At 67.3% G+C, this 111,679-nt stretch carries 110 protein-coding genes and 6 tRNA genes (2 of these 116 cut by a window edge); 57 read left to right on the top strand and 59 right to left on the bottom strand.

The features are described 5' to 3' along the window. From pnp to N440_RS11965, 3 genes are all read left to right on the top strand, one after another. Positions 1-547 carry the end of a polyribonucleotide nucleotidyltransferase gene (gene pnp, locus N440_RS11970; protein WP_006458359.1) on the top strand. 1,562 nt of this gene lie to the left of the window's left edge, so the window shows 547 of its 2,109 coding nt (coding positions 1,563-2,109); its start codon lies off the left edge, out of view; the stop codon is at positions 545-547. Between the two features lie 134 nt (positions 548-681). Then, positions 682-1,044: a winged helix-turn-helix domain-containing protein gene (locus N440_RS20495; protein ID WP_243831347.1), complete on the top strand. Its 363-nt coding sequence runs from the start codon at positions 682-684 to the stop codon at positions 1,042-1,044. Then, on the top strand, positions 1,044-2,243 hold the full coding sequence (locus tag N440_RS11965; RefSeq protein WP_243831346.1) for a transcriptional regulator: 1,200 nt from the start codon (positions 1,044-1,046) through the stop codon (positions 2,241-2,243). The genes N440_RS20495 and N440_RS11965 overlap by 1 nt, the downstream gene beginning before the upstream one ends. Here the strand turns inward: N440_RS11965 and N440_RS11960 are convergent. Beyond that, a complete protein-coding gene (locus N440_RS11960; protein ID WP_243831373.1) occupies positions 2,212-3,267 on the bottom strand; it encodes a serine hydrolase in 1,056 nt (351 codons plus the stop codon). The two genes, N440_RS11965 and N440_RS11960, sit on opposite strands and share 32 nt — an antisense overlap. Further along, a complete protein-coding gene (locus N440_RS11955) occupies positions 3,152-4,441 on the bottom strand; it encodes an outer membrane protein assembly factor BamD (RefSeq protein ID WP_243831345.1) in 1,290 nt (429 codons plus the stop codon). The genes N440_RS11960 and N440_RS11955 overlap by 116 nt, the downstream gene beginning before the upstream one ends. A 222-nt stretch (positions 4,442-4,663) precedes the next feature. On the opposite strand from N440_RS11955, the gene N440_RS11950 reads away from it, so the two are divergent. After that, positions 4,664-5,857, top strand: coding sequence for a glycoside hydrolase family 18 protein (locus N440_RS11950; RefSeq protein ID WP_133935206.1), 1,194 nt, complete (start codon positions 4,664-4,666; stop codon positions 5,855-5,857). 37 nt (positions 5,858-5,894) lie between these two features. Here N440_RS11950 and N440_RS11945 read toward each other — a convergent pair whose 3' ends face one another. Genes N440_RS11945 through N440_RS11930 form a run of 4 tightly spaced genes read right to left on the bottom strand, consistent with a single transcriptional unit; the run spans position 5,895 to position 10,158 of the window. Next, positions 5,895-7,454 carry a PepSY-associated TM helix domain-containing protein gene (locus tag N440_RS11945; protein ID WP_133935205.1) on the bottom strand — a complete coding sequence of 520 codons (1,560 nt, stop codon included), beginning with the start codon at positions 7,452-7,454 and terminating at the stop codon, positions 5,895-5,897. Positions 7,455-7,464: 10 nt separating this feature from the next. Further along, on the bottom strand, positions 7,465-7,728 hold the full coding sequence (locus N440_RS11940; RefSeq protein ID WP_008266569.1) for a hypothetical protein: 264 nt from the start codon (positions 7,726-7,728) through the stop codon (positions 7,465-7,467). Next, positions 7,728-8,024, bottom strand: a complete 297-nt coding sequence (locus tag N440_RS11935) for a hypothetical protein (protein ID WP_040007368.1) — start codon at positions 8,022-8,024, stop codon at positions 7,728-7,730. Before N440_RS11935 ends, N440_RS11940 begins: the two co-directional genes overlap by 1 nt. A 7-nt stretch (positions 8,025-8,031) precedes the next feature. Further along, positions 8,032-10,158 (bottom strand): TonB-dependent siderophore receptor, encoded by a 2,127-nt coding sequence (locus N440_RS11930; RefSeq protein ID WP_133935204.1) that lies wholly within the window; start codon positions 10,156-10,158, stop codon positions 8,032-8,034. 362 nt (positions 10,159-10,520) lie between these two features. On the opposite strand from N440_RS11930, the gene thrS reads away from it, so the two are divergent. The 9 genes from thrS (at position 10,521) to N440_RS11885 (ending at position 18,303) form a co-directional block, all read left to right on the top strand. Next, on the top strand, positions 10,521-12,422 hold the full coding sequence (gene thrS / locus N440_RS11925; protein ID WP_049456625.1) for a threonine--tRNA ligase: 1,902 nt from the start codon (positions 10,521-10,523) through the stop codon (positions 12,420-12,422). A gap of 48 nt (positions 12,423-12,470) precedes the next feature. Further along, positions 12,471-13,013, top strand: a complete 543-nt coding sequence (gene infC, locus N440_RS11920; protein WP_080357233.1) for a translation initiation factor IF-3 — start codon at positions 12,471-12,473, stop codon at positions 13,011-13,013. A gap of 266 nt (positions 13,014-13,279) precedes the next feature. Beyond that, positions 13,280-13,477, top strand: a complete 198-nt coding sequence (gene rpmI / locus N440_RS11915) for a 50S ribosomal protein L35 (RefSeq protein ID WP_005410436.1) — start codon at positions 13,280-13,282, stop codon at positions 13,475-13,477. Between the two features lie 11 nt (positions 13,478-13,488). Then, positions 13,489-13,848 carry a 50S ribosomal protein L20 gene (rplT, locus tag N440_RS11910; RefSeq protein WP_005410435.1) on the top strand — a complete coding sequence of 120 codons (360 nt, stop codon included), beginning with the start codon at positions 13,489-13,491 and terminating at the stop codon, positions 13,846-13,848. A gap of 193 nt (positions 13,849-14,041) precedes the next feature. Then, positions 14,042-15,037, top strand: a complete 996-nt coding sequence (pheS, locus tag N440_RS11905) for a phenylalanine--tRNA ligase subunit alpha (RefSeq protein WP_133935203.1) — start codon at positions 14,042-14,044, stop codon at positions 15,035-15,037. A gap of 60 nt (positions 15,038-15,097) precedes the next feature. Continuing rightward, positions 15,098-17,494 (top strand): phenylalanine--tRNA ligase subunit beta, encoded by a 2,397-nt coding sequence (gene pheT / locus N440_RS11900; RefSeq protein ID WP_133935202.1) that lies wholly within the window; start codon positions 15,098-15,100, stop codon positions 17,492-17,494. Positions 17,495-17,521: 27 nt separating this feature from the next. After that, a complete protein-coding gene (locus N440_RS11895; protein ID WP_005410432.1) occupies positions 17,522-17,821 on the top strand; it encodes an integration host factor subunit alpha in 300 nt (99 codons plus the stop codon). Further along, on the top strand, positions 17,802-18,158 hold the full coding sequence (locus N440_RS11890; RefSeq protein ID WP_005410431.1) for a MerR family transcriptional regulator: 357 nt from the start codon (positions 17,802-17,804) through the stop codon (positions 18,156-18,158). The genes N440_RS11895 and N440_RS11890 overlap by 20 nt, the downstream gene beginning before the upstream one ends. Before the next feature lie 68 nt (positions 18,159-18,226). Then, a tRNA-Pro gene (locus N440_RS11885) sits at positions 18,227-18,303 on the top strand. Positions 18,304-18,368: 65 nt separating this feature from the next. Here N440_RS11885 and N440_RS11880 read toward each other — a convergent pair. Then, complete coding sequence (locus N440_RS11880) at positions 18,369-18,818, bottom strand: GNAT family N-acetyltransferase (RefSeq protein ID WP_133935201.1); 450 nt, start codon at positions 18,816-18,818, stop codon at positions 18,369-18,371. 86 nt (positions 18,819-18,904) lie between these two features. Next, positions 18,905-19,414, bottom strand: coding sequence for a DUF3011 domain-containing protein (locus tag N440_RS11875; protein WP_133935200.1), 510 nt, complete (start codon positions 19,412-19,414; stop codon positions 18,905-18,907). Positions 19,415-19,656: 242 nt separating this feature from the next. On the opposite strand from N440_RS11875, the gene N440_RS11870 reads away from it, so the two are divergent. Further along, positions 19,657-20,049, top strand: a complete 393-nt coding sequence (locus tag N440_RS11870; RefSeq protein WP_040007370.1) for a hypothetical protein — start codon at positions 19,657-19,659, stop codon at positions 20,047-20,049. 24 nt (positions 20,050-20,073) lie between these two features. Here N440_RS11870 and N440_RS11865 read toward each other — a convergent pair whose 3' ends face one another. Next, on the bottom strand, positions 20,074-20,766 hold the full coding sequence (locus N440_RS11865; RefSeq protein WP_133935199.1) for an aspartate/glutamate racemase family protein: 693 nt from the start codon (positions 20,764-20,766) through the stop codon (positions 20,074-20,076). Between the two features lie 155 nt (positions 20,767-20,921). Here N440_RS11865 and N440_RS11860 point away from each other — a divergent pair, with 155 nt between their 5' ends. Continuing rightward, entirely contained in the window at positions 20,922-21,563 is a 642-nt protein-coding gene (locus N440_RS11860; RefSeq protein ID WP_133935198.1) for a LysE family translocator, read from the top strand. Positions 21,564-21,657: 94 nt separating this feature from the next. Further along, positions 21,658-21,831: a DUF1328 domain-containing protein gene (locus tag N440_RS11855; RefSeq protein WP_006380555.1), complete on the top strand. Its 174-nt coding sequence runs from the start codon at positions 21,658-21,660 to the stop codon at positions 21,829-21,831. Between the two features lie 22 nt (positions 21,832-21,853). On the opposite strand, the gene N440_RS11850 is transcribed toward N440_RS11855, so the two are convergent. From N440_RS11850 to N440_RS11835, 4 genes are all read right to left on the bottom strand, one after another. Beyond that, complete coding sequence (locus tag N440_RS11850; RefSeq protein ID WP_006457753.1) at positions 21,854-22,186, bottom strand: SMR family transporter; 333 nt, start codon at positions 22,184-22,186, stop codon at positions 21,854-21,856. Between the two features lie 13 nt (positions 22,187-22,199). Next, positions 22,200-22,769, bottom strand: coding sequence for a TetR/AcrR family transcriptional regulator (locus N440_RS11845; RefSeq protein WP_133935197.1), 570 nt, complete (start codon positions 22,767-22,769; stop codon positions 22,200-22,202). Between the two features lie 86 nt (positions 22,770-22,855). After that, positions 22,856-23,089 carry a DUF1653 domain-containing protein gene (locus N440_RS11840; RefSeq protein ID WP_133935196.1) on the bottom strand — a complete coding sequence of 78 codons (234 nt, stop codon included), beginning with the start codon at positions 23,087-23,089 and terminating at the stop codon, positions 22,856-22,858. Positions 23,090-23,101: 12 nt separating this feature from the next. Then, complete coding sequence (locus N440_RS11835; RefSeq protein WP_133935195.1) at positions 23,102-23,386, bottom strand: hypothetical protein; 285 nt, start codon at positions 23,384-23,386, stop codon at positions 23,102-23,104. Positions 23,387-23,784: 398 nt separating this feature from the next. Between N440_RS11835 and N440_RS11830 the strand changes: the two genes are divergently transcribed. Continuing rightward, positions 23,785-24,042 (top strand): hypothetical protein, encoded by a 258-nt coding sequence (locus N440_RS11830; protein WP_133935194.1) that lies wholly within the window; start codon positions 23,785-23,787, stop codon positions 24,040-24,042. Here N440_RS11830 and N440_RS11825 read toward each other — a convergent pair. The 8 genes from N440_RS11825 to N440_RS11790 form a co-directional block, all read right to left on the bottom strand. Then, positions 24,011-24,550 (bottom strand): response regulator transcription factor, encoded by a 540-nt coding sequence (locus N440_RS11825; RefSeq protein ID WP_133935193.1) that lies wholly within the window; start codon positions 24,548-24,550, stop codon positions 24,011-24,013. The genes N440_RS11830 and N440_RS11825 overlap by 32 nt on opposite strands. Positions 24,551-24,694: 144 nt before the next feature. After that, positions 24,695-25,150, bottom strand: a complete 456-nt coding sequence (locus N440_RS20560; RefSeq protein ID WP_133935192.1) for a pilin — start codon at positions 25,148-25,150, stop codon at positions 24,695-24,697. An 85-nt stretch (positions 25,151-25,235) separates the two neighbouring features. Beyond that, positions 25,236-25,700 (bottom strand): pilin, encoded by a 465-nt coding sequence (locus N440_RS11815; protein ID WP_133935191.1) that lies wholly within the window; start codon positions 25,698-25,700, stop codon positions 25,236-25,238. A gap of 169 nt (positions 25,701-25,869) precedes the next feature. Beyond that, on the bottom strand, positions 25,870-26,298 hold the full coding sequence (locus N440_RS11810) for a pilin (protein WP_243831344.1): 429 nt from the start codon (positions 26,296-26,298) through the stop codon (positions 25,870-25,872). Between the two features lie 127 nt (positions 26,299-26,425). Continuing rightward, positions 26,426-26,752: a hypothetical protein gene (locus tag N440_RS11805; protein ID WP_197563404.1), complete on the bottom strand. Its 327-nt coding sequence runs from the start codon at positions 26,750-26,752 to the stop codon at positions 26,426-26,428. 99 nt (positions 26,753-26,851) lie between these two features. Then, a complete protein-coding gene (locus tag N440_RS11800) occupies positions 26,852-27,223 on the bottom strand; it encodes a roadblock/LC7 domain-containing protein (RefSeq protein WP_133935190.1) in 372 nt (123 codons plus the stop codon). Continuing rightward, positions 27,216-27,761 (bottom strand): GTPase, encoded by a 546-nt coding sequence (locus N440_RS11795; RefSeq protein ID WP_243831343.1) that lies wholly within the window; start codon positions 27,759-27,761, stop codon positions 27,216-27,218. Before N440_RS11795 ends, N440_RS11800 begins: the two co-directional genes overlap by 8 nt. Further along, positions 27,754-28,470: a hypothetical protein gene (locus tag N440_RS11790; RefSeq protein WP_133935189.1), complete on the bottom strand. Its 717-nt coding sequence runs from the start codon at positions 28,468-28,470 to the stop codon at positions 27,754-27,756. Before N440_RS11790 ends, N440_RS11795 begins: the two co-directional genes overlap by 8 nt. Before the next feature lie 250 nt (positions 28,471-28,720). Between N440_RS11790 and N440_RS11785 the strand changes: the two genes are divergently transcribed. The 3 genes from N440_RS11785 to N440_RS11775 all read left to right on the top strand — a co-directional run bounded on the left by N440_RS11785 (position 28,721) and on the right by N440_RS11775 (position 30,453). Further along, entirely contained in the window at positions 28,721-29,392 is a 672-nt protein-coding gene (locus N440_RS11785) for a response regulator transcription factor (RefSeq protein WP_133935188.1), read from the top strand. 128 nt (positions 29,393-29,520) lie between these two features. Beyond that, positions 29,521-30,081: a DUF3011 domain-containing protein gene (locus N440_RS11780; RefSeq protein ID WP_133935187.1), complete on the top strand. Its 561-nt coding sequence runs from the start codon at positions 29,521-29,523 to the stop codon at positions 30,079-30,081. 168 nt (positions 30,082-30,249) lie between these two features. Further along, positions 30,250-30,453, top strand: a complete 204-nt coding sequence (locus tag N440_RS11775) for a hypothetical protein (RefSeq protein WP_005410416.1) — start codon at positions 30,250-30,252, stop codon at positions 30,451-30,453. A gap of 113 nt (positions 30,454-30,566) precedes the next feature. Here N440_RS11775 and dxs read toward each other — a convergent pair whose 3' ends face one another. The 7 genes from dxs to N440_RS11740 form a co-directional block, all read right to left on the bottom strand. Then, the gene (gene dxs / locus N440_RS11770) at positions 30,567-32,474 is read right to left on the bottom strand and encodes a 1-deoxy-D-xylulose-5-phosphate synthase (protein WP_133935186.1); all 1,908 of its coding nucleotides are present in this window, start codon (positions 32,472-32,474) and stop codon (positions 30,567-30,569) included. A 105-nt stretch (positions 32,475-32,579) separates the two neighbouring features. After that, positions 32,580-33,245 (bottom strand): HNH endonuclease, encoded by a 666-nt coding sequence (locus N440_RS11765; RefSeq protein ID WP_006457729.1) that lies wholly within the window; start codon positions 33,243-33,245, stop codon positions 32,580-32,582. A 327-nt stretch (positions 33,246-33,572) separates the two neighbouring features. Next, positions 33,573-35,363, bottom strand: coding sequence for an acyl-CoA dehydrogenase C-terminal domain-containing protein (locus N440_RS11760; protein WP_133935185.1), 1,791 nt, complete (start codon positions 35,361-35,363; stop codon positions 33,573-33,575). Between the two features lie 64 nt (positions 35,364-35,427). Then, positions 35,428-35,904, bottom strand: a complete 477-nt coding sequence (locus N440_RS11755; RefSeq protein ID WP_133935184.1) for an LEA type 2 family protein — start codon at positions 35,902-35,904, stop codon at positions 35,428-35,430. A 164-nt stretch (positions 35,905-36,068) separates the two neighbouring features. Continuing rightward, the gene (locus N440_RS11750) at positions 36,069-36,620 is read right to left on the bottom strand and encodes a lipocalin family protein (RefSeq protein WP_133935183.1); all 552 of its coding nucleotides are present in this window, start codon (positions 36,618-36,620) and stop codon (positions 36,069-36,071) included. A gap of 151 nt (positions 36,621-36,771) precedes the next feature. After that, positions 36,772-36,847 (bottom strand) — tRNA-Phe (locus N440_RS11745). A 72-nt stretch (positions 36,848-36,919) separates the two neighbouring features. Continuing rightward, positions 36,920-36,995: transfer RNA gene (locus tag N440_RS11740), tRNA-Phe, on the bottom strand. A 334-nt stretch (positions 36,996-37,329) separates the two neighbouring features. On the opposite strand from N440_RS11740, the gene N440_RS11735 reads away from it, so the two are divergent. Then, positions 37,330-38,355 carry an NADP-dependent oxidoreductase gene (locus tag N440_RS11735; RefSeq protein WP_133935182.1) on the top strand — a complete coding sequence of 342 codons (1,026 nt, stop codon included), beginning with the start codon at positions 37,330-37,332 and terminating at the stop codon, positions 38,353-38,355. 61 nt (positions 38,356-38,416) lie between these two features. Here N440_RS11735 and N440_RS11730 read toward each other — a convergent pair whose 3' ends face one another. Further along, the gene (locus tag N440_RS11730; RefSeq protein ID WP_133935181.1) at positions 38,417-39,259 is read right to left on the bottom strand and encodes a methylated-DNA--[protein]-cysteine S-methyltransferase; all 843 of its coding nucleotides are present in this window, start codon (positions 39,257-39,259) and stop codon (positions 38,417-38,419) included. A 132-nt stretch (positions 39,260-39,391) separates the two neighbouring features. On the opposite strand from N440_RS11730, the gene N440_RS11725 reads away from it, so the two are divergent. The 3 genes from N440_RS11725 (at position 39,392) to N440_RS11720 (ending at position 41,485) form a co-directional block, all read left to right on the top strand. Continuing rightward, positions 39,392-40,153 (top strand): SDR family oxidoreductase, encoded by a 762-nt coding sequence (locus tag N440_RS11725; protein ID WP_133935180.1) that lies wholly within the window; start codon positions 39,392-39,394, stop codon positions 40,151-40,153. Positions 40,154-40,264: 111 nt separating this feature from the next. Then, on the top strand, positions 40,265-40,438 hold the full coding sequence (locus N440_RS20365; RefSeq protein WP_008268700.1) for a hypothetical protein: 174 nt from the start codon (positions 40,265-40,267) through the stop codon (positions 40,436-40,438). Positions 40,439-40,669: 231 nt separating this feature from the next. Beyond that, positions 40,670-41,485: a DUF4344 domain-containing metallopeptidase gene (locus tag N440_RS11720; RefSeq protein WP_133935179.1), complete on the top strand. Its 816-nt coding sequence runs from the start codon at positions 40,670-40,672 to the stop codon at positions 41,483-41,485. Positions 41,486-41,819: 334 nt separating this feature from the next. On the opposite strand, the gene N440_RS11715 is transcribed toward N440_RS11720, so the two are convergent. After that, positions 41,820-41,895, bottom strand: a tRNA-Ala gene (locus N440_RS11715). Positions 41,896-41,906: 11 nt separating this feature from the next. Next, complete coding sequence (locus N440_RS20480) at positions 41,907-42,302, bottom strand: alpha/beta hydrolase fold domain-containing protein (RefSeq protein ID WP_243831342.1); 396 nt, start codon at positions 42,300-42,302, stop codon at positions 41,907-41,909. On the opposite strand from N440_RS20480, the gene N440_RS11705 reads away from it, so the two are divergent. Together N440_RS11705 and N440_RS11700 are read left to right on the top strand one after the other, a co-directional pair. Beyond that, on the top strand, positions 42,214-42,477 hold the full coding sequence (locus N440_RS11705; RefSeq protein ID WP_243831383.1) for a hypothetical protein: 264 nt from the start codon (positions 42,214-42,216) through the stop codon (positions 42,475-42,477). The genes N440_RS20480 and N440_RS11705 overlap by 89 nt on opposite strands. 180 nt (positions 42,478-42,657) lie before the next feature. After that, positions 42,658-44,988: a TonB-dependent receptor gene (locus N440_RS11700; RefSeq protein ID WP_133935178.1), complete on the top strand. Its 2,331-nt coding sequence runs from the start codon at positions 42,658-42,660 to the stop codon at positions 44,986-44,988. 88 nt (positions 44,989-45,076) lie between these two features. Here the strand turns inward: N440_RS11700 and N440_RS11695 are convergent, their stop codons facing one another. Together N440_RS11695 and rnd are read right to left on the bottom strand one after the other, a co-directional pair. After that, complete coding sequence (locus N440_RS11695) at positions 45,077-47,149, bottom strand: DUF4034 domain-containing protein (protein ID WP_133935177.1); 2,073 nt, start codon at positions 47,147-47,149, stop codon at positions 45,077-45,079. Positions 47,150-47,267: 118 nt separating this feature from the next. Continuing rightward, positions 47,268-48,347: a ribonuclease D gene (rnd, locus tag N440_RS11690; RefSeq protein ID WP_053450340.1), complete on the bottom strand. Its 1,080-nt coding sequence runs from the start codon at positions 48,345-48,347 to the stop codon at positions 47,268-47,270. 84 nt (positions 48,348-48,431) lie between these two features. Here rnd and N440_RS11685 point away from each other — a divergent pair, with 84 nt between their 5' ends. Together N440_RS11685 and N440_RS11680 are read left to right on the top strand one after the other, a co-directional pair. Next, positions 48,432-50,318 (top strand): formylglycine-generating enzyme family protein, encoded by a 1,887-nt coding sequence (locus N440_RS11685; protein ID WP_133935176.1) that lies wholly within the window; start codon positions 48,432-48,434, stop codon positions 50,316-50,318. Between the two features lie 89 nt (positions 50,319-50,407). Beyond that, positions 50,408-51,304 carry a M48 family metallopeptidase gene (locus tag N440_RS11680; RefSeq protein ID WP_008268686.1) on the top strand — a complete coding sequence of 299 codons (897 nt, stop codon included), beginning with the start codon at positions 50,408-50,410 and terminating at the stop codon, positions 51,302-51,304. Between the two features lie 535 nt (positions 51,305-51,839). Here the strand turns inward: N440_RS11680 and xseA are convergent. Beyond that, complete coding sequence (gene xseA, locus N440_RS11675) at positions 51,840-53,171, bottom strand: exodeoxyribonuclease VII large subunit (protein WP_133935175.1); 1,332 nt, start codon at positions 53,169-53,171, stop codon at positions 51,840-51,842. Positions 53,172-53,215: 44 nt separating this feature from the next. Then, on the bottom strand, positions 53,216-54,286 hold the full coding sequence (queG, locus tag N440_RS11670) for a tRNA epoxyqueuosine(34) reductase QueG (protein ID WP_133935174.1): 1,071 nt from the start codon (positions 54,284-54,286) through the stop codon (positions 53,216-53,218). Between the two features lie 23 nt (positions 54,287-54,309). On the opposite strand from queG, the gene N440_RS11665 reads away from it, so the two are divergent. From N440_RS11665 to N440_RS11640, 6 genes are all read left to right on the top strand, one after another. Then, a complete protein-coding gene (locus tag N440_RS11665) occupies positions 54,310-55,794 on the top strand; it encodes an NAD(P)H-hydrate dehydratase (protein WP_133935173.1) in 1,485 nt (494 codons plus the stop codon). After that, positions 55,791-56,273 (top strand): tRNA (adenosine(37)-N6)-threonylcarbamoyltransferase complex ATPase subunit type 1 TsaE, encoded by a 483-nt coding sequence (gene tsaE, locus N440_RS11660; RefSeq protein ID WP_133935172.1) that lies wholly within the window; start codon positions 55,791-55,793, stop codon positions 56,271-56,273. Before N440_RS11665 ends, tsaE begins: the two co-directional genes overlap by 4 nt. An 82-nt stretch (positions 56,274-56,355) precedes the next feature. Then, positions 56,356-57,918 (top strand): N-acetylmuramoyl-L-alanine amidase, encoded by a 1,563-nt coding sequence (locus N440_RS11655; protein WP_133935171.1) that lies wholly within the window; start codon positions 56,356-56,358, stop codon positions 57,916-57,918. Positions 57,919-58,039: 121 nt separating this feature from the next. Next, a complete protein-coding gene (mutL, locus tag N440_RS11650) occupies positions 58,040-59,944 on the top strand; it encodes a DNA mismatch repair endonuclease MutL (protein WP_133935170.1) in 1,905 nt (634 codons plus the stop codon). An 11-nt stretch (positions 59,945-59,955) separates the two neighbouring features. After that, positions 59,956-60,885, top strand: a complete 930-nt coding sequence (locus tag N440_RS11645) for a DUF1684 domain-containing protein (protein ID WP_133935169.1) — start codon at positions 59,956-59,958, stop codon at positions 60,883-60,885. 1 nt (position 60,886) lies between these two features. Then, positions 60,887-61,849, top strand: a complete 963-nt coding sequence (locus tag N440_RS11640; protein WP_133935168.1) for a TraB/GumN family protein — start codon at positions 60,887-60,889, stop codon at positions 61,847-61,849. 73 nt (positions 61,850-61,922) lie between these two features. Here N440_RS11640 and phaR read toward each other — a convergent pair whose 3' ends face one another. From phaR to gluQRS, 3 genes are all read right to left on the bottom strand, one after another. Then, positions 61,923-62,468 (bottom strand): polyhydroxyalkanoate synthesis repressor PhaR, encoded by a 546-nt coding sequence (gene phaR / locus N440_RS11635; RefSeq protein ID WP_040009542.1) that lies wholly within the window; start codon positions 62,466-62,468, stop codon positions 61,923-61,925. Between the two features lie 183 nt (positions 62,469-62,651). Further along, positions 62,652-63,392, bottom strand: coding sequence for an acetoacetyl-CoA reductase (gene phbB / locus N440_RS11630; RefSeq protein ID WP_133935167.1), 741 nt, complete (start codon positions 63,390-63,392; stop codon positions 62,652-62,654). A 17-nt stretch (positions 63,393-63,409) separates the two neighbouring features. After that, entirely contained in the window at positions 63,410-64,330 is a 921-nt protein-coding gene (gene gluQRS / locus N440_RS11625; protein ID WP_133935166.1) for a tRNA glutamyl-Q(34) synthetase GluQRS, read from the bottom strand. 93 nt (positions 64,331-64,423) lie between these two features. On the opposite strand from gluQRS, the gene htpX reads away from it, so the two are divergent. Next, complete coding sequence (htpX, locus tag N440_RS11620; RefSeq protein ID WP_005410387.1) at positions 64,424-65,290, top strand: protease HtpX; 867 nt, start codon at positions 64,424-64,426, stop codon at positions 65,288-65,290. Positions 65,291-65,953: 663 nt separating this feature from the next. Here htpX and N440_RS11615 read toward each other — a convergent pair. Further along, entirely contained in the window at positions 65,954-66,781 is an 828-nt protein-coding gene (locus N440_RS11615) for an inositol monophosphatase family protein (protein WP_133935165.1), read from the bottom strand. Between the two features lie 120 nt (positions 66,782-66,901). Between N440_RS11615 and N440_RS11610 the strand changes: the two genes are divergently transcribed. The 3 genes from N440_RS11610 to N440_RS11600 all read left to right on the top strand — a co-directional run bounded on the left by N440_RS11610 (position 66,902) and on the right by N440_RS11600 (position 70,774). Next, positions 66,902-67,672 (top strand): RNA methyltransferase, encoded by a 771-nt coding sequence (locus tag N440_RS11610; RefSeq protein WP_005414025.1) that lies wholly within the window; start codon positions 66,902-66,904, stop codon positions 67,670-67,672. A gap of 103 nt (positions 67,673-67,775) precedes the next feature. Continuing rightward, positions 67,776-68,651, top strand: coding sequence for a phosphate/phosphite/phosphonate ABC transporter substrate-binding protein (locus tag N440_RS11605; protein WP_243831341.1), 876 nt, complete (start codon positions 67,776-67,778; stop codon positions 68,649-68,651). After that, a complete protein-coding gene (locus tag N440_RS11600; RefSeq protein WP_040007386.1) occupies positions 68,648-70,774 on the top strand; it encodes an EAL domain-containing protein in 2,127 nt (708 codons plus the stop codon). Before N440_RS11605 ends, N440_RS11600 begins: the two co-directional genes overlap by 4 nt. A gap of 71 nt (positions 70,775-70,845) precedes the next feature. On the opposite strand, the gene epmB is transcribed toward N440_RS11600, so the two are convergent. Further along, on the bottom strand, positions 70,846-71,886 hold the full coding sequence (epmB, locus tag N440_RS11595; RefSeq protein ID WP_133935163.1) for an EF-P beta-lysylation protein EpmB: 1,041 nt from the start codon (positions 71,884-71,886) through the stop codon (positions 70,846-70,848). A 96-nt stretch (positions 71,887-71,982) separates the two neighbouring features. Here epmB and efp point away from each other — a divergent pair, with 96 nt between their 5' ends. The 5 genes from efp to N440_RS11570 all read left to right on the top strand — a co-directional run bounded on the left by efp (position 71,983) and on the right by N440_RS11570 (position 76,245). After that, entirely contained in the window at positions 71,983-72,549 is a 567-nt protein-coding gene (efp, locus tag N440_RS11590) for an elongation factor P (protein ID WP_006457340.1), read from the top strand. A gap of 202 nt (positions 72,550-72,751) precedes the next feature. Continuing rightward, the gene (locus N440_RS11585) at positions 72,752-74,095 is read left to right on the top strand and encodes a TRZ/ATZ family hydrolase (RefSeq protein ID WP_133935162.1); all 1,344 of its coding nucleotides are present in this window, start codon (positions 72,752-72,754) and stop codon (positions 74,093-74,095) included. Between the two features lie 25 nt (positions 74,096-74,120). Then, positions 74,121-74,837: a bifunctional 2-polyprenyl-6-hydroxyphenol methylase/3-demethylubiquinol 3-O-methyltransferase UbiG gene (gene ubiG, locus N440_RS11580; protein ID WP_133935161.1), complete on the top strand. Its 717-nt coding sequence runs from the start codon at positions 74,121-74,123 to the stop codon at positions 74,835-74,837. Further along, the gene (locus N440_RS11575) at positions 74,834-75,529 is read left to right on the top strand and encodes a phosphoglycolate phosphatase (RefSeq protein WP_133935160.1); all 696 of its coding nucleotides are present in this window, start codon (positions 74,834-74,836) and stop codon (positions 75,527-75,529) included. Before ubiG ends, N440_RS11575 begins: the two co-directional genes overlap by 4 nt. Positions 75,530-75,540: 11 nt before the next feature. Continuing rightward, positions 75,541-76,245 (top strand): squalene/phytoene synthase family protein, encoded by a 705-nt coding sequence (locus N440_RS11570; RefSeq protein ID WP_133935159.1) that lies wholly within the window; start codon positions 75,541-75,543, stop codon positions 76,243-76,245. A 176-nt stretch (positions 76,246-76,421) separates the two neighbouring features. On the opposite strand, the gene N440_RS11565 is transcribed toward N440_RS11570, so the two are convergent. Genes N440_RS11565 through yidD form a run of 3 tightly spaced genes read right to left on the bottom strand, consistent with a single transcriptional unit; the run spans position 76,422 to position 78,872 of the window. After that, complete coding sequence (locus N440_RS11565) at positions 76,422-77,270, bottom strand: M23 family metallopeptidase (RefSeq protein WP_166671556.1); 849 nt, start codon at positions 77,268-77,270, stop codon at positions 76,422-76,424. Next, a complete protein-coding gene (locus tag N440_RS11560; RefSeq protein ID WP_006457238.1) occupies positions 77,270-78,616 on the bottom strand; it encodes a dihydroorotase in 1,347 nt (448 codons plus the stop codon). The genes N440_RS11565 and N440_RS11560 overlap by 1 nt, the downstream gene beginning before the upstream one ends. 1 nt (position 78,617) lies before the next feature. After that, positions 78,618-78,872, bottom strand: coding sequence for a membrane protein insertion efficiency factor YidD (gene yidD / locus N440_RS11555; RefSeq protein WP_133935157.1), 255 nt, complete (start codon positions 78,870-78,872; stop codon positions 78,618-78,620). A 272-nt stretch (positions 78,873-79,144) separates the two neighbouring features. On the opposite strand from yidD, the gene dksA reads away from it, so the two are divergent. Next, positions 79,145-80,374 (top strand): RNA polymerase-binding protein DksA, encoded by a 1,230-nt coding sequence (gene dksA, locus N440_RS11550; protein WP_133935156.1) that lies wholly within the window; start codon positions 79,145-79,147, stop codon positions 80,372-80,374. Positions 80,375-80,514: 140 nt separating this feature from the next. Here dksA and N440_RS11545 read toward each other — a convergent pair whose 3' ends face one another. The 3 genes from N440_RS11545 to cysS are packed head-to-tail and all read right to left on the bottom strand — an operon-like array spanning position 80,515 to position 83,642. Continuing rightward, entirely contained in the window at positions 80,515-81,762 is a 1,248-nt protein-coding gene (locus tag N440_RS11545) for an MFS transporter (RefSeq protein WP_133935155.1), read from the bottom strand. Further along, positions 81,759-82,211, bottom strand: coding sequence for a SufE family protein (locus N440_RS11540; RefSeq protein WP_049458275.1), 453 nt, complete (start codon positions 82,209-82,211; stop codon positions 81,759-81,761). Before N440_RS11540 ends, N440_RS11545 begins: the two co-directional genes overlap by 4 nt. 54 nt (positions 82,212-82,265) lie before the next feature. Next, entirely contained in the window at positions 82,266-83,642 is a 1,377-nt protein-coding gene (gene cysS / locus N440_RS11535) for a cysteine--tRNA ligase (protein ID WP_133935154.1), read from the bottom strand. Between the two features lie 186 nt (positions 83,643-83,828). Here cysS and N440_RS11530 point away from each other — a divergent pair, with 186 nt between their 5' ends. The 11 genes from N440_RS11530 (at position 83,829) to N440_RS11480 (ending at position 95,147) form a co-directional block, all read left to right on the top strand. Next, complete coding sequence (locus tag N440_RS11530; protein WP_133935153.1) at positions 83,829-84,392, top strand: hypothetical protein; 564 nt, start codon at positions 83,829-83,831, stop codon at positions 84,390-84,392. A gap of 319 nt (positions 84,393-84,711) precedes the next feature. Continuing rightward, positions 84,712-85,722 (top strand): N-acetylornithine carbamoyltransferase, encoded by a 1,011-nt coding sequence (locus N440_RS11525; RefSeq protein ID WP_006457094.1) that lies wholly within the window; start codon positions 84,712-84,714, stop codon positions 85,720-85,722. Positions 85,723-85,806: 84 nt separating this feature from the next. After that, positions 85,807-87,000 carry an argininosuccinate synthase gene (locus tag N440_RS11520; protein WP_133935152.1) on the top strand — a complete coding sequence of 398 codons (1,194 nt, stop codon included), beginning with the start codon at positions 85,807-85,809 and terminating at the stop codon, positions 86,998-87,000. 132 nt (positions 87,001-87,132) lie between these two features. Next, entirely contained in the window at positions 87,133-88,221 is a 1,089-nt protein-coding gene (locus tag N440_RS11515; protein WP_133935151.1) for an acetylornithine deacetylase, read from the top strand. Positions 88,222-88,246: 25 nt separating this feature from the next. Continuing rightward, a complete protein-coding gene (locus N440_RS11510) occupies positions 88,247-89,575 on the top strand; it encodes an acetylglutamate kinase (RefSeq protein WP_006457088.1) in 1,329 nt (442 codons plus the stop codon). A 3-nt stretch (positions 89,576-89,578) separates the two neighbouring features. After that, on the top strand, positions 89,579-90,181 hold the full coding sequence (locus tag N440_RS11505; protein ID WP_049458280.1) for a GNAT family N-acetyltransferase: 603 nt from the start codon (positions 89,579-89,581) through the stop codon (positions 90,179-90,181). Further along, positions 90,178-91,131, top strand: coding sequence for an N-acetyl-gamma-glutamyl-phosphate reductase (argC, locus tag N440_RS11500; protein ID WP_133935150.1), 954 nt, complete (start codon positions 90,178-90,180; stop codon positions 91,129-91,131). The genes N440_RS11505 and argC overlap by 4 nt, the downstream gene beginning before the upstream one ends. A 20-nt stretch (positions 91,132-91,151) precedes the next feature. Further along, complete coding sequence (argH, locus tag N440_RS11495; RefSeq protein WP_049458282.1) at positions 91,152-92,447, top strand: argininosuccinate lyase; 1,296 nt, start codon at positions 91,152-91,154, stop codon at positions 92,445-92,447. Further along, positions 92,447-92,710 carry a YciI family protein gene (locus N440_RS11490; RefSeq protein ID WP_133935149.1) on the top strand — a complete coding sequence of 88 codons (264 nt, stop codon included), beginning with the start codon at positions 92,447-92,449 and terminating at the stop codon, positions 92,708-92,710. Before argH ends, N440_RS11490 begins: the two co-directional genes overlap by 1 nt. Positions 92,711-92,721: 11 nt before the next feature. Further along, complete coding sequence (gene proB, locus N440_RS11485) at positions 92,722-93,879, top strand: glutamate 5-kinase (protein WP_133935148.1); 1,158 nt, start codon at positions 92,722-92,724, stop codon at positions 93,877-93,879. Continuing rightward, entirely contained in the window at positions 93,876-95,147 is a 1,272-nt protein-coding gene (locus tag N440_RS11480; protein WP_133935147.1) for a glutamate-5-semialdehyde dehydrogenase, read from the top strand. Before proB ends, N440_RS11480 begins: the two co-directional genes overlap by 4 nt. A gap of 138 nt (positions 95,148-95,285) precedes the next feature. Here the strand turns inward: N440_RS11480 and pgaD are convergent, their stop codons facing one another. The 10 genes from pgaD to N440_RS11430 form a co-directional block, all read right to left on the bottom strand. Continuing rightward, positions 95,286-95,756 (bottom strand): poly-beta-1,6-N-acetyl-D-glucosamine biosynthesis protein PgaD, encoded by a 471-nt coding sequence (gene pgaD, locus N440_RS11475; protein ID WP_049458286.1) that lies wholly within the window; start codon positions 95,754-95,756, stop codon positions 95,286-95,288. After that, complete coding sequence (gene pgaC, locus N440_RS11470; RefSeq protein WP_133935146.1) at positions 95,753-97,009, bottom strand: poly-beta-1,6-N-acetyl-D-glucosamine synthase; 1,257 nt, start codon at positions 97,007-97,009, stop codon at positions 95,753-95,755. Before pgaC ends, pgaD begins: the two co-directional genes overlap by 4 nt. Before the next feature lies 1 nt (position 97,010). Then, on the bottom strand, positions 97,011-98,897 hold the full coding sequence (pgaB, locus tag N440_RS11465; protein WP_133935145.1) for a poly-beta-1,6-N-acetyl-D-glucosamine N-deacetylase PgaB: 1,887 nt from the start codon (positions 98,895-98,897) through the stop codon (positions 97,011-97,013). A gap of 1 nt (position 98,898) precedes the next feature. Continuing rightward, on the bottom strand, positions 98,899-100,926 hold the full coding sequence (gene pgaA / locus N440_RS11460) for a poly-beta-1,6 N-acetyl-D-glucosamine export porin PgaA (RefSeq protein ID WP_133935144.1): 2,028 nt from the start codon (positions 100,924-100,926) through the stop codon (positions 98,899-98,901). Positions 100,927-101,267: 341 nt separating this feature from the next. Then, positions 101,268-102,473, bottom strand: a complete 1,206-nt coding sequence (locus tag N440_RS11455; RefSeq protein ID WP_049458290.1) for an MFS transporter — start codon at positions 102,471-102,473, stop codon at positions 101,268-101,270. Between the two features lie 221 nt (positions 102,474-102,694). Continuing rightward, positions 102,695-102,771, bottom strand: a tRNA-Pro gene (locus N440_RS11450). A 140-nt stretch (positions 102,772-102,911) separates the two neighbouring features. Next, positions 102,912-102,988 (bottom strand) — tRNA-Pro (locus N440_RS11445). A gap of 55 nt (positions 102,989-103,043) precedes the next feature. Then, positions 103,044-103,160 carry a cytochrome bd-I oxidase subunit CydX gene (gene cydX / locus N440_RS11440; protein WP_006457009.1) on the bottom strand — a complete coding sequence of 39 codons (117 nt, stop codon included), beginning with the start codon at positions 103,158-103,160 and terminating at the stop codon, positions 103,044-103,046. A gap of 58 nt (positions 103,161-103,218) precedes the next feature. Further along, the gene (gene cydB, locus N440_RS11435; protein WP_006457007.1) at positions 103,219-104,370 is read right to left on the bottom strand and encodes a cytochrome d ubiquinol oxidase subunit II; all 1,152 of its coding nucleotides are present in this window, start codon (positions 104,368-104,370) and stop codon (positions 103,219-103,221) included. A 15-nt stretch (positions 104,371-104,385) separates the two neighbouring features. Further along, a complete protein-coding gene (locus N440_RS11430; protein ID WP_049456021.1) occupies positions 104,386-105,975 on the bottom strand; it encodes a cytochrome ubiquinol oxidase subunit I in 1,590 nt (529 codons plus the stop codon). 228 nt (positions 105,976-106,203) lie between these two features. Here N440_RS11430 and cydD point away from each other — a divergent pair, with 228 nt between their 5' ends. Together cydD and cydC are read left to right on the top strand one after the other, a co-directional pair. Then, complete coding sequence (gene cydD / locus N440_RS11425; RefSeq protein WP_133935143.1) at positions 106,204-107,949, top strand: thiol reductant ABC exporter subunit CydD; 1,746 nt, start codon at positions 106,204-106,206, stop codon at positions 107,947-107,949. Further along, positions 107,946-109,619, top strand: coding sequence for a thiol reductant ABC exporter subunit CydC (gene cydC / locus N440_RS11420; protein ID WP_133935142.1), 1,674 nt, complete (start codon positions 107,946-107,948; stop codon positions 109,617-109,619). Before cydD ends, cydC begins: the two co-directional genes overlap by 4 nt. Before the next feature lie 98 nt (positions 109,620-109,717). Here the strand turns inward: cydC and N440_RS11415 are convergent, their stop codons facing one another. From N440_RS11415 to N440_RS11405, 3 genes are all read right to left on the bottom strand, one after another. After that, positions 109,718-110,062 carry a DUF1294 domain-containing protein gene (locus tag N440_RS11415; protein WP_049456024.1) on the bottom strand — a complete coding sequence of 115 codons (345 nt, stop codon included), beginning with the start codon at positions 110,060-110,062 and terminating at the stop codon, positions 109,718-109,720. Beyond that, positions 110,063-111,175: a homoserine O-acetyltransferase gene (locus tag N440_RS11410; RefSeq protein ID WP_133935141.1), complete on the bottom strand. Its 1,113-nt coding sequence runs from the start codon at positions 111,173-111,175 to the stop codon at positions 110,063-110,065. Between the two features lie 153 nt (positions 111,176-111,328). Further along, positions 111,329-111,679, bottom strand: the final stretch of a protein-coding gene (locus N440_RS11405) for a cytochrome C biogenesis protein (protein WP_133935140.1). Its footprint extends 639 nt past the window's final position; 351 of the gene's 990 nt are visible here — the last part of the coding sequence; its start codon lies beyond the right edge, outside the window; the stop codon is at positions 111,329-111,331.

The raw sequence follows: 111,679 nt of genomic DNA, 5'->3' as shown, positions 1-111,679 counted from the left end.
GCAGGCCCTGCAGCAGGCCAAGGCTGGCCGTCTGCACATCCTGGGTGAAATGGCCCACGGCCTGACCGCCCCGCGTTCGGAACTGTCCGACTACGCGCCGCGCCTGCTGACCATCAAGATCCACCCGGACAAGATCCGCGAAGTGATCGGCAAGGGTGGTTCGACCATCCAGGCCATCACCAAGGAAACCGGCACCCAGATCGACATCCAGGATGACGGCACCATCGTCATCGCTTCGGTCAACGCCATCGCTGCCCAGGCCGCCAAGGCCCGCATCGAGCAGATCACCTCGGACGTCGAGCCGGGCCGCATCTACGAAGGCAAGGTCGCCAAGATCATGGACTTCGGTGCGTTCGTCACCATCCTGCCGGGCAAGGACGGTCTGGTCCACGTCTCGCAGATCTCCAGCGACCGCGTCGAGAAGGTCGGCGACGTGCTGAAGGAAGGCGATGTGGTCAAGGTCAAGGTGCTGGAAGTCGACAAGCAGGGCCGTATCCGCCTGTCGATGAAGGCCGTGGAAGAAGGCGACGCCGTCAGCGCCGAATAATCGACCTCCGGTCGATTACGGTGGGTGTCAACCTTGGTTGACACGCTTCTGCAATCGCTGAAATGGAAAAGCGGGCTTCGGCCCGCTTTTTCTTTGCCCGCGATCCGCGGCCGGCGTGCCGCTATGCTTCGCCCATGGACACCCTTCGCCTGCTCGATCTGGACATTGACCGCCCGGCACAGCGGGTCAGCCGCGCCGGCCAGATCCTGCCGGTCAGCGGCCTGAGCTGGACGCTGCTGGACGTGCTGCTGGCGCACGGCGCCGAGGTCGTCGATTTCGACACCCTGGCGGCGCAGGTCTGGGCGCCGGCAGTAGTCGGCGAAGATGCGGTCAGCCAACGGGTCAAGCTGCTGCGCCAGGCACTGGGCGATGACAGCCGCCGGCCGGCTACATCCGTTCGGTACGCGGGCGCGGCTACCAGCTGTGCGCGCAGCCGTTGCCGGGCACCGCACAGCCTGCCCGGTCGCATTGGCGCGGCAGGGCAGGGTGGGGCCTGATGGCGGCCGTGGCGCTGGGCGTCGCCGCAACGCTGGTGGGGTGGCCGCGGCCGACTGCGCCCGGTGCGGCGCAGACGGCGCTGCAGAGGGCCGATTACTACGCCGGCATCGGCCAGGCCAGCAACAACGAGCGGGCGATCAGCCTCTACCGTCAGGCGCTGCAGGTCGATCCGGAGTCCACGCCGGGGCGGCGCGGACTGTCGCGTGCGTTGGCGACGCAGGGCTGCCTGTTCAACGGCTCGCCGGCACAAGTGAAAGAGGCGCTGGCCCTGGCCAGCGAGGAGCGCAGGCGGGCGCCGCGCGATGCCGCCGCCCATGCGCTGTGGGGCTATGCGCAGGACTGCCTCGGCGACATGCCGCAGGCGATGGCCGGTTACGCGCGTGCGCTGGAACTGGATCCCGCCGACGAACGCAGCCGCGCGTCGCTGGCGTATCTGCGGCAGGAGCGCGGCCAGTTGGTGACGGCGCTGCGCGAGAACCTGTCATTGAAGGCGCCCGAGCGCGTGCGTTTCCGTGACGTGCAGGTGGCGCGCGAGCTGGAACTGCTGGGCTTCACCCAGGCTGCAGCGCAACGCCACGCGCGCAACTTCCAGCTCTACCCGGACAACGTCTTTTCCAATATCGCCTGGCCGCGCAGCCTGTATCTGGCCGGCACGCCGCAACAGGCCAGGCAGGCGCTGGACGAGGCGCTGGCGCGCGGCACGCCGCACCCGCAGCTGCTGCGCCTGAAGGGCGAGCTGGCGCTGCTGGCCGATGACCCGGTGACTGCAGCAGCGGCGTTCGAGCACGGCCGCCAGCTGCGGCCCCAGCAATCACTGGGGCAGACGCTGGCGGGCCTGTACGGCGCGCAGCCGGCGCAGGCCGCGTGGATCGGGCAGCGTCTGCAGCAGCTCGACGCCAGCGCCGGCGATGGCTGGTCCGACACTGCGGTGGAGCGGGCACTGCTGCTACAGGCTGCTGGACGTACGGATGCGGCCGTCGCCGCATTGCATCAGGCCGTCGATGACGGCTTCCGTGACGTGGCATGGCTGCGTGCCACGCCGCTGCTGGTGCCCCTGCACGGCGCCCCGGGCTGGCCCGCGTTGCTGCAGCGCATCGATACCGACATCGCCCGACAGCGCGCGCAGGTGTTGGCCGCCGCCTGGCGGCCGGAGGATCTGGCCGCCCTCAGCGCAGCGCCGGCAGCAGGAACTCGGTGAGGATGCGCCGCGACTGTGGATGGGCGAAGGAGCGGTTGAAGGCCTGGCTGGTGACCACGGCCACCACGCGCTGCTCGGGCAGCACGAACACATAGTTGCCGCCATTGCCGGACATCGCCCACACGGTGCGCGACGCACCCTGCACATCGAGCTTCAGGCCCCACCACTGGTAGCCATAATCGCTGCCATCGGGCGTCGTGGCCTGTGCTTGCACCATCGCCGCGATGTAGTCCCTGGGGACCAGCTGGCGACCCTGCCAGCGTCCATCGTCCAGTACCAGCTGGCCGAACCGGGCCAGGTCACGCGTGCGGTAGCGGGTGCCGCCGCCGCCCATGCCGATGCCCTCCGGCGAACGGTTCCACTGGCTGTGGGTGATGCCCAGCGGCTGCTCCAGAACGCGTGCGGCATAGTCGGCCAGCGGTTGGCCGCTGGCCTGTTCAAGCACGGCACCGAGCACGAACGGGTTGGCGGTGCAGTAGGCGAACGCGCGGCCATGCGGGCTGTCCTGCGGCCGCTGCATCCAGGGCGCAAATCCCTTCACCGGGAGCGCCAGCGCGAAGTCCAGCCACCGCTCGGTGACGTACATGCGTTCTTCGTGGCCGGCCGAGAACGGGTTCTCGTCATCGCACTCCCACAGGCTGCTCATGGTCAGCAGGTCCTGCAGGGTAGTGGCGCGCAGGCGTGGGTCGACCGCGTGCTGCGCGGTGAACGCCGGGAAGTAGTCGTACACCCGGGCCTGCACGCCGGGCACGCGTCCCTCGCCGATGGCGGCGCCCACCAGAAGTGCCGTCACGCCCTTGCTGGCCGATCGCACGTCGTGCAGGGTCTGTGCGTCGGCGCCGTTGAAGTAGCCCTCGTAGACCACCTGGCCATCGACCTGCAGCAGCACGCTGCGGATCTGCTTGAGCTCATCGCGGGCGATGGCCTGCTGCAGCGCCAGCAGGCGTGCCGGATCTGGAGGCGTGGCGCGAGCGGTGAAGGTCGCGGCACACGCGGCGCAGAGCAGGGTGAGGACGAGCAGGATCGAACGCATCGGCGGGCTCCATCGAAAGGGAGCCCGATTGAGCCAGCACTGCATCTGAAGTGCTGGAAAGCCGCCTGAAGAATTCTGAAGACCTTGTGCCAGAAGGCGCTTCGATCCGGTAGGTGTCAACCTTGGTTGACACGCCGTTGGAGGCATCGCCGGAGTCGAACACGCTCGGCGTTACCGGGCATCTTTCTTCTTCTTCTTCCCCCAGCCACCAGACCTGGCCCGGCTCGGGGTCACTCAGCGGATGCTCGCGCTGTTCGATGGCCTCCAGCACGCGCCCCGGGGCCGCAGCGGTCCACGTTGCCAGTAGTTTTTCCACCGCGGCACGCCCTTGCGCAGCAATGCCGAGATCGCGCGCGCGTGCCCAGCCATCCGCGCACTCCGCTGCGTCATCGTGCTGGTGCGGCGTACCGTAGCTGCAACGGCGGCACAGCCTGCGCACGGTCGCGGTCCAATCCTCGACCATGCCGATGCCGGGCAGGTGCATGGCTTCCAGGGCAGCGATGTCATCGGCGGAATCGCACTGCACGAACACGGTGAAGGTGGCCATCTCCGATGGCTGCAGGCACTGCATCGCATTGAACACCGGCACACTCTGCTCCCGGTAGGTGCGGTGGCCGGTCGAGGCGCCGTCATGCAGCACGATGTCACCGAAGCGGAAGCCGCTTTCCGGCAGCGGCACATTGTCGATGCGGGCGCGCACCGGATCGATGCGGTGCATGTAGACCACCTCGGCGGCGGACCACGGCGCCAGGCGCAGGCAGGCCACGCCGAAATCGCCGTCGATCGGCCCCGCGTCGCCGGGTACGGTGATGCCGCAGCGGCTCCATTGGCGCCGCGCTTCGGTCCAGTCGCCCACTGCAGTGGCGGCGATACCGGCATTCCATGCGGTGGCTACATCGAACGCGTCGCGCAGCTGTTCCGACTGCAGGTTGTCCCGCAGCGAGGCCGGCCAGTTGCGCAGGTATTTGTGGGCGAGCCCGCGCATGTAATGCAGGTAGGGAACCTCCGGGGCATGCCCGGTCAATTCACCGAACAGGGCCACGGCCCGCGCGAGGTCGCCTTCGTGGAATGCGGCATAGGCACGGGCTTCCAGCGCCTGCAGTTCGTCGAGCGTGGCGTCGTCCGGCCGTGCGCCGTCATCGGTGTGGTCGTGGTCGTTGCTCATGTCCATGCGAGGTTGAAGATCCGCGGCTACCTTAGCCGATGCGGGCGAGGGCGCACGCGGCGTCGGCGGCTGTCCTGCTGCGGCGCACGATGGCAATGGCGTGACTACTGGCGTGTCGTCCTGGGTGGTAGCACGCGTGTCCACTGGACGACATGCCGCGACATCCGTACCGCAGGCACATCGGTTTGCTAACGTGGCTGCGCCTTCGAACCGGGAGATCCCATGTTGCGCCAGACCGTGGCTGTCCTTGCCGTGCTGATTGCCGGCGCCCTGCCCATCGCTGCACACGCCGCTGCGGCACCGCAGGCGCCGATCTTCGGTGCCTACTATCCTGGCGGGTCGGCTGAGCGCTATCCGGTGTCGAGCATTCCGGCCGAACGCCTGACCCACCTGTTCTATGCGTTTTCCACCATTGAAGACGGTCGCTGCACGGTCGGTGCCGAAGCGCCGGCCAACTTCGCTGCGCTGGCCGAACTGAAGAAGGCGCATCCGCACCTGCGCACGTTGATTTCCATCGGCGGCTGGGGCGCGGGCGGTTTCTCCGATGCGGCGCTGAACGAGGCCAGCCGCAAGCGCCTGGTCGATTCCTGCATGGCGCTGTTCTTTGATCGCCACGCCGGCAGCTTCGATGGCGTGGACATCGACTGGGAATTCCCGGTCAGCGGTGGGCCGAAGGAGCTGGCGCATCGCCCGCAGGACCGCGCCAACCTGACCAGGCTCGCGCAGGCGTTCCGCGTCGCACTCGACGCGCGCGGGCGCAAGCAGGGGCAGCCGATGCTGCTGACCGCTGCGCTGGCCGCCGGTCGCCTGCAGACCGATGGCCCCTACGATCCGGCCGCCAGCTACGACCTGCCGGCGCTGGCCAGGGTGTTCGATTTCATCAACCTGATGAGCTACGACATGGGCACCGGTTTCTCGGCGGTGTCGACCTTCAATGCCCCGCTGCATGAAGTGCCGGCCGATCCGCTGGCACCGGAACTGCGCCGCTGGAACAACGTGGCCGGCGCGGTGCAGTACTACCGCGATCACGGCGTGCCGGCCCACAAGCTGGTGCTGGGCGTGCCGTTCTATGGCCGTGGTTTCAAGGTCACCGGCGACGCCGCCGATGGGCTGTACCAGGCCTACAGCGCACCGGCCGACGCGGGCGACTGGCGGGTGATCAAGGCGCGCTATCTCGACCAGCCCGGCTGGACGAAGCACTGGCAGCCGCAGGCGCAGAGCCCGTGGCTGTACAACCCGCAGCAGAAGATCTTCATCAGCTACGAAGACCCGCGCTCGATCGGGCTGCGCGCGCAGTTCGCCCGCGAGCAGGGCCTGGCCGGGGTGTTCATGTGGGAGCTGACCGGCGATGACGAACAGGCCAGCCTGCTCAACGCCATGCTTGGCCCGTGGCAGAAGGCCCGCATCGGCGATTGAGGAGGGGCAGTAGCGCCGGGCCATGCCCGGCGCTACCTCAATTGGCCCAGACGCTGTTGGGATCGCCGTTGCGCGCGCGACGCTGGCTGGCCAGTGCCAGCCGGGCAAAGCCGAACGCCATGGCCAGTGCGATCGCATCGACCCAGAACAGCGGCCAGTGCCCATGCGCGGCCGCGCGCCACAACCAGTCACCGCTGAGGGCGCCATGCAGCACCGGCACCAGCGCGGTGCTGATCGCGGCGGCCCAGAGCAGCTCGCGTGCCGCCTGGGCCGGGCGGCGCAGTGCCGCCCACAGCGCACAGGCGGCCCAGCTGCCGAAACAGGCCCAGCGGATGCCGTGATCAACGGCGGACGGTGCCACCCGTTCCAGCACCAGTGCGCTGGCGAACGCGACCGAGATCGCCACGCACAGGCCGATGCACACGCCCACCGTGGCCCGCGCCATGTTCACCCCGGAGCGCGGCTGCAGTGGCTGCCGGCGCTTGCGCCGCGATTCGATCCACAGCAGGTTGCCCGAATAGAACAGGAAGGCACCGCCCAGGCCCAGCAGGAAGTACAGCCAGACCACCACGCCATTGCCGAACTCACCGAAATGCAGCGCATAGGCGGCGCTGAGCGTGGCGTGGTTGGCATCACGGTGGCCGGGCAGCTGGCTGGCCAGCAGGCGGCCACTGGCGACGTCCAGCGCGACCGAGCCGAGCGGGCCGAGGGTGCCGCTGGATTCACCGGTGATCTCGATGGTGGCATTGGCATCACCACCGTTGGCCAGTTTCAGGTAGGCCGGTTCGAAATCGGTCACGCCCTGCGCGCGCGCCACTTCCAGCGCGCGCGCATGCAGTTCGCGCAGGCTGCCCGGAGCGGCCGGCACGCCGCTGGCGGCGCGCACGGGCGCGGTGTCCATCGCCGTCGGCACCGCCTGCATGGCCTTGCCTTCGAAGATGAGCGGGTTGAGCAGGGCGATCTGGATGAAGACCAGGCAGAGCAGGGCACCGGTCACCGCGAACATCAGGTGGAACGGCAGGCTGAGCACACCGATCACGTTGTGTGCGTCCTGCCACAGCTGCTTGAGATTGCGGCCCGGGCGCAGCGCGAACAGGTCGCCGAGCAGTTTCGGCAGATGGATCACCAGGCCACTGAGCAGGGCCATGCCATACAGCAGGCTGACGATGCCCATCACGTAGATGCCGGCCACCGGCAGGCCCAGGCTGTAGTGCAGCTCGTTGACCAGTTCGGCCAGGCCCGACTGCGGCGGCGTCGGGCTGCCGGCGGTCTGCCCCGGCCAGGCATAGCGCCACCCCCCGTCGTCGGCCTGCCAGTAGGCCAGCGGCTGCGGATGCTCGGCACCGGGGAAGGTCATGCCGACATGCCGGCGTGCTTCCGCATGTGCGGTCAGCACGTCCTCCAGCAGGTACTGCGCGTCATCCAGGCTGGCAGGCAACGCAGTGGCCGCGCCCGGCGTCTGCCACAGCGGCAGGTCGTGGTGGAACAGGGTCAGTGCACCGGCATAGAAGGCCACGAACAGCCCGAAGCCGGCCACCAGGCCGACCCAGGTGTGCAGGGTGGTGAACGTGCGCAGGGTCTGCGAGCTGAACTTCATGCGATTGATCTCATTGCACGGCCCCGGCCATGCGCAGCAGCCCGAGCACAGCGAAGCCGGCCGCCGCGCTGCCGGCCAGGGCCAGCCAGGCATACCCGGCGCGGCGGAAACTGAAGGCCCACAAAGCCGCCAGCATCCACAGCGGCACGAAGGCGATCAGCGCAGGCACCAGGGCGTTCTGCCACGGGCCCGGTGGCAGCCAGGTGACCAGTCCGGTGGCGGCGGCCGCCAGGAAGAAGCCGGCGAAGATGCCGGCAAACGCGCGCGCCCACATCACGGTGTCTCCGCGCCGGGGCGATGCCACGCGGCCAGTGCCGGCAGCAGCATCGCCGACAGCATCCAGGTGCACAGCATCGCGACCAGGCCAGCGGCAAAGCCCAGCTCGGCCATCCACAGCCACAGCGATGCGGCGGCGGCAACCAGGCCGATCTGGTGGCCGAGGCGTCCGGCGCGGCGCAGGCGTGGCCAGCGGCAGTGCGGCGAGGCGGCATAGAAGGCCAGCGCCGAGAACATCGCCGCCAGCATGCCCAGGCTGCAGAATCCCAGCGTCGACAGGCCTACCGTGATCATCGCGGGCTCACCATTGGTAGCGCAGGCTGGCGGTGACGGTACGCGGGTAGCCGTAGTAGCACCAGGTCGCGCTGTTGCAGGCCGACACGTACTTCTTGTCGGCGGCGTTGGCGGCATTGACCTGCAGGCGCCACGGGCCGCGGTCGTAATGCACGCTGGCATCGATGAGGGTGAACGACGGCGTGTACCAGTCGTTGTAGATGTCGCCGTAGATGCCGCCGTTGTAGCGGACGCCGGCACCGAAGCCGAACCCGCTCAGCGCGCCGGCGGTAAAGGTGTAGTCGGCGCCCAGCGACGCGCTTTCCTTCGGCACCAGGGCCACCCGCTTGCCTACCGAAGCGGCATCGGTACTGCGCCGGACCTTGGCGTCGAGGCGGGTGTAGCTGCCGTACACGCTCAGGCCCTGGCCGATGTTCCAGCGCCCTTCCAGCTCGGCACCGCGCACGCGGGTCTGGCCCTGCTGGATCGAGAACAGGGTGTGCTGCGGGTCGACGGTGAGCGTGTTGTCCTGCTCGATCTGGTACGCCGCCGCGGTCAGCAGCAGGCGGCCACCCTCGGGCTGGTACTTCACGCCGGCCTCGAACTGCTCGCCGGTGGTCGGCACGAACGCGCGCCCCGCGTAGTCGGTGCCGATGGTGGTCTGGAACGACTGCGACCAGCTCACGTAGGGGCTCACGCCATTGTCGAACAGGTAGTTCACGCCCACCCGGCCGGAGAACCTGTCATCGCTCTGGTGGGCGCGGCTGGCGGTGCCGATGCGCTGCTCGGTATCGGTACCGACCCAGTCCTGGCGGCCGGCCAGCGTGACCAGCCAGCGGTCGATGCGGATCTGGTCCTGCAGGTACAGGCCCAGCGTGCTCTGCGTCTGCACCTGGCGCGAGGTGTAGTCGGGCACCTGCACCGGCGCGCCATATACCGGGTTGTAGGCATCGATGCCGGGCGCGCCGAACAGGAACGCCGAGGCGTAATCGTTGCGCGCGCGACGGTAGTCCAGCCCCGCCAGCACCGTGTGCTCGGCACGGCCGGTGAGGAAGCGGAAGGTCAGGTTGTTGTCGATGGCCACGCTTTCGGACTTGTCCAGGCGCGGGTAGTAGTAGCGCACCAGCTCGGTGCTGTCCGGCGACACCAGGCCGAACAGGCCCAGGCTGCCGCGGCTGGCGTCCACTTCGGCCCAGCTGTAGCGCGCGTTCTGGTTGAACACGGTGCCATCGCCGAAATCGTGGCGGAACTCATAGCCGAGCGCGGCGCTTTCCTTGGTGTAGTCGTTCACGCCGGGCTCGCCGCTGAAGAAGTGGCGGGAGATGTAGCGGCCATTGGCGCCGGGCACCACCGTGCCCTGGTAAGGCAGGAAGCCGCCGGTTTCGACCGTGTCGTTCTTCTGGTAGCGGGCCAGCACGGTCAGCGCGTTGGCATCGTCCGGCGTCCAGGTCAGCGAGGGGGCCAGGTAGTAGCGATCGTCATGGACGTGGTCGATCACGTTGTCGCTGTTGCGGGCCAGGCCGACCAGCCGGTACAGCACGCTGCCGCTGTCATTGAGCGCACCGCCGATATCGAAGGCGGCCTGCTTCAGGCCGTAGTTGCCGACCTGCAGTTCCACCTCCTGCAGCGGGTTGGCGTGTGGCCGCTTGCTGACGAAGTTGATCAGGCCGCCCGGCGGCATCGCACCGTAGTTGACCGAGGCCGGGCCCTTCAGCACGTCGATGCGCTCCAGGCCATAGGGCTCCAGGCGCGATTCGCCGGTCCAGGTGCCTTCCACCATGGCCAGGCCATCGAGGTAGCGGGCCGGATTGAAGCCGCGGACCAGCAGCCAGTCGCTGCGCGTGTCTTCGCCGAACTGGCCGCCCTGGGCGCCGGCGGTGTACCACACCGCCTCTTCAACGCCATGGATGCCACGGTCGCGCATCTGCCGGTCGGTGATGACCGAGATCGACTGCGGGATCTCGCGCAGCGGGGTATCGGTCTTGGTCGCGCTGCCGCTCTCGGTGGCGATCGGGGCGGTCACCTGCACGGTGTCGAGCGTGCGTGCCTCGTCGGCCGCAGCCAGGCCCGGAAGCATGCCGCAGACGGCAAGGGCGAGGGCGGAGAGTGGGGCACGGAGCAGGCCGGCACGGGCCGGCAGCGACAGCGTATACATGGGTGGGTCCAGGGCCAGAAAGGGGCGCGCCACACGCGAGTGAGAAACGCCTGCGTATGGTAATCATTGATATTTGGCCCCGCCAGCGACGGCCATTCAGCCGCGTTTGCGGGCGGCAGGCCCCGGTCGGCTTGGGCTTTCCTCCCTGCTGGTTTAAGATCGTCGCAGACCCCTGACTGGAACAAGGTGGCCCGCGTCCAGCGCCGGCCGAGCGTGCGACATGAGCACTACCACCGCCCACGGTTGACCTGCCCCCGAAGGCCCTGCGTTCCAGGCGCCCTCGCGGCGCTTTTTTATTGCCCGGGCCATCGCCCGGGAACGCTTTCCAGCCCGCCCGGCGGGCCCCGCACGAAGCCACTGCGATGATCAATATCACTCTTCCCGACGGCAGCCGCCGCGAGTTCGAAAACCCCGTCAGCGTCATGGACGTCGCCCAGTCGATCGGCGCCGGCCTGGCCAAGGCCACCATCGCCGGCTCGGTCGATGGCGTGCTGGTCGATGCCAGCGATGTCATCGACCACGATGCCAGCCTGCGCATCATCACCGCCAAGGACGAGGAGGGCGTGGAGATCATCCGCCACTCCTGCGCCCACCTGGTCGGCCACGCCGTCAAGCAGCTGTACCCTGACGTCAAGATGGTCATCGGCCCGGTGATCGCCGAGGGCTTCTACTACGACATCTACTCCGAGCGCCCGTTCACCCCGGAAGACATGGCGGCGATCGAGAAGCGCATGGGCGAGCTGATCGCCCAGGACTACGACGTCATCAAGAAGATGACGCCGCGCGCCGAAGTGGTCGAGATCTTCAAGGCCCGTGGCGAGGACTACAAGCTGCGCCTGATCGAGGACATGTCCGACGACATCCAGGCGATGGGCATGTACTACCACCAGGAATACGTGGACATGTGCCGTGGCCCGCACGTGCCGAACACCCGCTTCCTGAAGGCCTTCAAGCTGACCCGCATCTCCGGCGCCTACTGGCGCGGTGACGCGCAGAACGAGCAGCTGCAGCGCATCTACGGCACCGCCTGGGCCGACAAGAAGCAGCTCGAGGCGTACATCAAGCGCATCGAAGAAGCCGAAATGCGCGACCACCGCCGCATCGGCAAGCAGCAGGACCTGTTCCACCTGCAGGAAGAGGCCCCGGGCCTGGTGTTCTGGCACCCCAAGGGCTGGGCGCTGTGGCAGGTGGTCGAGCAGTACATGCGCAAGGTGTACCGCAAGACCGGCTACGGCGAAGTGCGCTGCCCGCAGATCCTGGACGTGAGCCTGTGGCAGAAATCCGGCCACTGGGACAACTACCAGGACGCGATGTTCTTCACCGAATCGGAGAAGCGCACCTACGCGCTCAAGCCGATGAACTGCCCGGGCCACGTGCAGGTGTTCAACCAGGGCCTGCACAGCTACCGCGACCTGCCGATCCGCTATGGCGAGTTCGGTGCCTGCCACCGCAACGAGCCGTCCGGCGCCCTGCACGGCATCCTGCGCGTGCGTGGTTTCACCCAGGACGACGGCCACGTGTTCTGCACCGAAAACCAGGTCGAGGCGGAAGTGACCGCGTTCCACCAGCAGGCGCTGGCGGTCTACCAGCACTTCGGCTTCGATGAGATCCAGGTCAAGATCGCGCTGCGTCCGGAATCGCGCCTGGGCGACGACGCCACCTGGGACAAGGCCGAAGGCGCGCTGCGCTCGGCACTGTCCAGCAATGGGGTGGAGTGGCAGGAGCTGCCGGGCGAGGGTGCCTTCTACGGCCCGAAGATCGAGTACCACCTGAAGGACGCCATCGGCCGTACCTGGCAGCTGGGCACCATGCAGGTCGACTTCATGATGCCGGGCCGCCTCGGCGCCGAGTACGTGGACGAGAACAGCCAGAAGAAGCACCCGGTGATGCTGCACCGGGCCATCGTCGGCTCGATGGAGCGCTTCCTGGGCATCCTGATCGAGCACCACGCCGGCCAGTTCCCGGCCTGGCTGGCGCCGACCCAGGTGGTGGTGGCCAACATCACCGACGCCCAGGCTGAATACGTCTCGGGCGTGACCAAAACCCTTGCGGAGCAAGGCTTCCGCGTCAGCTCGGATTTGCGTAACGAGAAGATCGGCTATAAAATCCGCGAGCATACGTTGCAGCGCGTGCCGTACCTGCTGGTCATTGGTGACCGCGAGAAGGAAAACGGCGCTGTAGCGGTGCGTACGCGTTCTGGCGAAGACCTGGGCAGCATGAGCCTGCAGGCCTTCATCGAGCGGCTCCACGCCGAGGGCGCGTAAGCAAAGGTCCGGTCCGGGCGCACAGGCACCCGGACCGGTTCGATACCCTTGGGAGAACGTAATATCAGCACCCCTGACAACAAACAGAACCGCAAGAATCAGGAAATCCGTGTGCCGCGCGTCCGCGTGATCGGCAGTGACGGAGAAATGATCGGCGTGTTGTCGCGCGACGAAGCGCTGTCCATGGCCGAAGATGAAGGCCTGGACCTGGTCGAGATCCAGCCGCAGGCCGATCCGCCGGTCTGCAAGATCATGGACTTCGGCAAGTTCAAGTTCGAAGCGCAGAAGAAGGCCAACGAGGCCAAGAAGAAGAGCAAGCAGGTCGAGATCAAGGAAGTGAAGTTCCGTCCGGTCACGGACGAGGGCGACTACCAGATCAAGCTGCGCAAGATGCGTGAGTTCCTCGAAGATGGTGACAAGATCAAGGTCAACATCCGTTTCCGTGGCCGTGAAATGAGCCACCAGGAACTGGGCCGCGAAATGGCCAACCGGATCGAGGCCGATCTGGGCGAGGACATCGTCATTGAATCCCGTCCGCGCCTGGAAGGGCGTCAGATGGTCATGATGATCGCGCCGAAGAAGAAGACCTGAGGCCTGACCGGCCGCCTTCCGGGGCGCCTGGCTGAATGGTTCAGGGTGAAGGGGCGCCGATGGCGTCCCTTTGCTTTTGCGGCACCCCGGTGAATTGCCGGTGAAAGGGTTGCAGGGGCTGGTGACAGGGCGGTTTTGCCTGTATCATGCCCGGCTCGACCCACCCAGGACGGGTCGTACGCCGATCATGGCAGGACGGAAAGAGCGGCCCAGGCCGCCGCCAGATCAGTCAGAAACCAGGGTCATATCCCATCAAGGACATTGCAATGCCCAAGATCAAGACCAACCGGGCAGCGGCCAAGCGTTTCCGCAAGACCGCCTCGGGCAAGTACAAGTGCGGCCACGCCAACCGTAGCCACATCCTCACGAAGAAAGCGACCAAGCGTAAGCGTAATCTGCGTCAGACGGGCCATGTCCGTGCAGAAGACGCAGGCCGTCTGGACCGCATGCTCCCTTACCTCTGAGGAACTGAAAAATGGCACGAGTTAAGCGTGGCGTACAGGCGCGTCGCCGCCACAAGAAAATCCTGGATCTCGCCAAGGGCTATTACAACGCCCGTCGCAAGGTCTTCCGCGTCGCCAAGCAGGCGGTCATCAAGGCACAGCAGTACGCCTACATCGGCCGTAAGCAGAAGAAGCGCAACTTCCGTTCGCTGTGGATCACCCGTATCAATGCGGCTGCCCGCATCAACGGCCTGAGCTACAGCCGCTTCATGAACGGCCTGCTGAAGGCTGGCATCACCCTGGACCGCAAGGTCCTGGCTGACATCGCCGTGCACGACGCAGCCGGTTTTGCCGCGCTGGCCGAAAAGGCCAAGGGCGCGCTGGCGGCATAAGTCCTTCCCGATGCCGTAACCGTTCACTCGGAACGGTGTCAGGTCAAGGCAATGCATGGGGAAGGGCGCAAGTCCTTCCCCATTCTTTTTTGGGTCCCGGCGCGGCCACAGCGGCAGCGCAGGGACGGCGGTGGCGACAGGGGTCGGCCCTTCGCGCATCGCGATGGCAGATCGACTGGAGTTCCGGCCCCCCATGAGCGACATCCAATCCCTCACCACCCAGGCGCTGGCCGATGTGGCCGCCGCACAGAGCCCCGACGTGCTGGAACAGCTGCGCGTGGCCCTGCTTGGCAAGAGTGGCAGCATCACCTCGCAGCTCAAGCAGCTCGGCACCCTGCCGGCCGACGAGCGCAAGGCTGCCGGTGAAGCCATCAACCAGGCCCGCGATGCGCTGACCCGCGCGCTGGGCGAGCGCAAGGCGCTGCTGGAAGACGCGGCACTGGATGCGCGCCTGGCGGCCGAAGCCATCGACATCACCCTGCCAGGCCGCAACGGCGATCGCGCCGGCCTGCACCCGATCACCCGCACCCTGGAGCGCATCACCGGCATCTTCGGCCGCCTGGGCTACGAGTTGTCGGAAGGGCCGGAAATCGAGGACGACTGGCACAACTTCGAGGCGCTGAACTTCCCGCCGCACCATCCGGCGCGCGCGATGCATGACACCTTCTACTTCGGCGACGGCCGCCTGCTGCGCACGCATACCTCGGGTGTGCAGGTGCGCTACATGGGCGACCACGCGCCGCCGCTGCGCATGATCGCCGCGGGCAAGGTGTACCGCAGCGACAGTGACCAGACCCACTCGCCGATGTTCCACCAGGTGGAAGGCCTGCTGGTGGACGAGCATTCGACCTTCGCCGACCTGAAGGGCACGCTGGCCGAGTTCGTGCGCGCCTTCTTCGAGCGCGATTTCGAAATGCGCTTCCGCCCCAGTTACTTCCCGTTCGTTGAACCGGGTGCGGAAGTGGACATCGCCTGGCAGCAGCCCGATGGCAGCACCCGCTGGCTGGAAGTGCTCGGCTGCGGCATGGTGCATCCGAACGTGCTGCGCAACGTCGGCATCGATCCGGAGCGCTACACCGGCTTCGCCTTCGGCATGGGCGTGGAGCGCTTCGCGATGCTGCGCTACGGGGTCAACGACCTGCGCGCGTTCTTCGAGAACGACGTGCGCTTCCTGAAACAGTTCGCGTAAAACGACAGCTTCCAAATTCGCAGGCCCAGGCGCATGCGCCGGGCCCACCAGGGTGACACCATGAAATTCTCCGAAAACTGGCTGCGCAGCCACGTCCCGACCAGCGCTTCGCGCGATGAACTGAGTGCGGTGCTGACCGCCATCGGCCTGGAAGTGGAAGAGGTGACCGCGCTGGGCGAAGGTCTCGATCACGTGGTCGTGGCGCGCATCGTCGAGGCCGTCCGCCATCCGGAAGCCGACCGCCTGCAGGTGTGCAGGGTAGATGCCGGGCAGGGCGAGCTGCTGCAGATCGTCTGCGGTGCGCCGAACGCGCGCCCGGGCCTGGTCGCGCCGCTGGCGATGGTCGGTGCGCAGATCGGCGAACTGAAGATCAAGCCGGCCAAGCTGCGCGGCGTCGAGTCCAACGGCATGCTGTGCTCGGCCAAGGAACTGGGCCTGGACAACGATGCATCCGGCCTGCTGGAACTGCCCGATGACGCTCCGGTCGGCCAGGCCCTGGTCGAGTACCTGGGCCTGCCCGATGCCAGCATCGAGATCAAGCTGACCCCGAACCGCGCCGACTGCTTCAGCCTGCGCGGCATCGCCTTCGACGTCGCCGCCGCCACCCGCAGCGAAGTGCTGGATTTCGCCGCCGACGCCATTGCGGCCGTCGGCAGCCGTGAACTGTCGATCCAGCTGGATGCCGGTGCCGAAGCGCCGCGTTACCTTGGCCGTGTCATCGAGGGCGTCAACGCTGCGGCGAAGACCCCGCTGTGGATGGCCGAGCGCCTGCGCCGCAGCGGCGTGCGCCCGGTGTCGCTGCTGGTCGACATCACCCAGTACGTGATGCTGGAGCTGGGCCAGCCGATGCATGCCTACGACCTCGGCACCCTGCAGGGCAGCATCGCCGTGCGCCGTTCGCGTACCGGCGAGACGCTGAAGCTGCTGGACGGCCGCGATGCGGCGCTGGACGACAGCTTCCTGGTGGTGACCGACGCTGACCGCGCGGTCGGCCTGGCCGGCCTGATGGGCGGCTTCGACACCCGCGTCACCGACGCCACCACCGCCGTGTTCCTGGAGGCCGCGCACTTCGCGCCGGCCGCGATCATGGGCCGTGGCCGCAAGCTGGGCCTGCACACCGATGCCGGCCACCGCTTCGAGCGCGGCGTCGATCCGGCACTGCCGCGCACCGCCATCGAATACGCCACCCGCCTGGTGCTGGACCTGGCCGGCGGCACCCCGGCACCGGTCACCGAGGCCGTGCGTGAGGCCGATCTGCCGCAGCCGGCAACCATCGTGCTGCGCCGCGCGCGCATCACCCGCGTGCTCGGCATCACCATCGAAGACGCTGAAGTCGAGCGCATCCTGCGCGCGCTGGGGATGGACGTGAGCGCGACGGCCGAGGGCTGGCAGGTCGCCGCGCCGAGCCGCCGCTTCGACATCGCCATCGAGGAAGACCTGATCGAGGAGCTGGCCCGCATCCACGGCTACGAGCAGATCCCGACCACGCTGCCGGGCGGTGCCTCGCGCGTGGCGATGCCGAGCGAGACCCAGCTGGATGCGCTGAGCGTGCGTCGCCAGCTGATCGCCCGTGACCAGCAGGAAACCGTCAATTTCGCCTTCGTCGACGACGCGCTGCTGACCCAGTGGCAGCTGCGCGACGGCCTGGTGCCGCTGGCCAACCCGCTGTCGGCCGAACTGGCGGTGATGCGCCCTTCGCTGCTGCCGGGCCTGGTCGCCACGCTCGGCCGCAATGCCGCCCGTCAGCTGGGTCGGGTGCGCCTGTTCGAGCTGGGGCGGGTGTTCGCCCAGCAGGCCGGCGACGCGTCGCCCGGCGAAAGCCGGCCGGCACCGCTCGAAACCCCGCGCGTGGCCGCGGCGGTCTGTGGCGATGCGCAGGCGGTGCAGTGGGGCCTGCCGAGCCGCAAGGTCGATTTCCATGACCTGAAGGGCGACCTGGAGTCGCTGGCCGCCGCCAGTGGCGCGCAGCTGGAGTTCCGCCCGTCGGCCCGTGCCTACGGCCACCCGGTGCGTTCGGCCGAGGTGCTGCGCGATGGCGTGGCGATCGGCTGGATCGGCCAGATCCACCCGCGCCTGGCCAAGGCGATGGAGATCGAGGCCGATGTCTATGCCTTCGAGCTGGACCTGGAGCCGCTGACCGCCCGCCGCCTGCCGCGTGCCGGCGAGCTGTCGCGCTACCCGGCGGTGCGCCGCGACCTGGCGTTCCTGGTGCCTGAACAGGTGGCCTGGGCCGATCTGGCCGCCACCGTCCGCCAGGCCGCCGGGCCGCTGCTGCGCGACCTGAACCTGTTCGACCGCTATGTCGGCCAGGGCGTCGAGCCGGGATTCAAGAGTCTCGCTATGGGCTTGATTTTGCAGGACAAGTCGCGCACTCTGACGGACCGCGACGTGGATGCGGTGGTGGCCGAGGCGGTCACTGCCATCGAGCGTGAACACCACGCCCGGATCCGCGGCTGAGCGGGCAGCACTCGGGGGTAGCAGGCAATGGCATTGACCAAGGCGGAGATGGCGGAAAAGCTGTTCGACGAAGTCGGTCTGAACAAGCGGGAAGCCAAGGAATTCGTCGACGCGTTTTTCGATGTGCTGCGTGAAGCATTGGAACAGGGACGTCAGGTGAAGCTGTCGGGCTTCGGTAATTTCGATCTGCGGCGCAAGAACCAGCGCCCGGGTCGCAACCCCAAGACCGGCGAGGAAATTCCGATTTCCGCCCGTACGGTGGTCACCTTCCGTCCGGGCCAGAAGCTCAAGGAGAGGGTGGAAGCTTATGCTGGATCCGGGCAGTAACCGCGAACTACCGCCGATCCCGGCCAAGCGCTACTTCACCATCGGTGAAGTCAGCGAGCTGTGCGACGTCAAGCCGCACGTCCTGCGCTACTGGGAAACCGAGTTTCCCAGCCTTGAGCCGGCCAAGCGCCGAGGCAACCGCCGCTACTACCAGCGCCACGACGTGCTGATGGTGCGGCAGATCCGCAGCCTGCTGTACGAACAGGGCTACACCATCGGTGGTGCACGCCTGCGCCTGGACGGCCCTGATGCCCGCGAGGAATCGGCGCTGAGCAACCAGATCATCAAGCAGGTGCGCATGGAGCTGGAAGAAGTGCTGCAGTTGCTGCGCCGCTGATCCCATTTCCTTCGTAATCCGCTATACTTCACGGCCCGCCGCACTGGCGGGAACATCGCAGCATCAGTCGGGGCGTAGCGCAGCCTGGTAGCGCATCTGCCTGGGGGGCAGAGGGTCGTCGGTTCGAATCCGGCCGTCCCGACCACTGTGATGGATCAAGAAGCCCGCGCAGCGATGCGTGGGCTTTTTTGTGCGCGTGGCGAAACGCGATCAATCACCCGCGAAGCGGTAGATCCGTTCCGCATCGCCCTCGTCCAATCCGTGCACGATGCCGCTGTCGACGAAGCCCGACGCAGCAAGCAGGCGCTGCATGCTGCTGTTGGAGCTGTTGGTGGAGGTGAACAGCTTGCCGCCGCCGCGTCGCGCAATGGCGTGGCGAAGCAGGGCGGCACCAATGCCCTGGCCGCGCCGTGCCGGGCCCACCATCAGCATTTCAATGAAGGCTTCGCCGAAGAAGTGGTGATGGATGACCAGGTAGCCGACAGCCACGCGATCCTGCTCGGCCACGTGCACATGGCCCTGCGCCAGCCACCGGTCGATCTGCGTCGCCCGTCGCGGATCATGTGCCGCCACGCTGTCCAGCGCGACCAGCGCGGCGGCATCGGCGGGGCGGGCGTCGCGGATCTGCAGCGTCGTCGTGGCGGGATCCGGCGATGTCATCAATCGTTCCTCGGGCGGTTGCATGCAGTCTATCGGTCACGCCGGTTGCGATCACTGATCCGCCGCAGCCAGCACGTGCTCGGCAGTCAATAGACCCGGAACTCGGCACGGCAGCCGTCGCTGACCCAGATGCCGCGGCGGTCCCAGCCCCAGTTGCGATCCTCGACACAGGCCGTCACCGACTTCTGCTTGACCAGGCGCACTTCGTGGCGCACGCGGATGCGGCATTCCTTGTCCTTCTTCTCGTACGACTCGCAGACCAGGCGTTCGCCCTCGTCGTCGCGATCGCGATCGCGACCGCGCCGGGGCCAGCGACCGTACTCGTCGGCGACGAACTCGGCGCGGCAGCCGTCAGTGACCCAGAGCATGCGGCGGCGCTGGCCCCAGTTCTGGTTCTCCACGCAGCGGGTAACCGACAGCTGCCGGGCCAACCGCATCGGGCCTTCGGTGGCGCACTGCTGGGTCTTGTTGAACTGCGATTCGCAGCGCAGCACTGGAATGTGATCCGTGTCGTAATCCTGGGCGGCCACGGTGGTGGCAGCCAGCAGCAGGACAAGCGCGGCGGCGGTGATCGGCAACAGCAGGCGGTGGGTCATCAGGGGCCTCGGGTGGGGGATCGGGCGGCAAGAATGACCCAGCCCCGGGCCGCCGGAACGCACCGTTCCGGAACGGGCTCAGTGGGGGTTTACTAGTACGCGCGGGCCCATGCAGAGGCTTACATCCCGTATCATCGCTGCACATCCGATCGCATCGGTTTACACCTTCTTACATGTCTTCCACGCCTGTCGGCGCAGCCTGCGGCTGCCGTCACTGGTGTGCGGGCGGCCTGTGGGGGAGGATGCGCGGACCACGACGACCACAGGGGGTTGCGTTGATCAGCAGTACTGTCATTCATCGCTCGGCCGACACCGGCGCCGAGGTGCAGGTCCTGGACACCACGTTCAAGGGCAAGCATGTGTTCATTGCGTGGGGCCTGCGCGGGCCGGAACTGACCCGCAGCGCGGACCCGGCCACGACCGTGGCTGCGCGCAAGGCGTTGCATGCCGTGGCCGGGCACAGCGAAGGGCCGCGCAGCCCGGAAGTGTTCATCGCCAACCAGTCGGCGGTGGCGATCACGGTGTATCGCCTGCTCACCGAAGCGCGCTCCGGCGATGCCATCTTCTTCCTGTGCGATTCGCAGGCGGTGGTCGACTGGTTGATCACCGCGCTGGAAGTGCAGGGCGCGGACTGATTCCGCGCCGCATTGCAGGTGGGGTCAGGCCAGTGCCGCGTCCACCGCGGCCCGCGCATGCAGGGTGGTGGTATCGAACAACGGCACGGCGCTGTCCTCCGGTCGCACCAGCAGCATGATCTCGGTACAGCCGAGGATGATCGCTTCCGCGCCGCGCGCGACCAGGCGCGCGATGACCGCGGCATAGACCTGCCGTGACTGCTCGCTGACCACGCCGGCGATCAGTTCCTGGTAGATGATGTCGTGCACGCTGCGACGATCTTCGGCATCGGGCACCAGCACCTCCAGGCCGAAGTGCTCCTGCAGCCGCCCACGGTAGAAGTCCTGCTCCATGGTGAAGGCGGTGCCGAGCAGGCCCACCCTGCGCGCACCCGCCTGCACGATCGCGTTCGCGGTCGGGTCGGCGATATGCAGCAGCGGCAGAGGACAGGCCGCTTCGATGCGGTCAGTGAGCTTGTGCATGGTGTTGGTGCAGATCAGCAGCAGATCGGCGCCGCCGGCCTGCAGGCGCCGTGCGGCATCGGCCATGTGGTCGCCCAGCGCATCCCAGTCGCCGTCGTGCTGCAGCTGCTTGATGCCGGCGAAATCCACCGACCACAGCAGCAGTTGTGCCGAGTGGGCGCCGCCCAGGCGATCACGGATCTCCTCGTTGATGAGCCGGTAGTACTGCGCCGAGCTCTCCCAGCTCATGCCGCCGATCAGGCCAAGGGTCTTCATGCACCGCTCCATGCCAGGGGCCTCCATTGCAGCACAGAAGGCGCGCGGCTGCCGATCCAGGAAATCTGTAACCACTGCATCCACGGTGCGCTGTATGTTCCGTGCGCTGCGGGCACGCCCTATGCTGGTGCGGTCTTCTGGAGTGGATGTGCGCGATGGCCCTGCATACCTGGTGGTGGTTCCTGGCCACTGTGTTCGTGCTGTGTGGCACCCCGGGGCCGAACATGATGCATATCCTGGGCCGCAGCGTCGGGCTTGGTTTCCGTGGCAGCGTGCCGGCAATGGCGGGCTGCCTGCTGGCGATGCTGCTGGTGCTGGCCGCGTCTGCGGCGGGCCTGAGCGCGCTGCTGCATTCCTCGCCGATGCTGTTCGAAGGGCTGCGTTACCTGGGCGTGGCCTACCTGGCCTGGCTGGGGCTGAAGGCATGGCGTGACAGCGGCCGCCCGGCGCCGCCGGTGACCGTGGATGCAGGGCTGGCGGTCGCGCCGGCACTCGGCGCATGGGCAGTGTTCCGCGGGGGACTTCTGGTCGGCCTGAGCAATCCCAAGCTGCTGCTGTTCGCGACGGCGTTCCTGCCACAGTTCGTCGACCCTTCGCGCGGCCAGGCACTGCAGTACAGCGTGCTGGTGGCTACCTTCGCCGGCTGCGAGCTGTTCTGGTACGTGATGTATGCAGCCGGCGGCCATGGCCTGCGCCGCTGGCTGGCAAAGCCGTTTGCACGGCGCTGGTTCGAGCGGCTGGTGGGCAGCGTGTTCCTGGCGTTCGCGGTGGCCCTGCTGCGTTTCCGCCCGCGCTGATTCACGCCGCGCACGCGGCCTGTTCACGAGTGCCGCATCGGCCACGGCCTAGCCTGATCATCCAGTACGCAGTCCCCGCGGGGAAAGGTTTGACATGATCAAGTGGGCCATCATCTTCGCCATCATCGGCGTCATCGCAGGCGTGCTCGGCTTCGGCGGCATTGCCGGCGCGGCGGTCGGCATCGCCAAGTTCCTGTTCTGGGCCGGCATCATCATTGCCGTGGTGCTGTTCCTGCTGGGCATGACCGTGGCCAAGAAGGTCAGCTAGCGCGTGCCGCGCGGCAGCGTGCTCAGTGTGCGCTGCTGCGCGAGAACAGGTTGATCACCAGCACGCCGGCGCAGATCAGCCCGATGCCGATCAGTGCCGGCGCATCCAAGCGCTGCTTGAACACCACCAGTCCGATCACCGAGATCAGCACGATGCCGATGCCGGACCAGATGGCGTAGGCGATGCCGGTGGGTATCGACTTCATGGTCACTGACAGCAGGTAGAAGCACAGCCCATAGCCGACCAGCGCACCCAGCGTGGGCAGCAGCCGGCTCATGCCGTCGGAGGCCTTGAGCAGCGACGTGGCGATCACTTCCAGCACGATCGCGGCGGCGAGGTAGACGTAGGGATTCATCGCGGGCTCCGGCCTACAGGGGGTCGCACAGCTTCAGGGCCTGCTCGGCCATGGCCAGTGCATTGACGCGTTCTTCCTCGTCCAGCGGCCGGCCGTAGGCGGTGGCCCAGTAGCCGTCGGCAACACAGCGCGCCGCATACAGGCGGGGATTGGCGGCTTCCTCCGGGAACTCGGCCAGCATGCGCCGCAGCCAGGCGCCCCACTGCGCAAGCAGCGCAGGTTCAAGCATGTTGCCCAGGGTCAGCCCGATATCGTTCACCCGTTCCTGCTGCAGCAGGTGGTCGAAGTTGGCGCGCACATAGGCGCGGCTGAAGCAGCCGTACTGCGCACTGCCTGCCATCAGGCCATGTACCTGCGCTTCGAATTCGGCGATGAGCGTGGCGATGGCGGCATCGACCAGCGCCTGCTTGCTGGCGAAGTGATGGAACAGCGCGCCCTTGCTGACGCCAGCTGCCTGTGCGATGTCCTGCACGGTCACTGCGGCCAGTCCCTGCCGTGCGATCACGTCGATGGTGGCCTGCAGCAGCGACTGGCGCACGCTGTCGGGCGCCTTGCGGCGCGAGCGGGAGGAAGATGCGGACATGGCGGGAAGAAACCGACTGGACGGTACGATTGTAACGCAGGCCCGGTGCCGGGCAGCCACTGCCGGCCGTGGCCGGCAATGGGGATTCAATCGCCGATACGCGCGAAGCGCGGCTGCGGGCCGTGTTCGCCGGGAACCTGCTCGACGAACATCGGGTAGGGGCGCACCCACAGCCCACCTTCGCCATAGAGCGCGCGGTACAGCACCAGCGGCTCCAGCGTTTCGCTGCTGCGGACGATGCCGATCACTTGGTACTCGCCGCCCTTGAAATGGCGGTAGCGGCCGGGTGCGAGGGCGGGCAGCGGACTGAGCTCAGCCATGGCGCGCGCGGCTCACTTGCGCGCCGGACTGGCCGGCTTCGCGCAGTAGGCATCGATCGCTTCGGCGCTATTGGCCAACCCCTGGGCCTGCGCCAGTTCCCACGGCCGCTCGCAGCGCTGGCTGTGTTCGCACCACTGGTAGCCGGCCGAGCCGATGCAGCCATGGGCGTCGCGGTCAGCGCCGACCCTTGGCGTGGCCGGCGAGCTGGCTGCGGCATCGGCGCTGGCGGCCGCCTGATGCTGGTTGGCGCACGCGGACAGGACCAGCAGCGCTGGAATCAGAAGAAGCGCTTTCATCGGGCGAACTCCATACCTTGGAGCAACAGTTTCTGCTGGCGCCGTGCTGCCAGCAAGCGCTCAATGCATGGCGGCGCGGATCAGTTCTTCGATCAGTACCAGATAGCTGGCCACGAAATAGAACTTGAGCAGCGTCCCGCGCTGCTGCGAGAAGAAGGTGCGCATGTGGAAGGGGCCCCTGTTAGTGACGATAGTGTGAAGCTGAACCGACTCCGTGACAAGGATCACGGAATGAACAGGCTAAACAGGCTCAGGGATGTGATGAGCGTGGAGTTCTGACACCCGGGCGAGGGTTTTTCGTACTTATCTGATAGGACCGCGCTGATGGGCTGGCTACGGTGACGTCATCAGTAGAGGGTCATGCGCCCCCTGCGCCGTTTCCCCACAAGGAGCCTCCCATGGTCATCACCGTCAAGTGCAGTGCCGCACAGTGGTCCCTGCTCGACCCCGCCGCAGGCGTGGCCGAAGCCTTCAGCAGCGGCGCCGCCGCTTTCGATGCCGCGGTTGGCCGGGCAAGCGCCCACCACCGACGCACCGGCCAGGGCAGCACGGTGCGCGTGGAGGCGCTGGGCAACAGCGTGGAAGCCGTGCGTTTCGAGGCGCTGCCCGCCGCCGCCGCGCCGGTCAGCGGGCTGCATCCTGCGCGAGTGGCGTAACGCCAGTCGATTCATCGCGCAGTGCCTGGCTGATGAAACGGCACAGCCACAATGGGTTGACCGTCTTCGCATAGACGTGCCCGACCTGGGCCGGCAGGGCGCGATCCTGCAGCAGGCGCAGGGGTTGCTGGGCCAGGACCAAGATGAGCAGGTCCCTGCGCAGGCAGCAGATCTGGCGCAGCAGCGGCATGCCATCGGTCTGGCCTACGGTGGGCATGCATGGATCGATGACCAGCACCTTGCAGTGCGGGTTGGCGATCTGCATCAGAACCTCGGCAGGCGAGCGGGCTTCGCTCAGCGCCTTGCCATCCAGATGGGGCTGGACGCTGCGCACCAGTTCACGACGCACCCAGGGGTTGGGATCGGCGATGACGAGGGTGGGGTCTGGCAACGCAAATCCATTACGGATGCCGTTGCCTGAAGCAAGCGGAACTTCATTGACTGTTCGAAGCGCGGGCATCTTGGCGCTTGGAGAGCGCTCTGCGAACCGCTTGTTGAATATATCCATACGGTCGAGGAGGTCCGTGGCTGGATAATCCCAGCCCGGTGGCTGCAAGGATGTGGTGGGCCTGTCTGTGGCGGGTCTTGATCACATGCGTGTCGAATTCCAGCGATTGAAGCCGCGCCAAACCTGGATGGCGCGGCGCCATGATCAGGTTTTGCATTCGTTGGGCAGCAGGCTCTTGTCGGCGACGTTGCTGGTGCAGCTCCACGCGCCATCGCTATCACGATTGAGTGACAGCCTTTCCGAGTCCTGGTCGCCATACATCAGCGCGCAACTGATCTCTGCACGGGAGTAATCGGACGGGTCCAGGTTGATATCTATTCTGGCGCAACGTTTGGTGTAAAGGCGGATGCCAATATCTGAGTAATGGATGCCTGGCGAGACGCCCCCCTCTGTGAGAAGGACTTCGAAGCCTGCCTTGCCCGGTGTAATCTCTGCCAGGGCAGCAGTGAATTTCGCCTTGGTCGCGAACTTCTGGTACTGCGGCAATGCGATCATGGCAAGGATGCCAATGATGGCCACTACAACCATCAGTTCGATGAGTGAAAATCCGCGTTGAGTTGAGCCGGGCGATGTGCTGCGGCATTCGGGGGTGGTCGCCATGATGGATTCCTGTCATTCGCGGGCGTGCGAAGAAGCAGGGGCCGCAATTCGCTTATGCGCTGCCCCTGCTCCTGCGTCAAAAGGTCTAGGCCTTGCAGGCTTCCGGCAAAACCGTCTGCTCATAGATCGAACTTGAGCATGTCCAGCGACCTTCGTGGTCTCGCTCCAGGCTCAACGTCTGGCCCGTGCCGTAATTGGCATCGTCCGTCAGATTGCAGGTGAGATTGCTCTCGCCGGTGTCGTTCACACTGACATCGAAGCTTGAGCACCTCTTGGTGGAGGTTCCTGGCATTCCCAGTGCCGCTGCGTCCACATTCTTCAGATCTGAACCTTCAGCCAGCAGCGCTTCAACGCCAATCTTGCCGCTTGCCAGCTCGGCCAGTGCCGCAGCGACTTTCGACTTGGTCGAGAATTTCTGGTACTGCGGCAGCGCGATCATCGCCAGGATGCCGATGATCGCCACCACCACCATGAGTTCAATAAGGGAGAAACCCTGTTGCCGGGAGGCGCGTGTGCCTGCGCGCGGGCCTGGGCCGAATGCGGTATTCATGATAATCCTCTGTGACGTGGGTGATTCATTGGTCATGGCCGCGAAAAGATGCTTCGTGGCGCAGCCCTAGAAAATCACGCATGCCGCGATGGGGATATTCCACAATTCGTAAAATGGAATGGATCAAGTGCCTGGAACTGCTTTTTACAAATAATCAGACGCCGCGCTTTCATTCCGCAGGGCATTGCAGCGGAAATGGACGCACGCCGGGAATGCGCGCATGGCACCGCCACTGCCCGGAAGCGGTACGCGACCACCTGACGCTGCCGCGCAGGGCGGCCGTTTCGCGCAGCTCGCAGGACAGCACGGCATGTCCTGTATCCGGCAGCGAGGCACGCAGATGGCTGCAGTACGCGGCACTGGCAGGCAAGCCCAGGTGCTGGTCGGTCAAGGTGAGATCGCCCGCGGCGTAACTGGCTTCGACGGTGGTGATGGCACTGCCCAGCGCGTTGGCCGCATCGCGCAGGCGCACGCGGCTGGCACGGCCGTCCACGGCGGGGGCAAGCAACAGAATCGCGTAGACGGCGACCAGCGCGACGGTAATGCCCGTCGCGGCCCAAGGCGGGTAGCGTGATGACACGTCGCGCGCTGGGCGCACTGACGATCCAGCTGGCATGCAGGGATTCCCGATGGTAGGTGGGGTGTGCAGAGCGCACTCGCAGGCCGGGGCCGCTCTCCCCAGAGCAGCCCCGGCGTTTCCATCCCCTGTCTGTCGTTGCTGCGTGCTACAGCGCCAGCGAACTCTCCACGTCCAGCACCATGCGCCGTGCGAGGGCCAGGTTGGCCTTCTGCCGGTCCAGTACCACATAGAAGAACAGTCCCTTCTTGGCCGACACCGGGCGCAGCACGTGGTACGCACGTCCCAGCGTGATCAGCACGTCTTCGATGTTGTCGTTGAGGTTCAGTGCTTCGGCGGTCTTCATTTTGGCGCGCAGCACTTCGGTGTTTCCTGCGGCCGCCAGTTCCATGTCCACGCCCGAGCCGGCTTCACCCAGCAGCATGCCGCTTTCGTAGTCGACCAGGGCAACGGCTTGCGCGCCGTTGATCTGCATGAGCGTGTCCAGGCATTTGTTGATGGCGATATTCATTTCAGTGGTCCGTTGCGGGTGTGAGGGGGTGAACAGCCGTCTGAGCAGTGAGAAAGGCATGCATCAGTTCAGACTGTCGGCCAGGGCGCGCACGCACTGCTTGGCATGCCAGAGCACGTTGCCGATGACACAGCGGTGGTCGCAGGCGGTCATCAGCAGGCGCGGTTGCGTTCCGGGAATGGCGAGCATCAGCACCTTGCCGTCGGCGGCGTCGAGGATCAGCGTGTCGAGCTCACCGAAGTGCAGTTCGCGGCCCAATGCACTGGCCAGGCCGAGCATCGAGCTGGTCATCGCGGCCAGGCGATCGGCGACATGGCCCTGCGGGCCGGCCTGGGCCAGTGCGAAACCATCGGTGCTGGCAACGACGAGGGCCTGGATGCCGGTGACGTCGCGTACCAGCGCGTCCAGTGGTGAAATGCGGCCAGCGTCATGCATGGGTGACCGCCATGGCGTTGCATTCGATCTGGCTCATCAGCAGATCCATCGCGGTGATGGCCTGTGCCATGTCGCGTGGGTCCAGTGGCAGCGCCGGCAGGTGCGGTGCATGGTCCTGCAACCAGTCCTGCCAGTGCGGCTGTACCGGATCATCGGTACTGCCGCATCGGGTGAAGCCGATGACCACCGGCAGGCCCGGTGCGCTGTCTGCGATGGCTCTCAGATGCTGCCCGGCCAGCGTGCTGTCCACGTCGGCGCTGCCATCGATCAGGACGATCGCACCTTCGGCACCGGCCAGCAGGATCGGCCAGATGTATGAAAAGCGCTCCTGGCCGGGCGATCCATACAGGCGCAGGCGGTCTCCGCCGGGCAGGTCGATGTCGCCATAGTCCATGGCCACGGTGGTGTACTGCTTGCCCACGGCGGGGTCGGTATTGCGGGCCTCGGTCACCACGGCCTTGCCCCGGGTCAGGGTCTGCACCAGGGTGGACTTGCCCGCGCCGAGGGGGCCCATCACTACGATCTTGTGCTCACGCACGGTCTGCACTCCAGCGGATGCGAAGTTGTCGCCACAGATTGACGAGGCCGTCGGTGGGCGAGGGGCGCACGGGCGCGTCCTCGCCCACGACGGGAAAGGCGTAGGCGGTGAGGAAGGCCGCGTTGAAGAACGACTGCACGCTTCGGCGCGGCAGGTCGAGGATGGCGCAGCACGCCTGCACGGATGCGCCCTGCTTGATTAGCAGCGCACACAGCCGGAAGTGATCGGGACGATGGGCCAGGATGCGGAAGTCCGGCCAGCGCCGAAGGCGCAGCTTGGTTCCGTCGTGCAGGGGCGACATCGGCGCACCTTGCCCGGCAGTGGCCAGGGCGATGTTCCACAGCGTCAGGCGCAGTGGAATGTTGCTGGACACCGTCGCACGCTGCACGAACACATCCTGCGTCACCGGCACCAGGTTGAGCGCAGGGTCCGCATCGCCCAGCAGCTTCTGCAGCAGCGTCAGCGTGATCGGCGCGGGTGCAGTGGTCATCATCCGGTCGTTCCTGGCATCCAGCCAGCACACGGTGGCGCCGTCATGGATGATCGCGGCATGGGCCGGGCGTCGTTGCAGCGCGCCGTCGCTTGCCAGGTGCAGGCGCAACTGCTGTACGAACGGCAGCGCGGCGGTGGGCAGGGCTGCCGGCGCCAGCGGTTCTGCTGCAAAGGGCTCTTGCAGATCCTCAAAAGGTCGACGACGGAAACGGACCATGGGGTGTCCAGTGCAGCGAGTGATCGGAGGTGACTATGTAAGCGGCGCTCCCGGTTTTCTGGAATGAAACTATTGGGAAAATTGCAGTGCCGTCCGTGTTTATGCAGCTGGCTGCAACTAATGGAATTGGCCGGTTGATGCTGCTGCGATGACATCAATTGCAGTGAGTGATTGTTAAGTTGACGTAGCCTGGAATGATTACTAGCGTCTTCGCTGCGCACTGCGGCGTGACTATTGACGGGTAATCAGCATGCTCACTCGAATTGCCATTGCGGATGATCATCCACTGGTCCTGCTTGGCACGCGCATCGTGATCGAGGCCGGTGGGCGCCACCGCGTGGTGGCCGAAGCGCGATGCGCGGAAAGCCTGCTGGCGGTGTTGGCCGAAGAGCCGGTTGATCTGGTGGTGACTGATTTTTCGATGCCCGATGGCGGCCGCTCGGACGGCCAGGCGATGCTGCAGGCATTGCGTCGCAATTACCCCAAGGTGCCGGTGATCCTGGCCACCATGGTTACCAATGCCACCACCTTGAACATGGCCATGCGCACCGGAGTGCGTGGGCTGGTGTGCAAGGGCAGTGGCGTGGATGGCATCCGCAGGGCGGTCGATACCGTGTTGAGCGGTGGGATCTATCTGGACCCCGAATTGGCGCACTGCCTGCAGGATGCCGGGCGCGAGCGATCGCTGTCGGTGCTGTCACCGAAGGAACTGGAAGTCCTGCGGCTGTATGTGTCAGGGCCTTCGATCACCGAGATCGCCGCGCAGTTGCGGCGCACGGTCAGTACCATCAGCCGGCAACGCATTTCCGCGATGAGGAAACTGGGCATCAGCAATGACGCCGAACTGTTCGCCTATGCGTTCGAGGAACGGCTGGGCAATGCCGGTGGCATGGGCAGCGGGGCCGAGAACGGCGGTCCATGAGGCCACGTCTGTCCAGTCAGGTCCGGTTGGGTTGTTTGAATGGGGGAAAAACTGCCGTTACGTTTCCCACTGTGCGGCGCGCCGCGAATCCCGGATGCTTGCGCCATCGTATTCATCTGGAGATCTCGATGGGCAAGGCACTCAGCTGGCGCACCCTGGCCTGCACCCTGCTGCCAATGCTGGCGGCCGCAGGCGGCGCCCAGGCGCAGAGCTATGGCTACGGCTATGACGATGACCGCTATGGCGGCCGCGAGGGCGGCGGCATCGTGCGCTGCGAATCGATCAAGAACCGCAGCAACGAGTGCCGCCTGGAGGGCCGGGCGCGGATGATCCGCCAGCTGTCCGGATCGCCCTGCGTGGAAGGCGAGACCTGGGGCCAATCGCGCAATGGTGTATGGGTCACCCAGGGCTGCCGTGCGGAGTTTGTCGGCGAGTACCGGCGGGGCGGCTGGGGCGGCGGCCGAGGCAACGGCTGGGGCAACAATGGCAATGGTTGGGGCGGCGGTGAGGTGATCGCCTGCCACTCCAATGGGCATCGCCAGGAATACTGCGATGCGCGTATCCGTCGTGGCGTGCGCCTGGTTCGCCAGGATTCGCGCAGCGCGTGCATTGAAGGCCAGACCTGGGGGTGGGATCGCCGCGGCATCTGGGTGAGCGACGGCTGCCGCGCCCAGTTCCAGGTGAATTGAGCGTTCCTCTCGAAAATCAGAATAATCTGATACAGCTCACATTTTGAACGTCGTATCGTCTGCGATCAGGGGCACCTCCGCGTGCTCCTGATTCGTCGCGACAAGGCTCGCCGCAATCGGCACGCCCGTCCCGCCCCCGTCGATACGCTGTCTCAAGGAGTGAGCCGCATGTTGATCCGCCTGCAATGCGAGCAGCGCCAGTGGCGCGTGCTGCACCCGGATCGGCCGGAGCCGATCGATTTCCGCGACGGTGCCCGCGCCTTCGATTTTGCTGAAACCCTCGCACGCCTGCACTTCGTCGACACCGGGCAGCGGGCTGCCGTGCGCGTGGAGGCCAGTGGCGCTTTCGTGGAAGCGGTCAGCTACGGCTGAGCGCGGGGCGCGCCAGATCATTTTGCCGGTGCGTCATCCACGCAGGGCGTGGATCGGCCTCCATTCCCTTGTAGATCCACGCCATGCGTGGATCCACCGGGCCTGCAGCGGCCTCAGCCTGCCGCGCTGAGCGGCGGGCTGCCCACGGCCAGCTGCGGCCAGCGCTTCAGCACTGCGGCGCGGATGCCCGCCGCGTCGATGCCGGCTTCGGCCAGCAGGTCCTCGCGGCTGGCGTGGTGCTGGTAGCTGTCGGGCAGGCCCAGGTGCAGGATCGGGCGCAGTACGCCTTCGGCATTGAGCAGCTCGCCAACGCCGGAACCGGCGCCGCCGGCCACCACGTTGTCCTCGATCGTGACCAGGCCTTCGTGCCCGGCGGCCATGGCCAGCACCAGTTCCCGGTCCAGCGGCTTGATGAAGCGCATGTTGACCACGCTAAGGCCCAGCTCGCGGCCGACCTGTTCGGCGGCGGACACGGTGCTGCCGAAGGCGAGCAGGGCGATACGGCTGCCCTGCAGGCGCAGCTCGCCCTTGCCGATCGGCAGCGTGGACAGGTCGGTACCGGCGGCAACGCCGGTGCCGGTACCGCGCGGATAGCGCACCGCGGCCGGGCCCGGATGCTGCAGGCCGGTGCTGAGCATCTGCCGGCATTCGGCTTCGTTGGACGGCGCCATCACCACCAGGTTCGGCACGCAGCGCAGGAAGCTCAGGTCGAGGTTGCCGGCATGGGTCGCGCCATCCGGGCCGACCACGCCGGCGCGGTCGATCGCGAACAGCACATCCAGATCCTGGATCGCTACGTCATGCACCAGCTGGTCGTACGCGCGCTGCAGGAAGGTCGAATAGATCGCCACCACCGGCTTGCCGCCCTGGGTGGCCATGCCGGCGGCGAGGGTGACCGCGTGCTGTTCGGCGATGGCCACGTCGAAATAGCGCTGCGGGTATTCCTTGCTGAAGCGCACCAGGCCCGAGCCTTCGCGCATCGCCGGGGTGATGCCGAACAGGCGCGGTTCGGCGGCGGCGGCGTCGCACAGCCAGTCGCTGAACACATCGGTATAGGTTGGCTTCCTGGCGCCGGACTTGGCCACCAGGCCCTTGTCCGGATCGAACGGGCCGACCGCGTGGTAACCGATCTGGTCGCCCTCGGCCGGCTCGTAGCCCTTGCCCTTGGTGGTCATCACGTGCAGCAGCTTCGGGCCCTTGGAGGCGCGCAGCGTCTTCAGCGTGGACAGCAGCGCCGGCATGTCGTGGCCATCGATCGGGCCGGTGTAGTGGAAGCCCATTTCCTCGAACATGGTGGACGGCACGAACATGCCTTTCCAGTGTTCTTCCCAGCGCTTCACGAAGCGGGCCGGGTTGTTCTTCTTGTCGCCGAGGATCTTCTTGCCGCCTTCGCGCAGTGCGTTGAGCGTGCGGCTGCCGGTGGCACGGCCGAGCATCTTGGTCAGGCCGCCGACCGCCTCGGAGATCGACATGTTGTTGTCGTTGAGGATCACCAGCAGGTTCGGCTCCGGTTCCATGCCGCCAGCGTGCATCAGCGCCTCGAAGGCCATGCCGGCGGTCATCGCGCCGTCACCGATCACCGCGACCACCTTGCGGTCGTCGCCTTCGGACTGGCGGGCGATGGCCATGCCGAGCGCGGCCGAGATCGAGGTCGAGGAGTGGCCGACGCCGAAGGTGTCGTACTCGCTCTCTTCGCGCTTCGGGAACGGCGCGACGCCGTCCTTCTGCTTCACGGTGTGGATCTCGTCGCGGCGCCCGGTGAGGATCTTGTGCGGGTAGGTCTGGTGACCGACGTCCCAGACCAGCTGGTCCTGCGGCGTCTGGTACAGGTAGTGCAGGGCCACGGTGAGTTCGATCACGCCCAGGCCGGCAGCGAAATGGCCGCCGCTCTTGCCGACCGATTCGATCAGGTAGGCACGCAGCTCGTCGGCGACCGCCGTCAATTCGGATTCGTCGAACGTGCGCAGGTCATCCGGTGTCTGGATGCGCGCGAGGCGGGGATAGCGGGCAGAGTCGATCATCGTGTTCGCACTTTTTCTGAACGCCCATTTTCGCCCTCAAACGGGGGTGGGGCAAGCAAACGCCGCCGCCCGTGACAGGACGGTGAGGGTTGCATTTTCGGCCGTTCAGGTGCTCAGTTTCGATCGCTTCGGCAATTGCGCCTTCAGGAAGGCCATCTGGTCGGCCAGGATGTTGCGGTTGGACAGGATCAGGTGCTCGATCCAGCTGGGCCGGTAGGGCACGGCCAGCAGCGGCATTCCCGCCTGCTGCGGGGTGCGGTCGCTCTTGCGCGAGTTGCAGTGGAAGCAGGCGGTGACCACGTTTTCCCAGCAGTCCAGGCCGCCCTTGGACAGCGGCATGACGTGGTCGCGGGTGAGGGTGGGGCGGTTGAACTGCTGGCCGCAGTACATGCACAGGTGCGCATCGCGGGCGAACAGGGCCGGGTTGGTCAGGTTCGGCGTGGGGTCGATCGCGCGGGAGCGGGCGTGGCCGCGGGCGGCGATGATCGGGTGCAGGTCCATGCCGCTCTGCAGGCCGCTGAAGCGGTTGGTGCCGCCGTGGATGTGCAGGCAGGGATCACCCAGCGTCCAGGCCACGGCTTCACGGGCGTAGAGGCAGGCCGCATCCTGCCAGGTGATCCAGTCCAGTACGCGTCCGTGGGCATCCAGCGAGAGCAGCCGGACCGAACCGGGGCGATGCAGCGGGGTGACGTTGGGCGATGCCTCGGCGCCCGGAGCAGAAATCGGAGCTCCGGCTTCGATCAGACCCAAGCGTGTAGTGTCTGTCTCCATCGGGAGAACAGCTTATACCTGAATTGTTGCGTTTTGGGTATCGCCACTTGGGCGACACCCAAAACGCAACAATTCAGGTCCGCGCATTCCTCCTAATCCCCGCGCCGTTGGCGCGCCCCCTTTAGCAACCCAGCCCGCCGTTGGCGCGCCGGGTTGCCCGCGCATTCTTCCTAATCCCCGCGCCTGTCGGCGCGCCCCCTTTAACAAAAGGGGGCTTTTCTCCAGAGAGATGATCGAGGGTCGCCAGGTCGCGGTCGGATCCATTTCCGCAGGAAATGTCTCAGACCCCTCATCCACGCATGGCGTGGATCTACTGGTGGGATGGGCTCAGGCGCCGAAGCGCTCGTCATCCATCGCCATCAGCGGGGCGGCGCCGGCCTGGATCGCGGCGGCGTGGCTGAGCGTGCGCGGCAGCACCCGGGCGAAGTAGAACCGAGCGGTCTCGCGCTTGCCCTGGGCGAAGGCGGCGCCGTGCGCGCTGGCATCGGCGGCGGCCACGCTGCGGGCCCACCAGTAGGCCAGCACCACGTAACCCGAATAGAACAGGTAGTCGTAGCTGGCCGCACCCAGTTCGTCCGGGTTGGCGGCCGCGCGCTTCAGCACGTCCATCGTCAGTGCGCCCCACTCGGCGGCCTTGGCGCGCAGCGGGCCGATGAACTCGGCCAGCGCCTCGTTGCCTTCATGTTCCTTGGCGAAGGCTTCGATCTCGGCCAGCATCAGCTTCAGGCCGGCGCCCTGGCTGGACGCGGTCTTGCGCCCGATCAGGTCCAGCGCCTGGATGCCGGTGGTGCCTTCATACAGCGTGGTGATGCGCGCATCGCGGGCCAGCTGTTCCATGCCGTGTTCGCGGATGTAGCCGTGGCCCCCGAAGCACTGCAGGGCGTTGTAGGTGTTCTCGATGCCCCATTCGGTCTGGCAGGCCTTCGAGATGGGCGTGAGGAAGCTGACCAGGGTGTCGGCGCGCTCGCGCTCGGCGGCGTCCTCGGCGTGGTGGGCCACGTCGATCAGGGTGGCCGCGTGCAGGGCCAGCAGGCGGCTGCCTTCGACCAGCGACTTCACCGTCAGCAGCATGCGACGCACATCCGGGTGGACCAGGATCGGGTCGGCCGGCTTGTCCGGGAACTTGGCGCCACTGAGTGCACGCGACTGCAGGCGCTCACGGCTGTACTTCAGCGCGTTCTGGTAGGCGCGCTCGGACAGGCCGATGCCCTGCAGGCCGACGCCCAGGCGTGCGGTGTTCATCATGGTGAACATTGCCTGCAGGCCCTTGTGCGGCTGGCCGACCAGATAGCCCTGCGCGCCATCGAAGTTCATCACGCAGGTGACCGAACCCTTGATGCCCATCTTGTGCTCGATCGAGCCGCAGCGCAGCGCGTTGCGCTCGCCGACGTTGCCGTCGCGGTCGACCTTGAACTTGGGGGTGACGAACAGCGAGATGCCCTTGGCGCCCGCAGGGGCGTCGGGCAGCTTGGCCAGCACCAGGTGCACGATGTTGCCGGTCAGGTCGTGCTCGCCGGCGGTGATGAAGATCTTGGTGCCGGTGATGGCGTAGCTGCCGTCGGCGTTCGGTTCGGCCTTGGTCTTGAGCAGGCCCAGGTCGGTGCCGCAGTGCGGCTCGGTCAGGCACATGGTGCCGGTCCAGCGGCCTTCGATCAGCGGCTTGAGGAAGGCCTCGTGCTGCCAGGCTTCGCCATGCTGCTTCAGCGCTTCGATGGCGCCGTGCGAGAGCAGCGGGAAATTGCCCCATGCCAGGTTGGCGGCGTTGATCATTTCGTTGAGCGGCACGCCCAGGGTGTGCGGCAGGCCCTGGCCACCCAGTTCCGGCGAAGCGGTCAGGCCGGTCCAGCCGCCGTCGACGAACTGGTCGTAGGCCTGCTTGAAGCCGGGCGGGGTGGTCACCTCGCCGGTGGCCTGGTCGAGCACGCAGCCGATCTCGTCACCGACGCTGTTGAGCGGGGCCAGCACGGTGGCGCTGAAGCGCCCGGCTTCTTCCAGCACGGCATCGACCACGTCGGCGGTGGCATCGGTGAAGCCCAGGCGGGCGAACAGGGGTTCGACCTTGAGCACGTCGTGCAGGGCGAAACGGAGGTCGGAAAGCGGGGCGGTGTAGCTGCTCATCGGTACGTCTCGATTTGATCAGGGGCAGGGGAGCGGCGCCGGGCGCCGCGGCGGAAGCGGGGATTCAGCGCAGCACGCCGGGCAGGCCGGGGGCCTGGTTGAGGGTGCTGCGGCTGCTGATGTCGAAGCTGCGCTGCTTCTTTTCCTGCGGCGTGGCGGCCACCGTTCCCTTCAGGCCGTAGGCCAGGGTGCGGTTGCCGGCCAGCGCGTCGGCCACGATCAGTCGCGCGGCCGAGCTGGGCACAAGGTCGACATTGATGACGTCGGCCGAGGTGCCGCCGATGGAAATGCCAGGCCTGGCCTGCAGGGTACCGGCGTCGCTGTCGCCAACGGTCAGCGCCAGCGAAACGTCATCGAAGGTCATTGGCATCGAGCTGAAGTTCTGCAGGCGCAGGGCCACGGTCCAGTTGCCATCGGCGCGCACGGTCAGTTGCTGCAGGCTGGCCGCCGGTTCCGAAACACGCTTGACGATACCGTTGTTGCAGGCAACAAGGGCGAGAGTGCACAGAACGATCAAGGCGATACGGAAACGGTGGAGCATGGGCGCAAGTCCTCTGGAGGGGGTGCGTTGGGATAAGCATACTACGGCGTATGGTTGTTTGGATCGCCGGTGACGACCCGCCGCAGAGGGTAGCGCGTGAAGATGGCGGCCGGGCGTGCGCGGCGCCGGATCGTCCACGTCGGGTGCGCGGCTCGCGCCGCGGTTCACTCGGCGGGCGATTCCCGCAACGGTGCCATCTGGCGCAGCGGGCCGAGGTCGTAGCCCATGGATTCGGCCGTTGCTTTGAGCTGTTCGAACCGTGCGCGCTCCATTTCCGGCACGCGCGAGAGAATCCACAGGTATTTGCGGCCGGGTTCGCCGACCAGGGCCCACTGGTAGTCCGGGTCCAGCGCCAGCACCCAGTAATCGGCCCAGACCAGCGGTACCCAGCTCAGCCAGTCCGGCACGAAGCGCACCTGCAGCTGGCCGGGATGGCCGGGTACCGGGCGCGCCACGCCTTCGGCAACCACGCGCTCGCCTTCGCCGTTGCGGCAGGCATTGGTGACGCTGATCCGGCCGTCGCGGCGCAGTCCATAGTTGGCGGTGATCTCGCCGACGCATTGCTTCTGGAACGAGACCGGCAGGTGCGCGATCTCGTGCCATTGGCCGGCGTAGCGATCGATGTCCAGGGTATCGACCGCGCGCACCGGCTCGACGGCGAGCACCGGGGCGGCAGCCAGCAGCAGGCAGGCGAGCAGGGCGGGGCGCAGGTGCATCGACAGGCTCCAGGCAGGAGTCTGGAGCGTAGGTGCGGCGACGCGTGCCGCGTGTAAATGTTTCGTCAAGCAGGTGCAGTGGAGCCAGGCCACACGCGGATGGCAAGCCTCAGGCAAAAAAAAGACCCGCATTTCTGCAGGTCTTTGAAGGTGGTGGCCGAAGACGGAATCGAACCGCCGACACGGGGATTTTCAATCCCCTGCTCTACCAACTGAGCTACTCGGCCAAATTGTGCGGCAACCGCGATGGATGCGGCTTCCGGAAAAAAAAGACCCGCATTTCTGCAGGCCTTCGAAGGTGGTGGCCGAAGACGGAATCGAACCGCCGACACGGGGATTTTCAATCCCCTGCTCTACCAACTGAGCTACTCGGCCACATGTTTCGTTGCAGCGAGGTCGCTGCCAAGGAGGCGTATATTACGGAGGTCGGTTGTCTTCGGCAAGGGTTTTGCCAAGATTTCTTCACATTGCCGTCTGCGCGCTCGCAAGTGCTTGATCCTCCGTTGTGGGGCGGGGCGGGCCAATCGATCATCGCCTGCGGTGGAATTCAGCAGGTCGCCGCGATCGCCAAAGCTGCAAGGACAAGGGGTGCGCCGGACGCGCGCGGGTCCGGGCAATGGAACGCTGTTTTCGTGGCCGCCATGGGCGGTCGATGCGGCGTAGTGTCGGCAGTCCTTTCCCGATGCTGGCCACAGCAGAGACCGCCGCCATGTCCGATTCCCCGACCACGTCCCGCATCGTGCTGGCCTCGCGTCCGCAGGGCGCACCGAGCGCGGCGAACTTCCGCCTGGAGCAGGCCGCACTGCCGGCATTGGCGGAAGGAGAGGTGCTGCTGCGCAATCGCTACCTGTCGCTGGACCCGTACATGCGGGGACGCATGGACGAGGGTCCTTCGTATGCGGCGCCGGTGGCGGTGGGTGCGGTGATGGAAGGCCAGACTGTGGCGGAGGTGCTGCAGTCGAAGGCCGATGGTGTGTCGGCAGGCGAGCTGGTGCTGGCCCCTGGCGGCTGGCAGACCCACGCGGTGCTGCCGGCCAAGGCACTTGGGCGTCGCCTCGATCCGGCCGGGTTGCCGTTGAGCACGGCGCTGGGCGTGTATGGCATGCCGGGGTTCACTGCGTATTCCAGCCTGCATGAAATCGCCCGGTTGAAACCGGGTGAGACGCTGGTGGTGGCCGCCGCAACCGGGCCGGTGGGCGCAACCGTCGCACAGCTGGCGAAGCTGCAGGGCGCGCGCGTGGTCGCCATTGCCGGTGGCGAAGCCAAGCGCGCCTATCTGCAGACGCTGGGCGTGGATGTGGCACTGGATCATCGCGCTGTTGATTTCGCCGCGCAGCTGCGCGCCGCGGTGCCTGCCGGCATCGATGTGTACTTCGAGAATGTGGGAGGGCACGTGCTGGATGCGGTGCTGCCGCTGCTCAACGACTTCGCGCGCATTCCGGTGTGCGGCACCATCGCCACCTACAACGATCGCGGCGTCGAGCAGCCCGGCCCGGACCGGCTGCCGGCACTGTTCAGCCAGATCCTGCGCCAGCGCCTGACCGTGCGGGGATTCATCGTGCACGACTTCAATCACCTGTGGCCGGACTTCGAACGCGAGATGCCGCAATGGCTGCGCGAGGGCCGTATCCAGTACCGTGAGGATGTGGTGGACGGACTGGAGAATGCGCCGGAAGCGTTCTTAGGACTGCTGAAGGGGCGCAACTTCGGCAAGCTGGTGGTGAAGCTGGACTGAGTGTTCGCCGGGCATGGCCCGGCGCTGCCACAGGGCGTGCCGACCAGGGTCGGCACCCATGTCAGGCAGTCGAGGACTTTTCCCGGCGCAGCAGTTCGCGCTTGCGCGCGACGCCCCAGGCGTAGCCGGACAGGTCGCCATCGCGGCGCACCACGCGGTGGCAGGGCACGGCCACTGCCAGTGGATTGCTTGCACAGGCCCTGGCCACTGCGCGGCTCGAGCGTGGTGCGCCGATGCGCGCGGCAATATCCGCATACGAGGCAGTCTGCCCGCGTGGAATCTGCTGCAGCGCCTGCCAGACCCGCTGCTGGAACGCGGTGCCGCGGATATCCAACGGCAGCGTCGTGCCACGCGTGGGGTCCTCGACCAGGCCCACCACCTGCGCCACCAGTTGTTCATAGCCGCTGTCGGCGCCGACCAGTTCGGCCTGGCGGAAGCGCTGCTGCAGCGACTGCAGCAGTGTCTCCGGATCGTCGCCGAGCAGGATCGCGACCACGCCGGTTGTACTGCTGGCCACCAGCACGCTGCCCAGCGAACTTTCGGCGATGGCGAAGTGGATGATTTCGCCGCGACCACCTGAGCGCCACTGCTTCGGGGTCATGCCCAGCAGGCGCGGGGCGTTCTCGTAGAAGCGCCCGCTGGAACCAAAGCCGGCGTCGTGGAAGGCATCGGTGATGCGCTCCTGGTGTTCCAGCCCGGTGCGCAGGCGGTCGGCGCGCAGCGCGGCGGCGTACTGCTTGGGGGTCAGCCCGGTCGCCTGCTTGAACAGGCGATGCAGGCGCGTCGGGCTGCAGCCGGCGATGTCGGCCAGTTCCTGCAGCGAGGGCTCGTCGAGGCTGACCTGCAGATGGCGGCAGACCCGTTCGACGCGGGCATCGAGGGCGGTGGTGGCGGTACTGTCCATGGCCGGATTCTGGCATGTGCCGGTTCTGCGGAAACTCCGTTTCCTGCACTGATCGGGCAAGCCCGGAAACGGAGTGTTGGCGGGCCGAAGGCGCGGCATCGTGGCGGCCACTTCACAACCGGCACCACGACCATGCGCCTGAACAACAAGATCGCTCTCATCACCGGTGCCAGCGCCGGCATTGGCCGCGCCAGCGCGCTGCGGTTTGCCGCCGAAGGCGCACAACTGGTGCTCAACGCGCGGCGGCTGGAACCGCTGCAGTCACTGGCCGAGCAGATCCGTGCCGCGGGGGGCGAGGTCGTGGTACATGCCGCCGACGTGGCCGACCCTGACACCGCTCAGGCGCTGGTCGATCTGGCCCGGCACTCATTCGGCGGCCTGGATATCGCCCTCAACAATGCCGGCATGCTCGGCCCCGGCGTGCCGGCCGCGGAATTCCCAGTGGATGCTTGGCGCGAGGTGATGGCGACCAACCTGGATGCCGCCTTCCATGCCGCCCGCGCGCAGCTGCCGGCATTGCTGGCACGCCGCGGTGGCTCGCTGGTGTTCGTCGGCACCTTCGTCGGCCATACCGTGGGCTTCCCGGGCATGGCGGCCTATGCGTCGAGCAAGGCCGGGCTGATCGGCCTGAGCCAGGTGATCGCCGCCGAATATGGTGCACGTGGCGTGCGCAGCAACGTGCTGCTGCCCGGTGGCACCGATACCGAAATGGGCCGGCAGGCCGCGCCCAGTGGCGACGCGCGTGATTTCGTGCGCTCGCTGCACGCGCTCAAGCGCCTGGCAGAACCGGAGGAGATCGCCAACGCGGCGCTGTTCCTGGCCAGCGATGAAAGCAGCTTCGTGACCGGTGCCGCGATGCGCGTGGAGGGTGGGGTGTCGATCACCCGCACCTGATCGGAGTCATTTGCGGCTGCACGCGCTGTTGGCGCAGGGCTGACCTGCTGATTACCCGGCGGTCTCTAGGGTAGGGGTAGCGTCGGTGTCCCGCCGGCGAAGGAGCGATGGATGAGCGAGCGCGAGAAAGACCAGGGCGACCCCAAGCAGGGCGTGCAGGAAAGCCGCCAGGACAGGAAGCAGGACGATGTGGCCAGGCAGCGGCCGGGGCAGCGTGACCAGCAGGTGCGCGATGCGCATTCGCGCGACCCGAAGCGCAAGGACGGCGGGCAGGATCCCGCCTGAGCGGGCCGCTGAAAAGAAAAAACCCGTAGATCGCAGGATCTACGGGTTCTTCTGAAGCGTGGCTGCCGAGTTCGATCTGCGCTGGAGATCTTCCATTCATGGGCATCCCAGTAGAGTCTGTCGACTTTCGTGCCTGCCCGTATTTCGTGCCTGCCCGTAGTCCGTGCCGGCGAGCCCATGCCGCCAGGGGCGGCGGCCGCACGGCCCTCCTGCTCCTTGAAGCTCGCTGCCATGCATCCTGCCCTTCGTTGCCTTCTGACCATCGTTCTGGGCACCTGTTCACTCTGGCCTCTGGCCGCGTGCGCGTCCGAATCCAATGAACGTGGTGCAGCGGAAGCAGCCCGGGACGAAGGGCGCTTCATCGCTACCTATGCGAGGGCATCCACCCGGAGCAATGCGGTAGAGGCTCGGCTGTGGAAGGAACGGAAGCTGCTGGAAGACTTCGTTGAAGCGATGAACAGCTACATCCGCATTCCGCGTGACATCAAGGTCATCGCCAAGGAGTGCGGAGAGTCCAATGCCTACTTTGATCCGGAAACGAGCAGCATCGAGCTGTGCTACGAGATGTCTGCCGAGGAGCGCATGCGCTTTGAGGCGGCGGGCGATGCCGCCGAGGACATCGAGAACGCGCTGTACCAGAGTGCGGTAGGTACGCTCTACCACGAGCTGGGCCATGCACTGATCAGCGAATTGGAGCTCAAGATCACCGGCCGCGAGGAGGACGTTGCGGATCAGTTGGCTGCCTACGTACTGACCGCAGATGATGAATCCAGGCAGTTCCTGGTCACGGTTGCAGATACCTATGTGCTTTCTGCGCAGGAGCAGACCCGTATCGAAGATCTGCCCACGGCGGGCACCCATTCGTTGGACTTCCAGCGTGCCGTCAATTTCCTGTGCTACCTGTACGGCTCAGACACCGGCACCTTCGGCTATCTGGTGAAGGATGGAACGCTGCCCGAGGAACGTGCGGAGAACTGCGAGCACGAGTACGGGCAGCTGGCCGATGCCTGGGAGTCGCTGTTGAAGCCGTACCTCAGGCCAGAGTAAAGGTGCCATTCGATGGCCTTGGCCGATGGCAGCGATCGCGGCAACGCATCGCAGGCCGGCCCATTGATCCAGGCATTGGGCAAAGCGCCGGATGTGCGCAGCCGGGCCTCATTCAACGTTCCAGCGAGTAGCTGAACGACCCGACGGATGACCCGGTCCTGCAGAGACGGTGGGATCGGGTATGCCCATCGCCGCGTCATGCGGTCGACCGGCATCCGCCCGTGCGGCCAACCAGCAAACGCGTTGGACCGGCCTGCACCGCGCAACGAAAAAGGCCGGAAGCCCTGTTATTTCAGGAGTTCCGGCCTTCTGAGTGCGATACCGCACTGAATAGTGGTGGAGCCAAGGAGGATCGAACTCCTGACCTCGTCATTGCGAACGACGCGCTCTCCCAGCTGAGCTATGGCCCCACGGCAGGGTTTCAGTGTAACGCTGCCCGCCGGGCTTGCCAAGCGCGGGGCCGGGACGGCCGTAACGTTGCGTCTGCGGCCGTCCACGTCGTCAGGACAGCGCCCGGCGCAGCAGCCCGCCCGCGCTGCACTGCCACCCCGGTGGAGGCAGCCACTCCGCGCAGATGGATGCAGGCATGGATCATTCCGGGCAGCCTTTCCAGCGTGCAGTCGACGCCCGCAGCTTGCAGGTCACGCGCGTACTGCTCGGCCTCGTCACCCAGCGGGTCGTGCTCGCAGCTGAGCACCGAGGCGGGGGCCAGCCCCTGCAGACTTGTGGTGTCTTCGGCCAGCAGCGTGTCGCCCGACGGCGAAAGCGTGCGTGACTGGCTGGCCGGCCATCGTCGCCAACGTATGGCGGCGATCATCGCGCGCCTGCAGCAGGCGCAGGCCGAGGGTGAGCTGGCCGACGACGCGGCGGTGCAGGCGCTGGGCGACCATTTCGCCACGGTGCTGCACGGCATTTCGGTGCAGGCCCGCGATGGCATCAGCCGCGAGCGGCTGCTGGCAATGGTCGATGTGGCGCTGGGCCCGCTTCCCTGAGTCAAGCCCGAAAGGCGTGCCGAATGCCGAGTGACTGTGCCGAAACCGCTTGTTTCACCGGGTTTGGAGCTCGCGCAACGAAATCGTAACAATTTGGGGGATAATGACGGCTTGCGCAGTTTTCCTCCCATTTGCCGCCCGGCTCGCGCAGGCCGCACGGACGCCTCCTCAGAGCATTGCATGCCCTCCCATACCGATTCCCGCCGCCTGTCGGGTCTGTCGTCTTCCCTTGTTTCCTTCCGCCGCCACCCGCTGGCCCTGGCCTGTGCCGGCCTGGCCCTGGTAGGCAGCTTCGGCGCCGCCGCGCAGGACAGTGCGCCGACCCCGACCGGGCTGGACACGATCACCGTGACCGCCGAGCACCGCGAGCAGAACCTGCAGGAAGTGCCGGTCTCGGTCGGCGTGGTGCAGGGCGAGCGCATGCGTGACTTCACCGCCGGCGGTGACGACACCCTGCTGGCGCTGTCCGGCCGCGTGCCGAGCCTGTACGCGGAAACCACCACCGGCCGCATCTTCCCGCGCTTCTACATCCGTGGCCTGGGCAACATCGACTTCTACCTGGGTGCCTCGCAGCCGGTGTCGATCATCCAGGACGACGTGGTGCTGGAACACGTGGTGCTGAAGTCCAACCCGGTCTATGACGTGGACCAGGTGGAAGTGCTGCGCGGCCCGCAGGGTTCGCTGTTCGGTCGCAACACCACCGCCGGCATCGTCAAGTTCGACACCCTCAAGCCGACCCAGGACTACACCGGCCGCGTCAGCGCCAGCTACGCGACCTACAACAGCGTGTCGATCGATGGCGGCTTCGGTGGCCCGATCAACGACATCGCGTCGTTCCGCGTGTCGGCCCTGTACCAGCACCGCGATGACTACGTCGACAACACCTACAAGGGCCCGAGCGCCGACGGCACCGTCAGCCCGAAGAAGAACGCGATGGGCGGCTTCGACGACCGCAACGTGCGCGCGCAGCTGCTGCTGACCCCGAGCGACCAGTTCTCGATCCTGGCCTCGGCCCACGCGCGTGACTACGAGGGCACCTCGACCCTGTTCCTGCGCGGTGCGCTGACCAAGGGCTCGAACAAGACCGACGTGCCGCGCGACAAGGTGGCCTACGACGAAGCCGACAACAACCCGCAGGCCTACAAGACCTACGGTGGGTCGGTGAAGGCACGCTACGACTTCGGTGCGATCGACTTCACCTCGATCACTGCCTACGAGACCACCTCCGGCTACAGCCGTGGCGACACCGACGGCGGCGCTGCGGTGAACTTCCCGGTCAATGGCGTGCCGAACGGCTATGGCCAGTCGATGGGCCGCATCCGCGATCTCGACCAGTGGACCCAGGAGTTCCGCCTGGCCAGCCATGACGACAACGCCCTGCAGTGGCAGGCCGGTGCGTTCTACTTCAACGGCAGCGACACCACCGACTTCTACCAGCGTGCGTGGTTCCTGCAGGGTGCGGCCCGCAACCCGAACAACTGGGTGCGCCTGCGCAACAAGAACACCTCGTGGGCCGGCTTCGGCCAGCTGAGCTACGCCTTCACCGACAAGTTCACCGTTACCGCCGGCCTGCGCCAGACCAAGGACGAGAAGCACACCCGTCTGCTGAAGACCGCGGACACTGCTGCTGGCGTGGTCACCTACAAGGGCCGCACCGACGTCAAGATGTCCGACACCACCCCGAGCTGGGATCTGAGCGCGATGTACCAGATCACGCCGGACGTGAGCGTCTACGCCAAGGTTGCCCGCGGCTTCCGCGGCCCGACCATCCAGGGCCGCTCGGCCGTGTTCAACGCCGACTTCACCACCGCCGATTCCGAGACCATCCTGTCCTGGGAAGCGGGCGTGAAGAGCAGCCTGTGGGACAACCGCCTGCGCCTGAATGCCACCGCGTTCACCTACACGGTCAACGACATCCAGCTCAACGGCAACGATTCGGACGGCAACGGCGTGCTGTTCAACGCCGACAAGGCCAAGGCCTACGGCTTCGAAGCGGACATGGAGCTGCGCCCGATCCCGAACCTGACCCTGAGCGCCGGCCTGAGCCTGCTGCACAGCGAGATCAAGGACAAGCGCGTCTATGCGCAGGTCTGCGGCCTCAACGGCCAGGTGGTCTGCACCGTCGGTGACCCGACCATCAAGGTCGGTGCCAACACCTTCGCGCAGATCGATGGCAACCCGCTGCCGAATGCGCCGAAGTACAACGTCAACCTGGCCGCCCGCTACGACTTCCCGGTCAGCGATGCCGGCACCATGTTCGTGTCCACCGACTGGAACAAGCAGGGTTACACCAGCTTCGTGCTTTACGACACCAAGGAATTCAATTCCAAGGGTGATTTCGAGGGTGGCCTGAAGATCGGCTACTCGGGCAACTACGGTGCCTACGAAGTGGCGCTGTTCGCGCGCAACATCACCAACGAGAAGAACCTCAAGGGTGTGATCGAGAACTACATGGCGGCGGTCTACAACGAACCGCGCACCGTCGGTGTCTCGCTGAACATGAACTGGTAATACGCGATTGCGGTGGCGGTGCATGCCGCCATCGCACTGCATGAATGCAAAGGGCGGCCCGGATTACCGGGCCGCCCTTTTCGTTGCTTCAGACCGCGGTGAGGTCGCTTTCCTGGCTGCGCTGGCCGAAGGTCAGGGCCCAGGTCGCGGTGTCCACCTGCTGCCGGTCCTGCGCCTGCTGCTTGCGCGCACGGCTGGCGCCGAACCAGCGCCCTTCGCCGTTGATCAGCGGCGCCATACGCACCACGTCTACGTACTCGGGATCGATCTCGCTGGCGCGCTGCAGCCAGGCCAGGGCCAGGAACGCGTTGGCCGGCACGCCATTGCCGAAGTGGTAGATGTCGGCCAGGTAGCCGGCCGCCCACAGCTTGTCGTCGTCGTCACCGCGCCACCACAGTGGGATCAGTGCACGTTCGACTGCTTCGCGCTTGTGTGCGTCGTTCTGGCCATCCATCGCTAGGCAGGCCAGGTTGCGGCAGGTGGGGCCCCAGACGCGCTCGCCTGCCTCGGACCCGTCCAGGCAGCGCAGGTACAGTTCACGTGCACGCGCTTCGTTGTGCTCACCGCCGGCCGCCACCAGGCGCACGCCCAGGTTGTAGGTGGCGATCAGGTCGCCGCCTTCCACCGCACGCTCCTGCCAGTAGGCGGCCTTTTCCGCATCGACGAACTGCGGCTGGTCGCGGCCGCCGAGGCGGCCCTTGTACAGGTCGCACAGTGCCGACATCGCGCCGGCGTCGCAGGCTTCGGCCATGCGCTGCAGCAGCGAGAGACCGGCAGACTGCGAGACATCGCAGAACAGGTTGGAGGCGAAGGTGACCGCCGAGGTGTTGTCCTGCGGCGCGAGCTTCAGGGCGCGCTGCAGCAGGGCATCGGCGCGCACGGGGTCGGCGGTCTGGCCGAGCAGTCCATGCTCGACGGCGGTGGCGGCCCAGAGCAGGCCGATCGCGGAGTCGCCCTCGCGAGCGGCGTAGTCCACCACCTGCGCGAACAGCGCCTCTGCACCGTCGACATGAGCGAACCAGGCGCAGGCTTCGAGGTTGCTGAAGCCTTCGTGCAGCACCATGTCGCGGTCCAGCGCCCACGCCTGCTGCAGATCCTCGAACACCGCCCGCATGTGCCCGGCGTCCCACTGCACCTGGTCTTCGCTGCCTTCGATCCGGCCGAGCCGGTAGCGCAGCCCGGCACGCTGGGCCAGAACCTCGGCGCGCAGGTTGCGGTCCAGGTGCCAGTCCAGGATCTGTGCATACGCACGCTCGTGCACGCCTACCGCGTCGGCATCTTCGCGGTCTGGCAGGTCGGTCATCCAATCCTGTTCCTTTCTCCAGCGCAGCGCGTTGCTCTGCGCAAGCTCCAGGCCACGGCACCAGCCTCCTTCGATGAAGTCCTCCATGGCTTCATGGCTGCCGCCCCAGCGCGGGTACAGGTAATAGAGGGTGTCTTCCAGCGTGCTCAGGTCGTCGGCGCGCTGTTCCAGCACCAGGCGCATCCAGTAGGCCAACGGTGCATCGAAATCGTCCTGGCTGCGCTCGCGCAGCACGGGTGGCAGGCTGCCGGGCAGCGTCCGCAGCGGGGCACCGAAGCGTGACAGCAGCTGCAAGGCCTGCGGCCACGCCTGCGGATAGTGTTCGGCCAGCGCGGCTTCGTCGGACTCCGGTACCTGGCCGGCCTGCAACGCCAGCAGCCAGTCCGGCTCGCGCAGGTAGCTGGTGATGCGCTTGATGCCATCCAGCGCGAGTGCCGGTCGTGCCGACAGCGGGATCGCCTGCAGGTAGGCATGCACGGCTTGGTCGCGCGCCTGCTGTGCGGCCAGCCACTGGCTGTCTTCGACCAGCGCGGCGACGTCGGCGCTGCGCAGCTCGCCGGCGGCGGATTCCCAGCAGGCACCGAGGCGCAGGTGTGCGTAGTAGCTGTGCGGCGCGGCAGCGACCCATTGCTGCGTCTGCTGCAGGCGCTCGTCCAGGGTCAATGCCTTGTCATGCAGGTTGCGAAGGCGCCAGCGGATGCCCGGCAGCGGCCTTTCACCGTCCAGCCAGGCCTGCTCGTGCGGTGCCAGCAGTGCGTCCAGTTCGGCGTAGCGCCGCTCCTGCAATGCGGCGCGCGCTGCTGCACGCCAGGCCAGGTCCTCGGCGGAGAGTCCATCCTTCGCAATTCCATTTGTCATCTGTTGCAGTCCAACGATAGCGGGGACGCTATTGGACAGTCCTGCGCCTGCGTCGGCAAGCGTGGCAGATGCTCGATTCACCGTGCAGGCGCCGGGGCAATCCCGACGCCCGGCACCGTCAGCGTGCGGGCAGCAGCGCCTGCAGTCGCGATTCCAGTTCCTGTTGGCGCCAGCCGGCCAATGCAGCGGGCCATTGGCGACGTTCCAGGTAGCTCTCCAGGTGCTTGCGCGACGCCAGAACCCCATCCGGCAGGCCCAGTTCGCGGCTGCGCTCGGCCACTGCATCCTGCAGCTTCTTCAGTGCCTGCTTGTTGCTGTCGTTGGCCGGAAGTGCCAGTGGTGCCTCGGCTTCATCGGCCAGCGGCGTCTGCAGCGCCTGCCACACGGCGCCAGCCAGCTTGCGCGGTGCCTTCGGGAACTGCTCGAACAGCGTGCCCAGCGCGTCGGCGTCGGCCGGTGGCGTGCGCGCCAGGGTGGCGGCCAGCTCGTTGTCCAGGATCCAGCTGCGCGGACGATCGCTGCTGCGTGCCTGCACGTCGCGCCAACGCAGCAGGCGCAGCAGGCGGCGCTGTGCGGCGGCATCAAGGAACTGCGCCGAGCGCATCGCCAGGTGTGGCCAGCGGTCTTCGTCGTTGGCAACGCTGGCCAGCAGGCGCTCGCCATCGTCGTGCAGCCACTGCTGGCGGCCGAGCGCCTGCAGCCTGGCATCGATGGCGTCATGCAGCGCAAACAGATGCTCGACGTCGTCGGCAGCGTACTGCAGCTGCGACTCGGACAGCGGGCGGCGCATCCAGTCCGAGCGGGTTTCGCCCTTGGCCAGGGCCACGCCAGTGATTTCCGCGACCAGCTTCTGGTAACCCATGCCACCACCGATGCCGGCCAGCGAGGCGCCGATCTGGGTGTCGAACAACGGGCGCGGCAGTACGCCGCAGGCCCACTTGAAGGCGACCAGGTCTTCGCTGGCGCTGTGCATCACTTTGGTGATCGATTCATCGGCCAGCCACGGTGCCAGCGCCTCGGTCATGCCCGGAATCAGCGGGTCGATCAGCAGGATGTCCTGCCCGACGGCCATCTGCACCAGGGCCAGCTGCGGCCAGAAGGTGCGTTCACGGATGAATTCGGTGTCCAGGCCGATGCGGCTCGGGCGCTGCTGGAAGTACGCATCCAGCTCGGCGGGGGTGGTGATCCAGGTTGCCACGGGTCAGGGCCTACTACTCGGGTTTGCTCAGGCAGGGGAGAATAGCCTAACGTCGGTCCGCGTCCGTGCAGAAGGAGGTCCTGCTTGCGTTTTCCGTTGTCGCCCGCGCTGTGCACCGCACTGGCCGTTGCCCTGGCCGGCTGCACACCGTCGCCATCGTCGGTGCCGGAGCGCGCCGCTGACGAGCCGGCGCGGCCACAGGAAAGCGCGGCGGTGGACCGGACGCAGGCAGCCGGGCAGGGCAGCGTGACCATTGCCGGTGAGGATGCCGCCGAGGACGTGCAGCACTGGACGCCGCCGCGGGTCGACCGCGAGGGGCGCAGCCTGGCGCAGCTGCGGCGCGCGGCCGAGCAGGCCTTTGCCGAAGGCCGGCTCTACGAGGATGCCGACGCTGCCATTCCCTTGTGGCTGGCGGTACAGGAGGAGAATCCGGATGACCGCCAGGCCCGGCAGGGCCTGCAGCGCGCCCGCCAGCGCCTGCAACAGCAGGCCGATGCGCTGCTGGTACGGCCGCTGAAGCAGCGCGAGGCACTGGCCGAGGCCAGCCGCCAGGCGCTGGTGCTGCTGACACTCGCGCCGAAGGACGAGAAGGTGCGTGCACTGCAGGGGCGGGTCGAGACCGCGCAGCGCGTGGTGGCGTACAACCGCGCCGGCGAAGAGGACCTGCGTTCGGACCGGATCGGTGAGGATGGCGACGGCGCCATCGGCAACTTCCGTGAGGCGCTGGCGCTGGACGAGCACAATGGGCGCGCGCGGCAAGGACTGGCGGCCGCCGAGAGCGGGTTGATCCGCCGCGCCGAGGATGCCGCACGTGCGCGTGACTTCGCCGGCGCGGGTACCTGGTTGGCCGAGGCAAGCAAGGTGCGCGATTCGTCACCGACCATCGCCGATGCGTTCGAGCGCATCGAACAGATCCGTGCCGCCACGCTGCTGCGATTGCGTGACGACGGCCTGCGCGACCTGGCGACACCACAGGGACTGAAGCCGGCGCGCGAGAAGCTGGCCGAGGCCCTGCGCATCGCCCTGCCGGGCGATGCGGTGGTCGGCCAGCTGCGCGAGCGCATCGACCTGGCCACCCACTACGGCAGCTTCCGTCCCGGCCAGGTGTTCAGCGATGCCATGCGCGATGGCGGGCGGGGGCCGCAGATGGTGGTGGTACCGCATGGCGGTTTCCAGATGGGGGCCGGCGATACCGAGCCGGGTGCCAGTGATGCCGAGCGTCCGTCGCACTATGTGCGCTTCGATCGCGGCTTCGCGATGGCGATCACCGAGGTGACGGTCAGCGATTTCGAGCGTTACGTGAAGGCGACCAGCGCGCGCCCGCGCGCAACCCGCCGGGGCCATTCGGTGGTCTATGACGAGCGCAGCGGCAACTTCATCCGCCGCAGTGGCGTGGATTGGCGCTCGGACTATGACGGCGGTCGTGCACTGGGCAACTCACCGGTGATGCACGTGAGCGTGCGTGATGCCGAGAACTACGCGGCGTGGCTGTCCGAGCAGACCGGGCGCAGCTACCGCCTGCCCAGCGAGGCCGAGTTCGAATATGCGCTGCGCGCCGGCAGCAGCGGCCGTTATCCCTGGGGGGATGCCGGTACGCCGCCGCCGGGCAGTGGCAACTTCACCGGCAGCAAGGACGTATCGCCGTCGGGCCGGCACTGGCACAACGCGTTCATCGGCTACGGCGATGGCTGGTGGGGACCGGCGCCGGTCGCCACGTTCCAGGCCAATGCCTTCGGCCTGCACGACATGGGCGGCAATCTGAGCGAATGGGTCGCCGACTGCTGGCACGCCAGCTACCGGCGGGCCCCTTCCGATGGCGTGGCCTGGTTCAACCCGGGTTGCCGGTCCCGGGTCATCCGCGGTGGCAACTGGGCCAACGCGCCGGAGCAGACCCGTGCGGCCTGGCGGCAATCGCAGGATTCGGATACCACCAACGCACGTATCGGTTTCCGGCTGGTACGCGGTATCTGAGCAGGGTCCGGCTTCACCCGCTGCTGGCGTCGGCACACTAAGATTGCGCCGTGCCCGCCGGCCGGCGGGGCCTGCCGGACGACCACCCGATGCGCAACGATCCCTTTTCCCGCTCGCCCCAAGGCCCGCAGCGGCGTGGCCTGTTCGGCAACATCCGCTGGTGGGTGCTGCTGCTGGCCGCTGGCTACGCGGTGTTCTACTGGTTCTCCAACCGCACGGTGGATCCCTATACCGGCGAGAAGGTGATGATCGACAGCAGCCTGGACGCGCGCCAGGAGACCGCGCTGGGGCTGCAGGCCTACCAGCAGATCCTGTCGCAGGAACGGCCGATGGATCCCAACGCACCGATCGCACGCGACGTGCGTGACATCGCCCAGCGGCTGATCGCCAAGGTCGACGTGGTGGAGACCGCGCTTGCACAGGAGCACGGTGTGCAGCCGGCGCATTTTGCGCGCGATTTCCAGTGGGAAGTGAACGTGATTCCCTCCGATCAGGCCAATGCGTTCTGCCTGCCGGGCGGCAAGATGGCGGTCTATACCGGCCTGGTGCCGGTGGCGCGTACGCGCGATGCGATGGCGGTGGTAATGGGCCACGAGATCGCCCATGCGCTGCTGCGGCATGGCGCCCAGCGCATGGCACAGCAGAAACTGACCCAGATCGGCCAGGTGGCCGGTGCCGCCAGCGGCATGGATGCACAGCAGCAACAGATGATGATGTCGGCGATGGGCTACGGTTACCTGTTGCCCTACGCGCGCAGCCACGAAACGCAGGCCGACGAGGTGGGGCTGATGCTGGCCGCAGCGGCATGCTTCGATCCCCGCGAGGCGGTGCCGTTGTGGCAGCGCATGGGCCAGGCCAGTGGCGGCCAGGCACCACCGGAGTTCGCGTCCACCCATCCGAACCCGGGTACGCGCATCCAGAACCTGCAGGCGCTGATGCCGAAGGCGCTCGAATACCGGCAGAAATTCTGCGAGCAGGCGAAGTAGGGGGTATTCGGCAGGGCTGCGCCCTGCACCTGCCGAAGCCAGAGCAACAGCAACAGCAACAGCAACAGCAACAGCAACAGCAACAGCATGCATTCCGGGGGATGGCGGGGTGGGTCCGGTTGCGGGAGACGCCGTAAACCCCCAGGCCGGCCCAGCCGCTGGCGGCTGTGCGTTCGGGCGCTTGCGAAGCAGTGCTTCGCAAGCAAAGCGCCCTCACCCATGGGGGCTTGGCCGCGGCTTGCTCGTGTGCGCTGTCCTGCGCACACAGCAAGACCGGGGTTGGGCGTCCTGCCCAACCCGCCCGAGGTATACCTCGGGCCCATGCCGCGGACACTCCCGCAACCGGACCCACCCCGCCTTCGACAGATTTCCGCGATCTGTTGGATCTGACCCCATTTTGACTTTCAGTATCTGACAGATGTGTCGACCAAGGTCGACACCTACCGCCATCCCACGGAATGCTCGCTCTTGACGTTGACGTTGCCTTGGCTTGAAGCCTCGGCAGGTGCAGGGCGCAGCCCTGCCGAACACCCCTCTACTTGACCTGCACGTCGATCACGCCGTCGCCAACGCGGGCCTGCAACGCGTCACCCGACTGCACCTGGTCGACGTGCCGCACCAGGGCGCCATCATCGCTGCGGGTGAGGATGCTGTAGCCACGGGCCACCGTCGCCAGCGGGCTGACCGCTTCCAGTGAGCGTGCCAGCCCGCGCAGGCGCAGTGCATCGCGTTCCAGCAGGCGCTGCATCGCACTCTGCGGACGCCCGCGCAGGGCGGCCAGGCGGCGCTGCATCGCGTCCAGCTGTCGTTGTGGATGGTGCCCGCGCAGCACCGCCGCGGCATGACGCAGGCGCGCGGCGCGGCGCTCCTGCTGTTGGTTGAATGCCGCATGCAGGCGCCGGCCGAGGTCCAGCTGGCGGCGACGCAGCAGGTCCAGGCGGGCCTGCGGGCTCTGCGCGTTCAGGCGCAGCAGGGCACGGTCGGCGCGCTGCATGGCCTGCTGCATCGCGTGCCGTTGCAGCTGCACCATGCGCGCCGCGGTACGGCGCAGGCGCAGCGCCAGTTCGCGCTGGTCCGGCACCAGCAGTTCGGCGGCCACCGATGGCGTCGGTGCACGCAGGTCGGCGGCGAAGTCGCTGAGGCTGAAGTCGGTTTCGTGGCCTACCGCCGATACCACCGGGGTGCGGCTGGCAGCAATCGCGCGGGCCAGCGCTTCATCGTTGAACGCCCACAGGTCTTCCAGCGAACCGCCACCGCGGGTCAGCAGGATCACGTCGTAGCGGCCGCTGGCATCGGCGGCCTGCAACAGGCGGGTGATCTGCGCCGCGGCACTGCTGCCCTGTACCAGGGTCGGCAGCAGGTCCACTTCCAGCAGCGGGAAGCGGCGGCCCAGCACGCTCAGTACGTCGCGCACGGCGGCGCCGGTGGGCGAGGTGATCACCGCCAGGCGCTGCACATGCGCCGGCATCGGCCGCTTGCGTGACGGGTCGAACAGGCCCTCGGCCTCCAGGCGTGCCTTCAGCTCCTCGAACGCGCGGCGCAGTGCGCCTTCGCCGGCTTCCTCCATGTGGTCCAGCACCATCTGGTACTCGCCACGGGCGTCGTACAGAGTGACCTTGCCGCGCACCAGCACGCGCATGCCTTCGCGCGGCACGAACTTCAGGTACTGCGCTTTCATCCGGAACATGGCGGCACGCAGCTGCGCGCGCGCGTCCTTCAGGGTGAAGTACAGGTGCCCGGAGGCGGGGCGCGCCACGCTGCCCAGTTCGGCTTCCACCCAGATCGCCGGGAAGCTGCCTTCCAGCAGGTCGCGGGCCAGGGTGTTGAGCTGGCTGGGGGTGAAGATGTCGTCGTTGCGTGGCTGCATGGGAACGGCGTGGCGCGGGTGGAACGGGGGCTCAGGATCGCACGTCAGCGCGCCGCGTGCTGCCCCAGCGCCCACTGCACATGCTCACGCACCAGCGGCGAGGGATCGTCGATGCGGGTGTGCAGTGCAGCCAATGCCTCGGCGGACGCAGGCGCATTGCCCAGCGCCACCGCGATGTTGCGCAGCCAACGCTCATGACCGCTGCGGCGGATCGGGCTGCCCTCGGTGCGGCGCAGGAACTCGGCTTCGTCCCAGGCGAACAGCTGGTCCAGGCGCGCGGTATCCAGATGGTTGCGTGCGCGGAAATCGGCTTCGTCGGTGCGCCTGGCGAACTTGTTCCAGGGGCAGACCAGCTGGCAATCGTCGCAGCCATAGATCCGGTTGCCGATCAGCGGCCGCATGTCCTCGGGGATGGCGCCGTCGTGCTCGATGGTGAGGTAGGAAATGCAGCGCCGCGCATCCAGCCGCTGCGGGCCGATGATGGCCTGGGTGGGGCAGACGTCGATGCAGCGCGTGCAGGTGCCACAGTGGGCGGTGGCCGGGGTATCGATCGGCAGCGGGATGTCGATGTAGATCTCACCGATGAAGAACCAGGAGCCGCCGTGACGGTCGATCAGGCAGGTGTGCTTGCCGATCCAGCCGAGCCCGGCGTTGCGCGCCAGTGCGCGTTCCAGCACCGGCGCCGAATCAACGAAGACGCGGTAGCCCAGCGGTGCCACCTCATCGTTGATCTGCGTGGCCAGCTTCTGCAGGCGGTTGCGCATCAGCTTGTGGTAGTCGCGGCCCAGCGCATAGCGCGCCACGTAGGCGCGGCCCGGGTCGGCCAGGGTCGCCCAGGCCTCGGTGTCGTCCTTGTGGCTGTAATCCATGCCTACCGAGATCACCCGCACGGTGCCGGGCAGCAGCTCGGCCGGACGCGCGCGCAGGGTGCCGTGGCGCGCCATCCAGTCCATCGTGCCGTACAGCCCCTGGCCCAGCCAGTCGGCCAGGTGCGCCTCATCCTCGCCCAGTTCGATACCGGCGATGCCGCAGCGCTGGAAGCCATGCGCACGGGCCAGTTCACGGATGCGCTGCACGGCCTGGGCCGGATCGACAGGGGCGGGGACGGGGGACATGTGCACCAGTATAAAATCCCCGCATGGCCAACCTTGCCGATCTGTTCGATTCCGCTGCCGCGCGTGTGCTTGATGCGCAGGCCTCGGCGCTGGCTGGCGATGGCGGCTGGGGCCTGATGGCGCAGGCCGGTCAGGCTGCGTGGCATTGCCTGCTGCAGCACTGGCCGCAGGCGCGGCGGGTGGGGGTGGTGGTGGGGGCCGGCAACAACGGCGGGGATGGCTACGTGCTGGCCCGCCATGCGCTGCAGGCCGGGCGCGAGGTGACGGTGGTCGCCTTGCCGGGCAGGCCAGCGTCGACCGCGCTGGCCCAGCGTGCGGCATCGGAGTTCAGGTCCGCCGGCGGCATCGTCACCGATTTCGCCGACGCGCTGCCGGTGGCTGATGTCTGGGTGGATGCGCTGTTCGGCCTCGGTTTCGATCGTGCACCGGAGGGCGTGGCCAAGGCGCTGATCGACGCGCTCAACGCGCAACCGGCGCCGCGGCTTGCATTGGATGTTGCCAGCGGCGTCGACGCAGATCGTGGCGTCGTGCCGGGCGTGGCCGTGAAGGCCACCCTGACCCTGCAGTTCATCGTGCCGCATCGTGGCCTCTACACCGGTGACGCGCTGGAGCATTGCGGGCAGAAGCCGCTGGCACCGCTGCAGCTGCCAGCGGCGGCGTGGCAAGGCGTATCGGCGGCCGCTGAGCACTGGACACAGCCCCGGCTTCAGGCGCTGCTGCCGCCGCGCCGCGCAAACACCCACAAAGGCGAATCCGGGCACGTGCTGTGCGTTGGCGGCAACCATGGCAGCGGCGGCGCCATCGCGATGGCGGCCGAGGCAGCACTGCGTGCCGGCGCCGGCCTGCTGAGCCTGGGCACCCGCCGCGATCACGTCGGCCCCTTGCTGGCGCGCCTGCCGGAGGCGATGACCCACGCGCTGGAAGACGGCGCTGCGCTGCCGGCGCTGCTGGACAAGGCGACGGTGGTGGCGATCGGGCCCGGCCTGGGCCAGGACGAATGGGCGCGCGCGCTGTTCATGCGCGTGCTGGTCAGTCCCAAACCGCTGGTGGTCGATGCTGATGCCCTGAACCTTCTGGCGCAGGACCCTCGCGCGCTGCCCGGCGCCATCCTCACCCCGCACCCGGGCGAGGCCGCGCGCCTGCTTGGCTGCAGCAGCGCTGACATCCAGGCCAACCGCTATGCCAGCGCGCAGGCGTTGGCCGAGCGCTTCCACGCCGTGGTGGTGCTGAAGGGCGCGGGCAGCATCGTGGCGGCACCCGCGCAGACGCCACGGCTGATCGCTGCGGGCAACCCCGGCATGGCGGTGGGCGGCATGGGCGATCTGCTCACCGGCATCATTGCCAGCCTGCGCGCGCAGGGCCTGGCCGCGTTCGATGCGGCGGCGGCCGGCGCCTTGCTGCACGCACTCGCCGGCGATGCCGCTGCCATCGACGGCGCGCGCGGCCTGCTTCCTACTGACCTGCTGGCGCCGCTGCGGCGACTGGCCAATCCGGACCTCTCTCCATGACCGAATTCTTCCTTGTCGACAGCGATGCCACCGAACTGCTCGGGCAGTGGCTGGCGGCGACGCGGCCGCCGCAGGCGCTGATCGAGCTGCGCGGCGACCTCGGCGCCGGCAAATCCACCACCGCCCGCGCACTGCTGCGCGCACTGGGCGTGCAGGGTGCCATCCGCAGCCCGACCTATACCTTGGTCGAGCGCTACCCGTTGGCCAGTGGCGGCGAGGCATGGCACCTGGACCTGTACCGCATCGGCCAGGCCGGCGAGCTCGATTTTCTCGGCCTGGACGAGGGCAGCGCGGTGCTGTGGCTGGTCGAATGGCCCGAGCGCGGGGCCGGTGCGCTGCCGCCGACCGATCTGGTGGTAGCGCTGGAGATCGAGGGCAAGGGGCGTCGTGTTCGTCTCACTGGGGCCAGCGACGCGGGACGTGAATGGCTGGAACGGCTGCCTCAGGGGGGCGACTTGCAGGCCATTTCTGTCGGCTGACGAGAACAAACACCGGCAGGTTACGGATTATTAAGGAAAAAGGTGTTGCATTCCGTTCAGCGCGGTGATTGAATCCTGAGCCATGCGCCCGGGGAACCGTCTCATCGCCATCTGTGCCGCCGTCGGACTGGGTCTGGCGAGCGTCAGTGCGTGGGCGGGTGAAGTCCGCCAGGTCCTGTTGAACACCGGCGCGACCGGCACCCGTGCCGAGATCTCGCTGGTCGGCAGTGGCGGCTACAAGACCCTGTCGCTGGCGGGCCCGAACCGCCTGGTGGTCGATTTCCCGGACTCCAGCGCCATACGCAACCTGAAAATGCCGGCCGCGCAGGGCGTGGTCACGGCGGTGCGTACCGGACAGCCGGTTCCGGGCACGTTCCGTGTCGTTTTCGACCTCGCTGAATCGGTGGCGCCGTTCCGCCCACAGATGCAGCGCGAGGGCAATGAATCCAAGCTGGTGATCGAATGGCCGGGCGATGGCCCGGCCGTGGCCGCCAGCCGGCCGGCGGTGACCCCGGCGGTGCAGCCACAGGCGCCCGTCAGCACGCCCGCGCCGACCCCGGCCGAGAGCGCGCAGTCGCGCAATGACGCCGCGCGCGCCACCGCACTGCTGACCGCACAGGTGCAGCAGCAGGCCAGCGCCGCTGCAGCGACCCCGGCCACGCCGACGCCGGCACCGTCCACCGCACCGGCGCAGGTCGCCGCGGCAGGTACGGCGGCCAGCAGTACGCCGCCCTCTTCACCGGCCGCGATCCTCGCCGGCCAGCGCACCGCTGCGGTGGTGACCACGCCGCCGGCCACGGTGCCCGCGCCGGCGCCGACGCCGGTGGAGCCGCCGCGCCCGGCCATGCCCAGCGATGCGTCGCGCATCCGCATGCAGGCTGGCATGCGCCACCTGGTAGTGGCCATCGATCCGGGCCACGGCGGCCAGGATCCGGGTGCGATCGGCCCGACCGGCAAGCGCGAGAAGGATGTCACCCTGGCGGTGGCGCGTGAACTGGCGCGCCAGGTGAACGCGACGCCGGGCCTGAAGGCCTACCTGACCCGCGACAGCGACGTGTTCATTCCGCTGCCGATGCGTGCGCAGAAGGCGCGTGCGAACAAGGCCGACATCTTCATTTCGATCCACGCCGATGCGGCCGAAAACCGTTCGGCCACCGGTTCGTCGGTGTATGTGCTGTCGACCAAGGGCGCTTCCTCGCAGCGTGCGCGCTGGCTGGCAGACAAGGAAAACGCGGCCGATCTGGTCGGTGGCGTGCGCCTGCAGCAGACCGAAGGCACGCTTGCCAACGTGCTGCTGGACCTGGCCCAGAGCGGCTACATGAAGGCGTCCGAGGACGCAGCCGGCCACGTGCTGGGCGGCCTGAAGCGGATCGGCAACAACCACAAGCCGAACATCGAGCGCGCCAACTTCGCGGTGCTGCGCACCTCGGACATGCCGGCGATGCTGGTGGAAACTGCGTTCATCTCCAACCCGGATGAAGAGCGCCGCCTGATCGACCCGGCCTACCAGCGCAAGATCGCCGGTGCGGTGCTCGATGGCGTGCACACCTTCTTCAGCCGCCAGCCGCCGCCGGGCACGCTGTACGCGGCCCGCGCCCAGGCCGAGATCGACGCCGCAGGCACCATGGCCGGCGGCAGCAAGTAACCCGCCGCAGGCGGGTTTCTGCTTTCTGTAGCGTCGAGCCGCGCTCGACTGGGCCTTGCCGGTAACCCGCCGGTCGAGCATGGCTCGACTCTACCCTGGGCCGCTCCGTTATCATCCCTGCATGACGTCTGCTGCCCATCCGCGCCCGATCCGGCCATTACCGGACATCCTGATCAACCAGATCGCCGCTGGCGAAGTGGTCGAACGTCCTGCGTCCGTGGTCAAGGAACTGGTCGAGAATGCGATCGATGCCGGTGCCAGCCGCGTCGACATCGATCTTGAAGAAGGCGGTGTGCGCCTGATCCGCATCCGCGACAACGGCAGCGGCATCGCGCCGGAGCAGTTGCCACTGGCGGTCTCGCGCCATGCCACCAGCAAGATCGCCGATCTGGATGATCTTGAGTCGGTGGCCACGCTCGGTTTCCGGGGGGAGGCGCTGCCGTCGATCGCCTCGGTCAGTCGCTTCACCCTGGCCTCGCGCCGTGCACACGACGAGCACGGCTCCGCGCTGCAGATCGAAGGCGGCAAGATCGGCGAAGTCACTCCGCGTGCGCATGCGCCGGGTACCACCGTGGAAGTGCGCGAACTGTTCTACAACGTGCCGGCGCGGCGCAAGTTCCTGCGCGCCGAGCGCACCGAACTGGGCCATATCGAAGAGTGGCTGCGTTCGCTGGCACTGGCGCGGCCGGATGTCGAACTGCGCGTGTCGCACAACGGCAAGGCCTCGCGTCGGTACAAGCCGGGCGATCTGTATTCCGATGCGCGGCTGGCCGAAACGCTGGGCGAGGACTTCGCCAACCAGGCCGTGCGCGTGGACCACAGCGGTGCCGGCCTGCGCCTGCATGGCTGGATCGCGCAGCCGCATTATTCGCGTGCCAGTGCCGACCAGCAGTACCTGTACGTCAACGGCCGTTCGGTGCGCGATCGCAGCGTCGCCCATGCGGTGAAGATGGCCTACGGCGACGTGCTGTACCACGGTCGCCAGCCGGCCTATGTGCTGTTCCTGGAACTGGACCCGACCCGGGTCGACGTGAACGTGCATCCGGCCAAGCACGAGGTGCGCTTCCGTGATTCGCGGCTGGTCCATGATTTCGTCTACCGCACGCTGAAGGACGCGCTGGCCGACACCCGCGCCGGCATGTCGGCGCAGGAGATCGGTGCCGTACCTGCGCATCCGGTGGATGCGACCACGACGCCGATGGTGTCCAGCGCCGGCGCTTCTGGATTCGGGCTGGTGCGCGGTCCTGCGCCGGGTTCCGGTTCAGGCGGCGGGGGGGGATTCTCAGGCTGGCGACCGCAGCAGCCGCTGGGCCTGCAGGTGGCTGACGCCCCGGCCGCCTACGCCGCGTTGTATGCCGCACCGTCCGGTGCCGAACGCGGGGCGACGCTGCCGCCGATGCCGAGCGAGAATGGGCTGCCGGTGACCAGTGCCGATGCGGGCGTGCCGCCGTTGGGTTATGCGATCGCGCAGCTGCACGGCATCTACATCCTGGCCGAAAATGCCGAAGGCCTGATCGTGGTCGACATGCACGCCGCGCACGAGCGCATCGGCTACGAGCGCTTGAAGAATGCGCATGATGGCATCGGCCTGCAGTCGCAACCGCTGCTGGTGCCGATCACCCTTGCCGTGGGCGAGCGCGAGGCCGACACCGCTGAAAGCGAAGCCGAAACGCTGGCCGCACTCGGCTTCGAAGTGACCCGTGCCGGCCCGGGGTCGCTGCATGTGCGCAGCATTCCGGCGCTGCTGGCGCATGCCGAACCGGAAGGGCTGCTGCGCGACGTGCTGACTGACCTGCGCGAACACGGCCAGAGCCGGCGCGTGGCGAGTGCGCGCGACGAACTGCTGTCGACCATGGCCTGCCATGGCGCAGTGCGTGCCAACCGGCGCCTGACCGTTCCGGAGATGAACGCGCTGTTGCGCGACATGGAAATCACCGAGCGGTCCGGCCAGTGCAACCATGGCCGGCCGACCTGGGCCCGTTTTTCGCTGGCGGAGATCGACCGCTGGTTCCTGCGCGGACGTTGAGGGGAGCATCGATGCGTTATCGGGGAATGGGCGGCCTGCTGGCCGCCATGGTGTTGGCTGCCTGCAGCCCGGCGACACCGCCGGCGCCGACGGTCACTGAAGATCCGGCTTTTGCCGCCGCGCAGCAGCAATGGCGCGTGGCGCGCTACCAGGACCTGACCCGTCCCGATGGCTGGACGGCGCTGGTCGGCCTGCACTGGCTGCAGAACAAGTCGCACTTCGTCGGCAGTGGCGCAACCAATGGCATCCGCCTGGCGGTCGGTCCGGGCAAGCTGGGTCTGCTGCGCCGCGAGGGTACCCAGTGGTGGTTCACGCCGGAGGCCGGTGCTGAGGTCAGCCATGAGGGCCAGCCGGTACGCGGTCGTATCCGCGTCGACACCGACAAGGATGCGCGGCCGACCCTGTTGTCTTTCGATGCCGGCAAGGGCCAGCTCAGCATCATCCGCCGCGGGCCGCGCGATGCACTGCGGGTCAAGCACGCCGATGCACCGGCACGCCGTGATTTCGCTGGCCTGGAGTACTGGCCGGGTGGCCCCGACTGGCAGGTGCAGGCACGCTTCATCGCGCACCCGCCAGGCAAGACGCTGCCGATCGTCGATATCACCGGCCTGACCACCGAGATGCCCAATGCGGGCGCGGTCGAGTTCCAGCGCGACGGCCGCAAGTGGCGTCTGGAAGCGATCGGTGCCCCCGGGCAGCCGCTGTTCCTGATCTTCGCCGACCGCACCAGTGGCCGCGGCAGCTATCCGGCCGGCCGCTACCTGGACACCGATGCACCGGCTGCCGACGGCACGGTGCGCATCGATTTCAACCATGCCTACAACCCGCCGTGTGCGTTCACCGCCTACGCGACCTGCCCGCTGGCGCCACCGGAAAACCGGCTGGACCTGCGCGTGGAAGCAGGCGAGAAGGCCTACCACTTGCCTGAAGGAGAAGGCTGAAATGCCGATCAGAGAACTGTTCCGTGCCGCTACCCTGCTGCTGGCCTGCGCGGTCGTACCGCTGGTTGCGGCGCGCAATGCGCCTGCCGTTGACCCGGCCGCTACCGCGACCGCCGCTGCCAAGCCACCGGTGCCGCTGCTGTGGAAAGTGACCGGTCCAGGCGAATCGCGCCTCTATCTGCTCGGCTCGTTCCACCTGCTGAAACCGCAGGACTATCCGCTGTCGCCGGATGTCGAACAGGCCTTCGAGGCCTCGCAGCGCATTGTGTTCGAGCTCTCGCCGGAAGACATGCAGTCGCCGCAGCTGGCCAGCCGCATGGTGCAGGCGGCGGTCCGCACCGATGGCAGCGAACTCAAGCGCGATCTGGATGCGGCCACCTGGCAGAAGCTGCAGGCGTTCGCGGCGCAGAACGCGCTGCCGCTGGCGCAGATGCAGGGCATGAAGCCCTGGTTCGTCGGCCTGAGCATTTCGATCGGGCAGATGCAGAAGCTGGGCCTGGACCCGGCGCTGGGCCTGGATCGCCACTTCATGGAACGCGCGCAGAAGACCGGCCGCAAGACGGCCGGCCTGGAAGACATCGATACGCAGATCGGCATGCTCGACGGCATGACGGTGCAGGAACAGCGGCAGATGTTGTCCGAGGCGCTGGACCAGGCGGGCAAGGGCGATGAGCAGGCGCGCCTGCTGCACGATGCCTGGCGCCGGGGTGACGAGCGCCTGTTGTGGACCAAGATGGCGGCGGAAATGCGCCAGCAGTATCCGCAGCTTTACCAGCGCATCAACACCGGCCGCAATGACGCATGGGTGCCGAAGCTGCTGCCGTACCTGCAGGCCGGGCAGGGCGGGACGCTGGTGGTGGTCGGTACGCTGCACCTGCTCGGCAACGATGGCGTGGTCGAGAAGCTGAAGGCCAAGGGCTACAAGGTCGAGCGCGTGTGCACGGGGTGCAGGGCCAAGCGCTGAGGCATGCGGGCGTCATGCAATGAAAAACGGCGCGCCCAGGGCGCGCCGTTTTCGTATCCACTGCGGTGATGGCTCAGCGCCGGGTCTTGCCGCCGGTGCCGCTTCCCGGTTCGTTGGGCTTGTTGCCGGTACTGGAGCCGGTGCCGGTCCCCGTTCCGGTGCCGCCCGGGCGCGGGCCACCGAAGCCGCTGCCCATGCTGCGCTGGAATTCCTGCCACAGCTCCAGGTTGCGCTCGGTCAGCTGGTTCATCATCGCCCACGGGGTCTGCCCCAGCAGGTTGCCCATCTGCTGGCGGAACTGCTGCTGCTGGTCGAGGAAGACCTGCATGCTGCGCTCCAGGTAATTGCCCATGAAGCCCTGCAGGGAATCGCCGTAGAAGCGGATCAGCTGGCTCAGCAGCTGGGTGGACAGCATCGGCTCGCCGTCCTGTTCCTGGTCGGCGATGATCTGCAGCAGGACCGATCGAGTGAGGTCGTCGCCGCTCTTGGCGTCGCGGACTTCGAAGTCTTCACCGTCCAGGATCAGCTGGCGCACGTCCTCGATGGTGATGTAGCTGGAGATCTCGGTGTCGTAGAGACGGCGGTTCGGATACTTCTTGATGATGCGGGTCGCAGCCATGAAGCGGTACTCGTCACAGTAGACGCGCAGCATGGCGCAGTGCAGCAGCCGTTGCAACCGCCTCAGCCCCCGCCAGGCTTGGCTTTCGGTGGCGATCATGTTGCGCAGCAAGGGTTTGCGTGCTGCGCAGCATGACTCTTGGCAGGGGCCGGCGGCGTTCGCCGCAACGGCCCGCTGCGCGGCTTACCAGCCCATGTGGTGGCCGCCGTTGATGTCCAGGTTGCTGCCGGTAATCCACGCGGCCTCGTCGGCCACCAGGAAGGACACGCCGTAGGCGATTTCCTCCGGCTTGCCGAGACGCCCGGTGGGGATGTCGGCGATGATCTTGGCGCGCACGTCCTCCGGCACCGCCATCACCATGTCGGTTGCCACGTAACCGGGCGAAATGGTGTTGACGGTGATGCCGAAGCCCGCGTTCTCGCGGGCCAACGAGATGGTGAAGCCATGCATGCCGGCCTTGGCGGCGGCGTAGTTGGCCTGGCCGTACTGACCCTTCAGGCCGTTGATCGAACTGATCTGGATGACCCGGCCCCAGCCGCGGCGGCGCATGCCCTCGATGACCGGGCGGGTGACGTTGAACACCGAATTGAGATTGGTGTTGATCACATCGTGCCACTGGTCCACGCGCATGCGATGGAAGGTGGTGTCACGGGTGATGCCGGCGTTGTTGACCAGGATCTCGACCGGGCCCAGCTCGGCCTCGACCGCGCGCACCAGCGCTTCGGCGCTGCCGGGGTCGGAGACATCACCGGGGAAGATCGACACCGTATAGCCGCGTTCCGACATTGCCTGCTGCCACGCGCGCGCCTTGGCTTCGTCGCGGTAATTGGTGGCGACCCGGTGGCCCTGGTCGGCCAGGCGTTGGCAGATGGCGGTACCGATGCCGCCGGTTCCGCCGGTGACCAGTGCGACGCGAGATGTCATGGAATGCTGTCCAGGTATCAGGTGGGGGAGGGGGGATTCTGCAACATCGGCGCGGAAAGTGCGCCGGGCGGCAGCAGGATGTCGGTGCGCGGCAGCCGGGCCGGGTCGAAGCCCCGTTGTGCGGAGGCCAGCAGGGCATCCAGATCGTGTGCCTGCTCCAGCGCCGCAGGGGCCTGGCCGAGCAGCTGCCAGAGCTGGCGCAGCACCGGCAGCGGGCGCGCAGTGTCCACCGGCAGCGCCGCCAGTGACTTGGACAGTTTGTGGCCCGGCGCATCCAGCAGCAGGGGCAGGTGCCAGTAGCGCGGCACGGCGAGCCCCAGTGCCCGTTGCAGCAGGATCTGCCGTGCGGTGGAGTCGAGCAGGTCGGCGCCGCGCACCACTTCGGTCACGCCCTGCGCGGCATCATCGACCACCACCGCCAGCTGATAGGCCCAGCAGCCATCGGCACGGCGCAGCACGAAGTCGCCGACCTCGGCATGCACGTCCTGCCGCTGTGGGCCGCGCAGTCCATCATCGAACTGCACGACGCTGCCGGCCGGCACGCGGAAGCGGACGGCGGGGTCCGGTCGTGTCTGCCGTGCGACGCAGCGATGGTGGATGCCGCCACTGGCGGCCAGTTCGCTGCGGCTGCAGTGGCAGACGAAGGCCAGGTCGCTGGCCAGCAACACGTCCAGGGCCGCCTGGTAGGCCCCGCCGCGCGTGCTCTGCCAGAGGATCGGACCATCGTGGACCAGGCCGAACGCGGCCAGTGCCTGCAGTTGCGAATCCGCTGCACCGGGTACGGTGCGCGGCGGGTCGACGTCTTCGATGCGCAGCCGCCACAGGCCGCCGTGATGGTGGGCGAGCAACCAGCTGCCGAACGCGGCAAGCAGGGAACCGGGGTGGAGCAGGCCGGTCGGCGAGGGCGCGAAGCGGCCACAGGGAATGGGGGAGGTCATGCTGGCTGAATCGTCGGTCAGGTTGGCGCTTGAATTCAAGCTGACCACACCGCAAATTGACCGGTATCGACCCCTTCCGAGCCGGATTTTCCCATGTTTACCCGCATTGCCCTGTTCCTGGCGACCAACTTCGCGGTCCTGATCCTCGCCAGCATCGTGATGTCGCTGCTCGGGGTCAATCCAAGCCAGATGAGTGGCCTGCTGGTGATGGCCGCGATCTTCGGCTTCGGTGGCTCCTTCATCTCGCTGCTGCTGTCCAAGTGGATGGCCAAGCGTTCCACCGGCGCGGTGGTGATCACCGAGCCGCGCAACCAGACCGAACGCTGGCTGCTGGCCACCGTCGAGCGCCAGGCCAAGGCGGCCGGCATCGGCATGCCGGAAGTGGCGGTGTATGAAGGTCCGGAAATCAATGCATTCGCCACCGGTGCCAACCGCAACAACGCGCTGGTGGCGGTGTCCACCGGCCTGCTGCACAACATGAGCGAAGACGAGGCTGAAGCCGTGCTGGGCCACGAGATCGCCCACGTCGCCAACGGTGACATGATCACCATGGCGCTGCTGCAGGGCGTGCTGAACACCTTCGTGATCGTGCTGGCCCGCGTGGTAGGCGGGATCATCGACAGCGCACTGTCGGGCAACCGCGAAGGCGGCGGCCGTGGCTTCGCCTACTACATCATCGTGTTCGTGCTGGAGATGGTGTTCGGCCTGTTCGCGACGATGATCTCGATGTGGTTCTCGCGCCATCGCGAGTTCCGCGCCGACGCCGGCGGTGCCTCGCTGGCCGGTCGTCAGAAGATGATCGCCGCGCTGGAGCGCCTGCAGCTCAACCACGGCCAGAGCACGCTGCCGACGCAGATCGCGGCCTTCGGTATTGCGGGTTCGACGGCGAAGAAGCTGTTCATGAGCCACCCGCCGCTGGAAGAGCGCATCGCCGCGCTGCGGGCGTCGACGGTGGCGTAAGCCTCCGTACTTCCACGGTAGTGCAGGAACGCCTGGCCTCGCGCCGGGCGTTTTTGTTTGTGCGCCGACGTATGGGTGGCGCCGGGCAGGACCCGGCGAGAGTCATTTCCGCGACCGCGGAGGGGTGTCACTTTCTTTGCGCGCAAAGAAAGTAGCCAAAGAAACGCTCCGCCAGCCGCGAGCCGTCGCTACGCGCCGGTACCCTGCGCTTCTCGGCGAATCAGGGGACGGCGCCGAACTCGCTGCGCTCAAACACCGGCGCCTCTTCGCCCCTGATTCCCCTGCGATGCTCGGCTCGCTCAAGGCGGACTGGAAGATCAACGGCAACAGCATCCACGCATGGCGTGGACCTACTGGGTGCAGCTGTGGCATTTGACCTTGGGTCCGCCTTGAGCGAGCCGAGCACCGCAGGTCCGGCGAGGGCGAAGAGGTGCGGGTGTCTGAGCGCAGCGAGTTCCCGCACCGTCCCTCGACGAACCGAGGAGCGCAGGGTACCGATGCGCAGCATCGGCTCGCGCCCCGGCGGCACGTTTCTTTGGTTACTTTCTTTGCACGAGCAAAGAAAGTGACACCCCTCCGCGGTCGCGGAAACGAATCTCCCAGCGCACAAACGAAAACGGCACCTCGCAGGTGCCGTCTCCATGAACCGCGACTATGCGCAGATCAGAACTTCGCGTCGAACTCGGCGGCGTAGCCAGTGTTCACCAGCACCTTCTGCAACGACTCGGCCACCTTCAGGTTGCCGGCCACGATCTGATGGGTCTCCGGGCCGCGGTTGTCCATGCGGCCCAGGGTCGCGCCCTTGAAGTCGCAGACCTTGCCGCCCGCTTCGCGGACCAGCAGCAGGCCGGCGGCGATGTCCCACGCCTTCACGCCGGCTTCGAAGTAGGCGTCGGCGCGGCCACAGGCCACGTAGGCCAGGTCGAGCGCAGCCGAACCGGTGCGGCGGATGTCCTCGCCGTGGACCAGCAGGGCGTCGACCGCCTTCAGCTGGGCACTGGCGCGGGCGCGTTCGCGCGGGGCGAAGCCGGTGTGGATCATGGTGCCTTCCAGGTCCTTGCGGTCGGCCACGCGGATGCGACGGTCGTTCAGCACAGCACCGGCACCGCGGCTGGCAGTGAACAGTTCATTGCGCAGCGGGTCGAAGATGACCGCATCGGTCGGTTCGCCGTTCTCGACCAGCGCGATCGACACACAGTAGTGCGGTACGCCGCGCAGGTAGTTGCTGGTGCCATCGAGCGGGTCGATGACCCACATCTGGCGACGTTCGCCCTGCACGCCGCCTTCTTCGCCGAAGATGCCGTATTCGGGGTAGGCGCGCTTGAGTTCCTTGACGATGACCTTTTCCGCGTCCGCATCCACTTCGCTGGCGTAGTCCATCCGGCCCTTCTGCACGACGTTCAGTGCCTCGAGCTTGTTGATGTTGCGCAACAGGACGTTGCCGGCGAGGCGGGCGGCCTTGACCATGACGGTGACGGCGGGTTTCTGCATGGCGTGGGCTCCCGGAAAGGCAGAAGAGATGGACTGGCGGGGGAAAAGAGCAGGTCCGGCGCAGTGGCCGGCCGCACAGTTTACCATTGGTCATCGTCCAGCTCGACCTTTTCCCTGTTCATGTCCCAGTTTCCTGCCGCCACCCGCCTCCGATTCGTCCTTGTCGGTACCCAGCACCCCGGCAACATGGGCGCTGCCGCCCGCGCCCTGAAGACCATGGGCCTGGCCCGCCTGGTGCTGGTCGCCCCCGAAAAGCCGCTGGATGAGGAGGCCTTCCGCCGCTCGGCCGGTGCCGAAGACGTACTCGGGGATGCCCCGGTGGTGGCCACCCTGGCCGAGGCCGTGGCCGACTGCCGGCTGGTGCTGGGCTGCACCGCCCGGGCCCGCCGCGTCCAGCTGGAGGAGTACCTGCCGGCCGACGCCGCTGCGCGCGCAGTGGCCAAGGCGGGCGAGGGCGCCGAAGTGGCGCTGGTGTTCGGCCGCGAGCGCACCGGGCTGACCAACGAGGAACTGCAGCTCTGCCACGCGGCGGTGCACATCCCGTCCGATCCGGAGTTCAGCTCGCTCAACCTGGCCGCGGCGGTGCAGGTGCTGGCCTATGAAACGCGGATGCAACTGCTGGGCGCGCAGCCGGCTGCCGACGCCGAGCCGGGCTTCCGCGAGCAGGCGGCCAGCCACGAGCAGATGGAGAGCTTCTTCGCCCAGCTCGGCGATACCCTGGACGAGATCGATTTCCACAAGGGCCGCGCCCCGGAATCGGCAATGCGCAAGCTGCGCCGCCTGTTCCTGCGCAGCGAGCCGAGCGAGCAGGAAGTACGCCTGCTGCGCGGCATCCTCGCCGACACCCAGCGCATGGCACGACTGGCGCAGGCAGGCAGCAAGGACAGCTGACGACGTTCTCATTTTTTCGGGTAGTCTGTCCGGATACTCAGGGGGGATGAAGCCTGTGTCGGGTCTGCGAAGGGCAATGCAGGGGGGACTGCTGAGCCTGGCCATGGTCCTGCTGGCGGGGACGGTGCGTGCAGCACCGGACCCGGTGCTGGTGCTGGGCCGGATCAGCGATGATCCCAAGGCCCACTACGAACAGCTTCAGCCCCTGCTGGATTATGTGGTGGCCCGCATGCACGACGTCGGCATCAGGGAGGGGAGGATCCTGATGGCGCGCGATCCGCAGCAGATGGCCAGCTATCTGCGGCGGGGGCGGGTCGACTGGGTCACGGAAACGGCGGGCACGGCGGTGGCGCTCGGCCAGCGCAGCGGCGCAAGGCCCTTGCTGCTGACCGAACGCAATGGTGTGCGCCAGTACCAGACGGTGTTCTTCGTGCGCAACGACAGCCCGATCCAGCGCATGCAGGACCTGCCTGGGCATCGCCTGGCGCTGCAGAACACGGCGTCCACCAGCGCCTACCTGGTACCGGTGATGACGCTGCTGCAGGAAGGGTTGACGCCGCAGATCCTGGCCGGCGACTGGGACATGCCGGGACGGGACAGTGTGGGGTATGTGTTCGCGCGCAGCGAGTTGAACATCGCGACGTTCGTGCACAAGGGGGTGGTCGACGTGGGGGCGGTGAGCAGCGTGGACTGGAACGACGAGCGGCGGGTGCCGGTCGCGTTCCGGCGCGATTTCCGTGAGCTGCTGCGCACCGAACCGTACCCGCGAGCGGTGGAAATGGTCCGCGCCGACCTTGACCCGCGCGTGCGCGATCGCCTGCAGGAGGTCCTGCTGCAGGCGGCCAGCGACCCGCGGGCGCAGGGGGCGTTGCATCGGTTTTTTGGCACTTCCGGTTTCCACCGTGTCGATGCGCATGCGCAGCAGCGGTTGGATGAATTGAAACAAGGATTGACGCGCGTGCGGATGGAAGTGGAATGAAGTGGCTCGGCTCTGGAATGCAGGCCCGGTTCCTGCTGGCGATGGGCGGAGCAATGCTCGTGGTGATCGCGATCCTGGCGGTGCTGCTGGGGCGCCAGACGGCAATGCAGAGCGAGGTGCGCAGCCTCAGCGGCGGCGTCATCCACGAACTGTTCGACCGCAGCGTGCGCAGCCGCGGCGAGGCGATGGCGCGCGAGTTGTCCGACTCGCTGGCCAATCCGTTGTACTACCGCGACCTGGACCAGGTCGGCGCACTGGTGCGCGGTACCGCGCGGCAGCCGGTGGTGCGCTATGTCCTGGTGTTCGACCAACGCGGGCGATTGGTGCATGACGGCTCGATCGAGGTCGCCGGCTTCGGCCAGCAGATGACCGACCCGCTGGCGCCCAAGGCCGCTGCCGCGCAGGCACTGGTGGTGCAGGAATCGCCCAAGGTGCTCGACAACACGATGCCGATCACGATCGGCAACCAGCGCATTGGCGGTGTCCGCGTCGGCATGGCGCTGGACGAGGTGCAGCAGCGCGAGCAGGCCGCCAATGCGACGCTGGGCGAACGCCTGCAGCAGGCCGGCAGCCGCCATCTGGGCTGGCTGCTGCTGATGCTGGGCCTGCTGGTGGTGATCGGTGTTGTGGTGATCCTGTACGTGCAGCGGACCCTGGTCGCGCCGATCCGCGATCTGGCTGCGGCCGCCCGCCGCATCGAGGCCGGCGACTACCAGACGCCGTTGGCGGAGAACACCCGCGATGACGAAGTAGGCGAACTGGTGCGTGGCTTTGCCCGCATGCGTGATGCGATCGCCCGCCATGACCGTGAAGTGCGGCACATGGCCTACACCGACGCGCTGACTGGATTGACCAATCGACTGGCCTTCCGCGAGGCACTTGACCATCGGTTGATGGCCGCGCGCGCATCCAACCACCGGCTGGGCCTGCTGTTCGCCGACATCGATGATTTCAAACGGGTCAACGACACCCTCGGTCATGAAGCCGGCGACGAAGCATTGCTGCAGTTCGCGCAGCGCATCGGCCGTGCGGTGACCGAAGCCGGTGGCGACGAGGCCCTGCTGGCGCGCTTCGGTGGCGACGAATTCGTGATCCTGGTCGGTGACGGTGACGTCGCTGCCAACGCGCGGCTGCTGGCCGAAGTGCTGGTGCGCGAACTGGGCAAGCCGCTGGTGGTGCAGGGCCGGGAACTGTTCCTTGGCACGTCCATCGGCGTGACCCTGTTCCCGGACGATGCGGCCGACGCGACCACGCTGCTGAAGAACGGCGACATCGCCATGTACCAGGCGAAGATGGCCGGCAAGAACTGCTACCGCTACTACAGCCGGGCGATGGACCATGCGGTCGAGCGCCGCGTGCACATGGAGCAGGAGCTGCGCGGGGCCTGGGAGCGCGGCGAACTGCGCCTGGCCTACCAGCCGATCTTCCGCATGCGCGACCGCCGCATGGTCGGCGTTGAAGTACTGCTGCGCTGGCAGCATCCGACCCTGGGCACGATCCCGCCGTCGGTGTTCATCGAAGTGGCCGAGCAGAGCGGGCTGATCGAGATCATCGGCCCGAAGGTGTTGCGCGCGGCCTGCATGGAGGCTGCGCAGTGGCCACGCGGGGTGGCCGGGGACGACCTGTTCGTGTCGGTCAACGTGTCGCCGCGGCAGCTGCGCGGCGGCGAATTGCCGGCGCTGGTCGCACAGTGCCTGCATGAGTCCGGGCTGCCGGCGTCGCGCCTGCACCTGGAACTGACCGAGACCGCGGTGATCGGCGATGAAATGGTCGCCGCGCAACTGCTGGACAAGCTGCACCGGACTGGCGTGAAGGTCTGGCTGGATGATTTCGGCACCGGCTTCTCCGGGCTCAGCCATCTGCGCCAGGTGCCGGTGGACGGGGTGAAGATCGACAAGAGCTTCGTGGCCGACATGCAGCGTGATCCCGACGACCTGGCACTGACCACCGCGATCATCGCGATGGCCCACGCGCTGGGCATCACCGTGGTCGCCGAGGGCATCGAGCAGCAGGCGCAGTTCGAGCTGCTGGCCCAGCGTGGCTGCGACCTCGGCCAGGGCTACTGGCTGAGCCACCCGGTGACCGCCACCGAAGTGGTACGCATGATCGAGTCGGGTCTCTGACAGAAAAAGGGGACGGAGGGAATTAAGTCGCAAATGCATTTGCGACTTAATTCCCTCCGTCCCCTTTTTTGTTACACCGGGCGCTTGCTCGGGTCGCCGGGCAGTTCGCGCACCAGCTTCGGGATCAGGTAGCCGGACAGGCGTGCGGTGAGGCCGGCAATCAGTGCCTTGGCCTGGGTGTCGTCCACTTCGAAGTGGGCTACGCCCTCGACCCGGTCCAACTGGTGCAGGTAATAGGGCAGCACGCCGGCGGCGAAGCTGCGCTCGCTCAGATCCTGCAGGGCCAACACGCTGTCGTTGACCCCGCGCAGCAGCACCGCCTGGTTCAGCAGCTGCGCACCCGTACCGCGCAGGCGTGCCATCGCCGCGTCCACGCTGGCATCGAATTCATTGGCATGGTTGGCGTGCACCACGATCGCCAGCGGCCACGGCAGGCTGCCCAGCCAGGCCAGCAGTTCCTCGTCCACGCGTTCGGGCAGCACGATCGGCAGGCGGCTGTGGATGCGCAGGCGGCGGATGTGCGGGATCGCGCGCAGTGCGTCGGTCAGTTCGACCAGCTTGTGCGTGGCCAGCGACAGCGGGTCGCCGCCGGACAGGATCACCTCGTCGATGTCCGGATCGGCCGCGATGGCAGCGACCGCTTCCTGCCAGCCGCCCTTGGCCGCGTTCTCCGCGCCGTAGTCGAAGTGGCGGCGGAAGCAGTAGCGGCAATTGATCGCGCAGCTGCCGGTGGCGACCAGCAGGGCGCGGCCGCGGTACTTCTGGATGACCCCGGTGGCCTTTTTGGCCGCGCCATCCCCCACCGCATCGAAGCTGAACCCGGGTGCCGGGCGCATTTCCTCGTCGATCGGCAGCACCTGGCGCAGCAGCGGGTCGGCGGCGTCGCCCGTGCGCATGCGGGCGACGAAGCCCTCCGGCACGCGCAGCGCGAACTGGGCGATGGCCGCCTCCGAGACGCCCAGCGCGGCCGGGTCCAGCTGCAGCCGGGCCAGCAGGGCGTGCGGGTCGCGCAGTGCCTGGCGCCAGAGCTGCTGCCAGCGCGCGGGCGCGCCTGGCGACTGGGGCCGGGGGAAGGCGGAAAGCTGCATGGAGAGGGGGCCTGCGGTTATCATGGGGGCAGAAAAACTGTCGCCCACCGGCCTTCGGTGGGCTTTCCATTCTAACGGCTCGCCGCACCCGCGGCGTTTTTGCCACTCAGGAGTTTACGCATGGCCAGCTACGGCATGAACGACGTCAAGAACGGGATGAAGATCCTGGTCAACAACCAACCGGCTGTCATCATCGACACCGAATACGTCAAGCCGGGCAAGGGCCAGGCCTTCACCCGCGTGAAGTACCGCCTGATCAAGGACGGCCGTACCCAGGAAGTGACCATGAAGTCGACCGACTCGCTGGATGCAGCCGACGTCGTCGATACCGACATGAACTTCATGTACAGCGACGGCGAGTACTGGCACTTCATGGACCCGGAATCCTTCGAGCAGGTCCAGGCCACCAAGGCCGGCATGGGTGGCGCCGAGAAGTGGCTGAAGGGCGAAGAGTCCTGCGTGGTGACCCTGTGGAACGGCGAGCCGATCTTCGTGCAGCCGCCGAACTTCGTCGAGCTGAAGATCACCGAAACCGATCCGGGCGTCCGTGGCGACACCTCGGGCGGCGGCGGCAAGCCGGCCACCCTGGAAACCGGCGCCGTGGTCCGCGTGCCGCTGTTCGTCAACCAGGATGAGATCATCAAGGTTGATACCCGTTCGGGCGAGTACTCCGCACGCGTCAAGTAATCCGGCGCAGCCGGATTACGGTCGGGCCGGCCGCTGGCCGGGTACGCGCCATCGCATTCGCGCTGGCGCTCCCATGATCTGCTTCGGCAGATCATGGGCCCCGCTTCACGAGTCTCCAGACCCCGCCGCTTCGCGGCAGCCCCTGACTCAGGGGCGTGTCCCCCAGAAGTATCTCGCCGCCCCCACAGCCCAGTGAGCCCGCATGAGCGATAGCCCGCACCTCCCCGAAGCCTGCGACCTGCTCATCGAAGCCGGTTATGTCGTTCCGATCGAGCCGCATGCGGTGGTGCTGGAAGACCATGCCGTTGCCGTGCGTGGCAGCGAAATCGTGGCCATCCTGCCGCGCGCCGAGGCCCGCGCGCGCTTCCGCGCCGCCCAGGTGGTCAGCCGCCCCGAGGCCGCGCTGATGCCGGGCCTGGTCAACGCGCACACCCACAACCCGATGACCCTGCTGCGCGGCGTCGCCGACGACCTGCCGCTGATGACCTGGCTGCAGCAGCACATCTGGCCGGTGGAAGCGGCGGTGATCGGCCCCGAGTTCGTCGCCGACGGCACCACACTGGCCATCGCCGAGATGCTGCGTGGCGGCACCACCTGCGCCAACGAGAACTACTTCTTCGGTGACGTGCAGGCCGCGGTCTACAAGAAGCACGGTTTCCGCGCGCTGGTCGGCGCGGTGATCATCGATTTCCCCACCGCCTGGGCCAAGACCGACGACGAGTACTTCGCCAAGGCCGGCGAACTGCATGACCAGTGGCGCACCGATCCGCTGATCGGCACCGCGTTCGCGCCGCATGCGCCGTACACCGTCAACGACGCCAATTTCGAGCGGGTGCGGATGCTGTCCGACCAGCTCGACATGCAGGTGCACCTGCATACCCACGAGACCGCGCAGGAGATCACCGATTCAATCAAGCTGCACGGCCAGCGCCCGCTGGCGCGGCTGGATCGGCTTGGCCTGGTCAACGACCGCCTGATCGCGGTGCACATGACCCAGCTGACCGAGGCGGAAATCCACCTGTGTGCCGAGCGTGGCGTCAGCGTGGTGCACTGCCCGGAATCGAACCTGAAGCTGGCCTCCGGCTTCTGCCCGGCCTGCGCCCTGCAGCGCGCCGGCGTGAACCTGGCGATCGGCACCGATGGCTGCGCCAGCAACAACGACCTGGACATGTTCAGCGAGAACCGCACCGCGGCGATCCTGGCCAAGGCCGTGGCCGACGATGCCACCGCGCTGGATGCGGCCACCACGCTGCGTGCGTCCACCCTGGGCGGCGCGCGCGCGCTGGGCTTCGGTGACCGCATCGGCTCGATCGAAGTCGGCAAGCAGGCCGATCTGGTCTGCGTCGACCTGTCCGCACTGGAAACCCAGCCGCTGCACAACGTGCTGTCGCAGCTGGTGTACGCCACCGGCCGCCAGCAGGTCAGCGATGTCTGGATCGCCGGCAAGCCCAAGCTGGTGCAGCGCGAGCTGGTCGGCATGGACCTGCCGGGCATCATCGCCAACGCGCGCCAGTGGCGCGAGCGCATCCGTCATATCCGCGCCTGAACCTTGGCGCCGCAAGGACTCCCCCATGACTGCCCCCCACGCTTCCTCCAATTTCGATCAGGCCGAGCTGGACAAGTTCGCCGCGCTGGCCAACCGCTGGTGGGACGCTGATGGCCCGCAGAAGCCGCTGCATGCGCTGAACCCGGTGCGGCTGAAGTACGTGGCCGACCGCGTGCCGCTGCGCGGTGCGCGCGTGCTCGACATCGGTTGCGGTGGCGGCCTGCTGAGCGAGGCATTGGCGCAGGCCGGTGCCGACGTCACCGCCATCGACCTGGCCCCGGAACTGGTCAAGGTCGCGCGCCTGCATGCGCTGGAAAGCGGCGCCAGGGTCGATTACCGCGTGCAGGCCGCCGAGGACCTGGCCGCCGAGCAGCCGGGCAGCTTCGACGTGGTCACCTGCATGGAAATGCTTGAGCACGTGCCCGATCCGGGCGCGATCATCGAGGCCTGCAAGCGCCTGCTGAAGCCGGGTGGCCATCTGTTCCTGTCCACCATCAACCGCACCGCGGCGGCCTTCGCGGTGGCGATCGTCGGCGCCGAATACGTGGCGCGGCTGCTGCCCAAGGGCACCCACCACTACCAGGAATTCATCAAGCCGGCCGAGCTGGCGCGCTGGCTTCGCGAGGCCGACATGCAGCTGGTGGATGTCAGCGGCATGGCCTACGAGCCGTGGCGCAACCACGCCCGCCTGAGCAGCCGTACCGACATCAACTACCTCGCCTACGCGGTCAAGCCGGCATGACCCTGCAGCGTTTCCCGCGCGCGGTGCTGTTCGACCTGGACGGCACCCTGCTGGACAGTGCACCGGACTTTGTCGCGACCTGCGACGCGATGCTGGCCGAGCGGGGCCGCGCGCCGATCGATCCGGCGATGTTGCGCCCGGTGGTGTCGAAGGGTTCGCGGGCGATGGTGTCGGCGGCCTTCCCGGAACTGGATGCTGCGGCGCGCGACGCGCTGATCCCGGAATTCCTGCAGCGCTACGAAGCGCTGATCGGCCAGCATGCGGTGCTGTTCGATGGCGTGGCCGGCATGCTGGCGGCACTGGATGGGGCCGGTACGGTGTGGGGCATCGTCACCAACAAGCCGGAGTACCTGGCGCGCCTGATCCTGCCGCAGTACGGCTGGCAGCAGCGCTGCGCGGTGCTGGTCGGCGGTGACACGCTGGCCGAACGCAAGCCGCATCCGCTGCCACTGCTGCACGCCGCACAGGCCATCGGCATCGCCGCCGAAGACTGCGTGTACGTGGGCGACGACGAGCGCGACATCCTCGCCGCGCGTGCCGCCGCCATGCCCTCGGTGGCGGCGCTGTGGGGCTACCGCCTGCACAGTGACGACCCGCTGGCCTGGCAGGCCGACGTGCTGGTCGAGAACGCCGGACTTCTGCAACTGGCCAGCCTCTGGCCGACCCGGCCGGCAGCCCCGGCCCAGCCGTAAGGAATGACGTAGTGAGCAGTACCGCGCTGGACAGTTTCCTCGACAAGTGGCGCAGCCGCTGGCCGGAATGGTCGGTGGCCGCCCCGTTCGTGGCCGAATCGCAACGCGAGCTCGCGGTCGCGTGGTTCGCGCTGCTGCAGGAATTCGACGACATGCTCAACACCAGCGGCGATCCGTTGCCGGCCGACGCCAAGCTGGCCTGGTGGGGCGAGGAGCTGCGCAGCTGGGCTGCGCATCGTTCGCGCCACCCGCTGGGTCGCCTGCTGGAGCCGGCGCGTGCACCGTGGGCGCAGCTGGCCGAGGCGCTGCCGGATCTGGTTGAAGCGCGCACGGTCGCGCTGGATGCGGCCGGCGCCGAACGCGCACTGGCCAACTATTCCGACGCGGTGGCGGCGGTGGAAGCGGCATTGTTCAACGACAGGCCGCGTACCGGTGCCGGTCGTGCGGTGCAGTTGCAGACCCTGGCCCAGCGTCTGCAGGATGCCGGCGTGGCCGGTGTACCCCGAAGCCTGCTCGACGAAGATGCCAGCACCGCCGCGCAGCGTTGGGCCCAGTATCTGCTGAAGGGCTGGGGCACCCGCGTGCCGGGCCCGCGCCCGCGCCGCGTGTGGTCGAGCCTGGCACGCGCGCGCGTGGCCGCACAGGCTGCGGGCAAGCCGATCGAGGCCACCCCGGTACGCACGCTGCTGCGTGTGTGGTGGGCCGCGCGCGGTTGATCGATTCTGCCGGGTGCGGACCTAGGTCCGGGTGAGTGCAGACCTCGGTCCGGGTGAGTGCAGACCTGGGTCCGGGTGAGTGCAGACCTGGGTCCGGGTGGGTGCGGACCTTGGTCCGCACTTTCTGCGAGATTGTGCCGACCAGGGTCGGCACCCACCAAGGCGCATTGCGCGCGTTATTTGCGTTCCAGCACCAGCAACGGATCGATGCGGGTATCGAACCAGTTCATGCCCCAGTGCAGGTGTGGGCCGGTGGCACGGCCGGTGGCGCCGACGGCGGCGATCACCTGGCCCTGTTCGACGCGGTCACCGACCTTCACGTCGATGCGCGACAGGTGCAGGAAGTTGGAGCTGACCCCGAAGCCGTGATCGAGCAGCAGCGTGCCACCGGTCAGGTACAGGTCCGGACCGGCGAAGGTGACGATGCCGGCAGCCGGTGCCTTCACCGGGGTGCCGGTCGGCACTGCGATGTCCATGCCGGAATGACCGGCGCCAGGCTGGCCGTTGTACACGCGCGCATTGCCGAAGCGTCCGCTGATGCGACCCTGCACCGGCCAGATGAAGGTCTGGGTGAAGTCGGTGCGGTCGTCATCGCGGGCGCGTGCGGCCGTGACCTGCGCCTGTTCGCGCTTGATCCGCTCGGCAATCGCCGGCGGTGGGTTGACCGTCTTCGGCGGCACGCCGTTGACCCGTTCGGTAGGCCAGTCGCGTGGCGTCACCGCGATGGTCGCGGTTTCGCTGCCGCCATCGGGGCGCTGCACCTGTACCCGCAACGGGCCCTTCTCGTCGCGGCCGATGCCGAACACCACGCTGCCATAGCCGCTTACCCGCAGCTGGCGGCCGGCGTACTGCACGCGGCTGCCGGCGGGCACCTTGCCGATCACCAGCGCGCCCTGCGACGTGCTGGCCGGAAACACCACGCGGCTGTCGATCAGGCTGCCGATGCCATCCTGTGCCTGCGCCGGGGGTGCGGAAAACAGGGGCGCAGCCAGCAGCAGCGCCCCGATCATCAGTGCCGGACGCATCAGCGGTCGTAGGTCATGCGCTGGCCGGCGGGCTCGCCCACCAGCTTGCTGCCGTCCCACACCTGCTGGCCGTTGACCCAGGTGGAGGCGATGCGCGAACGGAAGGTGGTGCCTTCGAACGGCGACCAGCCGCACTTGGACAGTACGTCCTCGCGCTTGACGGTGAACGGCACGTCCTCGACCAGCACCAGGTCGGCGAAGTAGCCCTCACGCAGGAAGCCGCGCTCCTCGACATCGAACAGCTGTGCCGGGGCATGGGCGAACTTCTGCACCACCTGCTCGCGGGTCAGCTTGCCTTCGTGCACGCGCTCCAGCGCGGCCACCAGCGCGTACTGCACCAGCGGCAGGCCCGACGGCGCCTGCGCATAGGGCTTCTGCTTCTCTTCCCAGGTATGCGGGGCGTGGTCGGTGGCCAGCACATCCAGCACGTCATCGGCCAGCGCGGCGGTGATCGCCTCGCGGTCGGACACTTCCTTGATCGCCGGATTGCACTTGATCAGGTTGCCCTTGGTCGCATAGTCCGGGCGCGCAAAGTGCAGGAAGTGCACGCAGGTTTCGGCGGTGATCTGCTTGCGGCTGCCGTCGGCGCGGATCAGCGGGCCCTTCTCGAACAGCGCCAGCTCGTCGGCGGTGGAGATGTGCAGCACGTGCAGGCGGGTGCCGTGCTTGCGTGCCAGCGACATCGCCAGCCGGGTCGACTTGATGCAGGCTTCGCGCGAACGGATATCCGGGTGCATGTCCGGGGTCAGCGCGTCGCCGTACTTTTCCTGGAAGGCCTTCAGGTTGGCATCGATCATCGGCGTGTCTTCGCAGTGCGTGATGATCGGGGTCGGGCATTCGCGGAAGATCGCGTCCAGCGTTTCCGGGTTGTCCACCAGCATGTTGCCGGTCGAAGCGCCCATGAACACCTTCACGCCGGGTGCCTTCTTCGGGTCCAGCGCACGGATCGCTTCCAGGTTGTCATTGCTGGCGCCGTGGTAGAAGCCGTAGTTGGCCCACGCGCGGCCGCGCGCCAGTTCGTACTTGGCTTCGAGGATGGTCGAATCCAGGGTCGGCGGATTGGTGTTGGGCATGTCCATGAAGCTGGTCAGGCCACCGGCCACGGCGGCAGCCGATTCGCTGGCGATGTCGCCCTTGTGGGTCAGGCCCGGTTCGCGGAAGTGCACCTGGTCATCGATCATGCCGGGCAGCAGCCAGCGCCCGGCCGCGTCCACCACCTGCTCGCCGTCGCGCGGCGTCAACCCGCTGCCGATCTGCGCGATGCGGCCGTTCTCGATGCGCAGGTCACCATCGAAGGTGCGGCCTTCGTTGACCATGCGGGCGTTGGTGATGAGGGTGGAGGACATGTCAGTGTTTTCCTGTGCAACGGCAAGAGGGGGCGTTGGTGGACTCGGGTACGGGATCGAAGCCGCCGGGATGGAACGGGTGGCAGCGACCCAGCCGGCGCGCAGCCAGCCAGCTGCCGCGCAGCGGACCATGCAGGGAGATGGCCTCCATCGCGTATTCAGAACAGCTCGGCACGAAACGGCAGCGCGGCCCCAGCAGGGGGCTGATGAAGCGCTTGTAGAAGCGCAGCAGGGCAATGAGCAGGCGCGAGATCACCCAGTCATCTTATGCCAGTTGGCATGAAGGCCGCATTTGTGCAGGATGGGCCGTTGGTCGCATGTCGCCGATGGCCTGCGACCGGTACCAGCACCTTCGGGTGCTGGCCAGGTTCCGTACCGCGCGAGGCGGTCCGTGTTCGTCGGACCGCCCCTTGGCTGGCTTGGCTCCAGGACTGAATGGAGCAGGGCCACTGAGGTTGCTGCTGCGGGTCGGGTAGGCTATAAAGGCCCGCTTTCCCGGGCCCCGGGGAATCCAAGGAAGAGCGTTTCGTGGCTGCTAAAAAAACTGCAAAGAAGGCCGCAACGGCCGCCAAGAAAACCGCCAAGCCTGTTGTGAAGAAGTTGGCGGCAAAGCCCGTTGCCAAGAAACCGGCCAGCAAGCCGGCGACCAAGGCAGCGTCCTCGCAACCGGCGGCCAGGAAGGCCACCGCAAAGAAAACGCCGGTCAAGGCAACCAAGCCGGTGGCGAAGAAGGCCGCCGCGCCCGCCAAGGCCAAGCCTGCCGCTGCCAGCAAGAAGGCGCCGGTGGTGAAGAAGGCTGCCAGCAAGGCCGCGCCGGTCAAGAAGGCCGCCGCCAAGCCGGTAGCGAAGAAGGCAGCAGCCAAGCCGGCGCCGAAGGCGGTGGTGAAGAAGGCTGCGGCCAAGCCGGTCGCCAAGCCTGCAGCGAAGAAGGTGGCTGCAGCTAAACCGGCGGCCACGCCTGCCGCTGTAAAGAAGGTCACCAAGAATGTTGCTGCGCCGGCCGTCAAGCCGAGCCCGGCCCCAGTAGTGAAGTCCGCACCGAAGCCGGCTGCCAAGCCGGCCCCGGCCAAGCCTGTCCCGGCCAAGACCGCGGCAGTGGCAGCAGCCCAACCGGCCCCCAAGCCGGCCCCGGCCGCCGCACCTGCTGCATCGAAGGCCCCGCAATCCAAGAATCCCGTGCCCGTTTCGAAATCGCCTGCCAAAACCGCCGTGAAATCCGATTCCGCCCCGAAGACCGTGTCGCGCCCTGTCGGCAAGGTTGCCGTGGCCGTCGCCGCCCGCTCGGCTGCACCGGCCCCGCGCAGCAAGTACAAGGTGGTCGAGTACAAGACCGACGAGGCCACTGGCCGCCCGATCCTGCCGGCTGGCTACAAGCCGTCCTCGGAAGAGGAATACATGAGCCCGCTGCAGCAGGAATATTTCCGCCAGCGCCTGCAGAACTGGCGTGCGGACCTGGTGGAAGAGTCCAAGCAGACCATCGAGAACCTGCGCGAGGAAGTGCGTGACATCGGCGATGAAGCCGAGCGCGCGACCCGCGAGACCGAGAACTCGCTGGAACTGCGTACCCGCGACCGCTACCGCAAGCTGATCGGCAAGATCGACAGCACCCTCAAGCGCCTGGAAGCCGGCGACTATGGCTACTGCGTGGATACCGGTGAAGAGATCGGCCTGGAGCGCCTGGAAGCGCGTCTGACCGCCGAGCGCACCATCGATGCCCAGGAGCGTTGGGAGCACCTGCAGAAGCAGCAGGGCGACTGATTCCCGGTCGTTGTCTGGTCATGCAGAAAACCCGGCCTCGGCCGGGTTTTTTGTTGGGCTTCCTGGCTTTTGTAGAGTCGAGCCATGCTCGACTGGCGCCTCTGAAAAGCAGTCGAGCATGGCTCGACTCTACAGAACAGCTACTGCAGGTCGCGAAGATTCAACGTCCGCAGCGTCGGGTTCTTCCACGCCGTGATCCCGGCCACGCTCAGCACCGCGAACCCACCCAGCACCACTGCCGGCACCAGGCCCAGCAGCCGGGCCATCGTGCCGGCGTAGAACGCGCCCAGTTCGTTGGACGAACTGATGAAGATGCCGTTGATCGACGACACCCGTCCGCGCATTTCTTCCGGCGTGGCCAGCTGCAGGATGGTCGAGCGGATCACCACCGACACGCCGTCGAACGCCCCGTAGAACAGCAGGATCAGCGCCGACAGCCAGAAGTGCTGCGACAGCCCGAAGCCGATCACGCACAGGCCGAAGCCGGCCACCGCGAACAGCAGCACGCGGCCGGCATTGCGGTGCAGTGGGTGCCGGGCCAGCCACAGCCCCACGCATACCGAACCCAGCGCCGGCATCGCGCGCAGGATGCCCAGCCCTTCCGGACCGTGGTGCAGGATCTCGTGCAGGAACGCCGGCAGCATCGCCACCACGCCACCCAGCAGCACCGAGAACATGTCCAGCGCCATCGCGCCGACCATGATCCGGTTGCCCACCACGAAGCGCGCGCCTTCGGCGATGCTCCTGAAGATCGGCGCGGCCGGGCCGGTGTGCACCGGTTCTTCCACCTTCAACGTGGCCAGGCACCCCATCGCCACCAGCGCGAAGACGGTGGCCACCGCATAGGACAGGCCCTTGCCACCGAAGCCGACCAGCACGCCACCCAGTGCCGGACCGGCCACCATGCCGGCCTGGAACACCACGGCACCGAGGCCGGCGCCACGCGCGAACTGGTCGCGGGCCAGCACGCGGGCGAACAAGGCGTTGTAGATCGGCGACAGGAAGGCGCGCACCATGCCGGTCAGTGCGATGGCCGCATAGATCGGCCACACGCCCTCAAAGGGCAGCCAGCCCTTGGCCACGCTGGTCAGCACCAGCGCGGTGGCGATCAGCCCGGAGCAGGCGACCATGCCCAGCCGGCGCCGCGGCAGATGGTCAACGAGGTAACCGGCGAACGGCGCCACGCAGAAGAACGGCAGCACCTCGGCCAGGCCGACCAGGCCCAGCGAGAACGGATTGCGGGTGACTTCGTAGATATGCCAGCCGACGGTGACCGCAACCACCTGGTAGGACAGCATCGCGAAGATGCGGTATGCCAGCAGCCTGGCGAAACCGGGCCGGGACAGCAGCCCCAGCGCGGTGTCTTCGGCCGTGGCAGGTTCGCTCACGACGGATCGCGCTGCAGCTGGGCCTGCGCGGTCTCGCGGATGAAGGCCAGCATCGCCGCCACGCCGTTGCTGCGGGTGGGCGAGAGGTGGCGGGCCAGGCCGATGTCCTGGATGTAGCTCGGTTCGGTGTCCAGGATCTCCTGCGCCGAGCGCCCGGAATACACGCGCAGGGCCAGGAAGATCAGGCCGGAGACGATGGCCGAGTCACTGATGGCGTGGAAGCGCAGCGACTGCGCGTTGCCTTCCGGCACGATCCAGACCATCGACTGGCAGCCGAGCAGGCGGTGCTCCTCGGTCTTCCATTCCTCCGGGAAGGCCGGCAGCTTGCGGCCGAGGTCGATGAGGTACTGGTAGCGCTCGGACCAGTCGCCGAAGAAGCCGAATTCCTCGGCGATGGCGGTCTGGGCCTCGGCGGCGGTGGGTTCAAGCGGGAACGGGGAGTCGGTCACAGCAGTCTCTACAGTGGAGGCGTGGCCGGCAGACCGGCCACGGGGCAGGGCAGGTCAGCCGCGCTTGCGCGACCAGCGCACGCCCTGCGGGGTGTCTTCAAGCACGATGCCTTCGGCGGCCAGCTGGTCGCGGATGGCATCGGAACGGGCGAAGTCGCGCGCCTGCTTGGCCGCGGCGCGCTCGTCGATCAGGCCCTGGATGCGCGCATCGTCGCCGTCATCGCCGGCGGCAGTGCCGAACCACTGCGCCGGATCGGCCTGCAGCAGGCCCAGCGCCAGGCCGGCGCCAAGCAGTTCGCCCTTCAGGCGTGCCTGTTCGGCCGGATCGGTGGCCCGGCGAGCGTCGGCCGCGATGCGGGCCACTTCGGCCAGCGCCTGCGGGGTGTTCAGGTCGTCGTCCAGGGTCGCCTCTACGGAGGCCGGGATCACCGCGCTGGCCTCGATCGACGCCAGTTCGCGCAGGGTGCCGTACAGGCGGTCCAGGGTGCGCACCGATTGCTCGATCAGGCCATCGGACCAGTCCAGCGGCTGCCGGTAATGGGCCGACAGCAGGGCCAGGCGCAGCGCTTCCGGCGGATGCTGGCGCACCAGGTCGTGCACGCGTTCGATGTTGCCCAGCGATTTGCTCATCTTGGCGCCGCCGAAGTTGAGCATGCCGTTGTGCAGCCAGAAGCGCGCGAAGATCTTGCCGCCGTGGGCGCATTCGCTCTGCGCGATCTCGTTCTCGTGGTGCGGGAACTGCAGGTCGACGCCGCCGGCGTGGATGTCGATGGTCTCGCCCAGGTGCGCGGCGGCCATCGCCGAGCATTCGATGTGCCAGCCCGGGCGGCCACGGCCCCACGGCGATTCCCAGCCGGGCAGGTCGTCGCTGGACGGCTTCCACAGCACGAAGTCGCCGGCGTCGCGCTTGTACGGCGCCACGTCGACGCGGGCGCCGGCCAGCATTTCATCCGGATCACGGCGCGAGAGCTTGCCGTAGCCGTCGAAGCTGGCCACCGCGAACAGTACGTGGCCTTCGGCGGCGTAGGCATGGCCGCTGGCGATCAGCTGCTCGATCATGGTGATGATCTGCGGCATGTGCGCGGTCACTTCCGGCTCGATGTCCGGCGGCACCACGCCCAGCGCGGCCATGTCTTCACGGTAGGCGGCGGCGAAGCGGTCGGTGATGGTGCTGATCGGCACCCCCTGTTCGCGCGCGGCGGTGTTGATCTTGTCGTCGACGTCGGTGATGTTGCGGGCGTAGCGCAGTGCGCCGAAACGCCGCCGCAGCAAGTCGGCCAGCACCCCGAACACCACCGGGCCACGGGCGTTGCCGATGTGCACGTAGTTGTAGACGGTCGGGCCGCACACATACAGGGTCGGACAGGCCGGATCGAGCGGGGTGAACGGTTCGAGCTGGCGAGTCAGGTTGTTGTGCAGGCGCAGGGTCATGGGGCTGTGGCTGGGGGACAAGCCTGCGATTTTAGAACGTGTCGGCCCCTTTGGGGGCACTGGCTGCCACCGGTGGACGCGGGTTCTCCCAAGGTGGGGTGGGCAGGAGCGGCGTGGACGGGTAATGTTCAGCCCCTTGCGCTCGTCACTGCCTACACTATTGCCGTGTCCTTGCTCCCATCGCCAATGAAATCCACCGCGTTGCTGACCCTGGCCTGCCTGTCGGCGCTGCCCGCCGTGGTGCTGGCGCAGGAGGCCGAGCCCCGCAACCGGGTGGTGATCGTGGAGAACGTGAAGTTCGACTATGCCCAGGTGCTGAACGTCGAGCCGGTGTTCCAGACCCTGCGCGCGACCCGCACCGAGGAGCACTGCGAGCCGGTCTCGACCCGGACCCTGGCCCCGGTCAACGTGACCGGCGAGGAGCCGGTCGAGGACAAGGGCCGGATCAGCCGCTTCTGGGACTCGGTGCGCTCGATGTTCAAGCGCAGCGATGAAGAGGCGTCCGAAGAGGTTGCCGCCGAGACGCCGGCCCCGGCGCCGGCCAACAATGGCCCGATGCTGACCCGCGACTGCCGCATCGTGCCGGTGGGGCGTGAATTCCGCCGGCCCATCGCCTACGACGTGGACTACGTCTACAAGGGCACCAAGTACCGCTCGCGGCTGCCGGAAGACCCCGGCAACCGGCTCAAGATCCGGGTGTCGATCACCCCATGGGTCGGCCCCGAGCAGGGCGCCGCCGGCAATCCCTGATTCTGCGACCCCGGCCCCTTGCGCCGGCCCCGGCCTCATGCAAAGATGGTTGACCATGAAGCTCACCGACTTCCAGCACGACAGCAGCGCAGCCCGACAGGCGTCGGGCATGACCTCGCGTGCGCGTCGACCGGAACCCCACATCCTCGCTGGGTAACCGGAGCTTTTTGCTGTTCGTCCGAAAAAAACCCAGCCGCCCGGCTGGGTTTTTTCGTTTCTGCGTTCTGAAAGCTGCAACTGCAACCTTTTCGTTCCACCTTTGGTTCCTGCTTTTCCCTTCCACCGCGTCGAACCCGGCGCCGCCACGCAAGGAAAGATGATGTCCCCCAAGCACTTCCTGAACACCCAGGACTGGAGCCGCAGCGAGCTCGACGCGCTGCTGACCCAGGCCGCGCTGTTCAAGCGCAACAAGCTCGGCGACCAGCTCAAGGGCAAGTCGATCGCGCTGGTGTTCTTCAACCCTTCCATGCGCACCCGCACCAGCTTCGAACTGGGCGCGTTCCAGCTCGGCGCGCACGCGGTGGTGCTGCAGCCGGGCAAGGATGCGTGGCCGATCGAGTTCAACCTCGGTACGGTGATGGACGGCGATACGGAAGAGCACATCGCGGAAGTAGCCAAGGTGCTGGGCCGTTACTGCGACATCATCGCCGTGCGTGCGTTCCCGAAGTTCCAGGACTGGGCCTACGACCGCCAGGACATCGTCCTCAACAGCTTCGCCAGGTACTCGCCGGTGCCGGTCATCAACATGGAGACCATCACCCACCCGTGCCAGGAGCTGGCCCACATCATGGCCCTGCAGGAGCACTTCGGCACCCAGGACCTGCGTGGCAAGAAGTACGTGCTGACCTGGACCTACCACCCCAAGCCGCTGAACACCGCCGTGGCCAATTCGGCGCTGACCATCGCCACCCGCATGGGCATGGACGTGACCCTGCTGTGCCCGACCGCAGACTACATCCTCGACGAGCGCTACATGGGCTGGGCCGAGCAGAACGTGGCCGAGAGCGGTGGTTCGCTGAAGATCAGCCATGACATCGACAGCGCCTACGCAGGTGCCGACGTGGTGTACGCCAAGAGCTGGGGCGCGCTGCCGTTCTTCGGCAACTGGGAACCGGAAAAGCCGATCCGCGACCAGTTCAAGCACTTCATCGTCGACGAGCGGAAGATGGCGCTGACCAACAACGGTGTGTTCAGCCACTGCCTGCCGCTGCGCCGCAACGTGAAGGCCACCGACGCGGTGATGGATTCGCCGCAGTGCATCGCCATCAACGAAGCCGAGAACCGCCTGCATGTGCAGAAGGCGATCATGGCCGCGGTTGCCGGGCGCTAAGAAGCATCAGTCGAGCATGGCTCGACTCTACATAGACGAAGTCGAGCATGGCTCGACGACACACACGAACAGGACATACCCCCCATGAGCAACAAAGACGTCGTCCTCGCCTTCTCCGGCGGCCTCGATACCAGCTTCTGCGTACCGTACCTGCAGGAGCGCGGCTACAACGTGCACACCGTGTTCGCCGACACCGGCGGCGTGGATGATGAAGAGCGTGATTTCATCGAGAAGCGCGCCGCCGAGCTGGGCGTGACCAGCCACGTCACCGTCAACGGTGGCCCGGCCATCTGGGAAGGCTTCGTCAAGCCGTTCGTGTGGGCCGGCGAAGGCTACCAGGGCCAGTACCCGCTGCTGGTCTCGGACCGCTACCTGATCGTCGATGCCGCGCTGAAGCGTGCTGCTGAACTGGGCACCAACATCATCGCCCACGGCTGCACCGGCATGGGCAATGACCAGGTCCGCTTCGACCTGGCGGTGAAGGCACTGGGTGACTACCAGATCATCGCGCCGATCCGCGAGATCCAGAAGGAACACACCCAGACCCGCGCCTACGAACAGAAGTACCTGGAAGAGCGTGGCTTCGGCGTGCGCGCCAAGCAGCAGGCCTACACCATCAACGAGAACCTGCTGGGCGTGACCATGTCCGGCGGCGAGATCGACCGTTGGGAAGCCCCGGGTGAAGGCGCGCGTGGCTGGTGCTCGCCGCGCAGCGAGTGGCCGGAACAGGCGCTGACCGTGACCCTGAAGTTCGTCGAAGGCGAAGCGGTCGAACTGGACGGCAAGGCGCTGCCGGGCGACCAGATCCTGGCCCAGCTCAACAAGCTGTTCGCCCCGTATGGCGTTGGCCGTGGCGTGTATACCGGCGACACCGTGATCGGCCTGAAGGGCCGCATCGTGTTCGAGGCCCCCGGCCTGGTATCGCTGCTGGCCGCGCACCGCGCGCTGGAAGATGCCGTGCTGACCAAGCAGCAGAACCGCTTCAAGCCGGACGTGGCGCGCAAGTGGGTGGAGCTGGTGTACGAAGGCTTCTACCACGACCCGCTGAAGACCGACATCGAAGCCTTCCTGAAGTCCTCGCAGGCCAAGGTCAACGGTGAGGTGGTGCTGGAGACCCGTGGCGGCCGCGTCGACGCGGTAGCGGTGAAGTCGCCGCACCTGCTCAACACCAAGGGTGCCACCTACGCGCAGTCGGCCGACTGGGGCGTGGAGGAAGCCGAGGGCTTCATCAAGCTGTTCGGCATGAGCTCGACCTTGTACGCGCAGGTCAATCGCTGAGCGATTGACCACGCATTCCGCCTTAACCCTGCGCCGTTGGCGCGCCCCCTTCAACAAGAAGGGGGCTCTCCACCAGACGCATCACGGTAGCGCCGGGCCATGCCCGGCGGAATCCCACAGGATTGTTGATTCATGCTTGAACAGACGCTCGATCACCTGCAGGCCCTGGTGTCCTTCGACACCCGCAACCCGCCGCGTGCGATCACCACCGGTGGCATCTTCGATTACCTGCGCGCGAACCTGCCCGGGTTCAACGTGGAAGTGATCGACCACGGCGCGGGCGCGGTCAGCCTGTACGCCGTGCGCGGGACGCCGAAGTACCTGTTCAACGTGCACCTGGACACTGTGCCGGACTCGCCGCACTGGAGTGCCGACCCGCATGTGATGCGCCGGCTGGACGACCGCGTGGTCGGCCTGGGCGTGTGTGACATCAAGGGTGCTGCTGCTGCGCTGGTGGCGGCAGTCAATGCCAGCGATGGCGATGCGGCGTTCCTGTTCTCCAGCGACGAGGAAGCCAACGACCCGCGCTGCATCGCTGCGTTCCTGGCCCGTGGCCTGCCCTATGAAGCGGTGCTGGTGGCCGAGCCGACCATGAGCGAGGCGGTGCTGGCGCACCGTGGCATCAGTTCGGTGCTGATGCAGTTCGCCGGCCGTGCCGGCCACGCGTCCGGCAAGCAGGACGCGGCGGCCAGCGCGCTGCACCAGGCCATGCGCTGGGGCAATCGCGCGCTGGACCATGTGGAATCACTGGCCTCGGCCCGCTTCGGCGGGCTGACCGGCCTGCGCTTCAACATCGGCCGTGTCGAGGGCGGGATCAAGGCCAACATGATCGCGCCAGCCGCCGAAGTGCGGTTCGGTTTCCGTCCGCTGCCGTCGATGGACATCGACGCGCTGCTGGCGACCTTTGCCGGGTTCGCCGAACCGGACGCCGCGCTGTTCACCGAAACCTTCCGTGGCCCCAGCCTGCCGGCTGGTGACATCGCCGAGGCCGAGAACCGTCGCCTGCTGGCACGCGACGTGGCCGATGCGCTGGAGCTGCCGATCGGCAACGCGGTGGACTTCTGGACCGAGGCCTCGCTGTTCTCCGCCGCCGGTTACACCACCCTGGTCTTTGGCCCGGGTGACATTGCCCAGGCCCACACCGCCGATGAGTTCGTGACGCTGGACCAGCTGCAGCGCTACACCGACGCCGTGCACCGCATCATCGCCGCCGGCGCCTGATTCTTCCCTTTCTGACGAAACCGAAATGTCTCCTGCCCTCCAGCCTCACCGCCAGACCCGCCAGACCATCGTGCGCCTGCTTTCCAGCATGGCCAGCGCGAAGGAGATCAGCCAGTACCTCAAGCGCTTTTCGCAGCTGGATGCCAAGCGCTTCGCCGTGGTCAAGGTCGGCGGCGCGGTGCTGCGCGATGATCTCGACGCGTTGACCTCCTCGCTGTCATTCCTGCAGGAAGTCGGCCTGACCCCGATCGTGCTGCACGGCGCCGGCCCGCAGTTGGATGCCGAGCTGTCTGCCGCCGGCATCGAGAAGCAGACCGTCAACGGGCTGCGCGTGACCTCGCCGGAAGCGCTGGCGATCGTGCGCCGGGTGTTCCAGCAGTCCAACCTGCGCCTGGTCGAAGCCCTGCAGCAGAACGGCGCGCGTGCCACCTCGATCACCGGTGGCGTGTTCGAGGCCGAATACCTGGACGTGGACACCTACGGCCTGGTCGGCGAGGTGAAGAAGGTCAACCTGGCGCCGATCGAGGCCAGCCTGCGCGCCGGCTCGATTCCGGTCATCACCAGCCTGGGCGAGACCGCCGGTGGCCAGATCCTCAACGTCAATGCCGATTTCGCCGCCAACGAGCTGGTGCAGGAGCTGCAGCCGTACAAGATCATCTTCCTGACCGGTACCGGCGGCCTGCTGGACGAGGCCGGCAACGTGATCGATTCGATCAACCTGTCCACCGAATACGACCACCTGATCGCGCAGCCGTGGATCCACGGTGGCATGAAGGTGAAGATCGAACAGATCAAGGATCTGCTCGATCGCCTGCCGCTGGAATCGTCGGTGTCGATCACCCGTCCAGCTGACCTGGCCAAGGAACTGTTCACCCACAAGGGCTCGGGCACGCTGGTGCGCAAGGGCGAGAAGGTGCTGCGCGCCACCGCATGGGAGCAACTGGACCTGCCGCGCCTGAAGCAGCTGATCGAATCCAGCTTCGGCCGCACCCTGGTGCCGGACTATTTCGAGAAGACCCGACTGCTGCGCGCCTACGTCAGTGAGAACTACCGTACTGCGGTGATCCTCACCGATGAAGCCGAAGGCGTGTACCTGGACAAGTTCGCCGTGCTGGACGATGCGCAGGGCGAAGGCCTGGGCCGCGCGGTCTGGAACGTGATGCTGGAAGAAACGCCGCAGCTGTTCTGGCGCTCGCGCCACGGCAATCCGATCAACCACTTCTACTACGCTGAGTCCGACGGTTGCTACAAGCAGGATCACTGGAAGGTGTTCTGGTTCGGCGCCGACGGCATCGATCGCATCAAGACCTATGTCGATCACTGCGCCCAGCGCACTCCGAGCCTGCAGGGCTGAGCGATGAGCAACCCGGCCGCCTGGAACACCGTCCCCACACTGCGCGGGCAGCACGTACTGCTGCAGCCGCTGCAGCTTGAACACGTCCCCGGCCTGCGTGCCGCGCTGGAAGGCAGCGGCCTCGATCAGCTCTGGTATACCCAGGTGCCGTCGCCGGAGCAGGCCGAGGCCTATGTGCAGGCCGCGCTGCAGGCGCAGGCCGAAGGCAAAGGGCTGCCGTTCGTGGTCCGCGATGCCGCCGGTGACATCATCGGCAGCACCCGTTTCTACGACATGGACGCCAGTGTGCCCAGGCTCAGTCTCGGCTACACCTGGTACACGCCGCGCGCACAGCGCACCGGTGCCAATACCGAAGCCAAGCTGTTGCTGCTGCAGCACGCCTTCGAAGTGCTGGGCTGCATCAGCGTGGTGCTGGAAACCAGCTGGTTCAACGCCACCTCGCGCACCGCCATCGCCCGCCTCGGCGCCAAGCAGGATGGCGTGCTGCGCAACCACAAGCGGCATGCCGATGGCACGCCGCGCGATACCGTCATCTTCTCCATCATCGACGCGGAATGGCAGGGCGTGAAGCGCCATCTGCAGTACCGCCTGGACCGTCACGCATGAACGATTCGACTTTCACCCTGGGCATCGTCGGCGCCCGTGGCCATACCGGCGCCGAGCTGATCAAGCTGGTGGCCGCACACCCGCGCCTGGAACTGGCCTTCGTGTCCTCGCGCGAGCGCGCCGGGCAGCGCCTGTCGGACCATCACCCGGAGTTCCAGGGTGATCTGCAGTACGAGAACCTGGATGCCGACGCGGTGGCCGCCAAGGGCGTGGACGCGGTGATCCTGGCCCTGCCCAATGGCCTGGCCGCACCGTTCGTGGCTGCGCTGGAAGCGGCGAAGCCGGAGACCGTCATCGTCGATCTCTCGGCCGACTACCGCTTCGACAACAGCTGGTACTACGGTCTGCCGGAGCTGACCCGCAACCGCTACAACGGCCAGAAGCACATCAGCAACCCGGGGTGCTATGCCACCGCGATGCAGCTGGCGGTGCATCCGCTGCTGGACCTGCTGGCCGGCCCGCCGCAGTGCTTCGGTGTCTCCGGTTACTCCGGCGCCGGTACCACGCCGTCGGACAAGAACAACGTCGAGCTGCTGGCCGACAACCTGATGCCGTATGCGCTGACCAACCACGTGCACGAGCGCGAGGTGTCGGTGCAGCTGGGCGTGGCCGTCGAGTTCATGCCGCACGTCGCGCCGCATTTCCGTGGCATCACGCTCACCGCCAACCTGTGGCTGAACCGCGTGCAGACCCGCGAACAGATCGTCGAGCGCTTCCAGCAGGCCTATGCCGGCGAACCGCTGATCGAGGTGGTGGATGAAGCGCCGTGGGTCAGCCGCATTGCCGGTCGTCATGGCGCCCAGGTCGGTGGCTTCACCCTGGCCCCGGGCGGCAAGCGGGTCGTCGTGGTGGCGACCCTGGACAACCTGCTGAAGGGCGCGGCCACCCAGGCCATGCAGAACCTCAACCTCGCGCTGGGCATCGACGAACTGACGTCGATCCCGCACTGAACACGCATTCCGGAGCCCCCATGGCAGACCTTCTTTGGCAGAAGCCCGGCGTCGCCGTCGACGCCCAGATCCAGACCTTCCTCGCCGGCGACGACGTGATCCTCGATCGCGAATTCTTCCTGCACGACATCGCCGCCAGCGCCGCGCATGCGCAGGGCCTGCAGCACATCGGCATCCTCAGCGCCGACGAACTGGCCGGCCTGCTGCGCGAACTGGAGGTGCTGGCGCAGGACTTCCGCGACGGTCGTTTCGTGCTGGACACGCAGTACGAAGATGGCCATTCGGCGATCGAAGCGCGGCTGACCGAGCGCCTTGGCGACGCCGGCCGCAAGATCCACACCGGCCGCAGCCGCAACGACCAGATCCTGGTCGCCACCCGCCTGTGGCTGAAGGAGAAGCTGCAGCGCGTGGCCCAGATCAGCGCCGAAGTAGCCAAGGTCGCGCTGGACCGTGCGCAGGCCGAGAAGGACCTGCCGATCCCCGGCTACACCCACATCCAGCGTGCCGTGGTGTCCTCGGCCGGCATGTGGTGGGCCGGCTGGGCCGAGGCCTTCATCGACAACGCCATCCGCGCCCGCGACACGCATGCGCTGGTGGATGCCAATCCGCTTGGCACCGCTGCCGGCTACGGCGTGAACCTGCCGCTGGACCGTGAACACACCACTGCCGCGCTGGGCTTTGCGCGCATGCAGATCTCGCCGATCTACGCGCAGCTGTCGCGCGGCAAGTTCGAACTGGCCGCGCTGGAAGCGCTGGGCGGCGCCACGCTGGACCTGCGCCGCATCGCCTGGGACCTGTCGCTGTTCACCAGCGCCGAATTCGGCTTCGTCGCATTGCCGGCGCAGTACACCACCGGTAGTTCGATCATGCCCAACAAGCGCAATCCGGACGTGATCGAGCTGATGCGCGCGACCCACGCCAGCGTCGCCGCCGCGCGGACCGAGATCGAGCAGCTGCTGTCGCTGCCGTCGGGCTATCACCGCGACCTGCAGTCGTCCAAGGGCGCCATCTTCCACGGCTTCGGCCGCGGCCTGTCGGCGCTGGAACTGCTGCCGGCGCTGCTGGCCAACCTGGAATGGCGCGACGACAAGGTTCGCGCGGCGATCGACTCGGGCATGTACGCCACCGATGTGGCGGTGGAAGCGGCGGTGGCCGGCGTGCCGTTCCGCGAAGCCTACAAGGCCGCGGCGGCAGGCGCCGATAGTGCAGGGCAGGGCCGCACGCCGGAAGGCAGCCTGGCTGCACGCGTGTCGCCGGGCTCGGCCGCCGACCTGCGCCTGGATGAGCTGCGCGCGCGCTGGCAGGCGCTGGCCTGATGGCGGGCACCGTCTACCTGATACTGGCCATGCGCCGGCCCGATTTCAACGCCGCCGCCGTGCAGCCGCACCGTGACTTCCTCGATGCGCTGCAGGCGCAGGGCAAGCTGCAGCTGACCGGTGGCTTCGCCGACGGCAGCGGTGGCGCCTACGTGCTGTGCAACGTCGAGAGCCTGGCGCAGGCGCAGGCCATCGTCGCCACCGATCCGCTGGTGACGATGCAGGCCTCCGACCTGACCGTGCACGAATGGACTACCCGCTGAGGCCCTGACCGATGACCCTGCACGCCGCCGCAGTCGCCTCGCCGTTCCCGGAACAGGCGTTGCCGCCCTGGCGGCGCGCGGTGCTGAAAGTCGGCAGCAGCCTGCTGGCCGCCGATGGCGGCGGCCTGTCGCCACGCCACGCGCTGGGTCTGGCCCAGTTCGTCTCGGCCAACGTGCTGGCCGGGCGCGAGGTGGTGATCGTGTCTTCCGGCGCGGTTGCGGCGGGGCGCGCGATCCTGCCACGGGCCGACGAGCCGGGCGCGGCAATGGCTGCACGCCAGGCGTTGGCGGCGCTGGGCCAGGCCCAGCTGATCGGCCTCTGGCAGCGCTTCTTCGAACGCCCTGTGGCGCAGGTGCTGTTGACCCACGACGACCTGCGCAACCGTCGCCGCTACCTCAACGCGCGCGCCACGCTCAACGAACTGCTGCGGTTGGGCGCGCTGCCGGTGGTCAACGAGAACGACACGGTGTCGGTGGACGAACTCAAGCTCGGCGACAACGACAACCTGGCGGCGACCGTGGCCGCGCTGGTCGATGCCGATGCGCTGTTCATCGCCACCGACATCGACGGTCTGTACAGCGCCGACCCACGCACGGTGGCTGATGCACACCCGCTGGCCGACGTGCCCGAGCTGGATGAAACGGTGCTGGCCATGGCCGGTGGCGCCGGTTCGCGTGCCGGCACCGGTGGCATGCGCACCAAGCTGGAGGCGGCAGCCAAAGCCGGCCGCCTCGGCATCGAGACCTACCTGTTCAATGGCCGCAGCGGTGACGTGGTGCGCGCACTGGCGCAGGATCGCCTGCATGGCACCCGCATCCACGCCGCGCGCAGCCGCGAGGCGGCCCGCAAGCACTGGTTGAGGCATGCGCCGCTGGCCGAGGGCGCGATCATGATCGATGCTGGTGCGGCACAGGCGATGCGCGAGAAGGGCGCTTCGCTGTTGCCCGGTGGCATTACCGGCGCGGACGGCGCGTTCCGCCGTGGCGACATGGTGCAGGTGTGCTGGGACGCACCGCAGGGGCGGGTCTGCATCGCGCGTGGGGTCAGCCAGTATGCAGCCGATGACGTGCGCCGCATCGCCGGCCGTCATTCGCGTGATATCCAGGCCCTGCTCGGCTACAACTACGGCGGCAGCGTTGTCCATCGTGACGACCTGGTACTGCCATGACCGGATTGAAGGACATCCCGATGAGCGGAATCGAAGCGCAGGCGCGTGCCTGCCGTGACGCGGCCCAGGTGGTCGCCGGCCTCGATAGTGCGGCGCGCCGTTCGCTGCTGCTGGCGATGGCGCAGGCACTGGAAGTGAATGCCGGGCTGATCCTGGCCGGCAATGCGCGCGACCTTGCCGCTGCGCGCGAGAAGGGCGTGGGCGCTGCCATGCTCGATCGCCTGGCATTGGACCCGCCGCGCCTGTTCGCGATGGCCGAAGCCGTGCGCGAAGTGGCCGGGCTGCCGGACCCGGTCGGCCAGGTGACCCGTGACGACGTGCGCCCGAACGGCATCCGCGTGCAGAAGGTGCGGGTGCCGCTGGGCGTGATCGCGATGATCTACGAGGCACGCCCGAACGTGACCGCCGAAGCCGCCGCCCTGTGCCTGAAGGCCGGCAATGGCGTGATCCTGCGCGGCGGTTCCGAGGCGATCCATTCCAACACCGCCATCGCCCGCGCGCTGGCCGGTGCCTTGCAGGCCAACGGCGTACCGCCGGCGGCGGTGACCGTGCTGACCGATCTGCGCCGTGAAGCGATGCTGGAACTGCTGCAGTTGCATGAGCTGATCGACCTGGCCATTCCGCGTGGCGGCGAAGGCCTGATCCGCTTCGTTGCCGAGCATGCGCGAGTGCCGGTGATCAAGCACTACAAGGGCGTGTGCCATCTGTTCGTGGACGCCAGTGCAGACCTGGACAAGGCCATCGATCTGCTGCTGGATGGCAAGTGCAGCCGCCCAGCTGCCTGCAATTCACTGGAGACGCTGCTGGTGCACGGCGACGTGGCCGCTGCATTCCTGCCGCGCGTGGCACGGGCGCTGGGCGAGCGCGGTGTGCAGCTGCGTGCGGACGGGCGTGCCCAGCCGCAGTTGCCGGGCAGCCGCGCCGCTACCGACGAGGATTACGCCGCCGAGTTCCTCGACCTGGTGCTGGCGGTACGCGTGGTCGACGATCTTGATGCGGCCATTGCCCACATCCGCCGCTATACCTCCGACCACACCGAAGTGATTGCCACCGAGGACAGCGGCAACGCCGAGCGCTTCGTCAACGCGCTGCGCTCGGCGGTGGTGATGGTCAATGCCTCCTCGCGCTTTTCCGACGGCGGCCAGCTCGGCCTGGGCAGCGAGATCGGCATTTCCACCACGCGCCTGCATGCCTATGGCCCGATGGGCCTGGAAGCGCTCACCGTCGAGCGTTTCGTCGTGCGCGGCGAAGGGCAGACGCGCAAGTAGATCCACGCCATGCGTGGATGCTCCTCGTGGCGGACATCGGTGCCGACCAAGGTCGGCACCCACCGGAGAGAATGCCGACCAAGGTCGGCATCTACCAAGGCAGGTGCCCCCCAGGTCGGCGCCTGACGGGCAGCGGGGTTACACCACCTCGCGGCGGATGCCGACCGGCCGTGCATGCTCATCCATGTGCAGCGTGGCGGCCTTGCATCCCATCAGGCGTTCGGCCAGGCCGGTGCTGGCGCCCAGATCGGCCGCCACCTCGTTGAGGCTGGCCAGCGGGCGTGGCAGGCGCCGGTCGTGGCCGCGGAAGCGTGCACGGTTGTACTCGGCCCAGCCGATCAGCAGCACGCTGGCGCACAGCAGCATCAGCGGCAACGCGACCAGCACGTACGGATCGAGCTGGTTCTGCCGCTCATACAGCTGCTGCCACGCCAGCTGGCCGCCAATCAGCCACGACAGCAGGGTTACCAGCGGTGCCCACAGGTAGAAGTAGAAGCCCCAGAATGCCAGGGTGACGAATCCCCAGGCCGTGCGTTGGAAGCGCGGCTGGCGGTGCGGCTTGCGGATCGTCCGCGAGTCGAAGCGGTTGGATGGGCGTTGTGCGTTCATCGGATTCCCCGGTCAGGGCTGGTCCAGGTGGCGCGCTTGCGGCGACGGCGCAGCAGCGTCTTCGGCAGCGCCACCAGGGTGGTGGAAAGGCTGATCAGCCAGTACGCCATCGGGTACCAGATGACCCAGAAATAGTTGCGTCCAATCTGTGTTTCGTAGCGCCGGTCGATGATCAGGCTGCTTGCGAACTGCAGCAGGCAGACCAGCGCCAGGATCACGCCATGCCATTCCGGCAACAGGCTGACGATGTGCAGCTGCGGGGGCAGCTCGATGAACTTTCCCAATGCCCACAGCAGCACGATGAACAGCATGGTGTAGGCCCACACCACGCTCAGCACATATTCCAGCAGCACCCCCCACATGCGCCGCTCCTTCCAGCGCAGCAGCGACCGCGCATGCCGCAGCATCACTTCCACGCCGCCCTGTGCCCAGCGCAGCCGCTGCCGCCACAGGCCCTTCAATGTTTCCGGCATCAGGATGAAGCACAGCGCGTTGGGCTCGTAGCGGATGTCCCAGTGCGCGCGTTGCAGGCGCCAGCTGATGTCGATGTCCTCGGTGACCATGTCATCCGACCACCAGCCGACCTGGTGCAGGGCCGTGCGACGGAAGCCGGCGATCACCCCGGAGATGGTGAAGATGCGCCCGTACACGCGCTGTGCGCGCTTGATCATGCCGATGATCGATGAGAACTCGGCCACCTGCAGGCGGCCGAGCAGGGTCGAACGGTTGCGGATGCGAGGATTGCCGGTCACTGCACCGACCCGGCTGCCACTGACTAGGTGCCAGACCATCCAGTGCAACGCGTGCTCTTCCAGCATCGCGTCGCCGTCGATGCACACCAGGTATTCCGAGCGCGCCGCCAGCGCTCCCATGCGCAGTGCGTTGGCCTTGCCGAGATTGCGGTCCAGGTGCAGCACGCGCAGCCGTGGATGCCGTGCGGCCAGAGCATCCAGCCGTGCGCCGGTGTCGTCGCTGCTGCCGTCGTCGATGGCGATCACCTCATAATCGGCCGGATAACGCTGTGCAAGCGCCGCGCCGAGCGTGTCGTCCAGGTTCTCCGATTCGTTGTGGCAGGGGATCAGCAGGGTCGCGAACGGAGGATCGACCATCAGGGGCGGATCGTTGCGCGGGCGTGAGTGGCGCTCGCGCCGGAAGTAGTAGTACAGCCCGCCGGACATCCAGAAGAACGCCATCACCATCGGGTAGTAGAAGGCGAACTGGAACAGGATCAGCAGCATGGGATGCATGTCCATGTCACTTCTCCGGGTACGGGAAGTTGCCGGCGGACATCGCCGCACGGGCATCGTGGGTGGAGGGCTGGTCGGCGATGAAATCATCCGGGTACCAGGCGAAGTGGTGCACGCCCTGCGCCTGCAGCTGGCGGATCTGCGCGCGCAGGCGCTCGGCGGGAATCGGCTGGCCGTTGTTCCAGTCGACGGTCTGCAGCTCGAACAGGGTGTGCTGCAGCTGGGGGTCGTGGCTGCGTACGGCGGCCAGCAGCTGGTCCAGCCAGCGCTCCGGGTGCTTGCTGCCTTCCATCCACGGCATTGCCATCAGCGCAGTCTGGTCGTAGGCCTTGTTGAACAGGTCCAGGCGTTGCGCGAACCAGGCTTCGCTCTGCGGGCGCAGTACGGGCTCTGCATACAGGTTGCGCACCGTTGCCAGCTTCGGTCGCCAGCGCTGGGCACTGTCACGCAGGGCCAGGGTGAAGTCGATCAGCGCCTGGGTGCGCGCGCTGCCACCGTCGCCGGAGGACAGTGCGGGCAGTTCGGTGTCGCGCAGGTAACCATCGTCATGGAACAGCAGGCCTTCAAAATACGAATTGACGGCCAGGTCCTCGTAGATGTCGAGCATGATCCGGCGTGCCTTCGGGTTGGTGAAATCCAACCGGTACATGCCGTCGGCATCACCATTGCGGATCGCCAGCGCCTTGCGCTGTACCGGGTCGGGCAGTTCGAAGCCGAGCACCGGCAGCCATGCGTAGACCTTCACCCCGGCGCGCGATTTCAGTTGCCACGCGACGCGGCTGAACAGGTCCGCGCGCATCGGCATGTGGCGGTTGGGGAAGTACAGCGCATCGGCGGTGTTGTTGCCGTCCGGATCGGCGAACGCCTGCAGGTAGACGTGGGTCGGCGCGATACGCTTGACCCGCTCGATCAATGCATCGAGATTGCGCGCCTGCTGTGCCGGGTCGGGGTCATACACATCGTCCAGGTCGATCTGCAGCGCGCGGATGCCATCCAGCGCGACGTCGCGGCGCAGTTCGTAGGCCAGGCCCTCCACGGTCGGATTGTCACTGACCAGGAAGCGCGCCAGTCCGTGCAGGTCGCTGGCCACCGGTGTGCTGCGGCCTTCCAGATCGAATGAAACCGGCATGCCCAGCTGCTCGGCGATGTCGTTGCTCAGCTGGTTGTAGGCGGCATACGGCCAGACAATGGCCCGTGGGCGTGCGCCCAGGTGCTGCTCGATACGCTGCACGCTGCGCGAGAGGTCGGCACGCAGGCGTTGTTCGTACTGGGCTTCGCTTTCGTAGCTGTGGGTGGCCGGGCTGTAGACGCGGGTCACCACCGCCGGCGTGGAGTTGCCCTGTGGATTGGCGAGCACGCCGTGATGCAGGTCATCGGTGTGGCTGGCCACTTCGATCAGGCCACTGTCATGCATCTGTTTCAGCTGTGCCCAGGTGACGAAGTCGTCATGCCCGAACGGGCGGTAGCCATAGTCGATGGTGCGTCCCGGCGCCATGTCCACGTAGTCGGTGATCACCGCCACCAGCGCCGGATAGCGGTAGGCCTGGAGCAGGGGGAAGGCCTTGTCATAGACACTGCGCAGGCCGTCGTCGAAGGTCAGCAGCACTGGCTTGGGCGGCAGCTTGGCGCGGCCCTGCGAGGCCTCGATCACCTGCGACAGCGAGACCGGGTGGTAGCCGTGTGCGCCCAGCCAGTCCAGGTGCGCGGCGAAGTTCTGCGTGCTCACCGCATAGGTATCGGCATCGCCCTTGGCGGCCACCTGGTCGCGGATGTCGTGGTAGCTGAGGATCAGCAGGCCATTGTCGATCGCATCGAGATGCAGGGCCTGCTGGGCGAAGGCCGGCGGTGCAACGGCCAGCAACAGCAGCACGATCAGTCGCAGGATGCGGGCCATGTCAGTCTCCCCAGCGCAGTGCGGCTTCGAAGCCGATATGGCGCTCGCGACGGCCGTCGTAGACCGGTCGCGACCAGCGCACGCCGTAGTCGAACACGCGGCCCGGACCCAGCTGCCATTCGTGCATGTACGACACCGACGGCACCAGCGCACTGCCGAAGCCATCCTGCCAGTAGTCGCCCAGCGAGACCGTCAGCCGGTGCCGGAAGTGGCGCTCGTAGTGCCGCCACAGCTGCTGGTCGATACGCAGTCCGATCTCGACCATGCGGTCGCGCTTCGGGTTGAAATAGGGCACGTCGTCGCGGCTGCCGCGACTGGCATACGCACTTGCCAGGCCATCGATCAGCCAGCGTGGGCGCGTCAGCAGCCGTTGTTCGAGGCCGGTACTGACCAGCTCGCGATGGTTGCCATCGTCGTAGCGGAAGCGGCTGGCGCCGAACATCCAGTGGGTGAGTTCGCTGCGCCGGTAGTCCACCTGCACGCTTACGCTGTCGGCAGTGATACCGGCCACGCGGGCCTGCATCGAGGCTTCCGGATCATTGCGCGCGGCTACCAGCCCGGCGTGCCAGTAATCATTGAACTGCCAGCCGACGCCTACGCGCAGGCCGGTGTCGCCGATGTGGTCGTTGGCGCGCAGTGCCGCGGCTTCCGCATCCAGCCGGCCGAAGCGGTAGCGCACGCCAGCCCCGAGCCAGAGCGGGTCGATGCGCTGGTCCTGGAAGTCGATCGAGCGGCGGTCGGCGAAGGCGAACAACCGCCAGCGGTCATCCAGCATCGGCGATTCGACTTCAACGCCGTAATGGCGATCGTTGTTGCCCAGTGGCGACGTGCCGCCGCCGCCCGAGCTGCGGCCGATGTCGGTCCATGCCTTCAGCTGCCAGCCGCGATGCGCGCGCCACGCCTGGTCCATGCGCTCGACCGCGGGTTGGGTGGGATAGCGCGCGATCAGATCGTCGTGCAGCGGCCGTGCCAGGTCATCACGCTGCAGGGCGACGTAGGCTTCTTCCATGCCCAGGCGGGCTTCGATGTCACGCGGGTCCAGCGCATGTGCCATCTGCTGCCGCTGCAGCGCCCGGCGTGGCCAGCCGCGCATCATGTACACGCTGCCCAGCGCACTCTGCAGGCCACCGTTGCCGGGTGCGATGTCGACCATCGATTCCAGGTCGTGCTGTGCGGTGCGCAGGTCGCCACTGTAGGCGCGCACCATCGCCAGGTTCAGGTCGGCCTCGTAGCGTGACCAGTTCGGGTACGGTGATTTGCCATTGCTCCAGCGCCATGCCGGCTCCTTGTCGCGCCAGGCCTGCAGCAGGTCGATCGCCTTTTCCTGCTGTTCGCTTTCCAGGTAGGCATAGGCCAGCTCCGAATGCGAGGCGTCGCGGGTCGGGTCGCCGGCCACCGCCGCCTGCAGCACCGGAATGGCTTCCTGCGGATGCAGGGTACCCATCAGCGAATCACCCACGGCGGGAAGCACGTAGTCGGGCAGGGTGTGGCCTTCGGCCTGCAGCGCCCGTGCTTCCTCGCGCACCTGCGCGTGCCGGCCCAGGCGGTTGAGCAGGATCAGCCGGTCCATGCGGATGCGCAGCGGCGCCTGCGCCGGCGGCGTGCCTTCGCCCCCGAGATAGCGCTGCATGCGGGCCAGGGTCGATTCGGCCTCTTCCAGGCGGCTGTCTTCGCTGCTGCTGTAAGCCAGGCTCCAGACCACCAGCTTGGCCAGGTAGTCCCCTTCCAGGCGCTGCTTCTGTGCAGCATCGAACAGCTGCGGGCGCTGCTGGTAGAGCGCCCAGGCCCGCCAGGCGTTGCCGATGTCGCCCAGGGTCAGTACGCGCAGCTTGAACAGCAGATCGTCGTTGGGCTGCTGCTGGCTGGCGCGTTCGATCGCACCCAGCGCATCCAGCCAGCGGGCCTGGTCGCGGTAGCGGCCGATCTCGGCCAGCGCCGCCTCGCGGTCGGGCGGGGCAGCGCTGCTGGCCCAGGCCAGCGCGGTGCAGGCAAGGCCGACGCAGAGCGCCAGCCGGCGGTGGACAACCATTGGGGACCCCCTTGGCTTCCGAACCAGACAACCTGTAAAAGTGTGACGCACATCACATGCCAGCTTTTGGCGTGGCCGTGGCCCGCGTCACTCCCTTCGTGCATGCCGCCCAGCAAGGACGGGTACAACCCGGACAGCGACCTGCAATGTCTTGTCTGAAACGAAAGTCCCCCGCACACCGAGTGGTGTTCCGGGCGGCGGTGCCGCCCCCATGCCCGATGCCGGCACGCGGCAAGGATGGGCATTCGTGGGCACTATCCGCCGGGAATTGTCAGTCCGGCGTCAAGATGCGCGTGAAGGCTGCCCGCCTGTGGTCGGGGCCGGCAGGCGGCCCCGCAGCATCACCAGAGGTCTTCCAGTTTGCGCGGCTTGCAGGCCACCCAGGACGCGCACAGCATCAGGGTGGCGCAGCCGAACAGGAAGCTGAACGGGAGGGTCCAGCCATCGCTGACGGTGTGCAGCCAGCCGACCAGGAACGGCCCCAGGCAGCTGAAGCTGTAGCCCACGCCCTGCATGAAGCCGGACAGCGCCGCCGAACCGGTGGGGGTGCGGGTGCGCAGATTGATCAGGGTCAGCGCCAGCGGGAAGGTGGACGGGCCGACGCCGAGCAGGCAGGCCCACAGCAGCGGGGCCTTCATCGGTGCCAGCAGCAGGCCGGTGAAGGCAATCACGAATGCGAAGAAGCCGATCAGCACCAGCGGGAACGGGTTCTGCAGGCGCACCGCCATCGACGGAATCACCAGCGAGGGCAGCAGGCCCAGGGCCGAGAACACCGCCACCATCACGCCACCGAAGGCGGGCGTGCCACCGGCCTCGACCACGATGCGCGGCAGCCAGGTGAACATCGAATAGGTCATCAGCGAGGTCATGCCGAACATCAGCGTCATGCTCCAGCCCAGCGAGGTACGCCAGACCTTGCCATGCGGCTGCGCGGTCGGATCGGTGGCATCGGCCTGCGGCTTCGGCGCGCGCGTGGCCAGCACCAGCCAGGGCAGCGCAGCGGCCAGCGCCAGCAGTGCCCACATCCCCAGCGACACCCGCCAGCCCGCGGCGTTGGCCACCGGCACCGCCAGCAGCGCCGGCAGCATCGTGCCCAGCTGCAGCACGCTGATGTAGAGCGTGCTCATGGTGCCGACCTTGTTGGCGAAGTAGCGCTTCACCAGCGGCGGCACCACCACGTTGCCGATGCCCATGCCGGCCAGTGCCAGCACCGAGCCGAACAACAGCGTGCCGACATTGCCGGCGCTGGAGCGCAGCAGCAGGCCGGCCATCGCCATCACCATCGCCAGCAGCGTGGTGCGCTCCAGGCCCAGGCGTCGTGCCAGTGCAGGCGTGGCCACGCCGAACAGGGCGAACGAGGCGGTCGGCAGCATGCCCAGCACACCGGTCATGGTGGTGCCGAAGCCGAACTGCTGGCCGAGCACGTCCAGCAGCGGCGTGATCGAGGTGACGGCAGTGCGCAGGTTGATCGCGGCCAGCAGGATCGCGGCGAACGCGAGGACGCGACCGTGCAGCAGCGACGGCGAATCGGAAGGGGAGGAACTCATCGGTGGTCCTTGCAGGTGTCGCATGCCGGAGCAATGGCATGCAGCGCCGGCATCGGTCTACGCCGAAGCGGCAGGTGGGGGAGAGGGCAGCGGTCAGACCGGCAGCGCGGCCATTGTACGTGCGCGGCCCGGCAAGGTCCCGTCATGCGGTGGCCTGGCGCTGGATACAAAAAAACCCGGAGGACAGTGATGTCTTCCAGGCTTCTTGGTGACCACCGAAGTGGTCGGGGAGACAGGATTCGAACCTGCGACCTCTACGTCCCGAACGTAGCGCTCTACCAGACTGAGCTACACCCCGAAGGGAGCCGCCTATTCTAGCGATTCACCCCGATGGCGGCAAGGGGTGAATGCTGTTTTCTTCACACTGCCGAAGCAGTGCCACTTCAGGGAACAAAAAAGCCTGGACGACTTCACCAGGCTTCAATGCGACCACAAGAGTGGTCGGGGAGACAGGATTCGAACCTGCGACCTCTACGTCCCGAACGTAGCGCTCTACCAGACTGAGCTACACCCCGAAGGAGCCGCCTAAGATACCGTGTGAAGGCCAAGGCGGCAAGGTTTTTTTACGGCTCAGTGACGATTTTCCTTGTCGATGCGGTTCTGCTCGCGGGCTTCGAACCACATGCCGTTGAGGATGGCCACCGTCGAGGCGAGGCCGGCACCGAGAATCCAGGCGAAATACCACATGTTCAATCTCCTTCAATCCGGGTAGGTGCCGACCGTTGGTCGGCACACGTGCAAGCGATCAGTACGCGTTCGGGTTGTTGCCCATCTCTTCGCTGGTGGTCTTGCCCTTCAGCACGCGGTACACCCAGGTGGTGTAGGCGAGGATGATCGGCAGGAACACCGCCGTAGCCAGCAGCATGATCCACAGGGTCAGGTGGCTGGACGAGGCATCCCACACGGTGAGGCTGGAGGTGGGCTGGCTCGAGGACGGCAGCAGGAACGGGAAGATCGCAAAGCCGACGGTCAGGATGATGCCGGCGATCGCCGCACCCGAGGCGATGAAGGCCAGGCCGCCACGACGGGCACGCAGCAGGACCGCGCTGGCCAGCAGGCCGGCCAGGCCGAGCAGCGGGGCCAGGATCGTGGCCGGCATCGCACTGTAGTTGCGCATCCAGCCACCGGCGGCGCCCAGTTCGGCGGTCTTCAGCAGCGGATTGGTGGCGCCATCGGTGACAACCTGCGAGGTGATCTGGTAACCCGGCAGGCCGAAGGCCACCCAGGCGCCGCCGACCGCGAACAGCACGAAGGCGATGATTGCCGCGATGCTGCCGAAGCGGGCGGCACGTTCGGCCACCGGGCCGTCGGTCTTGATCACCAGCATGGCGGCACCGTGCGCGACCAGCATCGACACGCTGAGCAGGCCGGCCAGCAGCGCGAAGGGCATCAGCAGGCCGAAGAACGAGCCTGTGTAGAAGATGCGCATGCTGTCATCGAAGTGGAACGGCACGCCCAGCACCACGTTGCCCACCGCCACGCCCATGATCAGCGCCGGGATGAAGCCGCCGATGAACAGCGCCCAGTCCCAGGTGTTGCGCCAGCGTTCGCTGGGCATCTTGCTGCGGAACTTGAAACCGACCGGACGCAGGATCAGCGCGAACAGGATCACGAACATCGCCAGGTAGAACCCGGAGAAGCTGACCGCATACAGCGGCGGCCAGGCGGCGAAGATCGCACCGCCACCGAGCACCAGCCAGACCTGGTTGCCTTCCCAGACCGGGCCGATGGTGTTGATCACCAGCCGGCGCTCGGCATCGTTGCGGGCGACGAAGGGCAGCAGCGTGCCCACGCCCAGGTCGAAACCATCCATCACGGCAAAGCCGATCAGCAGGATGCCGAGCAGCAGCCACCAGATCACGCGCAGCGTGGTGTAGTCCAGAAGAATGAAATCCATCGTGGTTCTCCTGCCTCAGGCCTGGCCGGCGGCGGGCGCCGAGGCATTGTGGGAAGCATGCGGCTGGGGCGACTGCAGCGACGGCAGCACCTCGTCCGGACCCTTGCGGATCGCCTTGAGCATCAGCTTGATCTCGACCACGATCAGCGCGGTGTAGATCGCGGTGAAGCCGGCCAGGGTCAGCACGATTTCGTGCAGGGCCAGGCCCGATGCCGCATAGAAGGTCGGCAGCACGCCATCAACCGCCCAAGGCTGGCGACCGTACTCGGCCACGAACCAGCCACACTCGATCGCGATCCACGGCGCCGGCAGCGTCCACAAGGCCACCTTCAGGAACCAGCGCTTGTCCTGGAAGTTGTTGCGGCACGAGTAGTAGAAGGCCAGCGCGAAGAAGGCGATCAGGTAGAAGCCGAGCCCGGCCATCACGCGGAAGGTCCAGAACAGCGGCATCACGCGCGGCACGGTATCCATCGCCGCCTGCGAGATTTCCTGCGGGGTGGCGTTGAGGATGTCATCGCGGTAGCGCTTGAGCAGCAGGCCGTGGCCCAGGTCCTGCCAGTGGCGGTCGAACATCTCGCGCGCTTCCACGTCGTTCTTGTTGGCGCGCAGGCGTTCCAGCGCACCGTAGGCCAGCTGCCCGCCACGCACGCGGTGCTCGGCACGCTCGACCAGTTCCAGGATGCCTGGAATCGGCTGGTTCAACGAACGGGTGGCGATCAGGCCCATCAGGTACGGGATCTTCACCGCGTAATCGTTCTGGTGGGTCGCCTGGTTCGGAATGCCGAAGGCGGTGAAGTCGGCCGGCGCACGCTCGGTTTCCCACATCGCTTCGATCGCGGCCAGCTTCATCTTCTGGTGTTCGCTGGCGGCGTAACCGCTCTCGTCACCCAGCACCACCACCGACAGCGAGGACAGCAGGCCGAACGCTGCGGCCACCGCGAACGAACGACGGGCCAGGTCCTTGTGCTTGTTGCGCAGCAGGAACAGGGCGCTGATCGCCATCACGAACACCGCACCGGTCACGTAACCGGCGCTGACGGTGTGCACGAACTTGGCCTGTGCCACCGGGTTGAACACCACCGCCATGAAGTCAACGACCTCCATGCGCATGGTTTCCGGATTGAACACCGCACCGGTCGGGTTCTGCATCCAGCCGTTGGCGATCAGGATCCAGATCGCCGACAGGTTGGTGCCCAGCGCCATCAGCCAGGTCACCATCAGGTGCTTGACCTTGCTCAGGCGGTTCCAGCCGAAGAAGAACAGGCCGACGAAGGTGGCTTCCAGGAAGAACGCCATCAGGCCTTCGATGGCCAGCGGCGCACCGAAGATGTCACCCACGTAGTGGCTGTAGTAGGACCAGTTCATGCCGAACTGGAATTCCATCACGATGCCGGTGGCGACGCCCATGGCGAAGTTGATGCCGAACAGGACGCCCCAGAACAGGGTCATCCTGCGCCAGATCTCCTTGCCGGTCATCACGTACACGCTCTCCATGATGGCCACCATGAAGGACAGGCCGAGGGTGAGCGGTACGAATAGGAAGTGGTACATCGCGGTCAGCGCGAATTGCAGCCGCGACAGTTCTACGACTGTCTGATCAATCATGGCCTGGCTACCTCGTTGGATAGTGCCGTTGCAGGTGGCGGGAAGGGTGGTCTACGACGTGAATGATGTGACCGACTACTTCAAACAGCCTTGATCCAGATCAATGTATGAACAGGTGACCCGGTTGATCGTATGCCAACCTGATGAAGACTGCGACTGCCGGCCGCAGGGGCCGGCTATTGCCTGCGCCTACAATGCCGTGTCTCCCCCGCTGCCCGTGAAGACCTCTTGAGCGCTGCCGAAACAACCCCCGACGGCCTTTCCCAGGAAGCCGAAACGACCCGCCAGCGGCGCGCCCGCACTGCATGGCTGGCCGATCTGGCGCGGCCCGCCCGGGGCCGCCAGCGGCTGGCGGCGCTGTGCATCAGCCTGTCCGGGGCGCTGCTGATCGGCCAGGCCGCCGCCATTGCCTGGCTGGTGCAGCAGGTGCTGGTGGAGCGCGCGCCGCTGGCGTCGGGCCTGCCGGTGCTGGGCGGACTGGCGCTGATCCTGGTGCTGCGCACGCTGCTGGGCAGCGCCACCCAGGCCGCGGCCGGCGATGTGGCCGATGCTGCGCGGCTGGCGCTGCGCGAGCGTGTGTTCGCGCGCTTGCTCGGCCACGGTCCGCTGTGGTTGCGCCAGCGCCGCACCGGCGAGCTGGGCGAACTGGTGCTGCATCACGGTGATGCGATCGAGAATTATTACAGCGGCTTCCTGCCGGTACGCACCGAGGTGGTGGTGGTGCCGCTGCTGATCCTGGCCGCAGTGGCCTGGGTCGACTGGGTGGTGGCGCTGATCCTGTTGTTCACCGCGCCGCTGGTGCCGTTCTTCATGATGCTGGTCGGGTGGGGCGCTGAAGCGGCCGGTCGCGCCCAGCTGGGGGAACTGGCGCGGATGAGCGGCCACTTCGCCGATCGCATCAAGGGCCTGGGCCTGCTGCGCCTGTACGGCCGTGGCGAAGCCGAACTGGCTGGCGTGGAGGCCGCTGCCGAAGGTGTGCGCCTGCGCACGCTGAAGGTGCTGCGGATCGCGTTCCTGTCATCCACGGTGCTGGAATTCTTCGCCTCGGTGAGCGTGGCGATGGTTGCGCTGTACCTGGGCCTGAGCTATCTCGGCATGATGTCGTTGCATGCAGCGGCGCCGACGCTGGGCGCGGGCCTGTTCTGCCTGCTGCTGGCGCCGGAGTTCTACGCCCCGCTGCGACGGTTGGCCGCGCACTACCACGACCGCGCCAACGCCCTGGCGGCGGCCGCAGAAGTGGAGCGCCTGCTGCAGTCGCTGCCCGACGAACAGGGCCTGCTCGACAACGAGGGCACCGCGCTGGTGGTGGAGCCGGCCGAGGCTGCCTTGCCGCCGCTGCGCGCGCAGGGACTGGTGCTGCGTCCGCTGGGCGCACCGCACGATGTGCTGCAGGATCTGGATGTACTGCTGGAGCCGGGCCAGCGGCTGGCCCTGGTGGGCCCCAGCGGGTCTGGCAAGAGCACGCTGCTGGAAGCGCTGGCCGGCTGGTTGCCGCCACGCGCCGGCAAGCTGCAGCTGCGCCCCGGCGTGCAGGTGGCCTATGCCAGTCAGCGCCCCTACCTGTTCCACGGCAGCATTGCCGACAACCTGCGGCTGGCCGACCCCGGCGCCAGTGATGCACGGCTGCGCGCGGTGGCCGAGGCGGCGCAGGTGCTGCAGTTCGCGCAACGACTGCCGCACGGGCTGGACACGATGATCGGCGAGCGCGGCTTCGGCCTGTCCGGCGGTGAAGCGCGCCGCATCGGCCTGGCGCGCCTGCTGCTGCGCGACCCGCAGGTGCTGCTGCTGGATGAGCCGACCGCCTTCCTCGATGCCGATACCGAAGCCGCGCTGCTGCGCAGCCTGGCCGCGTATGCGCGGGGCCGCAGCGTGGTGGTCGCCACCCACAGCCCAGCGGTGATCGCGTGGGCTGATCGTTGCCTGCTGTTGCCGGAAGGCCGCCTGGTCGAGCCGGCACAGGCGGTGCGCGCATGAGCCGGTCACCCGATTCACTGCGTGCAGTGTTCCTGCGTCATCGGCCGCGCCTGCTGCTGACGATGCTGCTGCTGTGGACCACGATGCTGGCTGGTACCGCACTGCTGGGCCTGTCCGGTGGCTTCCTCACCGCGGCCGCGCTGGCCGGTGCGGCCGGGTTGGGCCAGGGTTTCAATTTCTTCTCGCCCTCGGCCGGCATCCGTGGCCTGACCATGGCACGCATCGTGTCGCGCTATTTCGAGAAACTGGTCGGCCACGACGCCACCCTGCGCATTGCCCGCGACCTGCGCGTGTGGTTCTTCCGCCGCGCGCTGCCACTGGCGCCGGCACGTTTGGGGGCCACGCGTACCGGCGACCTGCTGGCACGCCTGCTCGGTGACATCGGTGAGGTGGATGGCCTGCTGGTGCGTGCCATAGGGCCCTTGGTGGCGCTGGGTGCGTTGTCGCTGGTCGCGGTGGTTTCAGCGGCGCTGATCCTGCCGTCGGCGGCCGTGCTGCTGGCGGTGCTGGCGTTGCTGATCGCCGTCGGTGTGCCGTGGCTGGGCGTGCGGGGCCGCGACAACGAAGAGGCCGATCGTGCCGCGCATCGCGCCGCGTTGCGCACCGCTGCATTCGAAGGACTGGAAGGGGCTGGGGATCTGGCCGCGCTGCATGCCGATGCGGCGTGGCAGTTGAAGGTGCGGGTAGCGGCCAAACAGTTGGCCTCGCGCGACCGTCGTCGGCGTTGGCGCCTGATTGCGGCCTCGACCCTGCACGGGTTGGTGGCCGGACTCGGGCTGGTGGCGATGCTGGCGCTGGCCCTGCACGCCGCCGAACAGCAGCGCATCGCGCCGGAAATGGCCGCCGGCCTGGTGTTCCTCACCGTGGCGTTGATCGAGTTGTGGGCGGGCATGGGCCTGGCCTGGCAGTCGCTGCAGTCCGGGCGCATCGCCGCCGATCGCTTGCAGGCCATCGTCGAGCAATCGCCAACGGTGGAGGATCCGTCGACGCCGCACGCCGTACCACAGGCGGCACGCGTGCATTGGGATGACGTGCACTTCCAGTGGCCGGGCGCGGCACGGCCGGTACTGTCCGGCCTGCAGCTGACCCTGGCACCGGGCGAGCGCATCGCGATCCGCGGCGACAGCGGCAGCGGCAAGACCACCTTGTCCAGCCTGCTGCTGCGGCTGTGGGATCCGCAGCAGGGGCGAATCACCTACGGCGGCCGCGACCTGCGCGATTTCGCCCAGGCCGAGTGGCATCGGCAACTGGCGTGGCTGCCGCAGAACGCGCCGGTGTTTGCCGGCACGGTGGCCGAGAACCTGCGATTGGGTGATCCCGACGCCAGCGACGTCGAGCTGTGGGCAGTACTACGTCGGGTACGCCTGGCCGAATGGGCCGAGCGCAATGGCGGCCTGCAGGCCTGGGTCGGTGAGAACGGTGCGACGATGTCGGCCGGGCAGGCGCGGCGACTGGCGCTGGCGCGCGCGCTGTTGCGCAATGCGCCGATCCTGTTGCTGGACGAACCGACCGAAGGGCTGGACGTGGATACCGCACGCGCGCTGCTGCAGGACCTGTCCGGGCTGCTGGACGGTCGCAGCCTGTTGATGATCACCCATGATGATCTGCCCGACGGCGTGGTCGATGCGCAGTACCGGTTGCGTGATGGGGTGTTGGAGCGCGAAGCGTGAAAACATCCCGGGAGTGCCGGCCGCTGGCCGGCAACGTCATGGCGTTTCACACGGATACGTGATTGCCGGCCAGCGGCCGGCACTACCGATTGCGAGCGTTACCGCGAGAATTCGCGCAGCATCACTGCAATCGAGGCCACGTTGGCCAGCACGCACAGCCAGAACACCCACTGGAACGCGGCCTTGCGGTGCTTGTGGCGGAACAGGGCCTGGCCCAGCAGCGCGCCTGGCCAGCCCCCGGCGAAGGCCAGCAGCTGCAGGGTGCGCTCGGGAATCCGCCATTGCTTTCGCTGCGCCGCACGCTTGTCATGGCCATACAGCCCGAACGACACCACGCTGGCCAGCAGGCACCAGCCACCCAGCCACAGCGGCAGCACGCCGCTGACCATCAGCGCGATCAGCGCGCCGAAGGCGGCGAGCCCGAGATTGCGCCGCCAGGCCACTTACAGCGCGTCGAGGAAGCCGCGCACGGCCGGGCCGAAGCGCTCGAAATCAACAAGGAACGCATCGTGGCCCTGCGGCGACTCCAGGCCGACGAAGCGCGCATCGGCACCGCCGGCACGCAGGCCGTCGGCGACCTGTTGCTGCTGCTGCACCGGGAACAGGATGTCGGTGTTGGCGCCGATCGCCAGCGCCTTTTCCACCCGGATCTTCGCCAGGCCGGCCAGCACATCGCCATCGGCGTACTCGGCCAGATCGAACCAGTCCATCGAGCGGCTCAGGTACAGGTAGCAGTTCGGATCGAAGAAGCGCACGAAGCGCCGCGCGTGGCCTTCCAGGTAACTTTCCACCTGGAATTCGAGGCCGAACGGATCATCGTCGGCCTGGTCCGAATCCAGCCGCACGCGGCCGAAGCGACCATCCCATTCCAATGCCGAGCGATAGGTGATGACGCCCAGCTTGCGCGCCATGCGCATGCCGGACTCGGGGTACTCGGCATCGTCGTAGTGGCCAGCGTTCCAGCGCGGGTCGAGCCGGATCGCCTCGCGCTGCAGCGAGCGGATCGCGATCGAGAACGGCAATGCCTGCGCGCTGCCGGAGATGTTGACATGGCTGCGCGCGATGCCCGGGTGCAGCATCAGCACCGCCAGCGCGGTCATGCCGCCCATCGAGTTGCCGACCACGCAGGCCAGCTGCGCGATGCCCAGCGCGCGCACCACCTCGATGGCAGCGCGCGCGCCGTCCTCGATCGACAGCTCGGGGAAATCGAGGCGGTAGGGTTCACCGGTTGCGGGGTTGAGCGAGGCAGGACCGGTCGAGCCCTTGCAGCTGCCCAGCGAGTTCACGCACACCACGAACCAGCGATCGGTATCGATCGGCTTGCCGGGCCCGACCATCGCCTCCCACCAGCCAGGTGCCGGGTTGGCATCGTTGGCCGCGGCATGCGCGTCGGGTGACAGGCCGGTGACGATCAGGATCGCATTGCTGGCATCGGCGGCCAGCGTTCCCCAGGTTTCGTAGGCCACGCGTGCGCCATGCAGTGCGCCACCGCGCTTGAACGGGAAGGGCGAGGGCAGAGCGTGGAAGCGGGTGCCGGGCGGGATGAATTCGGTCATGCAGGCATTCTAGCGGGGCCGCATGTGGAGCTGGCGACACGCTGGTTTCCATCGGTGGGCGCGCGCGGTAGTGCCGGCCGCTGGCCGGCAACCATGCGGGCGCATCAACGTTCATGGCGGTGCCGGCCAGCGGCCGGCACTACCGGGGGGGTGTTACGGGAACCGCAGTTCCACCACGCCCTCATGCGGCAGGCTCACCTTCACCGGTGTGCTCTGCAGGTCGTCTTCGCTGCGGTTGGCACTGCCGCTGCGTGAAATGCGTGCCAGCACTTCCACTTCGCGGTGCGCCGACAGTGGCGCGGTCGGCATCGGGCTGTCGCCGTCGCCCAGCCCGACCGTGGCCGGGAAGTCCGCCAACGGGAGTTTGCGCGCGGCCACCGGCATCGGCGGCCCACCCACGGCGCGGGCCAGCACGAACACCTGGGTGCTGGCCGGCCACTCCGAGCCCTGTAGCGCGGGCAGCTGCACGCGCACCTGCAGCAGTGCCGGTGGCGGTGCTGCGGT

Origin of the sequence: Stenotrophomonas sp. CC22-02, from assembly GCF_004365115.1 — a bacterium.
GTDB lineage: Bacteria > Pseudomonadota > Gammaproteobacteria > Xanthomonadales > Xanthomonadaceae > Stenotrophomonas > Stenotrophomonas forensis.
The sequence above is the reverse complement of the archived record's forward strand: the minus strand, read 5'-3'. Positions and strand labels throughout refer to the sequence as shown.

Excerpts from the sequence above, each read along its gene's own strand:
- N440_RS20495 (WP_243831347.1), top strand. The coding sequence starts at position 682 with ATGGACACCCTTCGCCTGCTCGATCTGGACATTGACCGCCCGGCACAG.
- N440_RS11965 (WP_243831346.1), top strand. The coding sequence starts at position 1,044 with ATGGCGGCCGTGGCGCTGGGCGTCGCCGCAACGCTGGTGGGGTGGCCG.
- N440_RS11955 (WP_243831345.1), bottom strand. The coding sequence starts at position 4,441 with ATGAGCAACGACCACGACCACACCGATGACGGCGCACGGCCGGACGAC.
- N440_RS11950 (WP_133935206.1), top strand. The coding sequence starts at position 4,664 with ATGTTGCGCCAGACCGTGGCTGTCCTTGCCGTGCTGATTGCCGGCGCC.
- N440_RS11945 (WP_133935205.1), bottom strand. The coding sequence starts at position 7,454 with ATGAAGTTCAGCTCGCAGACCCTGCGCACGTTCACCACCCTGCACACC.
- N440_RS11940 (WP_008266569.1), bottom strand. The coding sequence starts at position 7,728 with ATGTGGGCGCGCGCGTTTGCCGGCATCTTCGCCGGCTTCTTCCTGGCG.
- N440_RS11935 (WP_040007368.1), bottom strand. The coding sequence starts at position 8,024 with ATGATCACGGTAGGCCTGTCGACGCTGGGATTCTGCAGCCTGGGCATG.
- N440_RS11930 (WP_133935204.1), bottom strand. The coding sequence starts at position 10,158 with ATGTATACGCTGTCGCTGCCGGCCCGTGCCGGCCTGCTCCGTGCCCCA.
- thrS (WP_049456625.1), top strand. The coding sequence starts at position 10,521 with ATGATCAATATCACTCTTCCCGACGGCAGCCGCCGCGAGTTCGAAAAC.
- rpmI (WP_005410436.1), top strand. The coding sequence starts at position 13,280 with ATGCCCAAGATCAAGACCAACCGGGCAGCGGCCAAGCGTTTCCGCAAG.
- rplT (WP_005410435.1), top strand. The coding sequence starts at position 13,489 with ATGGCACGAGTTAAGCGTGGCGTACAGGCGCGTCGCCGCCACAAGAAA.
- pheS (WP_133935203.1), top strand. The coding sequence starts at position 14,042 with ATGAGCGACATCCAATCCCTCACCACCCAGGCGCTGGCCGATGTGGCC.
- pheT (WP_133935202.1), top strand. The coding sequence starts at position 15,098 with ATGAAATTCTCCGAAAACTGGCTGCGCAGCCACGTCCCGACCAGCGCT.
- N440_RS11895 (WP_005410432.1), top strand. The coding sequence starts at position 17,522 with ATGGCATTGACCAAGGCGGAGATGGCGGAAAAGCTGTTCGACGAAGTC.
- N440_RS11890 (WP_005410431.1), top strand. The coding sequence starts at position 17,802 with ATGCTGGATCCGGGCAGTAACCGCGAACTACCGCCGATCCCGGCCAAG.
- N440_RS11880 (WP_133935201.1), bottom strand. The coding sequence starts at position 18,818 with ATGACATCGCCGGATCCCGCCACGACGACGCTGCAGATCCGCGACGCC.
- N440_RS11875 (WP_133935200.1), bottom strand. The coding sequence starts at position 19,414 with ATGACCCACCGCCTGCTGTTGCCGATCACCGCCGCCGCGCTTGTCCTG.
- N440_RS11870 (WP_040007370.1), top strand. The coding sequence starts at position 19,657 with ATGCGCGGACCACGACGACCACAGGGGGTTGCGTTGATCAGCAGTACT.
- N440_RS11865 (WP_133935199.1), bottom strand. The coding sequence starts at position 20,766 with ATGAAGACCCTTGGCCTGATCGGCGGCATGAGCTGGGAGAGCTCGGCG.
- N440_RS11860 (WP_133935198.1), top strand. The coding sequence starts at position 20,922 with ATGGCCCTGCATACCTGGTGGTGGTTCCTGGCCACTGTGTTCGTGCTG.
- N440_RS11855 (WP_006380555.1), top strand. The coding sequence starts at position 21,658 with ATGATCAAGTGGGCCATCATCTTCGCCATCATCGGCGTCATCGCAGGC.
- N440_RS11850 (WP_006457753.1), bottom strand. The coding sequence starts at position 22,186 with ATGAATCCCTACGTCTACCTCGCCGCCGCGATCGTGCTGGAAGTGATC.
- N440_RS11845 (WP_133935197.1), bottom strand. The coding sequence starts at position 22,769 with ATGTCCGCATCTTCCTCCCGCTCGCGCCGCAAGGCGCCCGACAGCGTG.
- N440_RS11840 (WP_133935196.1), bottom strand. The coding sequence starts at position 23,089 with ATGGCTGAGCTCAGTCCGCTGCCCGCCCTCGCACCCGGCCGCTACCGC.
- N440_RS11835 (WP_133935195.1), bottom strand. The coding sequence starts at position 23,386 with ATGAAAGCGCTTCTTCTGATTCCAGCGCTGCTGGTCCTGTCCGCGTGC.
- N440_RS11830 (WP_133935194.1), top strand. The coding sequence starts at position 23,785 with ATGGTCATCACCGTCAAGTGCAGTGCCGCACAGTGGTCCCTGCTCGAC.
- N440_RS11825 (WP_133935193.1), bottom strand. The coding sequence starts at position 24,550 with ATGGATATATTCAACAAGCGGTTCGCAGAGCGCTCTCCAAGCGCCAAG.
- N440_RS20560 (WP_133935192.1), bottom strand. The coding sequence starts at position 25,150 with ATGGCGACCACCCCCGAATGCCGCAGCACATCGCCCGGCTCAACTCAA.
- N440_RS11815 (WP_133935191.1), bottom strand. The coding sequence starts at position 25,700 with ATGAATACCGCATTCGGCCCAGGCCCGCGCGCAGGCACACGCGCCTCC.
- N440_RS11805 (WP_197563404.1), bottom strand. The coding sequence starts at position 26,752 with ATGCAGATCAACGGCGCGCAAGCCGTTGCCCTGGTCGACTACGAAAGC.
- N440_RS11800 (WP_133935190.1), bottom strand. The coding sequence starts at position 27,223 with ATGCATGACGCTGGCCGCATTTCACCACTGGACGCGCTGGTACGCGAC.
- N440_RS11790 (WP_133935189.1), bottom strand. The coding sequence starts at position 28,470 with ATGGTCCGTTTCCGTCGTCGACCTTTTGAGGATCTGCAAGAGCCCTTT.
- N440_RS11785 (WP_133935188.1), top strand. The coding sequence starts at position 28,721 with ATGCTCACTCGAATTGCCATTGCGGATGATCATCCACTGGTCCTGCTT.
- N440_RS11780 (WP_133935187.1), top strand. The coding sequence starts at position 29,521 with ATGGGCAAGGCACTCAGCTGGCGCACCCTGGCCTGCACCCTGCTGCCA.
- N440_RS11775 (WP_005410416.1), top strand. The coding sequence starts at position 30,250 with ATGTTGATCCGCCTGCAATGCGAGCAGCGCCAGTGGCGCGTGCTGCAC.
- dxs (WP_133935186.1), bottom strand. The coding sequence starts at position 32,474 with ATGATCGACTCTGCCCGCTATCCCCGCCTCGCGCGCATCCAGACACCG.
- N440_RS11765 (WP_006457729.1), bottom strand. The coding sequence starts at position 33,245 with ATGGAGACAGACACTACACGCTTGGGTCTGATCGAAGCCGGAGCTCCG.
- N440_RS11760 (WP_133935185.1), bottom strand. The coding sequence starts at position 35,363 with ATGAGCAGCTACACCGCCCCGCTTTCCGACCTCCGTTTCGCCCTGCAC.
- N440_RS11755 (WP_133935184.1), bottom strand. The coding sequence starts at position 35,904 with ATGCTCCACCGTTTCCGTATCGCCTTGATCGTTCTGTGCACTCTCGCC.
- N440_RS11750 (WP_133935183.1), bottom strand. The coding sequence starts at position 36,620 with ATGCACCTGCGCCCCGCCCTGCTCGCCTGCCTGCTGCTGGCTGCCGCC.
- N440_RS11735 (WP_133935182.1), top strand. The coding sequence starts at position 37,330 with ATGTCCGATTCCCCGACCACGTCCCGCATCGTGCTGGCCTCGCGTCCG.
- N440_RS11730 (WP_133935181.1), bottom strand. The coding sequence starts at position 39,259 with ATGGACAGTACCGCCACCACCGCCCTCGATGCCCGCGTCGAACGGGTC.
- N440_RS11725 (WP_133935180.1), top strand. The coding sequence starts at position 39,392 with ATGCGCCTGAACAACAAGATCGCTCTCATCACCGGTGCCAGCGCCGGC.
- N440_RS20365 (WP_008268700.1), top strand. The coding sequence starts at position 40,265 with ATGAGCGAGCGCGAGAAAGACCAGGGCGACCCCAAGCAGGGCGTGCAG.
- N440_RS11720 (WP_133935179.1), top strand. The coding sequence starts at position 40,670 with ATGCATCCTGCCCTTCGTTGCCTTCTGACCATCGTTCTGGGCACCTGT.
- N440_RS20480 (WP_243831342.1), bottom strand. The coding sequence starts at position 42,302 with ATGATCGCCGCCATACGTTGGCGACGATGGCCGGCCAGCCAGTCACGC.
- N440_RS11700 (WP_133935178.1), top strand. The coding sequence starts at position 42,658 with ATGCCCTCCCATACCGATTCCCGCCGCCTGTCGGGTCTGTCGTCTTCC.
- N440_RS11695 (WP_133935177.1), bottom strand. The coding sequence starts at position 47,149 with ATGACAAATGGAATTGCGAAGGATGGACTCTCCGCCGAGGACCTGGCC.
- N440_RS11680 (WP_008268686.1), top strand. The coding sequence starts at position 50,408 with ATGCGCAACGATCCCTTTTCCCGCTCGCCCCAAGGCCCGCAGCGGCGT.
- xseA (WP_133935175.1), bottom strand. The coding sequence starts at position 53,171 with ATGCAGCCACGCAACGACGACATCTTCACCCCCAGCCAGCTCAACACC.
- queG (WP_133935174.1), bottom strand. The coding sequence starts at position 54,286 with ATGTCCCCCGTCCCCGCCCCTGTCGATCCGGCCCAGGCCGTGCAGCGC.
- N440_RS11665 (WP_133935173.1), top strand. The coding sequence starts at position 54,310 with ATGGCCAACCTTGCCGATCTGTTCGATTCCGCTGCCGCGCGTGTGCTT.
- tsaE (WP_133935172.1), top strand. The coding sequence starts at position 55,791 with ATGACCGAATTCTTCCTTGTCGACAGCGATGCCACCGAACTGCTCGGG.
- N440_RS11655 (WP_133935171.1), top strand. The coding sequence starts at position 56,356 with ATGCGCCCGGGGAACCGTCTCATCGCCATCTGTGCCGCCGTCGGACTG.
- mutL (WP_133935170.1), top strand. The coding sequence starts at position 58,040 with ATGACGTCTGCTGCCCATCCGCGCCCGATCCGGCCATTACCGGACATC.
- N440_RS11645 (WP_133935169.1), top strand. The coding sequence starts at position 59,956 with ATGCGTTATCGGGGAATGGGCGGCCTGCTGGCCGCCATGGTGTTGGCT.
- N440_RS11640 (WP_133935168.1), top strand. The coding sequence starts at position 60,887 with ATGCCGATCAGAGAACTGTTCCGTGCCGCTACCCTGCTGCTGGCCTGC.
- phaR (WP_040009542.1), bottom strand. The coding sequence starts at position 62,468 with ATGGCTGCGACCCGCATCATCAAGAAGTATCCGAACCGCCGTCTCTAC.
- phbB (WP_133935167.1), bottom strand. The coding sequence starts at position 63,392 with ATGACATCTCGCGTCGCACTGGTCACCGGCGGAACCGGCGGCATCGGT.
- gluQRS (WP_133935166.1), bottom strand. The coding sequence starts at position 64,330 with ATGACCTCCCCCATTCCCTGTGGCCGCTTCGCGCCCTCGCCGACCGGC.
- htpX (WP_005410387.1), top strand. The coding sequence starts at position 64,424 with ATGTTTACCCGCATTGCCCTGTTCCTGGCGACCAACTTCGCGGTCCTG.
- N440_RS11615 (WP_133935165.1), bottom strand. The coding sequence starts at position 66,781 with ATGCAGAAACCCGCCGTCACCGTCATGGTCAAGGCCGCCCGCCTCGCC.
- N440_RS11610 (WP_005414025.1), top strand. The coding sequence starts at position 66,902 with ATGTCCCAGTTTCCTGCCGCCACCCGCCTCCGATTCGTCCTTGTCGGT.
- N440_RS11605 (WP_243831341.1), top strand. The coding sequence starts at position 67,776 with ATGGTCCTGCTGGCGGGGACGGTGCGTGCAGCACCGGACCCGGTGCTG.
- N440_RS11600 (WP_040007386.1), top strand. The coding sequence starts at position 68,648 with ATGAAGTGGCTCGGCTCTGGAATGCAGGCCCGGTTCCTGCTGGCGATG.
- epmB (WP_133935163.1), bottom strand. The coding sequence starts at position 71,886 with ATGATAACCGCAGGCCCCCTCTCCATGCAGCTTTCCGCCTTCCCCCGG.
- efp (WP_006457340.1), top strand. The coding sequence starts at position 71,983 with ATGGCCAGCTACGGCATGAACGACGTCAAGAACGGGATGAAGATCCTG.
- N440_RS11585 (WP_133935162.1), top strand. The coding sequence starts at position 72,752 with ATGAGCGATAGCCCGCACCTCCCCGAAGCCTGCGACCTGCTCATCGAA.
- ubiG (WP_133935161.1), top strand. The coding sequence starts at position 74,121 with ATGACTGCCCCCCACGCTTCCTCCAATTTCGATCAGGCCGAGCTGGAC.
- N440_RS11575 (WP_133935160.1), top strand. The coding sequence starts at position 74,834 with ATGACCCTGCAGCGTTTCCCGCGCGCGGTGCTGTTCGACCTGGACGGC.
- N440_RS11565 (WP_166671556.1), bottom strand. The coding sequence starts at position 77,270 with ATGCGTCCGGCACTGATGATCGGGGCGCTGCTGCTGGCTGCGCCCCTG.
- N440_RS11560 (WP_006457238.1), bottom strand. The coding sequence starts at position 78,616 with ATGTCCTCCACCCTCATCACCAACGCCCGCATGGTCAACGAAGGCCGC.
- cysS (WP_133935154.1), bottom strand. The coding sequence starts at position 83,642 with ATGACCCTGCGCCTGCACAACAACCTGACTCGCCAGCTCGAACCGTTC.
- N440_RS11530 (WP_133935153.1), top strand. The coding sequence starts at position 83,829 with ATGAAATCCACCGCGTTGCTGACCCTGGCCTGCCTGTCGGCGCTGCCC.
- N440_RS11525 (WP_006457094.1), top strand. The coding sequence starts at position 84,712 with ATGTCCCCCAAGCACTTCCTGAACACCCAGGACTGGAGCCGCAGCGAG.
- N440_RS11520 (WP_133935152.1), top strand. The coding sequence starts at position 85,807 with ATGAGCAACAAAGACGTCGTCCTCGCCTTCTCCGGCGGCCTCGATACC.
- N440_RS11515 (WP_133935151.1), top strand. The coding sequence starts at position 87,133 with ATGCTTGAACAGACGCTCGATCACCTGCAGGCCCTGGTGTCCTTCGAC.
- N440_RS11510 (WP_006457088.1), top strand. The coding sequence starts at position 88,247 with ATGTCTCCTGCCCTCCAGCCTCACCGCCAGACCCGCCAGACCATCGTG.
- N440_RS11505 (WP_049458280.1), top strand. The coding sequence starts at position 89,579 with ATGAGCAACCCGGCCGCCTGGAACACCGTCCCCACACTGCGCGGGCAG.
- argC (WP_133935150.1), top strand. The coding sequence starts at position 90,178 with ATGAACGATTCGACTTTCACCCTGGGCATCGTCGGCGCCCGTGGCCAT.
- argH (WP_049458282.1), top strand. The coding sequence starts at position 91,152 with ATGGCAGACCTTCTTTGGCAGAAGCCCGGCGTCGCCGTCGACGCCCAG.
- N440_RS11490 (WP_133935149.1), top strand. The coding sequence starts at position 92,447 with ATGGCGGGCACCGTCTACCTGATACTGGCCATGCGCCGGCCCGATTTC.
- proB (WP_133935148.1), top strand. The coding sequence starts at position 92,722 with ATGACCCTGCACGCCGCCGCAGTCGCCTCGCCGTTCCCGGAACAGGCG.
- N440_RS11480 (WP_133935147.1), top strand. The coding sequence starts at position 93,876 with ATGACCGGATTGAAGGACATCCCGATGAGCGGAATCGAAGCGCAGGCG.
- pgaD (WP_049458286.1), bottom strand. The coding sequence starts at position 95,756 with ATGAACGCACAACGCCCATCCAACCGCTTCGACTCGCGGACGATCCGC.
- pgaC (WP_133935146.1), bottom strand. The coding sequence starts at position 97,009 with ATGGACATGCATCCCATGCTGCTGATCCTGTTCCAGTTCGCCTTCTAC.
- pgaB (WP_133935145.1), bottom strand. The coding sequence starts at position 98,897 with ATGGCCCGCATCCTGCGACTGATCGTGCTGCTGTTGCTGGCCGTTGCA.
- pgaA (WP_133935144.1), bottom strand. The coding sequence starts at position 100,926 with ATGGTTGTCCACCGCCGGCTGGCGCTCTGCGTCGGCCTTGCCTGCACC.
- N440_RS11455 (WP_049458290.1), bottom strand. The coding sequence starts at position 102,473 with ATGAGTTCCTCCCCTTCCGATTCGCCGTCGCTGCTGCACGGTCGCGTC.
- cydX (WP_006457009.1), bottom strand. The coding sequence starts at position 103,160 with ATGTGGTATTTCGCCTGGATTCTCGGTGCCGGCCTCGCCTCGACGGTG.
- cydB (WP_006457007.1), bottom strand. The coding sequence starts at position 104,370 with ATGGATTTCATTCTTCTGGACTACACCACGCTGCGCGTGATCTGGTGG.
- N440_RS11430 (WP_049456021.1), bottom strand. The coding sequence starts at position 105,975 with ATGATTGATCAGACAGTCGTAGAACTGTCGCGGCTGCAATTCGCGCTG.
- cydC (WP_133935142.1), top strand. The coding sequence starts at position 107,946 with ATGAGCCGGTCACCCGATTCACTGCGTGCAGTGTTCCTGCGTCATCGG.
- N440_RS11410 (WP_133935141.1), bottom strand. The coding sequence starts at position 111,175 with ATGACCGAATTCATCCCGCCCGGCACCCGCTTCCACGCTCTGCCCTCG.